This window comes from Streptomyces luteolus, assembly GCF_029968015.1.
Taxonomy (GTDB): domain Bacteria; phylum Actinomycetota; class Actinomycetes; order Streptomycetales; family Streptomycetaceae; genus Streptomyces; species Streptomyces luteolus.
The window spans coordinates 1-115,343 of record NZ_JASCIS010000002.1 but is presented as its reverse complement, the minus strand read 5'-3'; the positions used below and the strand labels follow the sequence as shown (position 1 = coordinate 115,343).

Sequence of the window (115,343 nt, the reverse complement as noted above, 5' to 3'; positions counted from 1 at the left end):
CCGTCGTCCTGAAGCTGCCCAAGCCCACCGCCAAGCCCCGGTTCGATGTTCTGGGGGCGCTGTTCCTCGCCTCGGCCTCAACCTGCCTGGTCCTGCTGACCAGTTGGGGCGGTACGGAGTACGAGTGGGGCGACCGCGTGATCATCGGGCTCGGCGCCGGTGCCGTGCTGTCGACCGTGCTGTTCCTCGTCGTTGAGCGGTTCGCGGCAGAACCGATCATTCCGCTGCGCCTCTTCCGCGATCCGACGTTCAACATCACCGGGCTCGTCGGGGCGATCGTCGGCGTCGGCATGTTCGGCGCGGCCAGCTATCTGCCGACCTTCCTGCAGATGGTCGACGGGGCCACCGCCACCGAGTCCGGGCTCCTCATGCTGCCGATGATGTTCGGCATCGTCGTCGCGTCCATCGTCTCCGGCCAACTCATCAGCCACACCGGCCACTACCGCGTCTACCCGATCCTCGGCGGCGCCGCCTCCGCCGTGGGCATGTGGCTGCTCTCCCGCCTGGAGGCCGACACCTCACGCCTCGACTACAGCATCTGGATGGGCGCGCTCGGCATCGGCATCGGCCTGATCATGCCCGTACTCATCCTCGCCGTGCAGAACGCCGTACCGGCCGCCGACCTCGGCACCGCCACCAGCGCCAACAACTACTTCCGGCAGATCGGCGGCAGCGTCGGCGCCGCCGTCTTCGGCACCCTCTTCGCCGACCGGCTCGCCGACGCCCTCACCGACCGGCTGCCCACGGGCGCCGACCTGCCCGACCCCGAGTCGATCACGCCCCAACTCGTCCACCGGCTCCCCGAGCAGCTGCGCGAGGGCTACATCCAGGCGTACGCGGACGCCATGCCGCGGATCTTCCTGTACCTCGTGCCGGTCCTCGTACTCGGCCTCCTCATCGCCCTGTTCCTCAAGGAGACACCTCTGTTGTCCGCCAACGCCGCCGACGCCGCGCCCCAGAGCGCCCACCCGACCGAGCACGCCGCCACCGTCCCGGCCGCCCGCAGCGCCGCGCACACCGCGGGCGTGCCCGTGTGCGGCAGCGTCCAGCACTCCGACGGAACCAGCGTGCCCCGCGCCGCGCTCACCCTGATCGACGTCACCGGGCAGCAGATCGGCCGCGGCGCGAGCGGCGACGACGGACGGTACGCGCTGTCCACACCCGGAGCCGGTTCGTACGTCCTGATCGCCGCAGCGGGAGGGCACCAGCCGCAGGCCGTCTCCGTCACCGTCGGCGAGCGGCCCGTCGAACTCGATGTCGTGCTCGGCGGCGCCGGACGCCTCGCCGGACTCGTCGTCACCGCCGACGGCAGCCCCGTACGGGACGCGGCCGTGACCCTGACCGATGTGCGCGGCGAGGTCGTCGCCACCGCCCGCAGCGGACGCGAAGGCGGCTACGTCATCACGGAGCTGGTGGCCGGCGAGTACACCCTCGCCGCCAGCGCCCCCGCCTTCCGGCCGGCCGCGGTCCCGGTCAGCGTGCAGGCCGCGCGCGAGACCCGGCAGGACATCGAACTCGCCGGTGGCGCCGTCCTCCGCGGCACCGTGCGGGCCACCGGCGGACGGGCCGTCGAGGACGCCCGCGTCACCCTGCTCGACGCCGCGGGCAACGTGGTCGACACCCTCACCACCGGGCCGGACGGCACATTCCGCTTCGTCGACCTGTCCTCCGGCGAGTACACCGTGATCGCCGCGGGCTACCCGCCGGTCGCCACCGTGCTGCAGGTCGCGGGCGGCGGGCGCACCGAACGGGACCTCCAACTCGGCCACGAGGACTGACGATCCGGGCCCCGCGCCACCCCGCCCGTCGCCCGTGCGCCACCCACCCGTCACCCGTGCGCCGCACGTCGTGGCAGGTGCGCCGCACGTCGTCGCCGGTGCGCGCGGGCCGCGCACAACAGGGGGCGCACAGGGGGCGCGTCGCCCGCGCATCCTTCCGGTCCAATTTCCGAAGTTGCCGCACACCGCCTGCCGCACGCGCCGTACCGTGGTCGTGGCGCAGATCTTCATCCGCGCCACGGGAAGGAGCCCAGACCATGGAGCGTGGCACTCCGGATGGGCCGGCGACGCAGTCCGCCGTCGCCGGCCGCATTCCGCTGGCCGTGGTCGTCGTGGACGGAGCGGGTCTCGTCTCGCACTGGAGCAGCGGCGCACGCCGCCTGTTCGGATACGCGAAGGACGAGGCGGTGGGCGGTCGCGCCATCGACCTGCTGCCCGTCTCCGGCGCCCTGCCCGAGGAAGCGGCGACGCCCCTCGACCTGCCCGACGCGTACGAGGAGTTGGGCTCCGACCTGGAGGCGTCACTCGGCGGGCACACCTCCTACCCGGCCGCGGGCCGCGCCCGTCTCTCCGAACCCGGCCGCGACCGCGTGGACGTCCTGTGGTGGGCGTACCCCCTGGTCGGTCCCGGACCCGAGCGGCTGCTCGTCCTCGCCGCCGACGCCGACGGGCTGCGCCGCGAGGACCCCCACGACGTCGAGGACTCAGCCGACCCGGAGGGCGCCACCGAACGCATCGCCCCCGGCTTCGGCCTGCACACCGAGTTCCCGGGGTACGAGGAGCTGGCGCGCCGGCTGCCCGAGATCCTGCCAAGCATGAGCGTGGCCGAGGGCTCCCGGATCGTCTCGCAGGTCCTCGAACTGGGCTATCCCGTACTGGAGTTCAGTCGGCACGACCGCGTCCCGGTCACGCCGGACTGGGGCGTGCCCCGGCGCGCGGAGCGCAAGGCGCGCCGCGAGCGGGTGGCGCGCGCCGTGGCCGAGGGCGGGCCCGTGCCGCCGGAGCTCGCGGACGAGACCGAGGGCGGGCCCGTGCCGCCGGAGCTCGCGGACGAGACCGAGGACCTCGAGCACCTCGCGGACGAGACCGAGGACCTCGAGTACCTCGCGGTGCGCGAGCGTCTGGAGTTCCTCAACGAGGTCAGCGGCAGGATCGGCACGTCCCTCGACCTGGCGAGGACCATCAACGAGGTCAGCCGCGCGATCGTGCCCCGCTTCGCCAACGTGGCCTGCACCTATCTGCGCGAACAGGTCGTCGCGGGCGAGGGGTTCGCCGAGGGCGTGCCCGATTCCACCACCATGTGGCACCGCGTCGCCCTGGAGCACACCGACGAGCCGGGCCGCTGGGACGACGTCGTGCCGGTCGGCGAGGCCATGCCGTTCCCGGCGGACACGCCGTTCTTCCAGTGCATGACGACCGGCGACCCCGTCCTGATCCCGTACATCAGCGAGGAGATGGGCCACGCCATCGCCTCCGAGCTGGACAAGCGGGACATCCGGCCGTTCATCGTCGGCCGGTCGATGCTGATCGTGCCCCTCAAGGCGCGCAACGTCGTCCTCGGCTTCAGCGTCCTCCTTCGCCACCCGGACCGCGTCGTCTTCAACGACATGGACCGCGTCACCGGCGCCGAACTCGCCGCCCGCGCGGCCCTGGTGCTCGACAACGCGCGCATGTACACGTACCAGGAGAACGTCGCCGAGACGCTCCAGGACAGCATGCTTCCGCAGATCCCGCCCCGCATGTCCGGCTGCGACATCGCCACCCGCTATCTGCCGGGCACCCTCCTCGGCCGCGTCGGCGGTGACTGGTTCGACTCGGTGAAGCTGCCCGGCTCCCGCACCGCCCTCGTCGTCGGGGACGTCATGGGGCACGGCCTCAACTCCGCCGCGATGATGGGCCAGTTGCGGACGGCCGTGCAGACCATGGCCGCCCTCGACCTGCCGCCCGACCAGCTCCTGCGCAACCTCGACGACCTCGCGCAGCGCCTCGGCGAGCAGTATCTGGCCACCTGCCTGTACGCGGTGTACGACCCGATCGCGGGCGAGCTGCAGATCTCCAACGCCGGGCACATCCCGCCCGTCGTGGTCCGCGCCGAGGACGGCCGCAGCGACCTCCTCGACCTGCCCACGGGCGCCCCGATAGGCGTCGGCGGCGTGCCCTTCGAGACCGTACGCGTCCCCGTCTCGCCCGGCGACCGGCTTGTGATGTGCACCGACGGCCTGGTCGAGATGCGCGGCGAGGACATCGGCGTCGGCCTCGCCACGCTCTGCGAGTCGGCCGCCCACCCGGCGGCCTCCATGGACGACGCCTGCGACACCATCGTCCGCGCCCTCGCCGTGACCTTCACCGAAGCGGGCCGCGGCGGCCGCAAGGACGACGTCGCCCTCCTGATGGCCCGGCTCAACGGCATCGCCGCCGAGGACGTCGCGGACTGGCAGCTCCGGGTGGACCCGCGCGAGGTCGGCCGCGCCCGCCGTCTGGTCCGCGCCCAGCTGCGCCGCTGGGGGCTCGAACAGCTCGTGGAGACCGCCGAGTTGCTGGTCAGCGAGGTCGTCACCAACGCGGTGCGGCACGCCCACGGGGACCAGCTCGCGCTGCGCCTGGTCCGCTCGGACGTGGTGCAGTGCGAGGTCATCGACGACGAACACACCCTGCCCACACTGCTCAGCACCGGCCCGGCCGACGAGTTCGGCCGCGGCCTGGCCGTGGTGAGCGCCCTGGCGCGTGAGTGGGGCTCGGCGCGCGCGGGCGACGGCAAGTCGGTGTGGTTCGAGCTGTCGGTTCCGGTGGGGCGCAGGGGCTGACGGAGGGGCTGAGTCACGTGCCCCGATAGGGGCGCGGGGCTGTGACACTTGCGGCTTCGCCGCGGGGCGCGACCAGCCACGGCGGCGCCGCAGTCGAACGGCTTTCGCTTGCCCCCCGGCACCCTCAACTACCCCTGTGACCAGCACCTTTGGCCCGCCCAAGCCCCCATTGTCAGTGGTCGCCAGTAGGTTCATTGATGTCCCCGCCGGTCCGGCAGGGGACAGTCCTCTGGTGCATGGGAGATGGTGCGTTGTCAGGGTGGGAGAGGTCGAGCACGGCACGGGTCATGGCGCCCGCACGGCCGCGGAAGCTCGCCAAGGTTCCGTTCGTCGAACTGGCCGACGGACGCTTGCAGGGAGTCGTCTCCAGCGGCTCGGACATCGGCCGGGTGTATGTCTCGTCGGTGACGGCAGGGGCGTACGCATACGCCTGCAGCACGAACAACAACCGGCCGTGCGGAGGCGCCCGGGGTTCGTACTGCAACCACATCGCGGCACTGATCAGGGAAGCGGTGCTGCAGTACGGCGCCGTGCGCGTCGCCCGCTATCTGAAGTGCGACCTCGGAGACACCGAGCCCGACGCGGCGAGCCTCACGCACGCCATGGCCTCCACGCGGCCCTCGCCGGGGGACAGCAAGGCCGCGGCGACGGTCTTCAGCCGCTTCCTGCGTCACCTCGCCTACCTGGAGTGCGACCCGACCACGGCGCCCCTGCCCGAGATGCAGTGGTTCCCGCCGACGAGGGCGGTGGCCTGATGCGTACGGATCTGCTGACCGAGCCCGTCGAAGGGCTCGACGAGGCCCTCGCCGCCGTGGACGCCTTCGACGCCGCGCTCAGCTCGGGCCTGCTCCGGCCCCAACCCGCCCAGGGGGCCGCTCTGTTGGGGCTCGCCGACGCCGTCGCGGGCACGCCGCTCGCCGCGAGGGTCGCCGAGGCCGCGGAGAAGGCAGCCGCCGCTGGCGCGAGCGAGGACCACTTCGTCGCGCTCGCCGCCGCCCGCACCGCCCTGCTCGGCTCCGTCCACGACGCGCTCGGCACCCGCGTGGAGGAGGCCGTCGGCCGCCCGCGCGCGGAGCTCGCCGCCCCGGCCGACGGCCCGCGCGAGCCCGCCCAGGAGGTCAACGTGCTGATGGCCGCCCGGTCCTGGCTGGCCGACCTGGCCCGCTGCGGCTGGCAGGGCATGGACCACGAAGTGGTCTCCGGTGCCGCCCCGGTCGTCTCGGCCCTGCTGCCCGAGCCCGGACTGCGCCGCCTCGCCGCCCTCCTCGACGGCTTCGCCGCCGAACTCGCCGCCTCCTGCCCCGGCGCGTCCCTGCAGCGCGTCCCGGAGCGCCGGTGGGCGGACCTGTGGGCGCGCGCCATGCTCCTCACGCTGCCCGGCGCGGCCGGAGTGCCGGAGACGACCACAGTCACCGGCCGCCTGCTGCCGCTCGGCGTGGACGTCCAAGAGCACGCCACCGCCGTGCAGGCCCAGGTGCACGCGGTCCTTGAGCCCGCGGACGGCTCAGCCGCGCGGCTGGTACGGGCCAGTGTGTCGGTGCCGAAACCGGACACGGTCGTCGGGGCGGGCCTGTGGCAGTTGCTGCGGCCGTACATGTCGCTGCTCGAAGCCCTCGGTGAGGGGCGCTCGACGGAGCTCACGGACATGCCGCTCACCGCAGAGGGCGACCTCCTGTGGAGCGACGCGCACGCCCGCCCCGGCGAGCCCGCCGACCCCTTCGCCACCGCCCGCGTCGCCCTGCCCACGGCCACCGACACCCCCACGGCACCTCTCGACCGGCACCCGACCCGCCTCGCGGTCCCGGTGTTCGTCGAGGGGTACGCGACCCAACTCGACGAGGACGAGCTGACGTTGACGTTCGCCGGTCAGCCGCTCCACGTCGACGCCGATCGCATCCCCACCGCGTCGCCGCTCACGCCGGAGGCCGTCGCCAAGTCCGGGGCCTGCATCGGCCTCCTTCGCTGGGACGCGGGCCGGTTCACGCTGCAGCCGCTGGCCGTGGAGTCGACCGTACGGAAGAAGACCGTCGCGCTGCACGCCGGGGCGTGGGCCGGGGGCACCACGGACAAGGTCGGCGTGAAGGGCGAGAAGGCGGCGACGGACGCGGTCAAGGTGCTGCGGGAGCGCGCGGGAAGGCTGCTGCGGAAATGACCGAGCCTCTTACGCCGTCCACGCCCGAAGTGGACCCGGCGCCGACCGTCTCGGATGTCCCGACCGTCCCGGACGTTCCGGCCAGCCCGGCCAGCCCGGCCAGCCCGGCCAGCCCGACCGTCCCGACCAGCCCGACCGTCCCGGACGTCGACCCGCAGGACAACCGGCGCCAGGTCCTGTACTGGCGGCTGCTCGCCCGGCTCTTCGACCAGGAGGAGCAGGCCACGCTTGAGTCGGCGAGCCTCGCCGTCGTGGAGGACATCGGCCTGCCGACGGCCCTCCTCGACCCGCAGGCCTCGGTCGACTCGATCGTGCAGCGGCACCCGGACCTGGCCGCCGAGTTCGACGGACTCATGGCGCGGGGCCAGGAGACGGACGCGGCGGACGAGCGGGACCGGGCCGCCGAGGTGCGGCGCGCCGCCCTCGTCTCGAAGGTGCTGCTCAACACCTTTTCCACCGGCCACGGCACCGTCAGCGCCGAGCAGTTGGCGCGCTGGCAGTCCGACGCGGGCTGGCTGGAGCGGGCGCTCGCCTGCAAGCCTGGCGAGCTGCGCGCCGGCCGGTCCGCAGGCGGCGCGGGAGCCAGTGCGGCGGGCCTTCCCGGAGGCGGCGTCCCCGGCGGCGTCAGCCCGACCGGCACCGGCGGCGGGGGCACGACGCCCGACCTGAGTCGGCTCATCCCCGCGATCGGACCCGAACTCGGCACGATCGAGGCCGACTTGGTGAAGCGCATGCACCTGCGGGAGGTGCTCGCCGACCCGCAGCTGGCCGCGCGGCTCACGCCCAGCATGTCGCTGATCGAGCAGCTCCTTCGCGACAAGAACAACCTCTCCGGCGTGGCCCTCGCCAACGCCAAGGCCCTCATCCGCCGCTTCGTCGACGAGGTCGCCGAGGTGCTGCGGACCCAGGTCGAGAAGTCCACGGTCGGCGCCCTGGACCGCTCCGTCCCGCCGAAGCGGGTGTTCCGGAACCTCGACCTCGACCGCACGATCTGGAAGAACCTCACCAACTGGAGCCCGGAGGAGGAGCGCCTCTACGTCGACCGCCTCTACTACCGGCACACCGCCCGCAAGACCACCCCGCAGCGCCTGATCGTCGTCGTCGACCAGTCCGGCTCGATGGTCGACTCGATGGTCAACTGCACGATCCTGGCGTCGATCTTCGCCGGGCTGCCCAAGGTGGACGTCCACCTCATCGCGTACGACACGCAGGCCCTCGACCTCACGCCCTGGGTGCACGACCCGTTCGAGACGCTGCTGCGCACCCAGCTCGGCGGCGGCACCGACGGCACGGTCGCGATGGCCCTGGCCCAGCCCAAGATCGCCGAACCGCGCAACACCGTCGTCGTGTGGATCTCCGACTTCTACGAGTGGCGCGGTGAGGAACTCTTCGAGTCCATGGCGGCGGTGCACCGCTCGGGCGCGAAGTTCATCCCCGTCGGCTCGGTGACCAGCTCCGGGCGCGGCAGCGTCAACCCCTGGTTCCGGGAGCGGTTCAAGGACCTCGGCGCTCCCGTGCTGTCCGGGCACATAAAGAAGCTCGTCCACGAGCTGAAGACGTTCCTCACCTGAGGCGCACACGCCGGTCGTGTGCAACACCGTCAACTCCTGATTCCCGTATGCCCTGTTGAGAAAGGCTTCTCCATGTCCGACCTGCTGCGCGCCCCCGCCGAGATCAAGTACGCCGAGGAACTCGACTGGCTGGAGTCGATCGACGACAACCCGAAGCCGTTCTCGTGGCGGCTCTCGCCCAAGATGGTCCGCCTGTTCATCGTGGGCTCCGAGCGTGCCGACGGCCTGGACCGCGAGATCGCGCCCAAGTGGTTCGGCGACCGCAGCTTCGTGGAGCGCTCCATCGTCACCCTCGCCTCTGACCGCGGCCTGCTCCTCATCGGTGACCCGGGCACCGGCAAGAGCTGGCTGGCCGAGCTGCTCTCCGCCGCGATCTCCCGCAACTCCACGCAGGTGGTGCAGGGCACGGCCGGCACCACCGAGGACCACATCAAGTACTCCTGGAACGTGTCGATGGTCATCGCCAAGGGCCAGTCGCGGGAGTCGATGATCCCCTCGCCGATCATGACCGCGATGGAGACCGGCACGATCGGCCGCTTCGAGGAGCTGACCCGCTCCACCAGCGACGTGCAGGACGCGCTGATCTCGATCCTCTCCGAGAAGTACATCTCCGTCCCGGAGCTCGGAAGTGACCAGGACAGTGACAACATCGTCTTCGCCCAGCCCGGCTTCTCCGTCATCGCCACCGCCAACAGCCGTGACCGCGGTGTCAACGACCTGTCGTCGGCCCTCAAGCGCCGCTTCAACTTCGTCCGCATCCCGGTCGTGACCAACAAGAAGAGCGAGGCGGAGATCGTCCGCTTCCGCACCGAGGAACTCCTGCGCCGCCACCAGATCGAGCTGGACGTGCCGCCCACGCTGCTCGACGTCCTGCTGCAGAGCTTCGCCGACCTGCGCGCCTCCGCTGCCGCCGCCGGCAGCGACGACGAGAAGCTGGAGTCCGCCCTGTCCACGGCCGAGCAGATCGGCGTCCTGGAGGACGCGATCCTGCACAGCAACTTCTTCGGCGCCCGCGCCCTCACGGCCCGTACGCTCGCGTCCTCGCTCGTCGGCTCGCTCGCCCGGCGCGAGCCCGAGGACCTGGCGATACTCAACAAGTACCTGCACGGCGTGGTCGAGCCGCGCAGCACCGAAGAGGGCGGCTCCTGGCCGGAGTTCCTCGAAGGCGGCCGCGACGCGATCGCGACCCTGTCATGAGCGGGCCCCACGAGCAGCACCCCGATCAGCTTCATGACCAGTCCCACCACCAGTCCCACGAGCAGCCGTTCGACTCGTTGCGTGGCCAACTCCAGGAAGCCGCAGCCGAGTTCGCGGGCGGCCCTGACGCCCTGGAGGGCATCCTGCTCGGCCTCGTCGACGACGTGGACCGCGCGGTGCGCGAACCACTGGAGATCTTCCCCGTCTGCCACCACTCGCCCGCGTCCGCGCTCGCGATGGCGCGCAGGCTGCGGGAGAAGCAGCCGAAGGTCGTGTACCTGGAGCTGTGCGAGGACATGGCCGCGCTCCTGACCGAGCTGCGCAACTGCAGGCTGCCGGTGGCCGTCCAGTCCTTCGCTACCGAGGTGGACGGCTTCCCCGCCGAGTGGTCCCCGCTCTCGGTGGTCGCCCCGATCACCGAGGCCTCCGCCGAGTACCAGGCCATCGCGTACGCCCTGGACACCCCGGGTGTGGAGCTGGTCCTCGTCGACCGCTCCTCGGACCACGTCTTCCAGTGGGACGCGCGCGGCGAGCGGTCCGGGCAGGCGGCCGACCCCGACGCGCCGCCCGCCGAGGAGGAGGCGGCGCTGCACGGGGACGCGGTCGGCGTGGAGATCGGCGACCTGCGGCCGCGCTTCGCCGACCTTGAGGAGCATCTGCTGCGCCACGGCCGGGTGCGGCACTGGTCGGAGTGGTGGCACCAGTACGTCGAACTGCCCCTCGGTGACAGCGACCACGACACCTACCGCCAGGTCATGTTCCTCATCGGCAGCCTCTTCCGGCGCCTCGCCCCGGGCGACCCGCACCGGGTGCGCGTGGACGAGGACCGCGAGCGGTACATGTGGACCCGGATGCGCGAGCACCGGGCGGCCACCGGCGTCGACCCGGCCGACTGCCTCTACGTCTGCGGAGCCTTCCACGCGGCGAGCCGCGTCGAGGAGTTCGGGATCGACGGCGCCGACACCTTCGAGATCAGCCCGCGCAGCGCCACCAAGTGGCAGCACGGACTGATCCCGTCCAGCCACGCGGCGATCGAGGCCCAGTTCGGGCTCGCCGCCGGCTCGGTGTCGATCGCGGCCACGGTGTGGGCGAAGAACGTCAAGCGCACCCGCGTACAGCCGTACCGCCTGGAGGGGCAGGCGGGTACGAAGAAGCCGAAGGCCGGGAAGAAGGCCGTGGCCTCGGCGCCGCCCGTCGCGGAGATCGAGGCCTCGGACCGGCTGACCGGGTTCCTGCGGCAGCCGCCCGCCCTGGACGGACTCGACGAGGCCGAACTGCTCGGCTGGTCCGTGGACATCGTGCGCGCGGCCCGGCGCAACGGCTATCTGTCGTCCACGGCCGACGCCATCGCCGTGTTCGAGACGTCGATCCTGCTCGCCGGGATGCGCGACCGGGCCAGGCCCACGCCGTACGACTTCCAGGACGCGGCCGTGACCTGCATCGAGAAGGACTCGGTGCCGGGCAGGCGGGATGTGCGGCGGCTCGTCGAGATCATGATGGGCGGCGACCGCATCGGCCAGGTCGGGTACGAGTCGCTGCCGCCCCTGGCCCGCGACATCCACGACCGCCTTGCGCCGCTCGGACTCCCGCTCCAGAAGCGGGGCGTGCAGCGGGCGTTGCTCGACATCGCCGGACGGCCGGAGCTCGAGTCCTGTTCCGACGTGCTGTGGATGCTGCGCTGCCTGCTGCCGCACGGCGCTGCCCGGCCGATCATGGGTGAGCGGAAGCTGGGGGAGCGGTCGATCCAGGAGTCCTGGGACCTCGCGCTCGGCACCCACCAGCGTGCGCTCATCGAGCTCGGCTACGAGGGCGTCAGCATCGAGCAGGTCCTGGAGCAGCGCCTGCGCCGCACGGCGTACGCGCCGACGGCCACGGCGGCGACGGTCCTCAAAGCGGTCGAGGACGCCACGCTCTACCTGCGCAGCCGCCGCCTCGCCGACGAGCTGGGCACCCATGCCCTGACGGTGCTCGCGGCGGAGCGCAGTGTCGACGGGGCGCCGGAGGTGCTGCGCCGGGTGCGGCGGCTCCTCGCGTACCACCGCACGAGCGAGCCGGTGCTGCCGCCGTGGATCGAGTCCTTCGTGAAGGCGGGGTACGCGCACTACTGCACCTTGCTGCCGGTGGCGTTCACCGACGAGGACGCGACCGTGCGGCAGGTCGCGGCGATGCTGGGCTTCCTGTTCAGCATGGAGAGCCTCGCGCTGTCCCTGGGCTGCGACCGTACGCAACTGGAGCTGTCCGTGGCCCAGTCGCACCCGGAGGACCCATCGAAGACGGCGCTCCTGTGGGCGGCGCAGACCCACCTCGGGACGCTGCCGCGCGCCGAACTGCGGTCCCGCTGCGACGCGTTGCTCGGGAACCCGCTAGTGGTGCCCTCGTATCCGCGCTACCTCAGCGGTTTCGTGCACGCCCTCGAACCCGTGCCGGGGCTCACGGACTTCGTGGTGGAGGCGGTGTCGAACGCCTTCGGGCGGCTGCCGGACCCGGTGCTCCTTCCGTGGCTGCCGACGCTGATCACGACGCTCCGCAAGGACGGCGCGGATCTGGCTCCGCTGCTGATACGCGAGGCCGGCCGGATCTTCCCCGGCCGTCTCGCCGCCCTGGACGCGTGGGTGCCGCCGTGGCTGGCGCAGCCCGCTGCGGACGCGGCGCGCCCGGCCGGACGCACCGGCGCAGGCGAGGGCGCGGCGCACGCGCGGCGCAGCGCGCTGCTCGTCGCGCACCCGCAGACATGTGACGCGGTGGCGGGACTGCTCGGCTGCGACGGGGAGTGGGCGCCGCAGGACTCAGGACCGGGGTCGTCGGGCGCTGCGCTGCTCGGCCGGTATCCGGAGACGGCGGCGGCGCTGGGGGTGTTGCTCGGGGGCTGAGGGAGGAGCAGGCCGGGGGGCGAGGGCGGAGGGCGGAGGGCCGAGGGCCGAGGCCGAGAGGCGGAGCGGGTCGGGGGAGAGGGGCGCGACGGCAATCCGTACATGTGTCGTCGCGCCCCTCGATGTAGGGAAGTGCCGGAATAGGTCGCGATTTTCATTCCGTCGGCGTCCCGGGTGTAACGCCAAGGTGTTTGCCCGACGCAGAAGCAGTTGGAAAAGGGGTGCCGTGCGGAGTGATTTCTCGCCGTTTCCGGTGGCCCCGTCGGCAGCACGACACTTCAGAACGGAACTCCCGTGAGCAGCCACGACCCGGTTTCCGGATACCAGACGCAACCGCCGTACAACGGGCCCGCCGGGCCTGTGGGACCGCCGCCTGAGCGGCCCGTGCGCAGCCAGGACACAGGTCGCAAGGCCGGACTTGTGGTCTGCACGATCGCCGATGTCGCGGCGGGCTTCCTCGGTCTGTGGATCCTGCTGTTCCTGCTCGACGCGAATCAGGGAAATGGATTCGTCGAGTTCGTGCACGGTGTGGCGGACTGGCTGGGTGGTTGGGCACAGGACATTTTCACGATGGACACAGAGGGTTTGCGGGTGATCCTCAATTACGGTCTGCCGGCGGTGATCTACCTGCTCATCGGGCATGGGATAGCCGCTCGCCTCAACAGGGCCTGAGCGGCCCTACGCACTCGCCGGGCCGATCCTCGGCGTCGTCGTCGGGCTGACGACGGAGCCTCTCCTGGGGGTCCTCGCCGGGATCGCCACGACGGAACTTGTCTTCGCGGTGAGGCCACGCCGCGGCGGCGATCGCGCTGGCCGGAGTGTTCCTGTCCTGGGTGGCGCTGCACCTGATGTACGCGGCGCGGTACGCGTACCTCTACTACCAAACGCGGGGCGGCTATCAGGCGCAGGGCGGGCAGCGGGAGCAGGGCAGCCATCAGGCGCAGGGCGGGCAGCGGGCGCAGGGCGGGATCGACTTCAACACCGACGATCCGCCGAGGTACGCCGACTTCCTGTACTTCAACTACAACCTCGGCATGACGTATCAGGTCTCCGATACCAACGTCTCAACGACCCGCATCCGCTCCGTGGTCCTGCGGCACTCGGTCCTGTCGTACGTCTTCGGGACGGGCATCCTGGCCACGGCGATCAATCTGGTCGTAGGGATCGTCACGGGCTGAGCCCCTGGTCGCCCTCGCCTCGGCGGTCCTCGCCCGTACCGCCGCGCCCCCGTCCCGGAGTCGGATCGAGATAGACGCGCCTGATCGCCGGAAGCTGCGCGCGCAGCCGGGACTCGGCCTCCTCGCAGGCCGTCTCGATCTCGGCGGCCGTCGAGGCGTCCCGGAAGTCGACCTTGGCGGCGACGAGGATCTCGTGCGGGCCCTGCACCAGCGTGGTCAGTTCCAGGACGTCCTCGACGGGACCCACGGCGAGCAGCTCCCGGCGCAGGGCGTCCCGCTTCGCGCGGGGCAGGGCGCGGCCGATGAGGAACTCGGTGTTGGCGTGGCCGAGGACCCAGGCCACGTACACGAGCAGCAGGCCGATGAGGGTCGAGGCGACGCCGTCCCAGACGCCGGAGCCGGTGAGCTGGCCGCCGAGGAGGCCGAGCGCGGCGAGGACGAGTCCGGCGAGGGCGGCCGAGTCCTCCATGACGACGGCCTTCACGGCGGTGTCGGGGGTGTGCCGGAGGTAGCGGCGGACAGGGACGCGGCGGTGTCTGGCCTCCCCGGCGGCCTGCTTGAGGCCGGTGCGCAGCGAGTACGCCTCCAGGAGGAAGGCTACGGCGAGTACGAGGTACGAGATGAGTGGGTCGCCGGGTTCCTTGTCGTGGGTGAGGGCGTGGATGCCGTCGTACAGGGCGAAGACGCCGCCGCCGACGAAGGTGGCGACCGAGGCGAGCAGGGCCCAGATGTAGCGGGCGGGGCCGTAGCCGAGCGGATGGTCCTCGTCGGCGGGCTTCTCGCTGCGCCGCAGGGCGGTGACCAGGAGGAGTTCGGTGACGGTGTCGGCGACGGAGTGGCCCGCCTCGGACAGCATGGCGCTGGAGCCGCTGATGACTCCCGCGACGGCCTTGGCGACGGCGATGCCGAAGTTGGCGGCGGCCGCGACGACGACGGTGAACATCGACTCGCCGCCGCTTCCCGCCGGTGCCCCGGCGGTCGAGGGGTTCTGGCCCTGCGGGGTGTCCTGGCCCTGCGGGGTGTTCCGGCCCTGCGAGCGCTGCGGTTCGGCCGCGTCCTGTGGCTGCATGGGCGGCAGTATGCCCGCTTTGTTCCCGGTGCCCGCAGAAGAGGGTGACCTGTGCTTCGGCGCTCGCCTGGCCGCCCGACGACCTGCACCTCGGGCCCTGCCTGGGGTGCGGCGGCCTGCGCATTAGCCCCGCTTGGTCGTGCGGCGCCCCGAATCTCGGCCCTAGTCCGACCGTGCGGCGCCCCCGCGCTTCGGGCCCAGTCTGGTCGAGCGGCACCCAGCGTCTCGCCCCCTGCCTCGTGGTGCGGCAGCCCGCGTCGCCTCGGTGAGTGCCTCGGCCTCCGCCTTGCGGCGGCCTGCGTCCTGGCACCGCCTGGTCATTGCGGCGGGCTGCTGTGCCCCGGCGCCCGCCTCGCTGCGTGGCGGCCTGTGTCCTGGCACCGGTTGCTCGTGCGGCTGCCTGCGCCCCGGCGCCCGCCTCGCTGCGCGGTGGCCTGTGTCCTGGCACCGGTTGCTCGTGCGGCGGGCTGCGCCCCGGCGCCCGCCTCGCTGCGCGGTGGCCTGCGTCCTGGCACCGCTTGCTCGTGCGGCTGCCTGCGCCCCGGCACCCACCTTGCTGCGTGGCGGCCTGTGTCCTGGCCCTCGCCTGGTCGTGCGGCGCCCTGCGTCCTGGCCCCCGCCGGGCGTGCGGCGCCCCGAGCCTCGGCCCCCCGTCTGGTCGAGCGACGCTCCGCGTCTCGGCCCTTGCCTCGTGGTGCGGCAGTCCGCGTCGCCCCGGTGTGCGGCCCGGCCCCCGGCCTGTACCTCGCCCCTTGTCCGGCGGCGCGGCGGCCCGCGTCGCCGTGCCCCCGCCTCGCTGTGCGGCGGGCCTGCGCCTCGGTTGTGCGGCGGCCGACGAACCGGCCCGCCCTCCCCTGCCACCCCCCGTCGCGAGGCGCCTCCGTCCGGTCGGGTGTCCGAGCGGCGAGTACCGCCTTTACCTGCGGCTTTCTTTCGCGTAACCATGTCCGCATGCTGTTGCGCCAGTTGGAATACCTCAGTGCCCTGTCACGAGAAGGGCATTTCGGGCGCGCGGCAGAGGTCTGTCATGTCTCGCAGCCCGCGCTCTCCGCCGGCATACGCAAGCTCGAGGCCGAGCTCGGCGTGCAGATCGTTCAGCGAGGTCAGCGCTTCGAGGGGTTCACGCCCGAGGGCAAGCAGGTGCTGCAGTGGGCGCACCGCATGCTCGCCGACGAGGGCGCGCTGCGGCACGCGCTCGCCAGCATGCGCGGCGGGCTCTCCGGAGTGCTGCGGATCGGCGCGGTCCCGACGGCGCTCACCGTCGCGTCGCTGCTGACCGCGCCCCTGCGGGAACGGCACGAGCGGGTGCGGTTCTCGCTGGAGTCGATGTCGTCGCGGGAGATCGTCAGCCGGCTCAACGACTTCGACATCGACGCGGGAATGACGTACGTCGACGGGGAGCCGCTCGGCAAGGTGCGGGTCGTGCCGCTGTACCGGGAGCGGTACGTCTTCCTGACGCCGGCCGATGGGCAGTTCGGCGGCCGGGACGCCCTCGGCTGGGACGAGGCCGCGCTCGCGCCGCTCTGCATGCTGACGCCGGTGATGCAGAACCGCCGCATCCTCGACGCCTGCTTCGCCGAGGCCGGGGCACTGGTCAGCCCGGTCGTGGAGACCGACACCGTCTCGGCGATCTACGCGCACATCACGTCCATGCGGCTCTCCAGCGTCATCCCGCACGCCTGGCTGCACAACTACGGCGTACCTGACGGCGCCCGCGTCCTCCCGCTGCCGCGCCCCACCCGCACCTGCCACGTCGGCCTCGTCCTCGCCGACCGGGACCCCGAGTCGATGCTGGCCCGCGCGCTGGTCGAGACGGCGCGCGAGGTGGACCTGCACGGCGCCCTCGACCAGACCCTGCGCCACCACCTGGGCACCCCGGCCTGACGAGGAGAGGGCCCCTGGCCCCGGGGGGGCGAGGGCTACTGCGGTCCGGCCCCGCGGCGGCGTCGGGGAGCCGAACGTACCTCCCTCACCTCGACGCGTGCCGCCAAGGCCGATTCGGGTCTACCGGACTTACGGGGCGACCGGCAGCGGCGCGAGCCGCTCGGGATGGCTGTAGACGTTCATGGACGAGCCCCGCAGGAAGCCGACGAGGGTGAGGCCGGCGTCGTCGGCCAGGTCCACGGCGAGCGACGAGGGCGCGGAGACGGCGGCGAGCATCGGGATCCCCGCCATCACCGCCTTCTGCACCAGCTCGAACGAGGCCCGCCCGCTGACCATCAGGACGGTGTCCCGCAACGGCAGCAGCCCGCCGCGCAGGGCGTGCCCGATCGCCTTGTCGACGGCGTTGTGCCGCCCGACGTCCTCCCGCAGGCAGACCAGCTCCCCACCCGGCGTGAACAGCGCGGCCGCGTGCAGACCACCCGTACGGTCGAACACCCGCTGGGCGGCGCGCAGTTGCTCGGGCAGTGTGGCCAGCGTGTCCGGCGAGATCCGCAGCGGGGCGTCCGCCACCGGCCAGGTCGTCCGCGTACGCACCGCGTCCAGGCTTGCCTTGCCGCACAGGCCGCAGGACGACGTGGTGTAGAAGTTCCGCTCCAGGGAGGCGTCCGGCGCGGCCACACCGGGGGCGAGGGCGACGTCCACGATGTTGTACGTGTTGCCGCCGTCGTCCGTCGCACCCGCGCAGTACCGGATGCCCGCCACGTCACCGGCCTCGTGGATCACGCCCTCGCCGACGAGGAACCCGGCGGCGAGGTCGAAGTCGTGCCCCGGGGTGCGCATGGTGATGGTCAACGGCCGCCCGCCGACGCGGAGTTCCAGCGGCTCCTCGACGGTGAGGGTGTCGGGACGGGTGGTGTGCAGGCCGTCCCGGATGCGCAGCACGGGCTTGCGGGCGGTCACGCGTCCCATGCCGGGCTCCCCTCGTCCGGGCCGACGGCGGCAGCCGTCCATGCCGCAGCCGTCCGTGCCGCAGCCTTCCGTGCCGCACCCGTGCGTTCCAGTCGTACGAGAACACCCTTGGAGGTGGGGCAGTTGCTGATGTCGGCGACGCTGTCGAGGGGTACGAGGACGTTGGTCTCCGGGTAGTACGCGGCGGCGGAGCCGCGGCTCGTCGGGTACGAGACGGTGCGGAAGCCCTCGGCGCGGCGCTCCCGGCCGTCGTGCCAGACACTGACGAGGTCCACCGACTCGCCGTCCCGCAGGCCGAGTCCGGCGAGGTCGTCGGGGTTGACGAGGACGACGCGGCGGGCGCCCCGGATGCCCCGGTAGCGGTCGTTCGGCGCGTACCAGATGGTGTTCCACTGGTCGTGCGAGCGCAGGGTCTGCAGCAGCAGATGGCCCGCGGGTATCTCGGGCATCGTGAAATCGTTGCAGGTGAACTGGGCCTTGCCGCTCGCGGTGCGGAAGTCGTACGCGTTCACGGGGTTGGGCAGCGTGAACCCGCCGGGCACCGCGACGCGTGCGTTGAAGTCCTCGAAGCCGGGCACGACACGCGCGATACGGTCCCGGACCGTGCCGTAGTCCCGCTCGAACTCCTCCCAGGGCAGGGCGGGTTGGTCGCCGAGCGTGGCGCGGGCCAGGCGGGCGACGATCGCCACCTCGCTCAGCAGGTCCGGCGAGGCGGGCGGCAGCTTGCCGCGCGAGGCGTGCACGTCGCTCATCGAGTCCTCGACGGTGACGAACTGCTCGACACCGCCCTGGATGTCGCGGTCGCTGCGACCGAGCGTGGGCAGGATCAGCGCCGTGTCGCCGCAGACGGTGTGCGAGCGGTTGAGCTTGGTGGAGACGTGCGCCGTCAGGCGGCAGCCGCGCATCGCCTCCTCGGTCACGGCACTGTCGGGCGTGGCCCGCACGAAGTTCCCGGCGACACCGAGGAACACCTTGGCGCGGCCCTCGTGCATGGCGCGGATCCCGTCGACCGCGTCGAGGCCGTGGTGCGCGGGCGGCCGGAACCCGAACTCCCGCTCCAGGGCGTCGAGGAACGACTGCGGCATCCGCTCCCACACGCCCATGGTGCGGTCGCCCTGCACATTGCTGTGTCCGCGTACGGGACACACACCCGCGCCCGGACGGCCGACGTTGCCGCGCGCGAGGAGGAAGTTGACGATCTCGCGGATGGTGGGCACGCCGTGCTTGTGCTGCGTGACGCCCATCGCCCAGCACACGATGATCTTCCGCGCGCCGAGCACCCGGTCGAAGAGCGCGTCGATCTCCTCGCGGGGCAGTCCGGTCGCGGCCAGGACGTCGTCCCAGGACACCTTGCGGGACTGCTCGGCGAAGTCGGCGAAGCCGGAGGTGTGTGCGTCGATGAACGCGTGGTCGAGGACCGAGCCGGGCGCCGCGTCGTCGGCCTCCACCAGCATGCGATTCAGGGCCTGGAACAGGGCCAGGTCGCCGCCCGCCCGGATGTGCAGGAACTGGTCGGTGATCTCCGTGCCCCGGCCTGCGACGCCGCGCGCCTTCTGCGGGTTCTTGAACCGCATGAGCCCCGCCTCGGGCAGCGTGTTCACGGCGACGACCCGGCCGCCGTTCCGCTTCGTCTCCTCCAGGGCGGTCAGCATGCGCGGGTGGTTGGTGCCCGGGTTCTGGCCGACGACGAACACCAGGTCGCTGTGGTGGATGTCGTCCAGGGAGACACTGCCCTTGCCGATGCCGAGCGTCTCGCCGAGCGCGGAACCGCTCGACTCGTGGCACATGTTGGAACAGTCCGGCAGGTTGTTCGTCCCGTACGCCCGAGCGAACAGCTGCAGCAGGAACGCGGCCTCGTTGTTCAGCCGGCCCGATACGTAGAACAGCGCCTCGTCCGGCGAGTCGAGGCCCCGCAGCCCGGCCGCGAGCAGGGCGAACGCCTCGTCCCAGCCGATCGGCTCGTAGTGCGTGGCGCCGGGCCGCTTCACCATCGGCTCGGTCAGCCGGCCCTGCTGGTTCAGCCAGTAGTCCGACTTGTCGTCGAGCTGGGCGATCGAGTGCTCACGGAAGAACTCCCGCGTCACGCGCCGCGACGTCGCCTCGTCGTTGATGTGCTTGGCGCCGTTCTCGCAGTACTCGTTCAAGTGCCGCTTGCCCGCAGGCGGTTCGGGCCAGGCGCAGCCCGGGCAGTCGATCCCCTCTGCCTGGTTGATGTTCAGCAATGTGAGCGCGGTCCTGCGCGGGGAGGTCTGCGACAGCGAATACTCCAGCGCGTGCGTGACCGCCGGCACCCCCGCCGCCCACGCCTTCGGAGCAGTGACCTTCAGGTCGTCGACTGGATCCTCGATGCTGCCCATGTGCCGCTCTGCCTCTTCCCCTGACGCGTACGGCCGATGCTTTCGGCAAGTCCGATGCACGCTGCCGGGGAAAGCTTCCGCCCGGCCGGGACGGCACGTCAAAGAGGGACTTTCGATGGCCTGATAGGCGACGTTTATCAACCCGCCGACATCAACCCGCCGACATCAACCCGCTGACATCAACCCGCTGACATCAACCCGCTGACATCAACCCGCTGACATCAACCCGCCGACGCGATTCCGGACACCTCGCGGCCGAGGATCTCCCGCATCTCGTCCGGCCCCAGATACATATCCGTCTTCTCGAAGTCCTGCAGCGTCGCCGGACGCCCCGCCTGGAAGCCGATCCGGACGAAATCGTCACCCGCGACCGCGTTCAGTGCCCAGTTCGCACCCGTGCGGAAGCGCGCCGTGAGGGTGCGGAGCGCCGCCAGGTGGTAGCCGCGCGCCACCAACTGGGCAGGCGGGCCGGAGAGTTGGACGCCGAGCGGCTTCGACACGGCCTGCCTGCCACCGAGGTCCACGACGAGTCCCAGGTCCTTGTGCCGGTACGGGACCGGCCGCTCGCCGCGCAGCACGGCCGCCACATTGCCCGCGGCCGCCCAGCCCTGCCGCATCGCGTGCTGCGCGGTCGGCGGGCAGATCGCGTCGCCGCCCTTGGCGAGGTCCGGTACGGCCGCGGCGTCGCCGAGCGCGAACACCCCGTCGACGCCCGGCACGGTCAGGTCGGCGTTGACGACGAGCCTGCCCCGGCTTGTCTCCGCGTCGAGGGTCCGCACCAGCGGGCTCGCCGCGACGCCCGCCGTCCAGATCAGGGTGCGGCAGGGCAGCATCCGCCCGTCCGTGAGCGTCACGGTGTCCTCGGTGGCCTTCGCCACGGACACCCCGAGCGATACGTGCAGGCCGCGCCGGCGCAGGATGTCCAGCGCCTTCTCGCCGAGCCGGTCGCCGAGCTCGGGCATCAACTTCGGTGCGATGTCTACGAGATGCCACCTGATCCACGCCGGGTCGAGCCCCGGATAGCGCCGCACCGCCGCCGAGGTCAGCCGCTGCAGGCAGGCCGCCGTCTCGGTGCCCGCGTACCCGCCGCCGACCACCACGAACTGCAGCCGCGCCGCCCGCTCGGCGGGGTCGCCGCTCGCCGCGGCCAGGTCGAGCTGCGAGATCACGTGGTCGCGGATCCACGCCGCCTCCGCCAGCGTCTTCACGCCGACCGCGTACCGGTCGAGCCCCGGGATGTCGAACTGCCGGGTGACGCTGCCGGGGGTCAGGACGAGGTGGTCGTACCGCTCCACCGTGGTCTCCCCGGTGATCAGCCGGACGACGACCGCCTTCGCCGCGGTGTCCACGCCCACGGCCCCGCCGGGCACGATGCCGGTGCGCCGCAGCATGCGCCGCAGCGGCACGGCGACCGACTGCGTTGTCAGCACACCGGAGGCGACCTGCGGAAGCAGCGGCAGATACAGCTGATGGGCGAGGGGCGTGACCATCCGGATCCGCGCCTCGCCGGGCCGCAGCACCCGTTCCAGCTTGTGCGCGCACTCCATACCCGCGAAGCCGCCGCCGACGATCAGAATCCGGGGGACTGCCATACGAAGTGCCTCCTGAGCGCGATCCGTACCAGGGGAATTCGAGCCTGCCACGCCCGGTCGGCGGCCACGAATCGGCGCGGGCTCCGGAGTGCTTCCCAAGTGCTTCCCGAGCGCTTCCCGAGCGCTTCCCGAGTGTTTCCCAAGTGCTTCCCGCAGCGGAATCCGGCGCCGATCCCCCCGTAATTCCCCGGTGATTTCTCCGGTTGCGGGCGTACAGGCGCGGGGCTTGAGTTGAGGGACTTGTCGCTGTCCGTCGCAGCAGTCCGTCGCAGCTGTCCGACGCACCTGGAGCTGTCGTGTCGATGTCATCCTTCGGTTTCGGTCCCTCCGATCCGTTCAGCGAGATGTTCAACCGGTTCTTCGGAATGTCGCCGCAGTCCTCGCCGCCCGCGGTGCAGCGCGTCCCGATCGGCCGGCTCCTGACCGAGTCGTCGCAGGAACTCCTCAACCTGGCGGCGCAGCGCGCGGCGGACGACGGCACCGCGGACCTGGACACGGAACACCTGCTGTGGGCCTGTACGAAGGTCGATCCGGCCCGCTCGCTCCTCACCCAGGCGGGAGCGGACCCGCAGACGCTCGGCGAGCGGATCGCGAAGGTGCTGCCGGGCGAGGCGGGCCGGCCCTCGGCGGAGCCCGGCCTCACGCCCGCCGCGAAGCGCACCCTCGCCAGTGCCTACGCCCTGTCGCAGGAGGCGGGCGTCTCGTACATCGGCCCCGAGCACGTCCTGGGCGCCCTCCTCGGGGACGTCGACTCGGGGGCGAGCCGCTTCCTGCGGGCCGAGGACGTGGACGCGAGGAAGCTGCGCGGCGTCACGGAGCAGGCGGCGCGCGCCGAGGGCGGCCCCGCGGCCGGGGCGAAGCAGCAGCCCGCGACGACCCTCGACGAGTACGGCCGCGACCTCACCGAAGAGGCCAAGGCGGGCAGGCTCGACCCGGTGGTGGGGCGGGCCGAGGAGATCGAGCAGACCGTGGAGATCCTGTCCCGGCGCTCGAAGAACAACCCGGTGCTGATCGGCGAGCCCGGCGTCGGCAAGACGGCGATCGTGGAGGGCCTGGCCCAGCGGATCGTGGCGGGCGAGGTGCCGGAGACCCTGAAGGACAAGCGGGTCGTCTCCCTCGACCTGTCGGGCATGGTGGCGGGCGCCCAGTACCGGGGGCAGTTCGAGGAACGCCTGAAGAAGGTCATCGAGGACGTGCGGGAGGCGGGCGGCGAGATCATCCTGTTCATCGACGAGCTGCACACCGTCGTCGGCGCGGGGGCGACCGGCGAGGGATCGATGGACGCGGGCAACATGCTCAAACCGGCCCTGGCGCGCGGCGAGTTGCACGTCGTCGGCGCCACCACGATCGACGAGTACCGCAGGCACATCGAGAAGGACGCCGCCCTGGAGCGCCGCTTCCAGCCGGTGCTGATCCCCGAGCCGACCGTCGAGGAGACGGTGCAGATCCTCGAAGGCCTCCGGGACGCGTACGAGGCGCACCACCAGGTCCGCTTCGACGACGGCGCGCTCGCGGCGGCCGCCGAGCTCTCCGACCGGTACGTCAGCGACCGGTTCCTGCCGGACAAGGCCATCGACCTGATGGACCAGGCCGGCGCGCGGGTACGGCTGCGCAGCGCCGGACGCTCCACGGAGGTCGTCTCCCGCGAGGACAGGCTCGCGAAGCTCAGGAGGGAGAAGGACCAGGCCGTCTCGGCCGAGGACTTCGAGAAGGCCGGGCAGCTGAAGCAGGAGATCGCGGAGGCCGAGGGTGAGCTCGCCGGGATCGAGGAGCGCCGCGAAGGCGTCGTGTCCGTCACGGCGAAGGACATCGCGGATGTCGTGTCCCGCCGCACCGGCATCCCCGTAGCGCAGCTCACCGCCAGCGAGAAGGAGCGGCTCCTCAAGCTGGAGGAGGAGATGCACTCCCGGATCGTCGGGCAGGACGAGGCGGTCACGGCGGTCTCCGAGGCCGTACGGCGCAACCGCGCGGGCATGGGCGACCCGAACCGGCCCGTCGGCTCGTTCCTCTTCCTCGGCCCGACCGGCGTCGGCAAGACCGAACTGGCCAAGACCCTCGCGGAGCTGCTGTTCGGCGACGAGGACCGGATGATCCGCTTCGACATGAGCGAGTTCCAGGAGAAGCACACCGTCGCCCGCCTGGTCGGCGCCCCTCCCGGATACGTCGGCTACGAGGAGGCCGGCCAGCTCACCGAGAAGGTCCGCCGCCACCCGTACAGCGTCGTCCTCTTCGACGAGGTGGAAAAGGCCCACCCGGACGTCTTCAACACGCTCCTGCAGATCCTCGACGACGGCCGGCTCACCGATGGGCAGGGCCGCACCGTCGACTTCCGGCACTGCGTCGTCATCATGACGTCCAACATCGGCGCGCACCGCATCCTCGCCCACGAGGGCGACGCGGCCGAGCTGAAGGACGAGCTGATGGAGGACCTGAGGGGCCGGTTCCTGCCCGAGTTCCTCAACCGCATCGACGACATCATCGTCTTCCACAGCCTCACCGAGGACGACCTCGCGCGGATCGTCGACCACCTCCTGGACCGCAGCAAGCACCGCGTCCACGCGCAGGGGTTGAAGCTCGACGTCACCGAGGCCGCGAAGAAGCTCCTCGTCGCGCACGGCTACCAGCCGGAGTTCGGCGCCCGCCCGCTGCGCCGCACGATCCAGACGGAACTCGACAATCGGATCGCGTCGCTGCTGCTTGGTGGGGAGGCGGATCCGGGGGACACGATCGTGGCGGACGTGCGGGACAACTCGCTGCAGTGCTCCATCCGCGGGTCTGAGGTCTGATCCGCCAGGGGGCTCCGCCCCCGGACCCCCTCCCCCAAGCTCTCGGCTGCGCTCGAGCAGGGGGGACCCCCATCTCAAACGCCGGAGGGGCTGATTTTTCAGCCCCTCCGGCGCTTGAGGAGGCCCGCCCGGCAGGGCTTTCGGGAAGGGGCGGGGAGGGGAAAGACTAGGGCGACCCAGTGATCCACGGTGGACGGGAGCGCACATGAAGATCCTCATCAGTGCCGACATGGAAGGCGCCACGGGCGTCACCTGGCCCGCCGACGTCCTGCCGGGCACCCCGCAGTGGGAACGCTGCCGCGCGATGTTCACCTCCGACGTGAACGCCGCCGTGCTCGGCTTCTTCGACGGCGGCGCCGACGAGGTACTCATCAACGAGGCCCACTGGTCGATGCGCAACCTGCTCCTGGAGCAGCTCGACGAACGCGCCGAGATGCTCACCGGCAAGCACAAGAGCCTCAGCATGGTCGAGGGCGTACAGCACGAGGGCGAGCAGGCCGTCGACGGCATCGCGTTCGTCGGCTACCACACGGGCGCGGGCGCGGACGGCGTCCTCGCGCACACCTACCTCGCCAACTCCCTCACCGGCGTCTGGATCAACGGCGTCCGCGCCAGCGAGGGACTCCTCAACTCCCATGTGGTCGCGGAGTACGGCGTGCCCGTCGTGCTCGTCACCGGCGACGACCTGACCTGCGAGGACGCCCTCGGGTACGCGCCGGAGGCGCTGAAGGTCGCCGTCAAGGACCATGTCTCGCGGTACGCGGCGATCTGCCGTACTCCGGCCCGTACCGCCGCCGACATCAGGGCCGCCGCGAAGGAGGCCGCAGCGCTCGCGGTGCGCCACGACCCCGTGCGGGGCGGACCGTTCACCGTGGAGATGGAGTTCGACGCCGCGCACCTCGCGATGTCCGCCACCGTCGTACCCGGCGTACGGCAGCACGCGGAACGCAAGGTGAAGTACACCAGCGACACGATGTACGAGGGCATCCGCACGTTCAAGGCCGTCACGACGATCGTCTCGGCCGCAGTGGAGGAGCAGTATGGCTGACGGACCCGAGCGGGAGGCGCGGGAGCTCGACGCGCAGGCGCTGGACGAAGTGGTGTGCTTCACCAGCGAGTTGATCCGGATCGACACCACCAACCACGGCGACGGCGCGTGCCGCGAGCGCCCCGCCGCCGAGTACGCCGCCGAGCGGCTCGCGGACGCGGGCCTCGAACCCGCCCTCCTGGAGCGCACCGAGGGCCGCACCAACGTCGTGGCCCGGCTCGAAGGCACCGACCCGTCCGCAGACGCGCTGCTCGTCCACGGCCACCTCGACGTCGTCCCCGCCGAGGCCGCCGACTGGCAGGTCGACCCGTTCTCCGGCGAGGTCCAGGGCGGCGTCGTCTGGGGCCGGGGCGCCGTCGACATGAAGAACATGGACGCGATGATCCTCGCGGTCGTACGCGCCTGGGCCCGCGCGGGCGTACGGCCCCGCCGGGACCTGGTGATCGCCTTCACCGCCGACGAGGAGGCCAGCGCCACCGACGGCTCCGGCTTCCTCGCCGACCAGCACCCCGGCCTCTTCGAGGGCTGCACGGAGGGCATCAGCGAGTCCGGCGCCTTCACCTACCACGCCGCGCCCGACCTGCAGCTCTACCCGATCGCGGCGGGGGAGCGCGGCACCGGCTGGCTGAAGCTCACCGCCAGGGGCCGCGCCGGACACGGCTCCAAGGTCAACCGGGCCAACGCGGTGTCGGCGCTCGCCGCGGCCGTCGCCAGGATCGGCCAGTACGAGTGGCCCGTACGCCTCACCCCGACGGTGCGCGCGGCCCTCGCCGAACTCGCGCGCCTGCACGGTCTTCAGGCGGACGTGACCGCCCCGGACTTCGACGTGGACTCGCTGGTCGGCAAGCTGGGCCGCGCCGCCGAACTCGTCGAGCCGACCGTGCGCGGCAGCGCCAACCCGACGATGATGCAGGCCGGTTACAAGGTCAACGTGATCCCCGGCGAGGCCGTGGCCTACGTCGACGGCCGCTTCCTGCCCGGCGGCGAGGAGGAGTTCCGCGAGACCCTCGACCAGCTCACCGGGCCCGCCGTGGACTGGGAGTTCCACCACCGCGAGGTCGCCCTGGAAGCGCCGGTCGCCTCGCCCACGTACGACCGGATGCGGGCCGCCGTCGAGGAGTTCGCGCCGGAGGGGCACGTCGTGCCGTACTGCATGTCCGGCGGAACGGACGCCAAGCAGTTCTCCCGCCTCGGCATCACCGGCTACGGCTTCTCACCGCTGAAGCTTCCGCCCGGCTTCGACTACCAGGCGCTGTTCCACGGTGTGGACGAGCGGGTGCCGGTGGACGCGCTGCACTTCGGGGTACGGGTCCTGGACCGGTTCCTCCGGACGGCATGAATCCTCCCCGCCCCGCCCCTTCCCGAAAGCTTGCAGCTGCTGTCGTTCGGCTTTCCCACCGTCGTGGCCGGTCGCGCAGTTCCCCGCGCCCCTATCGGGGCAAATCCAGCCCGCCCGCAAAATCCAGCCCCTCCGGCGTTTGAGGAGCGGGGGTCCGGGGGCTGGCCCCCGAAGCGCCGCAGGCTTTCGGGAAGGGGCGGGGTGGGGAGGAAAGAACCCGGCGCACACGACCACAGAAAGTGGGGGGACATGACCACCACCGCACCCTACGGGGCATGGGAATCACCCATCGACGCCGCACTCGCGGCCTCGCACGACGGCGCCCCCGACCACGTCGCGTTCGTCGGCGACGAGGTGTGGTGGACCGCGCCCCGCCCCACCGAGGGCGGCCGCCGCGCCCTGATGCGCAGGCGCCCCGACGGCACCGAGGAGTCGCTGCTGCCCGAGCCGTGGAACGTCCGCAGCCGCGTCATCGAGTACGGCGGAGTGCCCTGGACCGCCACCACCCGCCCGCACGGCGGCCCAATCGCCGTGTTCGTCGACTTCACCGACCAGCGGCTCTACGCCTACGAGCCCGACCGCCCCGGCGCCGCACCCCGCCCCCTCACCCCCACCTCCCCGGTGGGCGGCGGCCTGCGCTGGGCGGACCCGCGGCTGCTCCTGGACCGGGGCGAAGTCTGGTGCGTACTGGAGGAGTTCACCGGCGAGGGGCCGGGCGACGTGCGCCGCCTCATCGCCGCCGTACCCCTCGACGGCTCGGCGGCCGGGGACCGCGCGCGGGTGCGTGAACTCACCGACGGCACACACCGGTTCGTCACCGGACCACGTCTGACCGCCGACGCCCGGCGCATGGCCTGGCTCGCCTGGGACCACCCGCGGATGCCGTGGGACGGCACGGAACTCCGCGTCGCCGAACTCGCCGCGGACGGCGCCCCGCACGACGTACGGACGGTCGCGGGCGGCACCGACGAGGCGATCGCGCAGGCCGAGTGGGCTGAGGACGGCACGCTGCTCTTCGCCTCCGACCGCAGCGGCTGGTGGAACCTGTACCGGACGGCCGTCCCGGAACCCGGCGCCGCCCCCGCCGGACCACCCGCCGAACTCTGCCCCCGCGAAGAGGAGTTCGCCGGACCGCTGTGGAAGGTGGGCCTGCGCTGGTTCGCGCCGCTCGCGGGCGGGCTGATCGCCGTCGTCCACGGCAAGGGCGCCACCGCCCTCGGCATCCTCGACCCCACGACCGGCGAGGTCGTCGACGCCGCCGGACCCTGGACCGCCTGGTCGCCCACCCTGGACGCGAGAGGCAGCCGCGTCGTCGGCGTCGGCGCCGGGCCGCACACCGGCCCCGAGGTCGTCGAGCTGTGCACCGCCATCGGCCGCGCCCGCGTCATCGGCAACCGGCACACCGACCCGGTGGACCCCGCGTACTACCCGGAACCCCTGATCCGCACCTTCGACGGCCCGGACGGCCGCGACGTGCACGCGCACCTCTACCCGCCGCGCAACCCCACCCACCGCGCCCCCGACGGCGAACTCCCGCCCTACGTGGTGTGGGCGCACGGCGGCCCCACCTCGCACGCGCCGCTCGTCCTCGACCTGGAGATCGCCTACTTCACCTCGCGCGGCATCGGCGTCGCCGAGGTCAACTACGGCGGGTCCAGCGGGTACGGCAGGGAGTACCGCGACCGGCTGCGCGAGCAGTGGGGCGTCGTGGACGTCGAGGACTGCGCCGCCGTCGCCCGCGCACTCACCGACGAGGGCACCGCCGACGCCGCCCGGCTCGCCGTGCGCGGCGGCAGCGCGGGCGGCTGGACGGCGGCGGTCTCGCTCGCCACGACCGACGTCTACGCCTGCGGCACCGTCAAGTACCCGGTACTCGACCTCACCGCGTTCGCCTCCGGCGAGACCCACGACTTTGAATCGCACTACCTGGAGTCCCTCGTCGGACCCCTCACCGAGGTCCCCGGCCGCTACCGCGACCGCTCCCCGATCCGCCACGCCGACCGCGTCACCGCCCCGTTCCTGCTGCTCCAGGGCCTGGACGACCTGGTCTGCCCGCCCGCCCAGTGCGAGCGGTTCCTGGAGCTGATGAAGGGCCGGGGCGTGCCGCACGCCTACCTCGCCTTCGAGGGCGAGGGCCACGGCTTCCGGCGCGCGGACACCATGATCCGCGCCGTCGAGGCCGAACTCTCCCTGTACGCCCAGGTGTTCGGCTTCGAGCCCACCGGTGTGCCGCGACTGGAGCTGGAGCGATGAGAACGGCGAACCCCGCTGCTCCGATGCCCGCACTGACCCGTCCCCGGCGCCTGGTCCCCGGCGACCGGGTGGCCGTCGTCGCGCCCAGCGGCCCCGTCCCCGAGGACCGCCTCAAGGCGGGGCTCGACGTGCTGCGCGGCTGGGACCTGGACCCGGTGGTCGCGCCCCACGTCCTCACCGGGCACGGCCGGATGACGTACCTCGCCGCCTCCGACCGGCAGCGCGCCGACGACCTGGAGCAGGCCTGGTGCGACCCCTCCGTGGCCGCCGTGTTCTGCGCCCGTGGCGGCTACGGTGCCCAGCGCATGGTGGACCTGCTCGACTGGGGCGCGCTGCGCGCCGCGGGGCCCAAGGTGTTCGTCGGCTACAGCGACATCACAGCCCTGCACGAGGCGTTCGCCGTACGTCTGGGCCTCGCCACGCTGCACGGCCCGATGCCGGCCACCACCGACTTCCTCGACACCGCCCGCGCCCGCGACCACCTGCGGGCCACGCTCTTCGCACCCGAGTCGACCCGTACGATCACGGGCCTGCCCGGCGTCGCCCCGCTCGTCCCCGGACGCGCGCGCGGCGTCACCCTCGGCGGCTGCATCGCCCTCCTCGCCGCCGACCTGGCCACCCCGACCGGCCGCCCCTCGGCCCGCGGCGGCCTGCTCTGCCTGGAGGACACCGGCGAGGAGCCGTACCGCCTGGACCGCATCCTCACCCAACTCCTGCGCTCCGGTTGGCTCGACGGCGTCGCGGGCGTCCTCCTCGGCTCCTGGGCGGAGTGCGGCCCGTACGAGGAGGTCCGTGCCGTGCTCGCCGACCGCCTCGGGCCGCTGGGCGTGCCGGTGGTGGAGGAGTTCGGCTTCGGGCACTGCGCGGGCGCGCTGACGGTACCGCTCGGGGTGCGGGCGGAGCTGGACGCGGACGCGGGTGAACTGCGGCTCCTCGAACCGGCGTTGACCTGAGGCGAACCTCGCCCACGGATCAGCCGGTGGCGGCCGGGGCCAGGGTGCGGAAAGCTGACCCGCATGGTTTCGGTAGTGCAGAACATCGCGATCGACTGTGCGGACGCCTACGAGCTGGCCCGCTTCTGGAGCCGGGCGACCGGCCGACCCGTCGATCCGGAGTCCGGTCCCGGCGACCGGGAGACCCGCGTACTCCTAGCGGAGGGCCCGGCCCTGTACTTCAACCAGGTGCCCGAGCCGAAGACGGTCAAGAACCATATGCATCTGTGCCTGCGCCCGGAGACCTCGCGCGAGCAGGAGGTGGAACGGCTCCTCGGCCTCGGCGCCACGTTCGTCGCCGATCACCGATCTCCCGACGGCACCGGCTGGGTCGTCCTCGCCGACCCGGAGGGCAACGAGTTCTGCGTACTGCGCGGCGAGTCGGACCGGACCGGCCGTTGACGCCCGCCGACATGCACCCGGACATGCACCCTGTCGACGAGGCCCTCGTGCGGCGGCTGATCGCGGGCCAGTTCCCGCAGTGGGCCGGGCTGCCGGTTGAGCGGTTTCCCTCCGGTGGGACGGTCAACGCGATGTACCGGCTCGGCGACGACCTGGCCGTACGGCTGCCGCTGGTACGGGGCGGCGCCGGCGACGTGGCCCTCGACCGGACCTGGCTGCCCCGCCTCGCGCCGCGACTGCCCGTTCCCGTACCGGAGTTGCTGGCCACCGGAGAGCCCGCCGAGGGGTACCCGTGGCCCTGGTCGGTGGGCCGGTGGCTGGCCGGGGAGAACCCCGAGGCAGGCGCGTTGCGCGAGCCGGCGCTGCTCGCCGAGGACCTGGCCGGGTTCGTGACGGCGATGCGGAACGTCACCCTTCGCGGAGCACCGCGGGCGCATCGCGGCGGCCCGTGCGCCTTGCTCGACGCGGGGACGCGGGCGGCGGTCGAGGAACTGCGCGGGATTCCGCAGGAGGGCGTCGACTGCGATGCCGCCCTCGCGGTGTGGGAGGAGGCCCTGGACGCCCCGGCCTGGGACGGGCCGCCGGTGTGGCTGCACGCCGATCTCCTGCCGGGCAACCTGCTGGTCGACACCGCCGGGCGGCTCTCCGCGGTGATCGACTTCGGCTGCGTGGGCGTGGGCGACCCGGCCTGCGACCTGTTCCCGGCGTGGGGCCTGCTGCCGCCCGACGCGCGCCGAGTCTTCCGCGCCGCCCTGGACGTGGACGACGCGACGTGGGTACGCGGCCGGGGCCGTGCCCTCTCGCAGGCGCTGATCGCCCTCCCGTACTACCGGACCACCAACGCGGCGATGGCGTCGGGCGCCCGGCAGGTGATCCGGGCGGTGCTCGGAGCAGCGCCTTCGTAACCACCGCTCGTAACCACCGCTCGTAACCGCCGCTCGTAACCGCCGCAGCCGATCGAGACCGCCGCTCCTCCGGCCATGCCCACGGCCGAGGCGGTACGCCCTGTTGGGCCCGACCGTCTTCAAGTCTGCCGGGACCGACCTTCACTGAATCCCCGTCAACCCGCACCGTGCACGACCGTTGACCCCGTCCTGACACGTGTCACAGCATGAGTGCGGCCCCGGCTTACCCGGCGGTAATTTCGCTCCTCAGTGTGGAGGTCGTGCGTTGTCCCGTTCCGGTTCGCATTCCCGTTCGCGTTCCCGCAGCACCCTGGCCCTCTCCGTCGGCGTCGCCGCGGCCGCCGTCGCCGCGCCCCTCGTGCTCGCCGCGCCCGCGCACAGCGCCCCCCAACAGGCCCGGGCCGAGGGCGAGTTCACCGTCACCCCGCTGAAGTTCACCGTCGACGCGGGCGGCCGCAGCTGCACCGTGGACGCCGACCTCTACCGGCCCGCCGGGGTGGACGCCGACCACCGGGCGCCCGCCGTCCTCACCACCAACGGCTTCGGCGGCAGCAAGGCCGACGGGTCCACCGACGCCACCGCCAAGGCCTTCGCCGAGCGCGGCTATGTGGCGCTCGCCTACTCCGGGCTCGGCTTCGGCAAGACCGGCTGCCCCATCTCGCTCGACGCCCCGGAGTACGACGGCCGCGCCGCCTCCCATCTGGTGGACTTCCTCGCCGGGACGCGCGCCGCCGACGACGGCACGAAGGCCGACTACGTGAGCGCGGACGCGGCGGGCGACCCGCGCGTCGGCATGATCGGCGGCTCGTACGGCGGCGCCATCCAGATGGCCACGGCCGCCCAGGACCAGCGCGTCGACGCCCTCGTACCGCTGATCACCTGGAACGACCTGGCGTACTCGCTCGACCCGAACAACACCGCGCAGTCCCCGACCCTGGGTGGTGTCTCCTCGGACACGCCCGGCGCCTACAAGTACCAGTGGACCAACGGGTTCTTCCTCATCGGCGAGGCGCAGGGCCTGCTGAACCCGAGCCTGGACCCATCCCGGCTCGGCGACTCCGGCTGCCTGCACTTCGTCGCCGGGGCCTGCGAGACGAAGCGGCTGCTCGACCAGAAGCGGTATCCCGCCGAGCGCACCGCCGAGATGCTGCGGTACGCGCGCGGTGTCTCGCCCGTCTCGTATCTGGACCGGGTGAAGGCGCCGACGCTCCTCGTGCAGGGGCAGGCCGACACGCTGTTCAACCTCAACGAGGCGACGGCCACGTACAAGGCACTCAAGAAGAACGGCACCGAGGCCAAGATGGTCTGGCAGTCCTGGGGGCACAGCGGCGGCATGACGGACCCGGCGTCCGGTGAACTGAACCTGGGCGAGGGCAACTTGGAGACGTCGTACGTCGGCAAGCGCATCCTCGCCTGGTTCGACCGCTACCTGCACCGGCAGAAGGACGTCGACACCGGTCCGGACTTCGCGTACTACCGGGACTGGAAGCCGGGCGCCGACGCGTACGCCACAGCGGAGAAGCTGCCGGAGCTCTCGCAGAAGCTGTATCTGTCCGGGGACGGCAAGCTCGTCGACAACCGCGCCAAGGTGGCGCGCGGCAGCCGCGAGTACCGCAACTGGCTCGTGCCCACCAGCCACTCCGAGAGCTCCCTCGCCGGGATCGTCGGGCTCGGCGACCCGGCCCCGCACGACACCAAGGGCACCTATCTCGACTGGACCAGCGAGCCGCTCACCGAGGCCACCGACGTCGTCGGCGCCCCGAAGGCCACCCTCAAGGTCGTCTCGCCGAAGGCGGAGCGGACGCAGAACTCCGGAGACGCGGCGGACCAGCTGGTGCTCTTCGCGAAGCTGTACGACGTGGCGCCCGACGGCACCAAGACGCTGGTGCACCGCCTGGTCGCGCCCGCGCGCGTGCCGGACGTGACGCGCGAGTTCACCGTGACCCTGCCGGGCATCGTGCACCGCTACGAGAAGGGCCACCGCCTGCAGTTCGTGATCGCCGCCAGCGACGACGCGTACTACGGGAACCGGGGCGTCAAGCCGGTGACGGTCACGCACGAGCCGTCGGACACGGGGGTGCTGCGGCTGCCCGTGGTCCGCTAGACGGCGGCTCCCGGTCTCCGTAGCCCGTACGGGGCCGCGGCGGCTCCCCGGCCTCCGTAGCCCGTACGGGGCACTTCGCCACCCGGAGGCCGGTTCGCCGGGCCGCTCATCGTGCGCGACGGTGAGCGGCTGTCCATGGTGGGAGCCACGCGGCGGTCGGCCGTGCCCCGGACGGAAGGGTCCACCATGAGCCCAGGCGCCTCCTCGAACGGCAGTGGCAAGGGCGGCGGGAGGACACGCGGGCTGTTCACGCCCGCACGGCTGACGGTCGCCGCGCTCGGCGTCCTCGGCCTGGTCTTCATCTTCGAGAACACCAGCCACACCAAGATCCGGCTCCTCATCCCCGAGGTGACGATGCCGCTCTGGACGGCGCTCCTCGCCACCGGACTGATCGGCGCGCTCTGCGGGGCCTACTTCATGCGGAGGCGCCAGTGAGGACCGCTGTCCGTCGCCTCGGAGTGCTCACCGCCACCGCTCTGGCGGCAACCGCGCTCACCGCGACACCGTCCGTCGCCGCCACCGCCACCGCCACCGCTGCCGCCACCGCCACCGCTGCCGGGCCGCCGGTGCCGGACTTCAACGGGCGGCCGCTCATGGACGTCTTCCGCACGGTCGACCACCGCACCCGCGTCGAGGCCCACGACCTCAGCGGCTTCGAGCGGCAGGTGCTGTGGCCGCCGAACTGGAAGGTGTGCACACAGACACCCGAGGCCGGCGTCGAACTCGCCGAGCGGAAGGTGGAGGTGGGCGTGGTGAAGAAGACGGAGAAGTGCCCCGCCTCTCCCCGAGTAGGCCGGGTCCCGCAGCGCTCAACGCCGCCACCATCGCCGCGTACACGGTGAAGCTTGCCGACCGCATCGAAGGGCACCTGAGGGCCGGGGACTTCCCGCTCGTGCTCGGCGGCGACTGCTCGATCCAGCTGGGCGCGTCCCTCGCCATGCGCCGCATCGGACGGTACGGGCTCGCCGCCGGTGGGGGGACCCCCACACGTCCAGATCCGGACGGCCTGCTTCCGGACGAGCTCGCCGCCGTCCTCGGCACGTTGCTCGCCTCCGAACGCTGCGTCGGCCTCAACGTCACCATCCACGACCCGGACCTCGACCCCGACGCCACCGCCGGAGCCCTCCTCGCCGGCCTGGTCGTCGCCGCCTTCGCCGACCCTTCCTGAACCCGAGGGGAACGGCCTCTGGCCCGGTGGCGTCCGGCGTTGTTCCATGGTCGGGTGACGACGATCCGAGCCGACGTACTGACCGTTCCGGGCGTGGAGTTGGGCCCGGAGAACCCCCTGCCCGCGCTCCGGCCGCTCGACGAGGCGCACACCGTCGACGAGCGCACCCGCGCAGGCCTGCCCCGCGACATGGCCCGCCAGGTCGGGTACGAACCGCTGCGCGGCGTCCTGCCCGTGCGCCTGCTCGACGGGTACGGGCGCGACCGCGCCGAGGTCGCCCTCGACACCCTCGTCCTGGAGAACGACCGGCTGCGCGTCACCGTCCTGCCCGGGCTCGGCGGCCGTATCCACTCCCTGGTCCACAAGCCGTCCGAACGTGAACTCCTGTACCGCAACCCGGTGTTCCAGCCCGCCGACTTCGCGCTCAACGGCGCCTGGTTCTCCGGCGGCATCGAGTGGAACATCGGCGCCACCGGCCACACCACGCTCTCCTGCGCACCCGTGCACGCCGCGCCCGTACCGGGCCCCGACGGCAGCCCGATGCTGCGCCTGTGGGAGTGGGAACGCCTGCGCGACCTGCCCTTCCAGGTCGACCTGTGGCTGCCGGACGGCTCGGACTTCCTGTACGTCGGGGTCCGCGTCCGCAACCCGCACGAGAAGCCGGCGCCCGCCTACTGGTGGTCCAACATCGCCGTGCCCGAGGAGCACCGCGTCCTCGTACCGGCCGACGAGGCCTGGCACTTCGGGTACGAGCGCACCCTGCGCCGGGTGCCCGCGCCGGTGTCCGACGGGGTGGACCGCTCGTACCCGCTGCACGGCACGTACCCGGCGGACTACTTCTACGAGGTACCCGACGGCGAACGGCGCTGGATCGCGGCGCTCGACGGCGAGGGGCACGGCCTCGTGCAGACCTCCACCGACCTGCTGCGCGGCCGCAAGCTGTTCCTGTGGGGCGCGGGCACCGGCGGCAGACGCTGGCAGAGCTGGCTCACCGAACCCGGCACGGGAGGATACGCCGAGATCCAGGCGGGCCTCGCCCGTACCCAGCTGGAGCACGTGAAGCTGGAGGCGGAGAGCGAGTTCAGCTGGCTGGAGGCGTACGGGCCGCTGGCCACCGACCCGGAGCGGTCGCACGGCACGGACTGGGCGGCGGCCCGCGCGGAGGTCGCGGGTCGGCTCGCGTCGGCACTGCCGCGCACCACCGTCGAGGAGGCGTACGAGGCGTGGCTGACCCGCGCCGACACCGAACCCGGCGAGCGGCTCCACACCGGCTCCGGCTGGGGCGCGCTCGAAGTGGCCCGCACGGGTGGGAAGTTGCCGGGTACGCCCTTCGAGCCGTCGACGCTCGGCGCCGCGCAGGAGCCATGGCTGGAGCTGTTGCGCGGCGGCACCTACCCCGTGCCGCCCGGGGACGCGCCGCCGGGGCCGACCCTCGTCAGCCGGGCCTGGCGGGACATGCTGGAGACGGCGCCCGCCGATCCCGTCACCGAGTACCACCTGGGCGTCGCACAGTGGCATGCCGGGGACCGGGCGCAGGCGGTGCGCAGTTGGGAACGCGGTCTCGAACTCGCCTCCGGCGCCTGGCCGTTGCTGCGCTGCCTCGCCGTGGCGGATCGCGAGACGGGACACCTGGAGCGTGCCGCAGACCGCTACGCCGAGTCCTTCGACCGGCTGTGTGCCGAGCGGGGCGAGGGGGGTGAGTGGACGGCGGCGACGGTCGCGCTCGCGCGCGAGGCGATCGACGCGCTGCTCGCCGTGGAGCGCCCGGCGGCGGCCCGTTCGGTGTGGTCGCGCCTGGACCCGGCGATCCGGGAGCGCGGCCGCTTCCGCCTGATCCTGGCCCGGCTGCTCCTCGCGGAGGGCGACCGGCCGGCCGCGCGGGCGGTCTACGACGCGGGCTTCGAGGTGGCGGATCTGCGGGAGGGGGCGGAGGCGGTGGGGGAGGTGTGGTCCCGCCTCACGGACGAGCGGTTGCCTCCGGTGTACGACTTCCGGATGCGGCCGACGGTCTGAGGTTTTCCCCTCCCCTCCCCGCCCCTTCCCGAGGGCTCAAAATTGAGCCCCTCCGGCGATTGAGGAGCGGGGGTCCGGGGGCTGGCCCCCGAAGCCGCTGCAAGCTTTCGGGAAGGGGCGGGGAGGGGAAAAGCTCAGGCAGTCGGCCGACGGTCCGCGTACTCGAAGATCGCTCCGTCCGGGTGCAGCGCGATCAGGTTGCGGCCCACCGGCGTGGCCACAGGCCCCGCGACGACGCGGCCGCCGGAGCCGGTGAGGACCTGCGCGGCCTCGTCGACATCCGGCACGGCGACGGTCGCGGTCACCTTCCGCAGCACATCCAGCTCGGCCGCAGGCCCGCTCATCAGGAGGAAGCAGCCCACGGCGGCGACGGACACCCCACCGCGATCGGAGCGCTGCGCCTCCGCGCCGGTCAGCTGCTCGTAGAACGCGACGGCGGCGTCCAGGTCATCGACGCAGATGCGCAGCGTGGTTCCCAGGATCTCCATACGGGGCAGGGTAGTTGGCGCCCAAGGGCCTTGTGATCGTTTCGACCGCATCGGGGCATCGGAGGGCGGGGCCGGTTGCCCTTATATGCTCATGTTTGGGGCGGGGTGTCAGGGGCACTCGGAGTGCCTGCACCACCGCGTGTACGCAACAGCCTGCCCGCAACCGCCTGCGCCGAGCCGGGGTCGGTCGCCACGGGTGTCCGGGAGCCACGCAGGGTCACCGTCTCCCTGTCCGGGCCTGCCGGATGCCCCCTACCCCGGACAGGAAGGACTGAGGCCCGCCATGGACTCCGCCACCGAACCCCGCACTCCCGCCAGCACTCCGGCCCCCGCCCAACTCGTTGAGCTCGCCCAGCAGTTCCGCGTCGACTCCGTCCGGATGGCCGCCGCCGCGGGCTCCGGTCACCCGACTTCGTCCATGTCGGCCGCCGAGCTGATGGCGGTGCTGCTCGGCCGGCACTTCCACTACGACTTCGAGCGGCCCGAGCACCCCGGCAACGACCGCTTCGTCCTCTCCAAGGGGCATGCGTCGCCGCTCCTGTACGCCGCGTTCAAGGCGGCCGGGGCGCTCACCGACGACGAGATGATGACGTTCCGCAAGCACGGCAGCCGCCTCGAAGGGCACCCGACTCCGCAGCGCCTGCCGTGGGTCGAGGTCGCCACCGGATCGCTCGGCCAGGGCCTGCCGGTCGGCGTCGGCATCGCCCTCGCGGCCGCCCGCCTGGAGCGCGACGACCACCGGGTGTGGGTGCTCTGCGGCGACAGCGAGCTCGCCGAGGGCTCGGTCTGGGAGGCCGCCGAGCACGCCGCGTACGAGCAGCTGGACCGGCTGACCCTCCTGGTCGACGTCAACCGGCTCGGCCAGCGCGGCCCCACCCGGCACGGCCACGACCTCTCCGCGTACGCCCGGCGCTTCGCCGCCTTCGGCTGGCACACCGTCGAGGTCGAGGACGGGCACGACATCGACACCCTCGACCGCGCCTTCAACGAGGCCCGCTCCACCGCCGGGCAGCCCACCGTGATCCTCGCCCGCACCCTCAAGGGCAAGGGCGTCGCCGCGGCGGAGGACCAGGAGGGCCTGCACGGCAAGCCGTTGCCCGACCCCGAGGCGGCGATCGCGGAACTCGGCGGCGTACGCGACCTGCACGTCCAGGTCCAACCCCCCGGCCCCACCCGGGTGTTGACGGTCGCCCACCGCGGCGCCCCCGACCTGCCGCACTACGCCCCCGGCACGCACAAGGCCACCCGGGACGCCTACGGCGCGGCCCTCACGGCGCTCGGCACCGTCCGCGACGACGTCGTGGCCCTGGACGGCGAGGTCGGCGACTCGACCCGCACCCAGCTCTTCGGCGAGGAACACCCCGAGCGGTACTTCGAGTGCTACATCGCCGAACAGCAACTCGTCGCCACCGCCACGGGCATGGCCGTACGCGGATACCTCCCGTACGCCGGCACCTTCGCCGCGTTCCTGACGCGCGCCTACGACTTCGTGCGGATGGCCGCCGTCAGCGGGGCCTCCATGGTGCTCGTCGGCTCGCACGCGGGCGTCGGGATCGGTGAGGACGGGCCGTCCCAGATGGGTCTGGAGGACCTGGCGATGTTCCGGACCGTGCACGGCTCCACGGTCGTGTACCCCTGCGACGCCAACCAGACGGCCCAGCTGGTCGCGGAGTTGGCGCAGCAGACCGGCATCCGCTATCTGCGGACGACGCGCGGCGACACCCCGGTGATCTACACACCGGGGGAGCGGTTCCCGGTCGGCGGGAGCAAGGTGCTGCGCACGCACGACGAGGACCGGCTGACCGTCGTCGCGGCCGGGGCCACCGTGCACGAGGCGCTCACCGCCGCGGATGTCCTCGCGGCGTACGGGATCCGGGTGCGGGTCATCGACCTGTACTCGGTCAAGCCGGTGGACCGGGCCACGCTGCGTGAGGCGGCGGCGGACACCGGCTGCCTGCTCACGGTCGAGGACCACCGTGAGGAGGGCGGTATCGGGGACGCGGTGGCGGAGGTCTTCGCCGATGGGAGCCCGCCCCCGCGCCTCGTCCGCCTGGCGGTCCGCACGATGCCGGGCTCGGCGACACCGGAGGAGCAGCTGCACGCGGCGGGGATCGATGCGGAGTCGATCGAGGCGGCGGCCCGGCTTCTTGTGGAGCAGGCCGTGGTGGCGTGATCTTTCCCCGCCCCGCCCCGCCCCTTCCCGAAATCCTGCGGAGCTTCGGGGCTCCGCCCCGGACCCCGCTCCTCAATCGCCGGAGGGGCTCAATTTGAGCCCCGGACCGGCAAATTCAGCCCCTCCGGCGATTGAGGAGGCCCGTCCGGCAGGACTTTCGGGAAGGGGCGGGTAGGGGAAAACTCACTCGCCGTACGCCGCCCCCCGTTCCCCCCGCACCCGAACCCGCACCAACACCGGCCCCCCACCCGCCGGCTCCAGCGCACGGACCAGCTCGGGCCGGAGAAGTTCCGGCGAGTCCACCTCCGTCGCCGCGCACCCGAACGACGCCGCGAGAGCCGCGAAGTCGATACCGCCGAGGTCCGTGCCGGGCACGGCATCCGCACCGAGCCGCCGGCCGAGCGCCTTGACCGCCTCGTAGCCCCCGTTGTCCAACACCACGAACGTCACCGGCGCCCGGTGCCGTACCGCCGACCAGATCGCCTGCACCGAGTACATCGCCGAACCGTCGCCCACCACGCACACCACCCGCCCGCCCCCGGCGAGCGCGCGGCCCACCGCGAGGGGCAGGCCCCAGCCGAGGGCGCCGCTGCCCGTCGTGAGGAACGCGCCCGCCCGCCGGACCGGCACCCGCGCGTGCAGCGCCTCGCGGTGACTGGGCGCCTCCTCCACCAACACCCGCTCCGGAGGCAGGAGTTCGGCCAGGGCGTCCAGGACGTACGCCGCCGACGGCGGATCCGTCGGGACGGCCCGGGAGACCTGCGGGCGCGGCGGAGGGGCCGTCCGCGTGGCCGGTTTCAGCATCGACGTGAGCGTCTCGACGCCCGCCCGCAGCGTCGTCAGGATGCTCGTGCCCACCGGCAGCCACGCCGCCTGCGCCGGGTCGCAGTCCAGGTGGAACAGCGCGCAGCCGTCGCCGAGCAGCGGCCCCGTACCGCTGACGTGGTACGTGAACAGCGGCGCGCCGAGCGCCACCACCACGTCGCAGCCCGCGAGCCGGTCCGCCAACTGCTCCCGTACCGGCGGCAGGAAGCCCTGGAAGAGGGGATGGGTCTCGGGGAAGCCGGAGCGGCCCGACATCGGGCTGATCCACACCCCGGCCCGGGTCCGCTCGGCGAGCGCCACCACCTCGTCGAGCGCGCCCTCGTCGTCCACGCCGGGCCCCACCACGAGCGCGGGCCGCGCGCACCCGTCGAGCCGGGTGGCGAGTTCGGCGAGGGCGTCGGGCGTGGCCGTGAAGGAGCCGTGCACGCTGCGCGGCGCCACGGGCTCGGCCGGTGCGTCCCAGTCGTCCTCCGGCACGGAGAGGAACACCGGTCCGCGCGGATGCGTCATCGCCACCCGGTGGGCCTCGGCGAGCGCGGCCGGCACGTCCTCGGCGCGTGCGGGCTGGCGGCTCCACTTCACGTACGGGCGGGGGAACTCGGCGGGCTCGTCGGCGCCGAGGAACGGGTGCAGGGGGAGGAGCGCACGGGACTGCTGGCCCGCGACGATCACGACGGGCACCCGGTCGCGGTACGCGTTGAAGACCGCGCCGAGGCTGTGCCCGACCCCGCCCGCCGAGTGCAAATTCACCAGTGCCGCACGGCCCGTGCCGAGGGCGTGCCCGGCGGCCATGGCGACGGCTACGGACTCCTGGAGGCCGAGGACGTACCGGAAGTCGGCGGGCCAGTCGCGGAGCATGCGCAGCTCGGTGGAGCCGGGGTTGCCGAACACCGTCGTCATGCCCGTGCGCCGGCACAGGTCCAGAACCGCGTCCCGTACGGTCGTCGGCGGCGGGGTCAGGGGGATCAGCGGGGCCATCGTTCAACTCCTTTGCGCAGAGGGGAAGTCGTACGGGTCCGGGCAGGCGTGCTCAGCCGCCGCGTGCGCCCGCGTGCCAACCGAGCAGCCGCCGCTCCACGCCGAGCAGCGCGGCGTTGCACAGATAGCCGAGGATGCCGAGGAGCACGATCACCGCCCAGACCGTCAGCAGGTCGGAGCGGCTCTGCGCGTCGGTGAGCTGGAAGCCGAGGCCGTCGGCCGTGCCGGGCAGCAGCTCGGAGAAGACCATCAGGATCAGGGAGAGGGAGAGCGAGAGCCGCAGGCCCGCGAAGATCTTCGGCAGGGCGGCGGGAAGCAGCAGGAACCGCACCCGCTGCGGTCCGCTCAGGCCGTACACCCGCGCCGTCTCCACCTGCACCGGGTCCACGCCGCGCGCCCCCTCCGCCGTATTGATCAGCACTGGCCAGACGGCACTGAACACGATGGACGTCACCTGCATCTGCGTACCGAACTCCAGGAACACCACGAACACCGGCACGAGGGCGGGCGGCGGCACGGCGCGGGCGAACTGGAGTACCGGGTCGAGTGCGGCGTGCGCGTACGCGGAGCGGCCGAGGGCCAGGCCGAGGACCACGCCGAGCGCGGCGGCGAGCAGGAACCCGGCGCCCATCCTGGCGACGCTCGGCAGGATGGTGCCGACGGCGGTCTCGGAGAGGAAGGCGTGCGCCACGGGCCCGTCGAACCACAGGCCGTGCATGTGCGCGGCGATCGTCGACGGCGGCGGGAAGAACACACTGCCGTGCGCGCCGGCCGCGAACTGCCAGACGAGCACGGCCAGTGCGAGCACACCCCAGCGGTGCGGGAACGTCACCGGCACCTCCTCAGGTGCCCAGCAAATCGGCCGGGTCGACGGGCTTCTTGAGGAGTTTCTCCTCCACCATCAGGTCGATCAGCTTCCGCATCCGCCGCGGATCGGACTCGTCGGGGAAGCCCGGCAGCGTCAGCTCGCGGGCCCGCTCGGGCGTGATGCGCGCATACCCCGGCAGCACCGCGTCGACGGCGGCCCGGTCCCGCTTGGCGAGCGCCTGCGCCTTGCGGATGGCGCGCCGGAAGGCCGCGGCGGTACGGGGGTTCTCCTCGGCGAACGTGTCGGTGCTGACGTACCCGCTGATCGGCAGGCCCCGCACGGGGGACGCCCCGCCCTCGGCGACGACACGCGCGCCGAGCTTCTCCTTCACGTCCGACAGGAACGGCTCGACGACGTGCGCGGCGTCCACCTGCTTCTCCTCCAGGGCGACGCCCATCTGCGGGAAGGGGATCTGCCGGTACTCCACCGGTCCCGCCTTGTCCTTCGCGAGCACCGCGTCGAAGGTCAGCGACTGGATGTTGTTGAGGATGTTCACCGCGACCGACTTGCCCTTGAGGTCGGCGGCCGACTTGACCGGCGAGTCCTTCGGCACGACGACGTCCATCATGCCGGGCGAGAGGGTGGCGCCCTCGGCGAGGATCCGCGGGTCGAGCGTGCCCTTCTCCCTCGCCTGCAAGAAGGTGACGTAGTTGGCGCCCGCGATGACGTCGAGCTGTCCGTTGGCGAGCGCGGGCAGGGCCTGTACGGACTGCTGCACGGGTTTGATCCGCACCGTCAGGCCCTCCTTCTCGAAGAGCTTCCGCTCGACCGCGATGTGCAGCGGCGCCACGTCCACCAGGGGCAGCGAGGCGACGGTGACGGTGCTCTTCTCCAGGCCGCCCGCCTCGTCCCCGGCTCTCCCGTCCGCACCCCCGGAACAGCCTGCGGCCGCTAGGGCGAGCCCGACGGTCGCGGCGGTCGCGGCGGTCGCGGCCTTCAACTTTCCCCGTACCGAACCCAGTTGAGCCTGCATGCTCGGCGAGGCTAGTTGCTCACTGAATCAACTGCCAGGGGTACTTTCCGGCCGCGTGTGTCGAGTGCCGCCGGTCTCCTCATGGCCTCAGACCCGGCAGAGCAGCTCCCCGTGCAGCACCGCGAACCACCCGTCCGCCTGCTCGCCCCACGTACGCCACGCGGCCGAGATCGCGTGGAGCGCCGCCTCGTCCGCGTGGCCGGACTCGGTGGCGCGGCGGGCGTACGAGGAGTCCGTGGTGCGCTCGGCCCACAGGCCGCTCCACCAGGCGCGCTCCTGAGGCGTGCTGAAGGTCCAGGTCGAGGACGTCGCCGTGACGTCCGTGAAGCCCGCCTCCAGGGCCCACGACTTGAGCCTGCGGCCCGCGTCCGGTTCGCCGCCGTTGGCGAGGGCCACCCGCTCGTACAGATCCAGCCAGTCGTCCAGGCCGGGCGTGCGCGGGTACCAGGTCATCGCCGCGTAGTCGGAGTCGCGTACGGCGACGATGCCGCCGGGCCTCACCACGCGCCGCAGCTCGCGCAGCGCCCGCACCGGATCGCCGACGTGCTGGAGCACCTGGTGGGCGTGGGCCACGCAGAACGTGTCGTCCGGGAAGCCGAGCGCGTGCACGTCGGCGACCGCGAACTCCACGTTGTCCAGGCCGCGTTCGGCCGCCGTGGCGCGGGCCCGGTCGAGGATGCCGGGCGCCGCGTCGACTCCGGTGACGCGGCCCTGCGGGACCAGCGCGGCCAGGTCGGCGGTGATGGTGCCGGGTCCGCAGCCGACGTCCAGGATCGCCATGTGCGGCTTCAGCTCGCCGACGAGGTACGCGGCGGAGTTGGCGGCGGTCCGCCAGGTGTGCGAGCGCAGCACGGACGCGTGGTGCCCGTGGGTGTAGACGGCGGTCTCCTTCGGCATGGCGCGGTCTCCTTACTCGACGCCCGGACCCCGTACAGGCCCGGAAGCGATGACAGCACCGTACGCGCTCTCGCCACATAATGAGACGGGCGTCTCGCGATATGGACGAGAGAGTGTCTGAGGGAAACGCGTTTGCCCCGCTCGCCGCCGCCCGTCGAGAATGCGGAACCATGGGTCACTTGGAAGCCGCACACCTCGAATACCACCTCCCCGACGGGCGCACGTTGCTCGGCGACGTCTCGTTCCGGGTCGGTGAGGGTGCGGTCGTCGCGCTCGTCGGGCCGAACGGCGCCGGGAAGACGACCCTGCTCAGGCTGCTCTCCGGCGAGCTGCAACCGCACGGCGGCGGCGTCAACGTCACCGGCGGCCTCGGCGTCATGCCGCAGTTCGTCGGTTCCGTACGCGACGAGACCACCGTCCGCGACCTGCTCGTCTCCGTCGCCCCGCCGCGCATCCGCGAGGCCGCGCGGGCCGTCGACGCCGCCGAGTACGCCCTCATGACCGTCGACGACGAGGCCGCCCAGCTCCAGTACGCGCAGGCCCTCTCCGATTGGGCCGAGGTGCAGGGGTACGAGGCCGAGACCGTCTGGGACATGTGCACCACGGCCGCACTCGGCGTGCCGTACGACAAGGCCCAGTTCCGTGACGTACGCACCCTCAGCGGCGGCGAGCAGAAGCGGCTCGTCCTGGAGTCGCTGCTGCGCGGCACCGACGAGGTCCTGCTCCTCGACGAGCCGGACAACTACCTCGACGTACCGGGCAAGCGCTGGCTGGAGGAGAAGCTCCGGGAGACCCGCAAGACGGTCCTCTTCGTCTCCCACGATCGCGAGCTGCTCGCCCGCGCCGCCGAGAAGATCGTCAGCGTCGAGCCGGGCCCCGCGGGTGCCGACGCCTGGGTGCACGGCGGCGGCTTCGGTACGTACCACGAGGCGCGGCGCGAGCGCTTCGCCCGCTTCGAGGAGTTGCGCCGCCGCTGGGACGAGAAGCACGCCCAGCTGAAGAAGCTGGTGATCAACCTCCGGCAGGCCGCCGCGGTCAGCCACGAGATGGCGTCCCGGTACGCGGCCGCGCAGACCCGGCTGCGCAAGTTCGAGGAGGCCGGGCCGCCGCCGGAGCCGCCCCGCGAGCAGGACATCACGATGCGCCTGCACGGCGGCCGTACGGGTGTGCGCGCCGTGACCTGCGTCGGCCTCGAACTCACCGGCCTGATGCGCCCCTTCGACCTGGAGGTGTTCTACGGCGAGCGGGTCGCCGTGCTCGGCTCCAACGGCTCCGGCAAGTCCCACTTCCTGCGCCTCCTCGCCGGTGAGGACGTGACGCACACGGGGGAGTGGAAGCTCGGCGCGCGCGTCGTGCCCGGCCACTTCGCGCAGACCCACGCGCACCCGGAGCTGTTCGGCCGCACGCTCCTCGACATCCTGTGGCGCGAGCACGCGCAGGACCGCGGCGCCGCGATGTCCCGACTGCGGCGGTACGAGCTGACGGCTCAGGCCGAGCAGGCCTTCGAACGCCTCTCGGGCGGCCAGCAGGCCCGCTTCCAGATCCTGCTCCTCGAACTGGAGGGCTGCACGGCCCTGCTCCTCGACGAGCCGACGGACAACCTCGACCTGGAGTCCGCGGAGGCCCTCCAGGAAGGCCTGGAATCCTTCCAGGGCACGGTCCTCGCGGTCACCCACGACCGCTGGTTCGCCCGCGCCTTCGATCGGTACCTGGTGTTCGGGTCGGACGGGCGTGTCCGCGAGACGTCGGAGCCGGTGTGGGACGAGCGGCGGGTCGAGCGCGCGCGCTGAGGCCGCGGGGGCTCCGCCCCCGGCCCCCCGCTCCTCAAACGCCGGAGGAGCTTTCCTGCCGTCGTTCGGCTGTCGCGCCGTCGTGGCTGGTCGCGCAGTTCCCCGCGCCCCTTAACAACGCGCCCTACCCCGGCGGGGGCGGGGGCTTCGGGGCGCCCGCGGGCGGGGCCAGCTTCGCGTACGTCGTCGAGGGGACCGGCCCCTCGCCGCCGACCGGAGCCGAACCCTCCCGCGGAAAATACACATCCCGCCCCGCCCCCGGATCCCACCCCGTATCCACCACCCGCTTCTGCATGACGATCGCCGCCCCCAACACCACAAGCCCGACCACCAGCATCAGCACAACCCCGCCAACCGAACCCGCCTTCGCCGCGTTGCCGACGATCGACCCGAACCACCCGAAGTCCGCGTCGCCGAACGTCGTGTTCTCCTCCCCGAACGCGCCGAGCACCTTCAGCAGCAGCGCCGGCAGGAACGTGATCAGCACGCCGTTGAGGAACGCGCCGACCACCGCGCCGCGCCGCCCGCCCGTCGCGTTGCCGAAGACCCCGGCCGCGCCGCCCGTGAAGAAGTGCGGCACCAGACCGGGCAGGACCAGCGCGAGACCGAAGGCCGGATGGAACACCGCGGACAGCAGCCCCAGGCTGACGAGGCCGCCGATGAAGCTGGAGATGAACCCGATGAGCACCGCGTTCTGCGCGTAGGGGAAGACGATCGGCGCGTCCAGGGACGGCACCGCGCCCGGCACCAGCTTCTGCGCGATGCCCTGGAAGGCGGGCACCAGCTCGCCGAGGATCGTACGGACACCGAAGAGGATCACCGCGACCGCGATGCCGAACTGCAGGCCCTGCATCACGGACTGCATCAGATAGTTGCCGACGTCCGTCGCGGCCGTGCCGCCGTCGCCCGCGAAGGCCTTGAACGCCGTCTCCTCCCCGACCTTCACCAGGAAGACGATCGCCATGATCAGGTAGAGGAGCAGCATCGACAGGGCCGTCGCCACCATCGAGTCGCGCAGGAACCGCAGCCCCTCCGGGAGCCTCATGTCCTCCGTGGACCGGCTCCTCTTGCCGACCAACTGCCCGGCCGCGCCCGCCACGATGTACCCGGCGGTGCCGAAGTGCCCGATCGCCACGGTGTTGTTGCCGGTCACCCGCTTCGTCCACGGGTGCGCGAACGCGGGCATCGCGACCAGCATGATGCCGAGCAGCACTCCGCCGACGACCACGACGACGACCGAGGCGTGCCCGGCGGTGGCAAGGACCATCGTCAACAGCGTGGCCATGAACAGCATGTGATGCCCCGTCAGGAACACGTACCGCAACGGCGTGAACCGCGCCAGCAGCAGGCTCACCGCGAAACCGAGAATCATCAGCCACGCGACCCGCGCCCCGTACTCGGCCTGCGCGATGCCGACGATCGCCTCATTGGTGGGGATCACGCCGTGCGCGCCCGTAGCGCCCTGGATCATCTCGCCGAGCGGCGCGAGCGAGCCGACGACCAGGCTCGCGCCCGCGCCGATCAGCAGAAAGCCGAGCGTGGCCTTGATGGCGCCGCCGACGACCTGCCCCGCCGACCTGCGCAGCGCGATCAGCCCGGCCGCGGTGATCAGACCGATCAGATAGGCAGGGACGCTGAGGATCTCGTTGACGAGGAACTTCGCGATCGATACGAGCACGTCCACGCGTCACTCACTCCCGCCCATGTCGGTGTCCAGGCCCGTCAGGTCGTACGTGTCCCGCAGCACACCGTCGACCTCGCCCGTCGAGGTGAAGTCCTCGACCACCCGCACCGGCACCCCGACGTCGCCGAGGGTGCGGGCGATCTCACGCGAGGTGAGGATCGCGTTGGCCTCGGACGCCTTGCCCTTGGCGGAGATCGTGTCCGTGGCCTCGACGGTCACGTACGGCGACCAGCCCCAGCGGTCCAGGACCTGCTCCAGGGTGTTCTTGAGGAACAGGCTGGTGCCGACGCCGTTGCCGCACACGGTGAGGATCTTGTGCATCCCGTGCCCGGCGGAACGCCCGCTGCCACGACCGTGCTGACCATGCTGACCGTGCGTCTTCGCAGGCCGGGCGGTACCGCTGAGCACCGCGTGCAGGGCCTGCGGCGTGGGCGCCTCGCGCAGGGCGGCCGCCGTCGCCGGGTCGGCGAGCAGCCGCGCCAGGGCCGCCATCGCCGCGGTGTGCTCGCTCGCGTCCTTCGCCGCGAGGCCCACGACCAGTTCCACCGGGTCGTTCGTCTCGTGCCCGAACTCCACCGGCCCGTCCAGGCGCACCCACGCCATCCCGGTCCGCAGCACCGCGGGCGAGGGGCGCGCGTGCGCGAAGGCGAACCCCGGGGCGACCACGATGTATGGGCCATTCTCCGCGACGTTGTCGATCATCTCCGTGGTGTACGCCTCGGTGCTCGCGCCCGTCGCCACCATCAGGTCGCCCGCGGCACGCACCGCGTCCCGCCAGCCGGCCGCACGGACGTCGAGCCGTACCGCCTCCACGGGAAGCAGGTCACTCAGCTCAGCCATGCAAAGGATCTTCGCACGGGTGAGCGGATCCGTCGCCCCGTCGTACGCGCCTGCTCGACCGGCCCGGAGCGCCTCGCCGTGCGTGATCGGCGCGGCCCGGGTACCCGTGGAGAGTAGGCACCACGGGCACCCGCCCGACGCCCCGAAGGAGACGGCCATGACCGGAGTGGACCCCGCAGAGCTCGACGACCGGACGCTGCTGCGGGAACTGCAGACCCTGCACAACACCCGCCACGACACACTCCTGCACGCCTCCGACGAGGCCCTCACGGCGCACACCGAGCGGCAGACCGCCCTGGAGAACGAGTACCTGCGCCGCCACCCCGACCGGCAGATCACCGCGGCGCGCACGCGCGACGGCGCCCGAGCGAGGAGAGACTGACCGCCATGGCACACAGGACACTGCTCGCCCGCCACGCCGAGGCCCTCGACGCGTTCACCGACCGGGTGCACAAGATCGCCGCCGACCAGTGGGACGCACCCACCCCCTGCACGGAGTGGACGGTCCGCGACCTCGTCAACCACCTCACCGCCGAACAGCTCTGGGTCCCCCGCCTCGTACGCGACGGCGCCACGATCGCGTCCGTCGGCACGGCCTACGACGGCGACGTACTGGGCGACGACCCGGTCGCCACCTGGGACGAGGCCGCCGAGGCCGCGCGGGCCGCCTTCGCCGAACCCGGCGCGCTCGACGGCACGGTCCACCTCTCGTACGGCCCGTCCTCGGCGACCCACTACTGCGGCCAGATGGTCACGGACCTCGCCGTCCACGCCTGGGACCTGGCCCGCGCGATCGACGCCGACGAACAACTCCCGCGCGCCCTGGTCGACTTCGCGGTCCGCGAGGTCTCGCCGTACGCCGCCGACCTCACGAAGAGCGGCCTCTTCGCACCCTCGGTGGAACCGCCCCCGAACGCGGACGTCCAGACGAAGCTCCTGTGCCTGCTGGGCCGAAAGCCGTAGCGCGCCGAGGAAATCAGCCCCTCCGGCGCTTGAGGAGCGGGGGTCCGGGGGCGGAGCCCCCCGGGTTTGCCGGGCACCTCCCCGGGCATGCGCCCCCTCTGTGGGGCCCACGCACCATGGGCGCGGCGACCCCGGGTGCGCGCCCCACGGTGAACGGTCGATTCGCTCAAAGACCCACACCGACCAGGGAGTTGCAGTACCCATGCGCCCTACCACAGCGGTGAAGCAGCACCCGCACGACGACGCCCCCGACACCGCGGCGGACTTCCGCCGGCTCAGCGACCTCGACGCGCTGCCCGACCCGTCCAGCCGGGACGAGACCGAGAAGCAGCGGCTGCGCGCGGACATCGTGAGCGCCTGGCTGCCCATGGCCGAGCGGCTGGCGGGACGCTTCCGCGACCGCGGAGAGGCGTACGACGACCTGCGCCAGGTCGCCGCCCTCGGCCTGGTCAAGGCCGTCGACCGGTACGACCCGGACCAGGGCTCCGCCTTCGAGAGCTACGCCGTCCCCACCGTCACCGGTGAGATCAAACGGCACTTCCGTGACCACACCTGGACCCTGCACGTGCCCCGCCGCGTCCAGGACCTGCGCAACCGCGTACGGTTCGCCCGCCAGGAGCTGACCCAGACCGTCTCCGGCCGCGCCCCCACCCTCGCGGAGACAGCGGAGCGCGCCGGCCTCAGCGAGGACGAGGCCCGCACCGGCATCGAGGCGCTGGAGAGCTACTCCGCGCTGTCCCTCGACGCGGAACTGAACGGCAGCGAGGACGGCTACGCCCTGCGGGACGCGATCGGCTCCGAGGACCCCGCGCTCGACATCGTCATCGACCGCGAGGCCGCGGCACCCGAGCTGCGCCGACTGCCCGAGCGGGAGCGGGACATCCTCTACATGCGGTTCTTCGACGACATGACGCAGAGCCATATCGCCGAGCAACTGGGGATCTCCCAGATGCACGTCTCCCGGCTGATCAACCGCTGCTGCGCCCGCGTCCGCGACCAGGCCCGGCAGGACGCGGCCTGACGGCCCGGCGGGCACGGCCTGACGGCCCTGCGGGACGCGGTCTGACACGGCCCGTCGGGACGCGGTCCGACCTGGAGGGCCCGCCGCACTCACCCGAGCGGCGGCCCCCTGCGCCCGAATGGTGCTCGCGCGCGGGCGGTTGAGGAACGGTCAGGTTTCCATGGCTCCACGGCGCGGGACCCTGCGCCCCTAGGCCGTGTCCTCAAGGCAGGACCTAGCGCAGCCCGCCCGAAGGAGCCCACCCATGCGTACCGCCCGAGCGTTCGCCGCGGCCGTCCTTGCCTGCGCGGCCGTCGTCACGGCCGCCCCCGTCGCCGTCGCGGGGGAGACTTCCGCCGAGGTCAGCCCCCGTACCGTCGCGCCCGGCGGCACAGTGACGATCTCCGTGTCCTGCCCCTCGACCGGAAGCTCCCCCGCACCGGGCAGCATCGCCGCGAACTCGCAGGCCTTCGCCCGCGGCAGTGTGCGGCTGCACAAGGTCGAGAACGCGTCGATCCCCGGCGTCGGCCCCGCCTACCGCGGCACCGCCCGCATCGCCGACACCAGCGGCTTCACCGGCGGCGGCCCCCATGCCGTGGGCACCAGGTCCGAGTGGACCGTCGACGGTCACTGCCCGCACGACGGCCAGTGGAGCGCGAGCTTCACCGTCTCCAGCGCTCAGCACCACAACAAGGGCGTACGCGGCGGCCTCGGCGGCAGCTTCTCCGACTCGCAGACCACGATGCTCACCGGCGGCGTCCTCGTCGTCGGAGCCCTGGGCTACGCGTACTACCGCGCCCGCCGCCGGGACCGGGCCACGCTGGACCAGGCACCGCAGGACTGAACGCCCGACGACCGGCACCCCGCCCGTATCACCCGCCCCGTTCGGGGCATGGATACGGGCGGCGGCACGTGTGCCGCCGCCACGCTGCGGCACGGCGCGGACGGCGGTACGTATGGACGTACGTACCGGCACCAGGACGGGACGACGGGCGCTCACGACTTCGCGGAGGCTGGCATGCGGCGGACGGACCCGGCGGGCCACGGACCCGTCCGTTACGCGCCGCACGCCCCCGAGCCCGGACTGCCCGTGCTGCCCCGCCTCGCCGAGGTCCTGGCCGCCGCGGCGGACCGCGCACCGGCCGAAGTGCCGGGCGGATCGGGCGCGTTGCGGGAGGCGGCGAGCGGCTACTGGCGGCGCCGCGGCCTGCCCACCGACCCCGGCCACACCGCCGCCGCGCCCGGCCCGGCCCCGCTGCTGCTCGCCGTGACCGCCGCGCTCGCCGGGGACGTGCTGCTGCCCCGGCCCTGCCCCGCCTGGTGGGCGCCCGCCGCCCGGCTCGTCGGCCGGCGCACCTACTCCGTGGCCACGCCCGCCGAGTGCGGCGGGGTCCCCGACCCGTACGCCCTGCTCGAAACGGTACGCAGAGTGCGGGACGAGGGCGGACGGCCGCGGCTGCTGCTGCTCAGCGTCGCCGACGACCCGACGGCCACCGTGGCACCGCCCGAAGTGCTGCACGAGACCGTGGAGGCGGCGCTCGGCGAGGGGCTGCACATCGTCTCCGACGAGACCTGGCGCGACACCCTGCACGACCCGCGCGACACCGTCCTCATCAGCCCCGCCGAGATGGCCCCGGCCCACGTCACCGTCCTCGCCGACCTCGCGGGCGGACTCCTGCCCGGCGACTGGCCCGCCGCGATCGCCCGCTTCCCCGCGTCCCCCGACGGCGCCGAGCTGCGCGCCCACGCCCTGGACGCGCTCACCGGACTCGGCGCGGTCGTCGCCGCCCCCGTATCGGCGGCCGCCGCGTACGCCCTCGCCGAGCCCGAGGAGGTCACCGCGCGCCGCGCCGCCGCCGTCGCCCTGCACGCGCGCGTGGCCGCCGCCGTGTACCGACTCGTCCGGGACGCCGGGGCGCTGGTCCGTCCGCCGCAGGCCGGCCGGCACCTGTACGCGGACCTCGACCCGCTGCGGGCCGGGCTCGTCCGGCGCGGGGTCGGCGACGCGATGGAGCTGGAGGACCACCTCACGCAGGCCCTCGGCACCCCGGTCCCCGGCGGCCACCGCTTCGGCGACGACCTGGCCGCCCTGCGCGTACGCCTCTCCGTCGCCCCGCTGCTCGGCCGTACGCCCGCGGAGCGGCTGGAGTCGCTCACCGCACTGGAGCCGCTCGAATTGCCGCACGTACAGGGAGCGTTGAGCATGTTCGCGTCGGCCCTGGACGCGGTACGGGACGACGCCGCCCCACGAATGGAGCCGCCTCGATGACGCAGCAGTCGGAGTCGACGTCCTCCCGTTCCGCGACCGATGCCGGTGTCCCCGTAGACCCCCGACCGAGCCGACCCGCCCAGGCGACCCCGCCGGTCGAGCCGATCCATCCGATCCATCCGACCCATCCGACCCATTCGATCCATTCGATCCATTCGATCCATTCGATCCATCCGACCCATTCGAACCATCCGATACGACCGCTCCCGCCGCTCCCGCCGCTCCCGCCGCTCCCGCCGCCGCCGTCCCCCCGGCCGCTCGGCGAGGGGCGCCGCTGGCCGCGGAGCTTCGCGGACCGGCTGACCGCTCCGCTGCCGGGTGTGCAGGCGTTCGCCCGTTTCGCGCGCGAGGGTGCGACCCGGCCCGACGCGGAAGGGCTCGCCGACATCCCCCTGCTGCCCTTCGAACCGGGACCGCTGCCCCGGCCCGCCGCCACCGACATCGCCGTCACCTGGGTCGGGCACGCCAGCTGGGTCGTCGGTATCGGCGGCCTGACCGTGCTCACCGACCCCGTGTGGTCACGGCGCATCCTCGGCATCCCCGCCCGGATCACCCCGGCGGGCGTGGCCTGGGCGGCGCTGCCCCGCGTCGACGCCGTGGTGATCAGCCACAACCACTACGACCACCTGGACGCCCCCACCCTGAAGCGGCTGCCGCGCGAGACACCGCTGTTCGTCCCGGCCGGGCTCGGCGGCTGGTTCCGGCGCCGCCGCTTCCGCTGCGTGACCGAGCTCGACTGGTGGGAGGCGACCGAACTGGGTGGGGTGCGCTTCGACTTCGTGCCCGCCCACCACTGGTCCAAGCGCACCCTGACCGACACCTGCCGTTCCCTGTGGGGCGGTTGGGTCCTCACCGATCCCGCCGGCCGCAAGCTGTACTTCGCCGGTGACACGGGCTACGGCCACTGGTTCACGGAGATCGGCCGCCGCCACCCCGGCATCGACCTGGCGCTGCTGCCGATCGGCGCGTACGACCCGCGCTGGTGGCTCAGCGACGTCCACTGCGACCCGGAGGAGGCGGTCCGCGCGATCACCGACCTCGGCGCTTCCCGGCTTGCCCCGATGCACTGGGCGACGTTCCTGCTCTCCGCCGAGCCGGTCCTCGAACCCCTCACCCGCGTCCGCCGCGCCTGGACCGAGAAGGGCCACCACCGCGACGACCTGTGGGACCTCCCGGTGGGGGCTTCGCGCGTCCTCGGCTCGGCGGGGGAACGGTCCGAGCAGGCCGCGTTGACCGAGCGGGCCGGGCGGGCTGAGTCGACCGAGCAGGCGGGCAGGCTGAGTTGACCTGGCTGGCCGGGCGGGCTGAGTTGACCTGGCAGGCCGGGCAGACCGGGCAGAACCAGGAGGCCGAGCAGAATCAGCAGACCGAGTCGGTCGGGAGCCGCGTCGTAGGGGCCTGGGAGTTCAGGTCTTCGAAATCCGGGGTCGCCGCAGCCGCTTCCACGCCGGTGGCGCGACGCTGACCAGGACCGTTAGTCCGACCGCCGCCACCACGCCCTCCCACGGCTCGGGGAAGAGAGAGCCGCCGAGGATCCCGATCACCTGGTACGTGGCGGCCCACGCCAGGCACGCCGGAGCGTTGCCGCGGATGAAGCGGCGCAGCGGCATCTTCGCGAGCAGGCAGGCCAGCATGACCGGGATCCGGCCGGCCGGCACGAGGCGGGAGAGGACCAGGACGGCCACCCCGTGCGCGTCCAGCTTGTCCCGCGCCCGCGTGAGCCGCTCCTCGGGCGCCCGGTCGCGCAGCGCACGCAGCCAGCGCGAGCCGTTCTTCGAGCGCAGGCCGCGCTGCCCTAGCCAGTACAGGCCGACATCCCCCAGGAACGCCGCGCACGACGCCACCAGGAACACGAACAGCAGCGACAGCGGCGCCGAGTGATGGAACGCCACCACCGCCGCCGAACTGACCAGGGCTCCCGTCGGCACCACCGGCACGAGCGCGCCGATCACCACGAGCAGGAACAGCGACGGATAGCCCACCGCCTGCTGCGTGGACTCCGGCGGCACCTCCGCCGCCAGGCCCAACACCCTTGCGCCGACGTTCACTTGGCGACCCCCGGGCGGACACTCTCGCCGTGCCCGAGCCGGTGCACCGCCACCTCGGGGGCCAGCCGCGCCGCCAGCCGCGCGAACTCGTCGCCCGGCGCGTGGAATTCATGCGGCCGGACCGCGTCCAAGCCGATCGGCCAGTACGTGCCGTAGTGCACCGGCACCGCGGCGCGCGGCGCGATCCGGGACAGGGCCACCGCCGCGCGCCGCGCGTTCAGATGACCGTGCCCGAGGTACGGGCCCCAGCCGCCGACCGGAAGCAGTGCCACGTCCACCTCGCCCACCTCGTCGGCCAGCGAGTCGAACAGGCCGGTGTCCCCGGCGAAGTACGTACGCGCCTCACCGCTCACCACGAAGCCGAGCGCCGGACAGCGGTGCGGGCCGACCGGCAGCCGCCGCCCGTCGTGCAGCGCGGAGACCGCCCGTACGGTCACGTCGCCGACCGGCACCTCGTCCCCGGGTGCGACCTCCGTGACCTCCAGACCGGTCAGGCGGCGCAGCCCCGGGACCGCGACCGGGGCGCCGCGCGGCACCAACAGGCGGGTGCCGGGCGGGAGTTGGGCCAGCGACGGCAGGTGCAGGTGGTCGGCGTGCAGATGGGAGACGAGCGCGACGTCGGCGGTCCGCGCGGCCGGTGCGGGCAGGTCCCCTCGGCGCCGCCGCAGATGCGCGAGGCGGCGGGCGAACAGCGGATCCGTGAGGACCCGTACGCCCGCGTCCTCGACCGTGCACGTGGCATGGCCCCACCAGGTGATCTCCACCGGCACGTACGGCCTCCTTCCGCGCTTGCACGGCACTGCTCCGAGCCTACGGCGAGTAGTAGGGTCGGCGGACATCAGGGACAGGAGGGGACGGCATGGGTGAGCTGAGGGTGGCGGCCATCGCCAGCCTGACCCCGCTGGAGGAGCTGGACCGGGACCCATTCCTCGTGGACTCCCGAAGCCAGTACGCCATGTGCGCCCGCTGGGCCGCGGACCGCGGCTACGTGGTGACACGTGAACTGCTCGTGCACCGGCTGCGCACCGACCACCTCAGCCTCTGGGCGGACGTGGAGGCGGGCCTCGTCGACCTGTTCGTGACGCCGAGCCGCCGCGTCCTGGAGCGCGCCCTCGCCTGCGCGGACGACTTCACGGAGGAGTGCGTACGGCGCGGGGTGCGCCTGGAGACGGCAGGGCTCGACGAACCGTCGTACGACGCGGAGATGAAGGCCCGGGTGCATCGCCGTCTCTCGATGCCGACTGCGGGGTACGACGGCTGCTGAACCGGTTCGGGGCTGCGCCCCCCGGGGCCCCCGCCCGGCTCCCTTTTCGGCTGCGGCGCCGTCGTGGCTGGTCGCGCCCCGCGGCAGAGCCGCAAATCTCACAGCCCCGCGCCCCTATCGGGGCACTGCCCAGCCCGCCAGGCGCCCCCGTGGCACGCTGGGACCGGGCCCGGCCCGAGTACCCCGGGCACCAGAACGTGAGGTGGACGTGGCCGACAGCAAGTGGCGCCAGACCGGGCGGGCCGCGTGGCGGATCGGCGCCGTCTGGGCGGTCGGTACCGTCACGATGCTGGTCCTCGCCGGGCTCCTGCCGGAGTTCCGGCTGCAGTCCGAGAGCGGCGACAGCGCCACCCGGATCGGCATCACCGCGGCCATCGGCGCCGGAGTCTTCGGTCTGCTGAGCGCACTGGTGTGGCCGCTCGTCGTCCGCGCGCTGCTGCTCGTGCCCGCCCTGGTCCTCGGCCTGCTGGTGTTCTTCCTCAACGGCTCGCTGCTGCTCGTCGCCCTCAGCCTGATCCCGGACGGCCGCGGCGAGTCCGACCCGCAGACCGCCGTGGTCGTCGCCGCCGTGATGTCCGCCGTGGCCTCGGCGACGTCCACCGCGCTCGCCGTCCGCGACGACACCGCGTACCGCCGCAGGCTCTACCGCCTCGCCGACCGGCGCCGCCGCCGGGCCGCCGCGGTCGCAGGGCCGCGCGCCCCCGGCACCGTCTTCCTGCAACTGGACGGCGTCGGCCACGACGTGCTGCGGGACGCCGTCGCCGAGGGCCTGATGCCGACCGTCGCGGGACTGCTCGCCGAACGCCCCGGCGATCCCCCGAGCCACCGCCTCACCCCCTGGCGCACCGACTGGTCCAGCCAGACCGGCGCCAGCCAGCTCGGCATCCTGCACGGCAGCAACCACGACGTGCCCGCCTTCCGCTGGTTCGAGAAGGAGCACGGCGAGGTCGTGGTCTGCAACCGGCCCGCGAGCGCCGCCGAACTGCAGCGCCGCGCCGTCGCCCGCACCGGGGACGCGGGCCTGCTCACCGTCGACGGCGCCAGCCGCGGCAACCTCTTCAGCGGCGGCGCCGACCAGCTCGCCCTGGTCCTCTCGGTCGCCGCCCGCCGAGGCCGCGCCAACCGGTCCCGCGCCGGGTACTTCGCGTACTTCTCCGACCCGGCGAACGCCGTCCGTACCGCCATGTCCTTCGTCGCCGAGGTGATCCGCGAGATCGCCCAGTCCACCCGCGCCCGGCTCCGCGGCACCCGCCCCCGGGTGGGCCGCGGCGGCCTCTACCCGTTCATCCGGGCCTTCGCGACCGTCGTCGAACGGGACGTCGTCGTCGCCGCGGTGATAGGGGACATGCTCGCCGGACGCAGCGCCGTCTACGCGGACCTGGTGGCGTACGACGAGGTGGCGCACCACTCCGGGCCGCGCAGCCGGGACGCGGAGCAGGTCCTGGTCCGCCTCGACCGCTCGCTCGCGCTGCTCGCCAAGGTCGCCGAGCACGCGCCGCGCCAGTACCGCATCGTGCTCCTGTCCGACCACGGCCAGAGCCCGGGCGAGACGTTCCGCGCCCGCTACGGGCTGACCCTCGGCGACCTGGTGCGGGCCGGCTGCGGGCTGCCCGTGCCGCGCCGCGCCCGGCGCACCCGCAGCGGCGCGGAGGCGCGCGCCGCGGTGCTCGCCGCGCTGCACCGGCCGGTGGAGGAGGGCGGCGAGCAGCGCAGGCCCGCGAAGCGCCGTGAACCCGTCGTCCTGGCCTCCGGCAACCTCGGCCTGGTCTCCTTCCCCGACGTGCGCGGCCGGATGACACGCGAGCAGCTCGACCGCCGCCACCCCGCGCTCCTGCCCACCCTCGCCAACCACCCGGGCATCGGCTTCCTGCTGGTCCGCAGCGAGGAGCACGGCCCGCTGGTGCTCGGCCCGCGCGGCGCGGAGATCCGCCTCGACGAGCTGCCCGACGACCCGGACCCAGCCGAACTCCCGGAGCCGCTGCGGGGGTTCGGCCCGGGCGCAGTCGCCGCCGTGCGCCGCACGGACGGCTTCCCGCACGTCGCGGACATCATGGTCAACTCCTCGTACGAGCCGGGTGCGGGCGGTGCGGGCGGTGCGGGCGACGGCGAGGTGCTGGCCTTCGAGGAGCAGATCGGCTCGCACGGGGGCCTCGGCGGCGCCCAGGGCCGACCCTTCCTGCTCTCCCCGTACACGCTCTCGCCGCCGGTCGAGGACGGGGCGGAACTGGTCGGCGCCGAGCAGGTGCACGGGGTGCTTCGCCGCTGGCTGCGGGAGGCGGCGGACGGACCGCAGGTGCCGTTGAGTGCCCTGCCCGACCGTACGGAGAATCCGCGCCCGGCCGAACCCGTGGACGAACATTTTGCGGCCGACGACCGCGCCGTGGAGGACAAAACCCACTGATTTGGTGCAGCGTTCAACGTGCCCGACCATAGGCCGTCGTCCGGCGATCCCGGGCGGCCCCAGCACGACGAGAGGCGCACCACCCCATGCACGACTCCGGATCCGCATCGACGCCGGCTCCGGCAGACCGAGGCGAGGCCGCGGAGATCGAGAGCCGCGGCGAGATCGGCAAGCACGCCCGCCGCTTCGGACTCCCCATCGCCACCTGCCTGGTCATGGGCAACATCATCGGCGGCGGCATCTTCCGCCTCCCGCACGACGTCGCCGCCTACGGCACCATCAGCCTCGTCGCCTTCGCGGTGCTCACGCTCGGCGCGATCGCCCTGGCCCTGGTGTTCGGCCGGCTCGCGCAGCGCGACCCGCGCACCGGTGGCCCGTACGTGTACGCCCGCGAGGCCTTCGGCGACTTCGCCGGTTTCCTCGCGGCCTGGTCGTACTGGATCACCTCCTGGGTCTCCAACGCCGCGCTCGCCGTGGGCGCCGTGGGCTACCTCAAGCTGCTGATCGACCTCGACGGCCACTGGTGGACGATGTGCCTGGCCGCGCTCGTCGTCCAGTGGCTGCCCGGACTCGCCAACCTCGCGGGCACGCGGTACGTCGGCGCGGTCCAACTCGTCGCGACCGTACTGAAGTTCGGGCCGCTGCTGCTCGTCGCCGTCGGCGGCCTGTTCTTCTTCGACGCCGACAACCTCGGGCCGTTCCAGGCCGACCCGGACGCCAGCCCGGTCGGGGCCGTCTCGGCCGCGGCCGCGCTGCTGCTCTTCAGCTACCTCGGCGTGGAGTCCGCCGCCGTCAGCGCCGGTGAGGTGCGCGACCCGCGGCGCAACGTCGGCCGCGCCACCATCCTCGGCGTGCTCGGCGCCGCGTTCGTCTACCTGCTCGGCACGCTCGCCGTCTTCGGCACCGTCCCGCACGAGCGCCTCATGGACAGCGAGGCCCCGTTCTCGGACGCGGTGAACGCGATGTTCGGCGGTACGTGGGGCGGTTCCCTCGTCGCCGTCGCCGCGGTGGTCTCGATCCTCGGCGCCCTCAACGGCTGGACCCTGCTCAGCGCGCAGACCCCGTTCGCCGCGGCGAAGGACGGGCTGTTCCCGACGGTGTTCCTGAAGAAGCGGCGCGGCGTCCCCACGACCGGCGTGGTGATCACCGTGGTCCTCGCCTCGCTGCTCACCGTCTACAACTACGCCTCCGGCGAGGGCAAGGGCGACGCCGAGGTGTTCACGCTCCTCGTCACGGTCACGACCTTCATGGCCACCGTCCCCTACCTCCTCGCCACCGCCGCCCAGATCTACTACCTGATCTCCGGCCAGGGCGACCGCGTGCACCGCTCCCGCCTCGTCCGCGACTCCGTCGTCTCCGCGATCGCCTGCGGCTTCTCCCTGTGGCTGGTCGGCGGCGCGGGCTACGCGGCGGTCTACCAGGGCGTGATCTTCCTCTTCATCGGCGTCGTCGTGTACGCGGTGATGTCGGCCCGCAAGAAGAAGGCGGAATCGGGTCAAGTCGGCTGAGCGCAGGGCCGGTTGCGGGCCCCGTACAAGCGCCGCCTAGGGTCGTACGGGCCCCGCCGCCCGTGCCTGAACAACCCAGGAGCCCTCTTGTCCCGGAAGACCCGCCCGCAGGACGCGCCGACGACCGTCGCCGGGGAGCGGCCGCAAGCTCCTCCCCTCGGTTTCCAGCTCGAAATCCTCGCCTGGGCGGTGGCCGGCGTCGCGGCCTGGCTCCTCCTGTACTTCGCGCTGAAGCAGGGCAGCTTCGGGTGGCTCGGCGGCCTCAACCTCGTCACCGTCACCGTCGGCCTGTTCACGGCGCTAAACGCCCGGCGCCTGGGCCGCCCCGGCATGGCCCGCGCGGGCCGCATCGCAGCGGCGGTGACGACGGTGGCCGTTGTGGGGGCACTGACACTGGCCGGGTAGGGCGGCGGAGGCACAGGCACTGCCCATGGACTTCCCGCCATGTCCCTGCCATGTCCCTGCCATGTCCACGCCACCTCCGCAGCCCGGCTCCGCGCCGACGGCCACCCTCGTCCGGAACCGCTCGAAACACGTGCGCGGGGCGGTGATCTACGGCAGCTGTCTGATCGCCGTTGCCGTGGTGGTCGCCGTTCTGTGCGTGGCGGGCGCAGCAGGGGTGATGGGAGAGCGCTCCGGCCTCTGGTGGCTGTCAGGTCTGTTCTTCTCCGTGATGCTCGGCCGGCCGGGCGTCAACCTCGTCCGCCTCGCCCGCAGGCGGATGAGGAACCTGGTCCGCGTCGACGGCGAGGGCCTCGCCCTGCACCACAGCAGCGGCGGAGCAGCCACCATCGCCTGGGCCGACCTCGCGGCGGTAGCCGTGCAGTGGAGCCCCGTCGAGGGCCGGGAGCCGTCGGTTTTCTCCCTCGAACTGTGCCCGCGGGACGAGATCGTCCGGGACACCCCGGGCCTGTGGCACCTGGTCCGGGACGAGGAGCCGCTGCGGCCGGATCTGCGCCGGCGGCGCTACCAGATCTCGGCCGCCAGGGGGGAGTTCATGGACACCCTCATCGCCGCGGTCAGGCAGCACGCCCCCACCCACCTCTGGCTCGGCGAGTTCGAGCGCGCACCCGGGTATGTGAGCGGCCCCGACCGCCAGGACCCAAGCCGCGGGACGGCCCAGGCCAAGCAGTCCCGATGAGCGTCCGGCCAGGTCGGCTTAGGCTTCCCCCGACAAGCCACCGCCCGACCTGAGGAGCGCCACCCGTGTTCGACGCCGCACCCGAGTACCCGTACGCCGAAAGCCTCGACGCCGACGGCACGCCCGCGCCGCACCCGCTGCTCACGCCCGTGCTCGGACTTCTGGGGGACTGGCGGGGGCGCGGGGAGGGCGAGTACCCGACGCTCGACGGGGACTTCGCCTACGCGCAGGAGGTGCGGTTCAGCCACGACGGCCGCCCGTTCCTCCGGTACGAGGCACGGGCCTGGCTGCTCGGCCCCGCCGGCGAGCCGCTGCGGCCCGCGGCCCGGGAGAGCGGCTGGTGGCGGCTGCAGCCGGACGGGCGCGTGGAGGCGCTGATCACGCAGCCCACCGGCATCGCGGAGATCGCGGTCGGCCGGGCCGCCGAAGGCGCGGTCGACCTCGCCACGGACCAGGTGGCGACCACCCCCACGGCCAAGCAGGTCGAGGCCACCCGCCGCCGCTACACCCTGACCGCCCCGGACGCCCTCACGTTCGTGCACGACATGGCGGCGGTCGGCCGGCCCCTCCAGCACCACCTCGCGGCCCACCTGCGACGCACGAAGTAGCCCCGAGCCCTCAACCCCGGCCCGGCGCCCGCAGCTCCGCCTCGATCTCCGCGGCTCCGAGGACCAGCGCGAACCCCTTGCGCAGCACGGCCAGTTCGGGCTCCTGCCGGCTCTCGTCGTCGGTGGCCGTGACATCCGCGCCGAACACCACCTGGTACCCGCGCTCGTACGCCTGCCGGGCCGTCGTGCCGCAGCAGTAGTTGGTGAGCGTGCCCGTGACGACGACCGTGTCCCGGCCGAGGTTGCGCAGCATCGTGTCGAGCGGGGTGTCGTAGAAGGCGCCGTACGACGGCTTCCGGATCAGCGGCTCGTCCGCCCGCCGCCCCAGCTCCCCGCATACCTCGGCGGGCCCAGGGCGCCGCCAGTCACTCGCGCCGTGAGGGAGCGCGGGCAGGGCACGCGGGCGGTCAAGGCCCAGGTGGGTGTCGTCGAAGACCGTCCAGACGACCGGCATCCCGAGCTCCCGGCAGACCTCGACGAGTCCGCGCAGCCGCGGCACCATCCGGGTCGCGGCGGGCACCCAGTACGGGCTCCAGCCGGGGCGTACGAACTCGTCCTGCATGTCGACGACGAGCAGCGCGGACCGCTCGGGGCGTACGTCGAACTCCGCGCGCCCGTGCTCGTAGGCGTGCCGCGCGCGTGCGGTCACCCATGCCTCGCTGTACGTGGACACCTTCCGTACCCCCTCGGTAGGACCCGGCGCGGCCGGGCACCGGCAGCCCGGCGACACCGTACCTCGATTCGAGATACCTCGTTTCGATGTGCGAGAGTAGCAGCATGCTGGAGCTCGCGATCCTGGGATTCCTGGCCGAAGGGCCGCTGCACGGGTACCAACTGCGCCGCCGGATCGCCCAGTTGTCCGGTCACACCCGACCCGTGAGTGACGGCAGCCTCTACCCGGCGATCAACCGCCTCGTCGCCTCCGGCCTCCTGGACCGGCGCGCCGAACCCGGCGTCTCCGCCGCCCGCCGCCACACCCTGAGCCTGACCGGTGCCGGGCGCGCCGAGCTGCTGTGCCGTCTCCGTGAGCCGGACCGCCTGGACATCGGCGACAGCACCCGCTTCTTCACCGTCCTCGCCTTCCTCTCCCTGCTCCCGGACGTCGCCGACCAGCACGCCGTGCTCCGCCGCCGCCTGGACTTCCTGGACGAGCCCGCGAGCTTCTTCCACGACGGGGACCGTCCGCTCACCGCCGAGGAGGTGGACGACCCGTACCGCCGCGGCATGCTCCTCCTCGCCCGCGCGAGCAGCCGGGCGGAGCGGGCGTGGCTGCGGGAGGTACTGGGTGCCGAGGGTTGACGGGTGGGGGCGCGTCCCGGGTGTACGGAGTGTCCCGAGGCGTCCCGTGTGGTCGGATGGGAGAGGCGCTCTCGCAGCGCTCGTACCGTCCGTACAGGAAGGAACCGTCGTGGCCACGATGCGCACCGCGCACACCGTCTGGGAAGGCAACCTGCTGGAGGGCTCCGGCAAGGTCGCGCTCGACTCGTCCGGGATCGGGCAGTACCCGGTGTCCTGGCCCTCCCGTGCCGAGGAGCCGAACGGGAAGACCAGCCCCGAGGAGCTGATCGCCGCCGCCCACTCCAGCTGCTTCTCGATGGCGCTCTCCAACGGCCTGACCCAGGCCGGGACGCCACCCACCAAGCTCGTCACGCAGGCCGAGGTCACGTTCCAGCCGGGCGAGGGCATCACCGGCATCCTGCTGATCGTCGAGGGCGCCGTACCCGGACTCGACGAGGCCGAGTTCGTCAAGGCCGCCGAGGACGCCAAGAAGAACTGCCCGGTCAGCCAGGCGCTCTCCGGCACGGACATCGCGCTCCGGGCCACCCTGGCCGCCCCCGCGCCCTGAGCGGCCGCACCCGCCGTATCGCTGCCGCCGTCCGGTGCACGTGTCCGGGCGGCGGCAGCGGCGTGTCCGGGGTGCTCGCGTACGTCGCCGGATCGAGGCATTGACAGAACGGCACTCAAGTTTTGTGCTGGAGGGAGAGCAGCGGAGCGATGCGGGGCCCGGAAGGGGACGGACATGGCACGTGCGGTCGGGATCGATCTCGGTACGACGAACAGTGTGGTCGCGGTCCTCGAAGGCGGCGAGCCCACCGTCGTCGCCAACGCCGAGGGCGCGCGCACCACCCCCTCGGTCGTGGCCTTCGCGAAGAACGGTGACGTTCTGGTCGGCGAGGTCGCCAAGCGGCAGGCCGTGACGAACGTGGAGCGCACGGCGCGCTCCGTGAAACGGCACATGGGCGTGGCGGACTGGCGCTTCCCGCAGCAGGGCGCGGTCGACGGCAACCGGTTCACACCGCAGGAGCTGTCGGCGCGCGTGCTGCAGAAGCTGAAGCGGGACGCCGAGGCGTACCTGGGCGAGAACGTCACCGACGCCGTCGTCACCGTGCCCGCCTACTTCGACGACCACCAGCGCCAGGCCACCAAGGAGGCCGGGGAGATCGCCGGCCTGAACGTCCTGCGGATCATCAACGAGCCCACGTCCGCCGCCCTCGCGTACGGCCTCGACCGGGGCGACGAGCAGACGGTCCTGGTCTTCGACCTCGGCGGCGGCACCTTCGACGTGTCGCTCCTGGAGATCGGCGACGGCGTCATCGAGGTCAAGGCCACCAACGGCGACACCCACCTCGGCGGCGACGACTGGGACCAGCGGATCGTCGACCATCTCGTACGGCAGTTCAAGAACGCCAACGGCATCGACCTCGGCCAGGACAAGATGGCCGTGCAGCGGCTCCGCGAGGCCGCCGAGAAGGCGAAGATCGAGCTGTCCTCGGCCGGTGAGACGCAGGTGAACCTGCCGTACGTGACCGCCTCCGACGCCGGGCCGCTGCACCTGGAGGAGAAGCTGACGCGACCTCAGTTCCAGGAGCTGACCGAAGAGTTGCTGGAGCGCTGCAAGGCGCCCTTCCACCAGGCCGTCAAGGACGCCCGGATCAAGCTGGCCGACGTCGACCACGTCATCCTCGTCGGCGGCTCCACGCGCATGCCCGCCGTCACGGAACTGGTCAAGGATCTGACCGGGAAGGAGCCGCACAAGGGCGTCAACCCGGACGAGGTCGTGGCGGTCGGCGCGGCGCTCCAGGCGGGTGTGATCCGGGGCGACGTGAAGGACGTGCTGCTGCTCGACGTGACGCCGCTGTCGCTCGGCATCGAGACCAAGGGCGGCATCATGACGAAGCTGATCGAGCGCAACACCACGATCCCCACGCGCCGTTCGGAGGTCTTCACGACCGCCACCGACAACCAGCCTTCGGTCGGTATCCAGGTCTTCCAGGGCGAGCGGGAGATCGCCGCGTACAACAAGAAGCTCGGCGTCTTCGACCTCACCGGGCTGCCGCCCGCGCCGCGCGGGGTGCCGCAGGTCGAGGTGACGTTCGACATCGACGCCGACGGGATCATGCACGTCTCCGCGAAGGACCTCGCCACCGGGCGCGAGCAGAAGATGACCGTGACCGGCGGATCGGCGCTCCCCAAGGACGACATCGACCGCATGATGCGGGACGCCGAGCAGTACGCGGACGAGGACCGTCGCCGCCGCGAGGCCGCCGAGACGCACAACGAGGCCGAGCAACTCGCGTACCAGACCGAGCGGTTCCTGCGCGAGAACGAGCAGCGCGTGCCGCCCGAGACCCGTGAGGAGGTGACCTCGGCGCTCACCGAGCTGAAGTCCCTGCTCGACGCCGAGGACACCTCACCCGATACGCTCCGCGCCGCCACCGACAAGCTGTCCGCCGCGGCCCAGCGGATGGGGCAGGCGATGTACGCGGCGCCTCAGCAGGAGGAGCAGCCACGGGAGCAGCCACGGGAGCAGTCGCCGGAGGGCGAGGATGTGGTGGACGCCGAGGTCGTGGACGACGAGAAGCGCTGATCCCCGCCCCGCCCCTTCCCGAAAGCTTGCAGCGGCTTCGGGGGCTCCGCCCCCGGACCCCCGCTCCTCAAACGCCGGAGGGGCTGGATTCAGCGCCGGAGGGGCTGGTTTTTCAGGGGCGCGGGGAACTGCGCGACCAGCCACAACGGCGGGAAAGCCGAGCGACAGCTCCCGGGGACCGGGGGCGGAGCCCCCGGCGAGCCGTCCGCTGAGGACTTCGGGAAGGGGCGGGGCGGGGAGATCAAAGCTTGCTCTTCTCCCAGCCGCGCCGCTCCGGTCGCGCCCCCAGCTGCGACTCGTCGCGCGAGCGATACACCACGTACGGGCGGAACAGGTACTGCACCGGCGCGCTGAACATATGAATCAGGCGGGTGAACGGGACCAGGGCGATCAGGAGCATGCCGACCACCGCGTGGATCTGGAACAGGACCGGGACCCCGACCATCCGGTCGACGTCCGGCTGCAGCGTGAACAGGCTGCGGACCCAGGGGGCGATGGTCTGGCGGTAGTCGTAGCCCTCGCTCACCGACGAGTGGGCGAGCTTGGCCCACATGCCGAGGACGATCGCCGCGAGCAGGACCAGGTACATCACCTTGTCGTTGGCGGTCGTCGCCTTGAAGACCGGGGCGTTGGTGCGGCGCCGGTACAGCAGCAGCAGGATGCCGAGCACCGCGAGCGCGCCCGCCGCCGTGCCGCCGAACAGCGACAACAGGTGGTACGTGTGCTCGTTGAGGCCGACGTTGTCCGTCCACCGCTCCGGCACCAGCAGGCCCATCAGATGGCCGACGACCACGAACAGGATGCCGTAGTGGAACACCGGCGAGGCCACGTTCAGGAGCTTCGACTCGTACACCTGGGACGAGCGGGTGGTCCAGCCGAACTTGTCGTAGCGGAACCGCCAGATCGTGCCCGCGACGAGCAGGACGACCGCGATGTACGGCAGGGCGCCCCACAGCAGTGTCTTCATCAGAGCCCTCCGGTACGGGTGAACGGTTCGAGGCCGACCTCCTCGCGCGGCGGGCCCGAGCGGGCGAGCGCCCGTGCCTCCGCGCGGTCCTTGGGGGAGGGGCCGGGCAGCGTGCCGCAGACGGCGTCGAGGACCGTCGCGTACGGCGTGCCGTGGTCGGTCAGGGCGAGCCGCAGCAGCTCCAGGCCCGCCCGGTGCTCCTCCAGGAGGACCGGGCCCGCCTGCGCGGAGAACTCCAGGACCGCCGGGAGGAAGTCGGGCAGCTCCTCACCGGTGAAGTCCAGGCCGTGCGCCCGGTACGTCTCCTTGAAGCCGACCAGCGTCATACCGCGCCGCCGCGTGTCCCCGTCCCGCCACCAGCTCAGGTACAGGGAGTGCCGGTTCTTGAAGTCGAAGACCTGGACGTAGTGGGCTGCCAGGTCGCGCGGGCTCGTGGACTCCGCGTACGTGAGGAACGCGTCGAGGGCGGGTGGGGCCGCGGCCCGCAGGAGCGGAAGGCGCTCGCGGAACGCGTCGTCGGGGTAGGCGAGGCAGAGCGCCGCCGCCTGGTGGATCAGGGCGTGCTCGGGGCGGACTTGGCTCACTGCTGCTCCCGTACGTCTTCGGGCTCGTCGTCGGAGGTCTGGCGTTTGCGGGCGGCGTGGAAGTTCTCGATGGTCACCAGCGGCAGCTGCTTCTGGCCGGAGTCCTGGCCGAAGGGGCCGTCGCCGCCCATGCCGGGGCCGTCCGCGTGGTCGAGCGAGCAGGAGTCCGGGACCGCCGACTCCTCCAGGCGCCGGGCGTCGCCGACCGCCGCGGTGGGGATGACATAGCGGTCCTCGTACTTGGCGATGGCGAGCAGCCGGTACATCTCCTCGATCTCCGGGCCGTCCATGCCGACCGACTCGGCGATCTCCCGGCCCGGCCGCTCGCCCAGGTTGACGGCCCGCATGTGGGAGCGCATCGCCGCCAGCTTGTTCAGGGACGCCCGGACCGGCTCCACGTCGCCCGCCGTGAAGATCTCCGCGAGGTATTCGAGGGGGATGCGCAGCGTGTCGATCGCGCCGAACAGGTTGTCCGCGTCCTCCCCGTCGTGCCCGGTCTCCGTGAGCGCGTCCACCACCGGGGAGAGCGGCGGGATGTACCAGACCATGGGCATCGTGCGGTACTCCGGGTGCAGCGGGAGCGCCACCTTGTACTTGCTGATCAGCGTGTGCACGGGGGAGCGCCGCGCCGCCTCCACCCAGTCGTACGGGATCCCGGCCCGCTCGGCCGCCTGCCGCACCTCGGCGTCCTCCGGGTCGAGGAACACTCCCAACTGGGCTTCGTACAGGGCCTGTTCGTCCTGGGTGGACGCGGCCTCGGTCACCTTGTCGGCGTCGTAGAGGATCACCCCGAGATAGCGCAGCCGGCCCACGCAGGTCTCGGAGCAGACGGTGGGCAGGCCCACCTCCAGGCGCGGGTAGCAGAACGTGCACTTCTCCGCCTTGCCGGTGGCGTGGTTGAAGTACACCTTCTTGTACGGGCAGCCCGTCACGCACTTGCGCCAGCCCCGGCAGCCGTCCTGGTCGACGAGGACGATGCCGTCCTCCGCCCGCTTGTACATCGCGCCGGACGGGCAGGACGAGACGCAGGACGGGTTGAGGCAGTGCTCGCAGATCCGCGGCAGATAGAACATGAAGGTCTGCTCGAACGCGAACTTCACCTTGTCGGCGGCCTGTTGGCGCACCTTCGTGACCATCGGGTCCAGGTCGCCGTGCTGGGGCATGCCGCCCAGGCTGTCGTCCCAGTTCGAGGACCACTCGACCTTCATCGGCTTGCCGTCGATCAGCGAGCGCGGCTCCGCCACCGGGTAGTCGTCGCCGAGCGGGGCGTCGGTGAGGTTCTTGTAGTCGTACGTCCAGGGCTCGTAGTAGTCCTTGATCTCCGGCAGTTTCGGGTTGGAGAAGATGCCGAGGAGCGACTTGATGCGGCCGCCGTTCTTCAGCTTCAGGGCTCCGCGCTTGTTCAACTCCCAGCCGCCGCGCCACTTCTCCTGGTCCTCGTAGCGGCGCGGGTAGCCCTGGCCGGGGCGGGTCTCGACGTTGTTGAACCAGACGTACTCCATGCCGTTGCGGTTGGTCCACGCCTGCTTGCAGGTGACCGAGCAGGTGTGGCAGCCGATGCATTTGTCGAGGTTCATGACCATGGCGATCTGTGCCATCGGGCGCATCAGTACTCGACCTCCTGGTTGCGGCGGCGGATGACCGTGACTTCGTCGCGCTGGTTTCCGGTCGGGCCCAAGTAGTTGAAGGCCCAGGAGAGTTGGGCGTATCCGCCGATGAGATGGGACGGTTTCATCAGGACGCGGGTCAGGGAGTTGTGGATGCCGCCGCGCTTGCCGGTGGTCTCCGTCCTCGGGACGTTCACCGTGCGCTCCTGGGCGTGGTGCATGTAGACCGTGCCCTCGGGCATGCGGTGCGAGACGATCGCGCGGGCCACGACCACACCGTTGCGGTTGACCGCCTCGATCCAGTCGTTGTCCTCGACCCCGATCGCGGCCGCGTCCTGCGGGGACATCCAGATGCACTGCCCGCCCCGGGACAGCGACAGCATGAACAGGTTGTCCTGGTACTCGGAGTGGATCGACCACTTGTTGTGCGGAGTGAGATAGCGGACCGTGACCTGCTTCTGCCCGTCAGGGCCCAACTCCGGTTCCCCGAAAAGGCGGTTCATGTCGAGGGGTGGCCGGTAGACGGGCAGCGTCTCGCCTAGTTCGTGCATCCAGTCGTGGTCCAGGAAGAAGTGCTGCCGCCCGGTCAGCGTGTGCCAGGGCTTCAGATGCTCGGTGTTGAGCGTGAACGCCGTGTAGCGGCGCCCGCCGGACTCGCTGCCCGACCACTCCGGGCTCGTGATGACGGGGACGGGGGCGGCCTGCGTGTCCGCGTACGTGATGCGCTTGCCCTCGGCCTCCGCCGCCAGGTGGGCCATCTCCTGGCCCGTGCGCTTCTCCAGGGTGTGGAACCCCTGGGTGGCGAGGCGGCCGTTGGTGGTGCCGGACAGCGCGAGGATTGTGTTGCAGGCCTTCACCGCGGTGTCCAGGAGCGGCCGCCCGTCGGCGGGCCCGCCGAGCACCCGCCCGTTGCGCTCGCCCAGGTCCTCCACCTCCTGGTCGGGGCGGAGCGCGATGCCCTTCGCGGGCAGGCCCAGCTCCTCGGCGAGCGGGCCGAGCGCGGCGAACTTGTCGCCGATCGCCGTGTAGTCCCGCTCCACGACTGTCAGGTTCGGCATCGTCTTCCCCGGCACCGGTTCGCAGTCGCCGCGCTTCCAGTCCCGTACGACACCGCCCGGCTGGGCCGTCTCGCCCGGGGTGTCGTGCTGCAGGGCGGTGGCCACCAGGTCCTTGCGGACGCCGAGGTGCGGAGCCGCCAACTCGCTCAGTCTCCGGGCGAGTCCGAGGAACGTGTCGAAGTCGGTACGCGCCTGCCAGGGCGGGTCGACCGCCGGGCTGAAGGAGTGCACGTACGGGTGCATGTCCGTGGACGACAGATCGTGCTTCTCGTACCACGTGGCGGCGGGCAGGACGACATCGCTCAGGAGCGTGGACGAGGTCTGCCGGAAGTCCAGGGAGAGCAGCAGGTCCAGCTTTCCCTCCGGGGCCTCCTCGTGCCACGTCACATCGCGCGGGCGCTCCTCGGGCCCGGCCTCCTCGGCGCGCAGCGAGGACTGCGTGCCGAGCAGATGCTTGGTGAAGTACTCGGCGCCCTTCGCGGACGAGCCGAGCAGATTGGCCCGCCACAGGGTCAGCACGCGCGGCCAGTTCTCCGGGGCGTCCGGGTCCTCGCAGGCGAACTTCAGCGAGCCGTCCTTGAGTTGCGCCAGCGTGCCGTCGACGCCCTGCTCACCGAGGTCGAGGGAGTTGCGGTCGAACGTCGGGTACGACGGCATCCAGCCGAGCCGGGCCGACTGGGCCAAGCAGTCCGCGCCCGTCATCCCGTCGAAGCGGCCCTCGCCGAGCGGCGACGCGAGCACGTCGGCGGCGAAGCGGTCGTAGCGCCACTGGTCGGTGTTGAGGAACCAGTACGCGGCGCCGATCATCTGGCGCGGCGGCCGCGACCAGTCGCCCGCGCCCGCGAGCGTCGCCCAGCCCGTGACCGGACGGCACTTCTCCTGCCCGACGTAGTGCGCCCAGCCGCCGCCGTTGCGGCCCTGGCAGCCGGTGAGGGTGAGCAGCGCGAGGAAGCCGCGGTAGATGGTCTCGGAGTGGAACCAGTGGTTGGTGCCCGCGCCCATCAGGATCATGCAGCGGCCGCGCGACTGCTCCGCGGTCCGTGCGAACTCCCGGGCGATCTTCACGGCCTTTGCCGCCGGCACCGACGTGTGCGCCTCCTGCCAGCCGGGCGTGCCGGGCTGCGAGGCGTCCTCGTACGACTCGGGCCACGTGCCGGGCAGGCCCTCGCGGCCCACGCCGTACTGCGCGAGCAGCAGGTCGAAGACCGTCGTGACCAGCGGTCCTTCCTGGCCTCCGAGCCGGGTCGCGGGCACGCCGCGGCCGAGCACCTCGCCGCGCCCCTGGCCGTGCGCGCCGCCGTCCGTGTCGAAGCGCGGCAGCAGCACCTCGACGCCGGTCGTGAACTCCTGCCCGTGCAGCGAGAGTCGCGGCGAGACCGAGCCCAGCTGCAGATTCCACTTGCCCTGGCCGGACTCGGTCCAGCGGAAGCCCAACGAGCCGTTGGGGACGGCCGGCTGCCCGGTGTTCGCGTCCAGGACGACCGTCTTCCACTCGCCGCCCTCGCCGTCGTCGCCCAGGTCCGAGGAGCGCAGGAACTTGTCCGGGACGTAGGAGCCGTCCTTCTCCTTCAGCGTCACCAGGAACGGCAGGTCCGTGAACTTGCGGACGTAGTCGTCGAAGAACTCCGTCTTCTTCTCGACGAAGAACTCCTTGAGGATCACGTGCCCCATCGCGATCGCCAGGGCGCCGTCCGTGCCGGGGTGCGGATGCAGCCACTCGTCGGCGAACTTCGCGTTGTCCGCGTAGTCCGGCGCCACGACCACGACCTTCTGCCCGCGATAGCGCGCCTCGGCCATCCAGTGCGCGTCCGGCGTCCGCGTCACCGGGACGTTCGAGCCCCACATCATCAGATAGGCCGCGTCCCACCAGTCCCCGGACTCCGGTACGTCGGTCTGGTCGCCGAAGACCTGCGGCGAGGCCACGGGGAGGTCCGCGTACCAGTCGTAGAACGACAGCATCGGCGCGCCGATCAGCGAGTGGAAACGGGCGCCCGCCGCGTGCGACACCATCGACATCGCCGGGATCGGCGAGAACCCGGCGATCCGGTCGGGGCCGTACTTCTTGATGGTGTGGACATGCGCCGCCGCGACGATCTCCAGCGCCTCGTCCCACGTCGCCCGCACCAACCCGCCCTTGCCGCGCGCCACTTGGTACGTACGCCGACGCTCCGGGTCGTCCTGGATGTCCGCCCAGGCGAGCACCGGGTCCTTCCACCGCTGCTTCGCCTCGCGGTACAGATCGAGCAGCACGCCACGGATGTACGGGTAGCGCACGCGCGTCGGCGAGTACGTGTACCAGGAGAACGCGGCGCCGCGCGGGCAGCCGCGCGGCTCGTACTCGGGGCGGTCCGGGCCGACCGACGGATAGTCCGTCTGCTGGGTCTCCCACGTGATGATGCCGTCCTTGACGTACACCTTCCAACGGCAGGAACCGGTGCAGTTCACGCCGTGCGTGGAGTTCACCACCTTGTCGTGGCTCCACCGGTCCCGGTAGAACGCGTCGGCCTGCCGCCCGCCCGACAGCTCGATGCTGTGCAGGTCGGGCGCCGCCTTGCCGCGCCGGAAGAACTTCCCGGCGCGCAGCAGCGCGGCGCCCGGTTCCGTCACTTGGTCGGTCACCGCAGAGCTCCCTCGGACGTGGGCCATCGCCTCCGGCGAACGTAAGCGCGGTGCGGGGCCGCTACATCTTTGCGGGGGCCGTCCGGGGCGGACCGTGGGCGGGCCCGGGGCCATCCGTGGCCGTCCGGGCCTTACCTGGGACGTAATCGACGCCCCCGCCCCCGCCCGGCACAGTCGTCGTACCGGGCCCCGGGGCGGCGCACTCCGCTCCGGTGTCCGGGGCTCGCGCACCCGGCGCGGGCGCCGTCCATGACTGCCTTGACCGCGCGTGGCAGCCCATGACGGCCCATGACCGCCCATGACCGCTCACCGAGAGGAACCGATCATGTCGACTTCTTCGCTCACCCTGCGCCGTCTGCTCGCCCTCGACGCCGTGGTCACCGGCGCCAACGGCCTCGCCTACGCCGCCGTCTCCGGGCCGCTCGGCCGGCTCCTCGGCGTCGACTCCGGGCTGCTGCTCGCCCTCGGCGTGGGGCTCGTGCTCTACGCGGCCGGCGTCGGGCTGCTCGCCTCCCGGTCGCGGCCGCCCGTACTCGCCGTGAACGCGGTGGTCGACATCAACACGGTCTGGGCCTTGCTCAGCCTCGTCGCGCTCGCCGCGTGGCTGGAGCCGAGCGCGGCGGGCGCCGTGTGGATCCCGGTGCAGGCGCTCGTCGTCGCCGCGTTCGCCGTCGCGCAGTACGTCGCCCTGCGGGGCGTGCGGGCCGGGGCCGTCGTCAGGGCATGAGCTCCCGCAGGTGCTTCACCGTCGCCGGGTCGGCCGGGAGCAGCGTCTCCACGGCCAGCTCGGCGACCGTCACGTCCATCGGCGTATTGAACGTCGCGATCGACGACACGAACGACAGCAGCCGCCCCTGGTGCTCCAGGCGCAGCGGCAGCGCGAAGTACGGCAGCGGCGGCGCCTCCGGCTCCGGCTGCTCGCCCGGGTCCGCCACCGGGTAGGCCGCGACCTCCTCGTACAGCTCGCGCAGCGTCTCCGAGCGGCGCAGGGCGATCTGGCGCTCCATCTGGTGCAGCAGATGCCCGCGCCACTCGCCGAGGTTGCGGATTCGCGGGGCGAGGCCCTCCGGGTGCAGGGTCAGGCGCATGGCGTTGAGCGGCGGCGTGAGCAGGCGCTCCGGTACTCCGTTGAGGAGGATCGCCATGCCCCGGTTCGCCGCGACCACCTCGTAGGTGGCGTCGACGACAAGCGCCGGATAAGGCTCGTACCCCTGAAGCAGTTGGTCGAGACCGGCGCGCAGGGCGTCGAGGGACGGGTCGTCCAGCGGGGTCTCCGGGAAGCGCGGCGCGTATCCGGCGGCCAGGAGCAGCGCGTTCCGCTCCCGTACGGGGACGTCCAGATGCTCGGCGAGGCGCAGCAGGAACTCCTCGCTGGGCCGGGACCGGCCGGTCTCCACGAAGCTGATGTGCCGGGCCGAGGAGTCCGCGCGCAGCGCCAGCTCCAGTTGGCTGATGCGGCGCTGCTCCCGCCAGCCGCGCAGAAGGGGCCCGACTCCCTTGTCCCGTACGGCAGTTGGCCTTCGTTGAGCGCTGGTCATGACAGGACCGTAACCGATCCCGGAGGGTCGGGCTGTGGCAGGCTGACGGCGAGTACCCCGACTCGTACCCCCGTGAGGAGCGCCGCCATGGCACTGGCACCGCTGTCGCAGCAGGAGATCGACGACCGGCTCGCGGAGCTGCCCGGCTGGGAGTTCCGGGACGACAAGCTGTCCCGCTCGTACCGCCTCGGCTCGCACTTCGCGGCGGCGGCGCTCGCCGTGCACATCGCGCAGGTGCAGGACGAGCTGGACCATCACTCGGACCTGACGCTCGGCTACAACTCCGTCAAGCTGTCGGTGAACACGCACAGTGTGGGGGGCGCGGTCACGGAGAAGGACTTCGGGCTTGCGGGGCGGGTGGAGGCTCTCGCGAAGGCGCACGGGGTCAGGGCCTGAGCTTTTCCCCTCCCCGCCTCGTGCCCCGACAGGGGCGCGGGGAACTGCGCGACCGGCCACGATGGCGCGGCAGCCAAACGACGGAGCGGGGGTCTGGGGCGGAGCCCCGGCTTGCTGGAACCGCAACGAGGTTTGCCCGACCTGCATGCGTGCGCGCACGCTGCCCCCGTACACGTACGACATGAGGGGCGACCACCATGGGCAATCACCAACACGGCGACGTCGACTGGGAACAGCTGGGCGCGAGCCTGACGCGGCGGGCCGAGGCGTACGCGCCGATGACCGCGCGGATCATCGAGCAGCTGCGCGCCGCACAGCCGCGACCGCGCCGGATCGTGGACGCGGGCAGCGGCCCCGGCGTCATCGCCTGCGCGCTCGCCGAGGCCTTCCCGGACGCCGAGGTCGTCGCCGTCGACGGCACACAGGCCCTGCTCGACCTGACCGCGCGGCGCGCCGAGCGCGCCGGGGTCGCCGACCGGGTGCGGACACACCTCGCCGACCTGCCGGACGGCCTCGCGGACGTCGGCGAGGCGGACGTGGTCTGGCTCGGCCTCGCCCTGCACCACCTCGGCGACCAGCGCGCCGCGCTCACCGAGTTCGCCCGCCGGCTCGCGCCGGGCGGCACCCTCGTCCTCCTGGAGGGCGGGCTTCCGGCGCGCTGCCTGCCCCGGGACATCGGCATCGGCAGGCCCGGACTGCAGGCCCGCCTCGACGTGGCCCAGGAGGACCGGTTCAACGAGATGCGCGCCGCGCTGCCGGACGTCAAGGACGAGGCCGAGGACTGGGGCGCCCTGCTCACAGCGGCCGGACTCACGCACGCGGAGACGCGCACCCATCTGCTCGACCTGCCCGCCCCCGCGTCCCCCACTGTCCGCGCGCACGTCGCCGACCTCTTCGGGCGGCTGAGCGGCGGCCTGCGCGAGGGGCTCGACGCGGACGATGCCGCCACCCTCGACCGGCTCCTCGACCCGGACGACGAGGCGGGCCTTGACCACCGGCCCGATGTGTTCCTCCTTGCCGCGCAGACCGTGTATCTGGGGCGGAAGGGCGCCTGAGCCACGTACGGGAACGGCGGAGCCGCCGCCCGGAGGTGTTCCGGACGGCGGCTCCGCCGCATGCCTGAGGCGGCTCAGACCACGTCGAACGTCGCCGGGTCCGGGCCCAGGCGCTTGCCCTCGTCGAGCGCCGCGATCGCCGTCAGGTCCTCGCCGTCGAGCTCGAAGCCGAACACGTCGAGGTTCTCCTTGATCCGGGACGGGGTCACGGACTTCGGGATCACGACGTTGCCCAGCTGGAGGTGCCAGCGCAGCACGATCTGGGCCGGGGTGCGGCCGTGCTTCCGCGCGATCGCGACGATCGTCGGCACCTCGAGCAGGCCCTTGCCCTGGCCGAGCGGCGACCAGGCCTCGGTCGCGATCTCGTGGCGCGCGTGGGCCGCGCGGGACTCGGCCTGCTGCAGCTGCGGGTGCAGCTCGATCTGGTTGAGCACGGGCACGACCGACGTCTCGTCGAGCAGCCGCTCCAGGTGCTCCGGCAGGAAGTTCGACACGCCGATGGCCTCCGCGCGGCCGTCGGCGTAGATCTTCTCGAAGGCCTTGTACGTGTCGACGAACGTGCCCCGGTCGGGCAGCGGCCAGTGGATCAGGTACAGGTCGACGTGGTCCAGGCCGAGCTTGGCAAGGGAGGTGTCGAAGGCGCGCAGCGTCGAGTCGTAGCCCTGGTCGGCGTTCCACAGCTTGGTGGTGACGAACAGCTCGTCGCGCGCGATGCCCGAGGAGGCGAGGGCCCGGCCGGTGCCCTCCTCGTTGCCGTACACGGCGGCGGTGTCGATGCTGCGGTACCCGGCCTCCAGGGCGGTGCCGACCGCGCGCTCCGCCTCCTCGTCCGGCACCTGCCAGACGCCGAAGCCGAGCTGCGGCATGGCGACGCCGTTGTTGAGGGTGATGGTGGGGACCTTGCTCACGAGCTCTCGATCCTTCGGTGGTGGGTGGTACTTACATCGTCAACGATCACGCCGTACCGCGCATTCCCGTTCGCCGTCTCGTTCACGACACGTTCACCGCGCCGGGAGGCCGAGATACGCCTCCCGCACCCTCGGGTCGGCGCGCACCTCGGCCGGGGTGCCCTCCGCGAGGACCGCGCCGAGGTCCAGGACGACGACACGGGCGCAGAGCTCCATCACGAACGCCACATTGTGCTCGACGAGCAGCACCGCACAGCCCCGCTCGTCCGCGAGATGCCGTACGACGGCGGCCAACTGGGCACGTTCCGCGGCCGTCATCCCGGACGCCGGCTCGTCCAGAAGCAGCACCCGGGGCGGGTCGGCGAGCGCCCGCGCCAGCTCGACCATGCGGGCGCGGCCGACCGGCAGGGCCCCCGCGTGCCGGTCCGCCAGGTCGTCGAGCCCGCACTCCCTGAGCACCTCCGACGCCTCTGCGCGGCGGGCCCGTTCACGCCTGCGGCGGCCGGGCGCACCGACCGCGTCGGCCACGAGCCCGCCCCCGCCGCCGCGCCACTCCTGGGCGACGAGCAGATTGTCGGCGACGGTCAGCTGGCCGAAGAGCTGCTGACGCTGGAACGTACGCCGCATGCCGTGCCGGGCCCGCCAGACCGGGGAGCGCCGGGTGACGTCCGCCCCGTCGAGCAGGACCCGGCCGGAGTCCGGGAGGCGGATGCCCGAGACGACGTCGAACAGGGTGGTCTTCCCGGCCCCGTTGGGACCGATCAGGCCGCAGACCTCGCCGGGGCGCACCGCGATCCTCGCGTCCCGCAGGGCGCGTACACCGCCGAACCGGACGTCGATCCCGGTCGCTTCGAGCACGTGACGGGTCATGGCCCGCTCACCTCCGTACGTGTCGCGTGCGGGTCGTCCGCCGCGATGCCGAGGTACGCCTCCGTCAGCCGGTCCGCCTCGACCTCCGCGCGCGGGCCGCACCACGAGACGCGGCCCTGGGACAGGTAGGCGACCCGGTCCGCGACGCCCAGGATCTCGGCGGCCTTCTCCTCGACGAGCAGCAACGCCGTGCCCGCGTCCCGGAGTTCGGCAAGCAGCCGGAACACCTCGTCGACGACGCGCGGCGCGAGCCCGAGGGACGGTTCGTCGGCGATCAGCACCTTCGGCGGGCGCTGCAACAGCGGGGCGAGGGCGAGGAGTTGCTGCTCGCCGCCGGAGAGCGAGCCGGCGCTGACGGTGCGGCGGGCGGCGAGCGCGGGGAAGCGTTCGTACACCGCGTCGCGGTCGGTGCGGTCCGGCAGGTGCAGGGCGAGGTTCTCGTCGATGGTGAGGGCCGGGAAGATGCCGCGGCCTTCGGGGGCGAGGAGGGTGCCTGCGCGGGAGCGGGGGACGGGGCCGGTGCGGGTGACGTCGCGGCCGTCGGCCAGCACCTGGCCGGTGCGGGGCGTGAGGATTCCGGCCGCTACTCGGCAAGTGGTGGTTTTGCCCGCGCCGTTGGGGCCGAGGAGGGCGAGGATCTCGCCTGCTCTTACGGTGAGGTGCACTCCGTGGAGTACGGCTGCGGTGTCGTATCCGGCGTGGATGCCGTGGAGGGCGAGGGCGTCTTTCTCCCCTCCCCGCCCCTTCCCGAAAGCCTGCGGCGCTTCGGGGCTCCGCCCCGGACCCCGCTCCTCAAACGCCGGAGGGGCTGAATTTGGCTCGGCATCCGTGCCCCGATAGGGGCGCGGGGAACTGCGCGACCAGCCACGACGGCGCCGCAGGCTTTCGGGAAGGGGCGGGGTGGGGGAAGAAGCCCGGCGCCGCCTGTACCGCCGTACCGACACCGCCGCCGCATACCCGTCAGGGTCATTCGCCAACGCCAACCCCGCCAACCCGAACAGGATCACCGGCAGGTGCACCGACTCCGTCACATAGTCCGCGATCAGGTGGGGCATGAGGGCGAACACCAGCCCCGCCACCACCGCGAACTGCGGCCTCCGCACACCCGCCGCGACGACCACCGCGAGCCAGATCAGGCCCGTCATCGCGGTGAAGTCGGTCGCGGTGATACGGGTGTTGTACGAGGCGTACATGACCCCGCCGAAACCGGCCAGCCCCGCGGACAGCGTGAACAGGAGCAGTTTCGTACGGACCACGGAGACGCCGGAGGCCATCGCCGCGGCCGGTGCGGAGCGTACGGCGAGCATCGCGCGGCCCGTCGGAGAGTTGCGCAGCGCGCTGAGGGCCGCCACGACCGCCGTGACGAGGACGAGCAGGGCCACGCCCATCGCCCGGTCGTCGCCCAGATCGATGGGGCCGAAGACGGGCCGGGGTATCTCCCAGCCCGTGTCGCCGTTCCTCAACCAGCCGGTCTGGAACAGGACTTGGTCGGCGAGGAAGGCGAGCGCGAGTGTCGCGAGGGCGAGGGAGCGGCCGCCGAGGCGCAGCGCGGGCAGCGCGACCACGGCGCCGAGCAGCGCGGCCGCGCAGGTGCCGACGAGCGCCGCGCCGAGGAACGGCCAGCCCCGGCTCATCAGGAGCCCGGCGACCAGGGCCGCGCCCGTGACGAAGGTGGCCTGTGCCAGGGAGACCATCGCGCCGAGTCCCGTGACCACGGTGAAGGAGAGTAAGACGAGCGAGACTGCCAGGCCCTGGGCGAGGATGCCGCTCCAGAACGGGGTCGTGACCGTGTAGAAGGCGATCGCGAGCAGCGCCGCGCCCGCCGCCCACGGCCCCCAGCGCCGGGTCCACGAGCTGCCCGCGAGGTAGTCGAGCGGCGGCGCGTCCACGGCGGCGGTGCCCGCGGTGCGCTGCCGCCGCGCCATCATCAGCAGCCCGCCGAAGAGGATCAGGAACGGTACGGCCGTACGGAAGCCGGTGAGGTCGTCGGCGAACGAGGCGTACCCGGCCACGAGGTTCTGCAGCACCCCGAGGGCCAGGCCGCCCGCGAACGCCAGCGGGATCGAGGCGAAGCGGCCGAGTACGGCGGCGGTCGCGGAGACGAAGAGGAACAGGGTGAAGTCGTGGGCGGACAGGCCGAGGAGCGGAGTGGCGAGCACGCCCGCCAGGCCCGCGAGCGCCGACGACAGCATCCACGCCACCGACGACAGCCGGTCGGCGCTCATGCCGCGCAGCTCGACCAGGGAACGGTTGTCGACGACGGCGCGCAGCCGCAGGCCGAGCGGGGTGTGCCGGAGCAGCAGCCACAGGCCCGCGGCGACCACGGCCGTCGTCACCCAGGTGATCAGCTGGTCCGAGTCGACGCCGACGCCGTCCATCAGCTGCCAGGACACGGCGGGGCTCGGCCCGACGCCGGGCAGTCCGAACTGGTTCTCGGCGGGTTTCACCGGCGCACCCGCCTGCTCCAGGACCTCGACGATCCACAGGCCGAGCGCGGGCAGCGCCACAAGGAGGCCGATGGTGGCGACGATCTGAGCCGTCTCGCCGACTCGCGCCAGCTTGCGGAACATCAGCCGGTCAAGGGCCCAGCCGAGCCCTGGCGCGATCACGCAGACGAGCAGCAGCGCGGTCGGCACGGTAGGCCAGCCGAAGCCGGAGTGCAGTTCGTGGAAGGCGAGCGCGCAGAGGTAGGCGGTCGCGCCATGGGCGAAGTTGAAGAGCCCGGAGGCCGAGTAGGAGAGCACCAGCCCGGTGGCGAGCAGCGCGTACAGCGCACCCGAGACGAGGCCGCTGAGGACGAAGCCGAGAAGGTCAGCCATGGCGGGCCGCCCCTACTTGAAGGGGATGGGTTCGTAGCACTTGAACGGCGAGGACACCTCGTACCGGCCGTTCTTGAGCTGGACGAGCGCGCCGCAGCCGAAGGACTCTTTCTGGCCCTTGGGCAGTTCGCGGTCGCCGACCATCGTGTCCTTGTCGGAGAAGCCCTTGGCGGCCTTCTGGAAGGAGGCCGTGGTGAGGTCGCGGCCGGCCTTCTCGGCGACTGCGAGGAACAGGTCGGCGGACATGTAGCCGGTCATCATGTGCATGTTGAGCGGCACGTCCTTGCCGGCGGCCTTCCTGATGTCGGCCTTGAACTGCTGCATCCGCGCGCTGTCCGACTCGAACGGCTCGAAGGTCAGCAGCACATGCACGCCGTCGAGCGCCTTACGGCTGGCGCTCTTGGCGAGCAGGCCGGGGTCGTAGTCGGTGGGATCGGTGATCACGCCCTTGAAGCCGCTGCGCTTGACCGCCGTGAACAGACCGATGTTGTACGGGGTCTGCATCACCGAGACCACCGCGTCCGGCGCCTTCCCGCCGTCGCTGCGCAGGATCTCCTTGGTGTACGCGGACCAGTCGCTGGGCGCTGACGCGGCGGGGACGACGGCCTTCGCGTACGTCACGTCGAAACCGGCGGCGGCGAAGCCCTGTTTGTAGGTGCGGATGGCGAAGGTGCCGGCGTCGTTGTCGTTGGCGAGGATCGCGACGGACTTGCCCTTCGCGCCGCCCATCACGTCGGCGAGGCCCTCGGGCCAGCTCTGTGTGATGGTGCCGCCCGGCATCGGGACCATGCAGCCGCCGAAGCCGTAGATGTACTCGGGCCCGCAGAACTGCGGAAGAGTGCCCCAGCCGAAGGTCGGCACCCTCTCCCTGTTCAGGAAGTCGGCCCCGGAGAAGGCGACCGAGCTCATCGGCGACACCGCGAACACCTTGTCCCGCTGGACGAGTTTGCGGGCCGATGCGAGGTTCTTGGCGGGGTCCTGGCCGTCGTCCTCCGCGCCCAGGTAGTCGATGGTCCGGCCGTGCACGCCGCCCTCGGCGTTGGCGCGGTCGTAGCGGGCCTTGGCGCCGAGGTCGGTGTCCTTCTTGCTGTAGCCGCTGGACGTGGTCATGGAGACGATGCCGCCGACCTTGATGCTGTCGTCGCTCACCCCGCGCGCCGAACCGCCCTTCTCCCCGCCGGAGGCAGGGGTCGCGGCGGAGTTGCAGGCGGTGGCGGTGGCGGCGAGCAGCAGGGCGGCCGCGGCGGCGAAGGTGCGGATGCGGTTGCGTCGAGGCACGGGCCGGTTCCCTCCGTCGAAGTGAGGGAGATTCTGTGGCCGACCTGATGAACCGTCAATAACTGACGCATCGGTAATTGATGAACCGTCAGAAGTGGCGCCGGGCCCTCTTGTCGACGGGACGCACGAGCGGTAACGGCCGCCGCCGGGCCCTCTTGCCGAAGGCGCTCACGCGCGGTAGAGGGCCTCCACCTCGGCCTCGTAGGTCTGCTCGATCGCCTTCCGCTTGAGCTTCAGGGACGGGGTGAGCAGGCCGTGCTCCTCGGAGAACTGGTGCGCCAGTATCCGGAACGTACGGATCGACTCGGCCTGCGAGACCAGCGTGTTGGCGGCGACCACCGCGCGCCGGATCTCCGTCTCCAGGTCCGGGTCGCGCACCAGGTCGGCCGGGCTGAGGCTGGGCTTGCCGCGCATGTTCAGCCAGTGCTCGACGGAGTCGCTGTCCAGGGTGACGAGCGCCGCGATGTACGGCCGGTCGTTGCCGACGACGATGCACTGCGCGACCAGCGGATGGTCCCGTACCCGCTCCTCCAGTTGCGAGGGCGAGACGCTCTTGCCGCCGGAGGTCACGATGATCTCCTTCTTGCGGCCGGTGATCGTCAGATAGCCGTCCTCGTCGAGGTGGCCCAGGTCGCCGGTGGCGAGCCAGCCCTCGTGCAGTGCCTCGTCCGTGGCCTTCGGGTTGCCCAGATAGCCCTGGAACACCTGGTCGCCGTAGAGCCACACCTCGCCGTCGTCCGCGATGTGCACCGTGGTGCCGGGGATCGGGCGGCCGACCGTGCCGAAGCGGGTCTGCTCCGGCGGGTTGGCGGTCGCGGCGGCGGTCGACTCGGTGAGCCCGTACCCCTCGAAGATCAGCACGCCCGCGCCGGCGAAGAACAGGCCGAGCCTGCGGTCCATGCCGGAGCCGCCGGACATCGCGTGCCGCACCCGGCCGCCCATGGCCGCGCGGACCTTGGAGTACACCAGCTTCTCGAAGAGCTGATGCTGCATCCGCAGCGCCGCCGAGGGGCCCGGCCCGGTGCCGAACGCCTTGTGCTCCATCGCGTCCCAGTACTTCACCGCGACCTCGACGGCCTTGTCGAACGGCCCGAGCTTGCCGTCCGTCTCGGCCTTCCTGCGGGCCGCGTTGAAGACCTTCTCGAAGATGTACGGCACGGCCAGGATGAACGACGGCCGGAACGCGGCCAGATCGGGCAGCAGCGCGGCCGCGTTCAGGTTCGGCTGGTGGCCCAGCTTGACCCGGCCGCGGATCGCCGCGACCTCCACCATCCGCCCGAAGACGTGCGCGAGCGGCAGGAAGAGCAGCGTGGTCGCCTCGTCGCCGCGCTTGGAGTGGAAGACCGGCTCCCAGCGGGCGACCAGGGTGTCCGCCTCGTACATGAAGTTGGCGTGGCTGATCACGCAGCCCTTGGGGCGGCCCGTCGTACCGGAGGTGTAGATCACCGTCGCGACCGAGTCGGGCGTCACCGCACGACGGTGGCGGTGCACCACCTCGTCGTCGATGTGCTCGCCCGCGGCCACCAGTTCACCGACCGCCTCCGAGTCCAGCTGCCACAGGCGGCGCAGCGCGGGCAGCCGGTCGATGACCGAGCCGATCGTCATCGAGTGGTCCTCGTGCTCCACGACGCAGGCCGAGACCTCGGCGTCGTACAGCATCCAGAAGACCTGCTCGGCGGAGGAGGTCGGGTAGACCGGCACGACCTGCGCGCCGATGGTCCACAGGGCGAAGTCGAAGAGCGTCCACTCGTAGCGCGTACGGGACATGATGGCGACGCGGTCGCCGAAGCGTACGCCGTGCGCGAGCAGGCCCTTGGCCAGGGCGAGGACCTCGTCACGGAACTCCGCCGACGTGACGTCCCGCCACTCGCCGTCGACCTTGCGTCCCAGGGCGATGCGCAAGGGGTCCTCGAGGGCATGGTCGAAGACGACATCGGCCAGACCGCCCACCGGCGGCGCCGACGCCAGGGGAGGTGAGGTGAACTCGCGCAATGGTTCTCCTTGTGGCGCTCCACACAGCGCGGGTGACGGTACCCCACGCGGCTTCCGGGCGGGAGGGGGTGGCGGGCCTCGGATGGCCGTCATCGTCACAGGTCAGGCGGCGAAATGGGGCGATACCTACTTCGGGGTAAGTTTCGGTTCCGTAACCTCCACGGAATCTGTACGCGGCGGTCACGTGGGGCGGTTTCTCCCCTCCCCGCCCCTTCCCGAAAGACCTGCGGTCGGCTCCGGGGGCTCCGCCCCCGGCCCCCGCTCCTCAAACGCCGGAGGGGCTGTTTTTAGGGGCGCGGGGAACTGCGCGACCAGCCACGACGGCGCGGCAGCCGAAAAGACGGAGCAGAAGGCGGGGGGCGCAGCCCCGAAGCTGCCGCAGGCTTTCGGGAAGGCGGCGCGGGGTGATCCATGCTGGCATTCCGGGAGTTTCGCACGGACCCCGGTGGGCCGGGTGAACTGCGCCCGCAGGCAAGGCGCTTCAGCGCTCCTGCCCGCCCCGGTGCAACCGGTCCCCGCCCGCCAGGATCGCCGACGCGAGCGCGTCCGCCGCCTCCTGGGCGCGGGCCCGGGTGCGGCCGTGGCGGAGTACGAAGTCGACGCCGCCGAGGTCCGGCAGGCCCGAGCGAATCCGGACCAGGCCCGGCGGGATCAGGCTGCGGGTGTGGGCCATCACGCCGAGGCCCGCGCGGGCCGCCGCCACCAGGCCGTTGAGGCTGCCGCTCGTGCAGGCGATGCGCCACGCGCGGCCGCTTTGCTCCAGGACTTCGAGCGCGCGGGCCCGCGTGATGCCCGGCGGGGGGTAGACGATCAGCGGCACCGGCTCCCGCGGGTCGACCCGCAGCCGCTCCCCGCCGGTCTCGGCGCCGATCCACACCAGCTCGTCCCGCCACACCAGCGTCCCCTCCGCCTCCCCGTCCCGTGGATGGCGCTTCGCGAGGACCAGGTCGAGCCGCCCGTCCGCGAGCCTGCGGTGCAGCGTGCCGGAGAGCTCGACCGTCAGCTCCAGGTCGACCTCCGGATGCTCGCGCCGGAACGCCTTGAGGATCTCCGGCAGTTCGGTGAGGACGAAGTCCTCCGAGGCGCCGAACCGCAGCCGCCCGCGCAGCCGCGTGCCCGCGAAGAACGCCGCCGCCCGCTCGTGCGCCTCCAGGATCGTGCGGGCGAAACCGAGCATCGCCTCGCCGTCCTCGGTCAGCTCCACGCTGTGCGTGTCCCGTGCGAAGAGCGTGCGGCCCGTCGCGTCCTCCAGGCGCCGCACGTGCTGGCTGACCGTCGACTGGCGCAGGCCGAGCCGGCGCGCGGCCCGCGTGAAGCTCAGGGTCTGCGCCACGGCCAGGAAGGTGCGCAGTTGCGCGGGGTCGTACATGCACGCCAGGCTAGCGTCCTTATCACGTATCGCGATAGCAGTCAGTCCCGTATCCCGGATTCCCGATCACGGCGTTCAGGAGGACGATGGAGAGGGCACGCTCCGCATCGCATGCCCCTCCCGTCACCGTCACTGTCACCGTCACCGACCCCGCCCACCGCACTGGAGCACAGCGCACCGTGAAACGCCCGACCTGGCCGTCCTGGATGCCGATCGACCCGTACGTCCTGCTGCTGCTCGGCACGGTGGGCATCGCGGCGCTGCTGCCCGCGCGGGGCACGGGCGCCGAGGTCGCCTCCGGTGCGGCCACCGGCGCGGTCGCCTTCCTGTTCTTCCTCTACGGCGCCCGGCTCTCCACCCGCGAGGCGCTGGACGGCCTGCGCAACTGGCGGCTCCACCTCACCGTCATCGCCTGTACGTTCGCGGTCTTCCCGCTGCTCGGCCTGGCCGCGGGCGGGCTCGTGCCGTACGTCCTGACGCCCGCGCTGTACAGCGGCTTCCTGTTCCTGACCCTCGTGCCGTCGACCGTGCAGTCGTCGATCGCGTTCACGTCCATCGCGCGCGGCAACGTGCCCGCCGCGATCTGCGCCGGGTCGTTCTCGTCGCTCGCCGGGATCGTGCTGACGCCGCTGCTCGCCGCCGGGCTCATCGGCGGGCACGCCGGGTTCTCCGCGGACTCGCTCGTCAAGATCGTGCTGCAACTGCTCGTGCCGTTCCTCGCCGGGCAGCTGCTGCGGCGCTGGATCGGCCCGTTCGTCGCCCGGCACAAGAAGGTCCTCGGCCTGGTGGACCGCGGCTCCATCCTGCTCGTCGTCTACGCCGCGTTCAGCCAGGGCATGGTCGCCGGCATCTGGAACCAGGTCACCCCGCTGCGGCTGCTCGCGCTCCTCGGCGTCGAGGCCGTGCTGCTCGCCGCGATGCTGACGCTGACCTGGTTCGGCGCGAAGCGACTTGGCTTCTCCCGGGCCGACCGGGTCGCGATCCAGTTCGCCGGGTCGAAGAAGTCCCTGGCGGCCGGACTGCCCATGGCCAGCGTGCTGTTCGGCGCGCAGGCCTCGCTCGCGGTCCTTCCGCTGATGCTCTTCCACCAGATGCAGCTGATGGTCTGCGCCGTCATCGCCAAGCGCCGCTCCCGCGACCCCGAGGCCGCCGCCGACGCCGTACCGCCCGAGGCGGCGGCAGCACCGGACGCCGGCCCGATCAGTCGCCTGGAGCGAGCCGCAGCCGCAGGAACCGTGGCCGGTACAGCGACACGTTCCGGCTGACGTTCGCCTGCGCCGCCCGCGGGTCCGACTCCAGCCAATTCACGTCGTAGCTCAGCAGCAGCCGGCCGTCGTCGGACCGCAGCGCGGGGTGTGCCTGCGGGTTGTAGACGGCGGTGCTCTGCCGCGCCGCCCCGTCCGGTGGCAGCGGCGGCGCGAAGCCCTTCGCCGGGCCGTGCCAGGGCCCGTTCGGCGCGCACGACCAGTACGACGTGATCGTCGACAGGCCCTTTGCCCCCGCCGCCATCGTGAAGAGGACCCACGTCCCCTCGTCCCGTACGACGGTGTACGCGCTGCCCACGCCCTTCTTCTCCCCGTCCCCGAGCACCGGTGCGGCCTCGCTGCCCCAGCCCTCGCCGTCCCAGTACCGCCAGGCGCCGGGCTCGGCGAGCCGCCCGTGCGGGACGCGGGCCACGTACGCCTCCGAGGCGGGCCGCACCGCCGTCTTCCCGTCGTTGCCGCCGAAGACGTACGTGTATTCCTTGCCGTCGACCGCCGTCGTCCCGTACAGGACGCGCTCGACCGGGTCCTTGACGCCGCTCTGGTCGGAGACCCGGACCGTGCCCTCCAGGCGCAGGTCCGGCAGGGAGAGCGTGGCGACCTCGGTGGCCAGGGGCAGCCCGTAGATCCACGGCCCGGTGCCGGTGGCGCGGGTCCACAGCAGGACGCGGACGACCTGTTCGGAGGAGCCGGGGGAGCGGGGCTCGACCTTCGCCGCGACCGGCCAGCGCCACTGGCCCGCCGCCGGATCGGCGAACAGCGGGGCGGGCAGGGTCCGCTCAAGTCGACCCGAACGGCCCATCACCACCGCCGAGTTCCGCACGAACGGGGCGGTCGTGTCCCGCCAGGCGTGCGGCTGGCCGGAGAGGTTCGGCGGTCCGTGCACCTTGCCGAGGAACGTGTCCGAGAACAGCCACAGGACCCGTCCGTCCGGCAGCCGCACCGAGTGGGTGCCGTCGCCGCCGGACCAGTCGTCGTCACGGGACGCGTCGTTGCCGTACCGGGCGAACTCCCCGGTCGTGCGCTGGTCCGCCGTCCAGGACGCCACCTTGCGCGGGGCGCACGCGGCGCCGCCCTTCCGGTCGTCCCGGTCCGGGAGGGCGGTGAACAGGGTGCCCGCGAGGACGGCGGCGAGCAGCAGCACCAGACCGGTGCCGTACGGCCACCGCCGGGCCGCGGGCTTCCCCGTACGCCTCGTGCGCCTCGTATGCCTCGTTCGTTCAGCGGCTGACACGCACGGGACGTTAACGGCTGCCGTTGATCCGGTCCAACGGCAGCCGCAGCACGGTGCCGAGGGGCACAGCGCCGCCGCGTGTGCGCAGCCGCTTCAGCTCGGCGTCGCTCAGCGCCCGGTCCCACACCTGGACCTCGTCGATCGCGCCCGCGAAGTGGGCCCGGCTGTCGACGCGTTGACCGACGTGCACGCCGAACCCGGACGTCCGGCTCACCGAACCGGGCACGGCCCCCGTCGTGGCGACCTTCGTGCCGTCGACGGTGAGGCTGAACTCGCCCTCGGTGCGCCGCAGTACGGCGTGGTGCCACTTGCCGTCGTTCAGCGCGGACGTGTTGCGCACCCACGCCGAGCGGGGCGCCGCGGCGCCGTCCCGCGCGGTCATCAGGCCCATGATCCGCCCCGAGGCGGGCTCGCCGCGCAGCCACACCTGCGGCTGCTTCGTGCCGACGCCACCCATCCACAGCAGCGGATGCTCGCCGCTCTTGGCCGAGTAACGGAACCAGAGCGAGGCCGTGAACTCGTCGTCGTACAGCGGGAGTTGCGAGCGATACGGCAGGCGTACGGCGTCGTCGGTGCCGTCGAGGGCGAGCGCGCCGCCGAACCGGCCCGAGGTCGCCCTGCCGCCGCCGAGCACCGTGGCGCCGGGTGCTCCGAACGCCAGGTCCGGGGTGGTCGGATCGGGGCCGCGGCGGGGCTTCAGCCAGTCCTCGGTGAAGCGGGCGAAGCGGATCTCGTCGCGCGCGTCCACCGCGCCGCCCTCGTAGAGGAGGCCGACAGTCGCCGGAGTGCGGCCCGCGCCGCCGATCGCCACCAGGTCGGAGTAGCCGGACCAGTCGGTGGACACGACCGTGCCGCGGTCCACGCTGTCCCAGGTACGGCCCCCGTCGTACGAGGAACGCACCATCATCGTGCGCCGCCGGTCCGGGTCGGCCGGGCAGGAGAGAAGCATCCGGTGCTCAAGGCCGACCGTCGCGCACTGCACTTGGGGTGCGTACAGGTCCGGGATCGCGCGGAACTTGCCGGTGAAGGACGCGCCGCCGTCCCGGCTCACGGCGTGGGTGCGGTGGCCGAGGTCGGTGCCGTCCTGCTCGCGTCCGCTGACATAGATCTCGCCGTCGCCGCGCTCGGTGAGCGTAACCTCGGAGGGCTTCTGGCGGAACGTGCCGTCCTGCGCTATCGGCCAGGAGTCGGTCGCGCCGACCTTCCACGTGTCGCCGCCGTCGTCGCTGTGGATCAGCGCGGCGTGGTTGGCGGTGACCCGACTGCCGTTCCACGTCTCGGTGTTGACGCCGAAGACGAGCCGGCCCGCGTGCGGCCCGCGCTCCAGCTGGATGCCGTGCACCGGGCCCGTCGCGTACCAGGAGTTCCAGTGCCCCGGCAGGATCTGGTCGCTGAGGTCGCGCGGCTCGGACCAGCTGCGGCCGTCGTCGTCGCTGTACTGGAGGTGCGGGGTGCGCTCGCAGGGCACGTCGCAGTTGCCGCCGCCGGGCTTGCCCGGGTTCCAGGTCTCGGCCAGCAGGATGCGGCCGGTCTCGCGGTCCACCATGGGCGCCGGGTTGCCGTGGGTGTCGCCCGCGCCCTCGTTGACGACCTGCAGCGGGCCCCAGGTGCGGCCGCCGTCCGTGGAGCGTTTGAGGACGAGGTCTATGTCGCCCGCGTCCGTGCAGTCGTTCACCCGGCCCTCGGCGAACGCGAGCAGGGTCCCTGAAGTTGTCTGCACGACGGCCGGGATGCGGAAGCAGGCGTAGCCCGGGTCCTGGGAGGCCTTGAAGAGGACCTGCTGCGTGAAGTCCGTCGCTTCGGGGGCGCGTTGGGAGGCTTGTGCGATCGTGGCGGGGGCTGCCAGGGCGAGGGCGGTGAGGGTGGCGAGGAGGGGGCGTAAGGCTCTGCGGGGTCCGGACGGCATGTGGATACCTGCCCTTCTGCGGTCCTGCGCGGCATCTGCTGCACGTTCACGTCATCCGGACATCCCACGTCCAATGTCCGGTTTCCTGAAGGTACTTGGGGTGATAGGCGGCGACAAGGACCTGCGCGGGCGTTGCTTTTCCCCTCCCCGCCCCTTCCCGGCTGTGTCGATGTGCGGCTGGCGCCGCGTGGCCTGCGGACAGCTCCTGGGGGCCAGCCCCCAGACCCCCGCTCCTCAAACGCCGGAGGGGCTATTGATAGGGGCGCGGGGAACTGCGCATCTTTTGAGGGGCGCGGGGAACTGCGCGACCAGCCACGATGGCGGGCTGGCCGAACGACGGCATGAAGCAGCCCGTCCGGCGCTTGAGGACGAGCCCGGAGGGCGACCGGGGTACGTAGGGGCGACGCCCCTGCGGGGCAGCGCGCACGGGTCCGGCCGGTGCAGGGGGCGCTCCTCGCCGGCCGGGACCCCGCCGCCGCGTACGCGGGCGCTCGCGGTCAGCCCTGACCGGCCGCGGCCTGCAGGGCGATGCGATGGTCGCCCGCGTACACGTTCATGGAGGTGCCGCGCAGGAAGCCCACAAGCGTGAGCCCCGTCTCGGCCGCCAGGTCCACGGCGAGCGAGGACGGCGCGGAGACCGCGGCGAGCACCGGGATGCCCGCCATCACGGCCTTCTGCGCCAGCTCGAAGGAGGCACGCCCGGAGACGAGCAGGATCGTGCGGGCCAGCGGAAGCCGGTCGTCCTGCAGCGCGCGGCCGACCAGCTTGTCGACCGCGTTGTGCCGCCCCACGTCCTCCCGCACGTCGACCAGGTCGCCGTCCTCCGTGAACAGCGCCGCCGCGTGCAGGCCCCCGGTCCGGTCGAAGACCCGTTGGGCCGCGCGGAGCCGGTCGGGGAGGCTCGCGAGCAGGGCGGGTTCGAGCCGGACCGGGGGAGTGCTGCGTTTCTGGTGGTCCGTGCCGTGCGTGCCGTCGCCGGTCGCGTCGTCGATGGGCCAGCGCGCCGTCGTCCGCACCGCGTCCAGACTGGCCTTGCCGCACAGGCCGCAGGACGAGGACGTGTAGACGTTCCGTTCGAGCGTGATGTCCGGGAGGGGGACTCCGGGGGCGGTCGACACGTCCACCACGTTGTACGTGTTGGAGCCCTCCTGCGTAGCCCCCGCGCAGTACACGATGGACCGCAGCTCGTCCGCCGCGCCGAGTACGCCCTCGCTCACCAGGAACCCGGCGGCGAGCGCGAAGTCGTCGCCCGGTGTGCGCATCGTGATCGCGAGGGGCTTGCCGTTCAGGCGGATTTCCAGCGGCTCCTCCGCGACCAGCGTGTCCGGGCGGGTGGAGACCGCCCCGTCCCGGACACGGATGACGCGGCGTCGCTCGGTGACGCGTCCCATCAGGTGATCAGTCCCGGTTCTGTACGTGTTGATAGCCGAAGCGGCCCTTGATGCAGAGGTTGCCGTGGGTCACCGGGTTGTCGTGCGGCGAGGTGACCTTGACGATCTCATTGTCCTGCACGTGCAGCGTCAGGTTGCAGCCCACACCGCAGTACGCGCACACCGTGGTCGTCTCCGTCTGGGCCGACTCGTCCCACGTACCGGCCGCCCGCATGTCGAACTCGCTCTTGAAGCTGAGCGCGCCCGTCGGGCAGACCTCGATGCAGTTGCCGCAGTACACGCACGCGGAGTCGGTGAGCGGGGCGTCGTGCTCGACGGCGATCCGGGCGTCGAAGCCGCGCCCGGCGACGGCGATCGCGAAGGTGTTCTGCCACTGCTCGCCGCAGGCGTCCACGCACTTGTAGCAGAGGATGCACTTGTCGTAGTCGCGTACGTACAGGTCGTTGTCGACCTTCGGGGACTCGTTCAGGCGGGCCGCGTCCGGGCCGAAGCGGTCGGGCTTCGCCTCGTACTCCTTCAGCCACTCCTGGACGCGCGGGGTGGTCGACAAGTCGACCGAGGACGCGAGGAGTTCGAGGACCAGCCTGCGGCTGTGCCGGGCGCGCTCGGTGTCCGTACGGACCTCCATGCCGGGCTCGGCCCTGCGGGAACAGGCGGGCGCCAGGGTACGCGCGCCCTCGACCTCCACCACGCACACCCGGCAGGCGTTCTTCGGGGTGAGCGTGTCGCCCTCGCAGAGCGTCGGGATGTCCTTGCCCGCGGCCCGGCAGGCGTCCAGGACGGTGGCGCCCTCGGGGACCCGTACGGGTTCGTCGTCCAGCGTGAACTCCACGAGACGACGCGGCGGCTGCAGCGGAATGGCGGTCATGCGTACGCTCCCAGACGGTCGATGGCGGTCATGCGTACGTTCCGAGGCGGTCGATGGCGGACTCGACGGCGTTCCACGCGGTCTGGCCCAGACCGCAGATCGAGGCGTCCTTCATGGCCCGCCCCACGTCCCGCAGGAGCGCGATGTCGTCGGCTGCGGCGGCCCCGGTGCGCTCGGCGATCCGGTGCAGCGCCTCCTCCTGCCGTACGGTGCCGACCCGGCAGGGTACGCACTGGCCGCAGGACTCGTCGCGGAAGAACTCGGCGATGCGGAGGAGCATGCGGGGGAGCGGGACGGTGTCGTCGAGGGCGAGCACCACACCCGAGCCGAGGGTGGTGCCGGCCTCGCGGGTGCCCTCGAAGGTCAGCGGGATGTCCAGCTCGTCCCCGCGCACGAACCCGCCCGCGGCACCGCCGAGCAGCACGGCCCGCAACTGGTCCGGTTTCCCGGCGAGTTCGAGCAGATCGCCGAGCGTCGCGCCGAACGGCAGCTCGTAGACGCCGGGGCGGTCCACGTTCCCGGAGACGCAGAAGAGCTTCGGCCCGGTGGAGGTGGGTGTGCCGATCGCCGCGTACGCCTGGGCGCCCATGGTCAGGATCGGCAGGACGTTCACGAGCGTCTCGACGTTGTTGGCGGCCGTGGGCTTGCCGAACAGGCCCTTCTCGACGGGGAACGGCGGCTTGGAGCGGGGCTCGCCCCGGTACCCCTCGATGGAGTTGAACAGCGCGGTCTCCTCCCCGCAGATGTACGCGCCCGCGCCGCGCCGGAGCTCGATGTCGAAGGCGTACCCCTGCCCGAGCACGTCGTCGCCGAGGAGGCCGCGGGCGCGGGCCTGCGCGAGGGCGTGGGTGAGGCGTTCGAGGGCGCGCGGGTACTCGCCGCGCAGGTAGAGGTAGCCGAGGTGGGCGCCGGTCGCGTACCCGGCGATCGTCATCGCCTCGATCAGCGCGTACGGGTCGCCCTCCATCAGGACGCGGTCCTTGAAGGTGCCGGGTTCCGATTCGTCGGCGTTGCAGACGAGGTAGTGGGGGTGGTCGGGCTGGGAGGCGGTGGCCTGCCACTTTCTTCCCGTGGGGAAGGCGGCTCCTCCTCGGCCGAGGAGGCCGGCGTCCGTGACCTCGCGGATCACTTCGGCGGGGCCGAGCCGGAAGGCTCTGCGGAGGGCTTCGTAGCCGCCGGTGGATCGGTAGTCGTCGAGGCTGTACGGGTCGATCTTGCCGATCCTTTTGAGCAGGGTCAGGCCTTCCTGGCCTGCCTGGGGAACGGCGGCTGCCGCCGGGGCTTCGGGGGTGGCCGTTTCCGGGGATTCGGTTCCCCGGATGACCGTGTCCACCGTCGCGGGCGCGAGGACGGCGGTCGCGTGTTGTTCTCCCCGCCCCGCCCCTTCCCGAAAGCCTGCGGCGCTTCGGGGGCCAGCCCCCGGACCCCCGCTCCTCAATCGCCGGAGGGGCTCAATTTGAGCCCCTCCGGCGATTGAGGAGGCCCGTCCGGCAGGACTTTCGGGAAGGGGCGGGGCGGGGAGAGAGCGCGCCGCAGGCGGACCCGCCCGCGTCACCAGCGCCGCCGGAGCCCGTTCGCACAGGCCCAGGCACGGGCTCTTCTCCCATACCGTGCCGGACGGCCCGAGGCGGGACTCCAGTTCCGAGCAGAGCTCGGCCGAACCCCGTGCCGCGCACGCCAGATCCGTGCACACCTGCACCCGCGTCGCCGGGCGCGGCCGCACCGCGAACATCGAGTAGAACGTCGCCACCCCGTACGCCTCCGCCGGCGGCACCGTCAGCCGCCTGCACAGGTAGGCGAGCGCGCCCTCGCTGATCCAGCCGATCCGGTCGTTCACGGCGTGCAGCCCCGGCAGCAGCAGGTCGCGCCGGTCCCGGGCCGTGCGGCCGCCGCGGGCCCAGCGCAGGTCCGCGTCGGGGCGGTCCGACGCGCCCTCCCAGGGGGACTCGGGCGGGCCGAGGAGGGCGTCGACGGCGGCACGCTCCTCGTCGGTCGGCTTGCTGTCACCGAAGTGCAGATCCATGTCGGCTCCTCAGCTCCTCACGGCCACGTCGAGCTTCTCGATCCGGATCGCCGACGCCTTGAACTCCGCCGTGCCCGCGATCGGACAGTTCGCCTCGATCGTGAGCAGGTTGGTGTCCACCTCGTCGGGAAAGTGCATGGTCATGAAGGCGAGGCCGGGGCGCAGGCCCGGGTCGACCCAGACCGGCGCGATCACCGTGCCGCGCCGCGAGGCCACCCGTACCTCCTCGCCCACCACCACGCCGTACCGCTCCGCGTCCTCCGGGCACAGCTCGACGTACTCGCCGCGCCGCAGCGGAGAGGCGAAACCGCCGCTCTGCACACCGGTGTTGTACGAGTCGAGGCGCCGGCCGGTGGTCAGGCGCAGGGGGTACGACTCGTCGGTGAGGTCCACCGGCGGGTCGTGCTCGACGAGGCCGAACGGGGCGCGGCGGCCACGGAGTTCGGGGTCCGGGTCCCACAGGCGCCCGTGCAGGAAACTGGACGGCAGCGCCTCCAGATCCGGGCAGGGCCACTGGAGGCCTTGGTGCTCCTCCAGCCTGTCGTACGTCATGCCGAAGTGGTCGGGGGACAGGGCGCGCAGCTCGTTCCAGACCGACTCCGCGTCCGCGAACTTCCAGGCGTGGCCCAGGCGTTCGGCGATCTCGCAGATGATGTCGATGTCCTCGCGGGCCTCGCCGGGCGGGGTGAGCGCGGCCCGTACGCGCTGGACGCGGCGTTCACTGTTGGTGGTGGTGCCGTCGGTCTCCGCCCAGGAGGCCGTGGCGGGCAGGACGACGTCCGCCAGCTCGGCGGTCTTCGTCAGGAAGATGTCCTGCACGACCAGGTGGTCGAGCGCGGCCAGGCGGCGCAGGGCCTGCTCGCTGTCGGCCTCCGACTGGGCCGGGTTCTCGCCGATGCAGTACACCGCGCGCAGCGATCTGTGCCCTGCCGTCGGCCCCATCGCCTCGAACATGTCCGTGAGCGTCATCCCGTACCGCGGTGGGATCACCGTGTCCCAGGCGGCCTCGAACTTGGCGCGGTGGCCGTCGTCGAGGATGTCCTGGAAGCCGGGGAGCCGGTTGGGGATGGCGCCCATGTCGCCGCCGCCCTGGACGTTGTTCTGCCCGCGCAGCGGCTGCACCCCGGCGCCGTACCGTCCGACGTGCCCGGTGAGCAGCGCCAGGTTGATCAGGGCGCGGACGTTGTCGGTGCCGTTGTGGTGCTCGGTGATGCCCAACGTCCAGCAGAGCTGGGCGCGTTCGGCTCTGGCGTAGGCGTGCGCGAGGTCGCGGATCGCGGCGGCCGGTACGCCGGTGACCTTCTCGGCGAGGGAGAGCGTCCAGGGTTCGACCAGGGCGCGGAACTCCTCGAAGCCGCTGGTCGCTCGCTCGATGAACGCCTCGTTGTGCAGCCCGGCGTGGATGATCTCGCGGGCGACGGCGTGCGCGAGGGGGATGTCGGTGCCGACGTTCGGCCCGAGCCAGGACTCGGCCCACTCGGCGGTGGAGGTGCGGCGCGGGTCGACCGCGTACATCCGCGCCCCGTTGCGTATCCCCTTCAGGACGTGCTGGAAGAAGATCGGGTGCGCGAAGCGGGCGTTGGAGCCCCACATCACGATCAGGTCGGTGTGCTCGACCTCCTCGTACGAGGACGTGCCGCCGCCCGAGCCGAAGACGGCGGAGAGCCCGGCGACGCTCGGGGCGTGGCAGGTGCGGTTGCAGGAGTCCACGTTGTTGGTGCCCATGACGACGCGGGTGAACTTCTGCGCCACATAGTTCATTTCATTGGTCGCGCGGGCGCAGGACAGCATCGCGAACGCGTCGGGGCCGTGCGCCACGCGCGCGTTCCGGAAGCCTTCGGCGGCCTTGGCGAGCGCCTCGTCCCAGGTGGCTCGGCGCAGCGGCCCGCCCTTGCCGTCGCGGACCAGGGGGTGGGTGAGCCGGTTGTAGGTCTTCGGGGCGCGGTCGCGTTTCCTCATGCCGCCTCGCTTTCCGGACTTGTCGGCTGGGTGCGCGTGGCAAGGAGATCCGAGAGGGCGTGCACGGTACGGAGCGTGGGCACCGGAACGCCGGTGACCGTGGCGAGTTCCAGCACTGCGGCGAGCAGCACGTCGAGTTCGAGGGGCTTGCCGCGCTCCAGGTCCTGGAGGGTGGAGGTGCGGTGGTCGCCGACGCGTTCGGCGCCCGCGATGCGCCGCTCCACGGAGACCTCCGGTCGGCAGCCGAGTGCGTGCGCGACGGCCAGGGTCTCCCGCATCATCTGCTCGATGACCTCGCGCGTCGTGCCGTGCACGCACATCTGGCGCATCGTCGCACGGGTCAGGGCGCTGATCGGGTTGAACGAGATGTTGCCGAGCAGCTTGATCCAGATGTCGTCGCGCAGCTCTGGTTCGACGGGGCACTTCAGTCCGCCCGCCCGCATGGCCTCGCTGAACTCCAGGCAGCGCTTCGACACGGACCGGTCGGGCTCGCCGACGGAGAACCGGGTGCCCTCCAAGTGCCGCACCACGCCCGGCCCTTCGAGCTCCGTGGCCGCGTACACGACGCAGCCGACGGCCCGCCGCGGGGCGAGCACCGCGCTGACCGAGCCGCCGGGGTCGACGCTCTGGATCCGGTGTCCGTCGTACGGCCCGCCGTGCCGGTGGAAGTACCACCAGGGGATGCCGTTCTGGGCCGCGATCACGCTGGTGTGCTCCTGGAGCAGCGGCGCCACGAGCGGCCCGCACGCCGCGTACGAGGTCGCCTTCAGGCCCAGGAAGACATGGTCGACCGGGCCGATCCCGGCCGGGTCGTCGGTGGCGTGCGGCCGCGCGGTGAAGTCGCCGCGAGGGCTGAGCACGCGCACTCCGTGCCGCCTCATGGCCGCCAGGTGCGGTCCACGGGCGATGAGATGGACGTCGGCGCCCGCGCGGTGCAGCGCGGCTCCGACGTAGGCGCCGATCGCTCCGGCGCCGAGGACTGCGACTTTCACGGTGTGGCTCCTGTCGGTTGAGGGGACCGAGGGAGGTGAAGCACCGGCAGGTGCTTCAGGGAGTCGCATGGTGTCGCGCGGTGTCGCGCGGTGCCGCACGGTGCGGCACGGTGTCGCACCCGTACCTGTGTCGACGAAATATTGTCTACAGTATGGAAGTTGGGGCGACAAGGGGTCGCACGGCACATTGGCAACCGTTGCTGGGGCCAGGTTTGCCGTATCGGCAAGTTTTGTGGGCGTCGCGGGGGCGGCCGAGGCACGGTGTGCGCATGACTGATGACATCGCAGCACCCCGTCGCGACGGCTACCTCGGCGACGCTTCTGTACGTGCGGAGTGGGACGACAAGTACGCCGACCGGGAGCGGCTGTGGAGCGGCCGGCCCAACGGCGCGCTGGTGGCCGAGGCCGCCGGGCTCACGCCGGGGCGGGTCCTCGACGTGGGCTGCGGCGAGGGCGCCGACGCCATCTGGCTCGCGCGCGGCGGCTGGGACGTGACCGCGGTCGAGGTCTCCGGCGTGGCACTCGACCGGGCGGCCGCGCACGCGCGCGACGCCGGGGTCTCCGTCCACTGGGTCCACGCCGAACTGACCGGGGCGGATCTCGCGCCGGGCTCCTTCGACCTGGTCTCCGCCCAGTACCCGGCCCTGCTCCGCACACCCGGCGCGACGGCGGAGCGCGCGCTGCTCGCAGCCGTGAAGGTCGGCGGCGTCCTGCTGCTCGTCCACCACGTCGTCGACGCCGAGCACGCCCAGGAGGCGGGCTTCGACCCGGATGACTATGTCCTGCCCGCGACGGTCGCCGCGCTGCTCACCGAAGACTGGGAGGTCGAGGTGCATGAGCGGCGGCCGCGCGAGATCGAGGGCGGCGCGGGCGCGCACCACCACGAGGACGTGGTGCTGCGGGCGCGCAGGGTGCGGTGAGTCGGACCCGTGCGGGAAGGGGCGGGTAGGGGAAAGCTCCAAGGACACCGGCCAAAAACTGTCACCTTGCGTGCCGTGCTACCCGTGAGTCGCTGACGAGACTGGGGCCTCCTGCTCAGCACCCGGCGTCGGAGGCCCCGCACCATGTACGGCACGAACGGCACGCGTATCACCGCGGTCGGCCACCATCAGCCCACGAAGGTGCTCACCAACGACGACGTCGCGCGGCTCGTCGACACCAGCGACGAGTGGATCAGCAGCCGGGTCGGCATCCGCACCCGGCACATCGCGGGACCCGACGAGCCCGTCGACGCGCTCGCCGCCCAGGCCGCCGCCAAGGCCCTGGCCGGGGCGGGCCGCACCGCCGAGGAGATCGACCTGGTCGTCGTCGCCACCTCCACCGCGGTCGACCGCTCCCCGAACACCGCCGCCCGCGTCGCCGCCCGCCTCGGCATGCCCTCGCCCGCCGTGCTCGACCTGAACGTGGTCTGCGCCGGGTTCCCGCACGCCCTGGCCACCGCGGACCACGCGATCCGGGCGGGCTCGGCGACCCGCGCCCTGGTGATCGGCGCCGACAACATGTCCGCCGTCACGGACTGGAGCGACCGTACGACCTGTGTCCTGGTCGGGGACGGCGCGGGCGCCGCGGTCGTCGAGGCCGTGGCGGACGGGGAGGAGGCGGGCATCGGTCCCGTGCTCTGGGGCTCCGTGCCGGAGATGGGGCACGCCGTGCGCATCGAGGGCACGCCGCCGGTCTTCGCGCAGGAGGGCCAGAGCGTGTACCGGTGGGCGACCACCCAGCTCCCGCCCATCGCCCGGAGGGTGTGCGAGCGCGCCGGACTCGCGCCCGAGGACCTCGCCGGGGTCGTGCTCCACCAGGCCAACCTGCGCATCATCGAACCCGTCGCCCAGCGCATCGGGGCCGTCAACGCGGTCGTCGCCCGGGATGTCGTGGAGTCGGGCAACACCTCGGCCGCGAGCATCCCGCTCGCCCTGTCCAAGCTCGTCGAACGGCGCGAGGTCCCGCCCGGTGCACCGGTGCTGCTCTTCGGCTTCGGCGGGAACCTGTCGTACGCGGGTCAGGTCGTGCGCTGCCCGTAAGGGCGGACCGCGCCTGCTGTGACGAGCCCGACTTCCCTGTGTGCCGGCCATGGCGCTCGGTAGACTGTAGACGATAGCCAATACGTCCACTGTTGCCATCGGAGCGGCCGCGTGCCGACGAGGGGGACCGCGATGTTGTCCGCAGGACTGCCGCACGGTGCCGTGCCGAAACTGGAGCGGCCGGGCCCGCTGCGCGAGCGGGTGTACGAGGCCCTGCTCGAACTCATCACCACCCGCGCCCTGCGCCCGGGCCAGCACCTGGTCGAGAGCGAGCTGGCCGGGCACCTGGGCGTCTCCAGGCAGCCGGTGCGCGAGGCGCTGCAGCGGCTGAACACCGAGGGCTGGGTCGACCTGCGCCCCGCCCAGGGCGCGTTCGTGCACGAGCCGACGGAGGAGGAGGCCGATCAACTCCTCACCGTCCGCACGCTGTTGGAGGCCGAGGCCGCCCGGCTCGCCGCGGCCAACGCCACCTCGGCCGGGATCACCGCACTCGAGGAGCTCTGCGCCACCGGCGAACAGGCCGTGGCCGACGGCGAGGTGGACACCGTCGTAGCCACCAACGCCGCCTTCCACGCCAAGGTGATGGAGCTCGCCGGAAACGTCGTCCTCGCCGAACTCGCGGGCCAGGTGGACCGGCGGGTCCGCTGGTACTACACACCCGTGGCCCGGCAGCGCGGCAAGCAGTCGTGGATCGAGCACCGCGAGCTGATCGCGGCGATCAGCGCCCGCGACGAGGGGCGCGCGACGGAAGTGATGCGTGCGCACACGGAGCACACTCGGGCGACGTACCACCAGCGCAACGCGTAGCACGCCCGCTCGCCCTGCCGACGACCACCCTTTGTCCTGCCACAGGAAAAAGTAGGACCCACTTCCTGCGCAAGTTCTTCCCACCCCCGGCAGCCGCTGCTACGTTCCCCTCGAAAGCCAGGCCCCATCGGGGGCGGTGGCGACCGATGAGGCCTGTCGACGGTGGGAGGGGCGGCGTGAGGCGCATGACGGCTCGACCCGCGAACGCGCACCAGGCGCGACTGCTCCGCCTGCTGCGTGACGGCGGGCCCAACTCCCGTGCCCAGCTGGGCGATCAGGTCGACCTCTCCCGGTCGAAGCTGGCCGTCGAGGTCGACCGGCTCCTGGAGACCGGCCTGGTCGTCGCCGACGGACTCGCCGCCTCGCGCGGCGGCCGCCGCTCGCACAACATCCGGCTCGCCCCCGAACTCCGCTTCCTCGGCGCCGACATCGGCGCCACCTCGGTCGACGTGGCCGTCACCAACGCCGAGCTGGAAGTGCTCGGCCACATCAACCAGCCGATGGACGTACGCGAGGGGCCCGTCGCGGTCTTCGAGCAAGTCCTCGCCATGGCCGCCAAGTTGAAGGCCTCCGGGCTCGCCGAGGGCTTCGACGGCTGCGGCATCGGAGTGCCGGGACCCGTCCGGTTCCCCGAGGGCGTCCCCGTCGCACCGCCGATCATGCCCGGCTGGGACGGCTTCCCGGTGCGCGAGGCGCTCAGCCAGGACCTGGGCTGCCCGGTCATGGTCGACAACGACGTGAACCTGATGGCCATGGGCGAACAGCACGCCGGAGTCGCCCGCTCCGTGGACGACTTCATCTGCGTCAAGATCGGTACGGGCATCGGCTGCGGCCTCGTCGTCGGCGCCGAGGTCTACCGCGGTACGACGGGCAGCGCCGGGGACATCGGCCACATCCAGGTCGAACCCGACGGACGGCCCTGCGCCTGCGGCAACAAGGGCTGCCTGGAGGCGCACTTCAGCGGCGCCGCCCTCGCCCGGGACGCCGAGGAGGCCGCCACCCAGGGCCGCTCGGCGGAGCTGGCCGGCCGGCTCGAAGCCGCGGGCTCCCTCTCCGCCGTCGACGTGGCCGCCGCCGCTGCCGCGGGCGACGCCGTCGCCCTCGAACTCATCCGCGAGGGCGGCAACCGCACCGGCCAGGTCATCGCCGGACTCGTCAGCTTCTTCAACCCCGGCCTGGTGGTGATCGGCGGTGGCGTGACCGGACTCGGGCACACGCTCCTCGCCGCGATCCGCACCCAGGTCTACCGCCAGTCGCTGCCCCTCGCGACCGGCAACCTCCCCATCGTCCTGGGCGAGTTGGGGCCCGTCGCCGGAGTCATCGGCGCCGCCCGCCTGATCAGCGACCACCTGTTCTCACCGGCCTGACCGGTACGTACGACCGCACAGCAGCAAGCCCGTACGACCGCACAGCAGCAAGCCCATACGACCGCACAGCAGCAAGCCCGTACGACAGCACCCGCATAGCCCGTACGACAGCACAGCGCGTCCCGCACCGCCCGCTTTGCCCTGCTCTGCCCTGAACCTGCTCTGCCCTGAACCTGCTCTGCTCTGAACCGGCCCCGCACCCCGCACCCGCGAGGGAATCCACCATGGCACCAGAACCACCCCTGCCCGGCGCCGAGCCGGTGACCTCCGCCGACACGCCGCCCCTGCTCACCATGTCCGGCATCACCAAGTCCTTCCCCGGCGTCCGCGCCCTCGACGGCGTGGACCTGGAGGTGCGTGCCGGTGAAGTGCACTGTCTGCTCGGGCAGAACGGTGCCGGCAAGTCCACCCTCATCAAGGTGCTCGCCGGCGCCCACCAGCCCGACGGCGGCCGCATCACCTGGCGCGGCGACACCGTCACCCTGAAGTCGCCGATCGCCGCCATGCGCCTCGGCGTCGCCACCATCTACCAGGAACTCGACCTGGTGGAGGGGCTCTCCGTCGCCGAGAACGTCTTCCTCGGGCACGAGCCCACCGCCGCCGGCTTCGTCGTACGCGGCCGGGAGGCGCGGAACGCCGCCGCCGGGCTGCTTCGCCGGCTCGGCCACCCGGAGATCGACCCGGCCCGGCTCGTCGGCGAACTCTCCGCCGCGCAGCAGCAGATCGTCTCCATGGCGCGGGCGCTCTCCCACGACGTACGGCTCATCGTCATGGACGAGCCATCCGCCGCGCTCGACCCCGACGAGGTCGCCAACCTCTTCCGGATCGTCGCCGACCTCACCGCCGACGGTGTCGCCGTCGTCTACATCTCGCACCGCCTGGAGGAGATCCGCCGCATCGGCGACCGCGTCACCGTCCTCAAGGACGGCCGCGCCGTCGCCGGCGGACTGCCCGCCAAATCCACGCCCACCCGTGACGTGGTCGCCCTGATGACCGGCCGCAACGTCGAGTACGTCTTCCCCGAGCGGCCCGCCCGAGCGGCCCTCGCCGAACCACTGCTGACGGTACGGGGACTCACCCGCGCCGACGAGTTCGCACCCCTCGACCTGGACGTGCGCCCCGGCGAGATCGTCGGGCTCGCCGGACTCGTGGGCTCCGGGCGCTCCGAGATCCTGGAGACCATCTACGGCGCACGCAAACCGGACGCCGGTCAAGTGCACGTCGACGGGCGGGCGTTGAAGACCGGGAGCGTGCGGGCCGCCGTACGCGCCGGACTCGGCCTCGCCCCCGAGGAGCGCAAGGCACAGGCCCTGCTGATGCTGGAGTCCATCACCCGGAACGTCTCCGTCTCCTCCATGTCCCGTTTCTCACGCGGCGGTTGGCTCGACCGGGGCGCCGAATTCACCGCCGCGCGCCGCGCCACCCGCGAGCTGTCCCTCAAGCCCGACCGGCCCTCCGCGCCCGTGCGCACCCTCTCCGGCGGCAACCAGCAGAAGGCCGTCCTCGCCCGCTGGCTGCTCCGCGGCTGCCGGGTGCTGCTTCTCGACGAGCCCACCCGCGGCGTGGACGTCGGCGCTCGCGCCGAGCTGTACGCCGTGATCCGGCGGCTCGCCGACGACGGGCTCGGCGTGCTCCTCGTCTCCAGCGAAGTGCCCGAAGTCCTCGGCCTCGCCGACCGCGTCCTCGTCCTGCGCGAGGGCCGCGTCGTCCACACCGCGCCCGCGCGCGACCTCGACGAACACCGCGTACTCGACCTCGTGATGGAAGGGAGCCCGGCGTCATGACGCACCCGACGACGCCCGCACGGCAGGAGGGACCTCTGCTCGACGGCGGCGGACCCGGATCTGGGAAGTCCGCTTCCGGCGGCGGTGGCGGCAGCCCCTGGAGCGCCCGCCTGTTCCGCGCCGATGTGCGCACCCTGTCCCTGATCGGCGTCCTCGTCGGGCTCGCCCTGATCGGCGGCCTCACCAAGCCCGACGCGTTCCTCGCCACCAGCAACGTCCAGCTGATCCTCACGCAGGCCTCGGTGATCGGCGTGGTCACAGTCGGCATGACGTTCGTGATCACCTCCGGCGGCATCGACCTGTCCGTCGGCGCGATCGTCGCCCTCGCCTCCGTCTGGGCCACCACCGTCGCCACCCAGGAGTACGGCTTCGCGGGCATCCTCTTCACCGCCGTGATCGTCGGCCTGGGCTGCGGACTCGTCAACGGCGTGCTCATCGCGTACGGCGGCATGGTGCCGTTCATCGCCACCCTCGCCATGCTGGCCTCGGCGCGCGGGCTCGCCCTGCAGATCACCGAGGGCAAGACGCAGATGGTGACCATCCCGTCGGTCCTCGACCTCGGCGAGCGCGACGCGTACCTCCTCGGTATCCCGCCGCTCGTCCTGGTGTTCGCCGCCGTCACCGTGATCGGCTGGCTGGTCCTCAACCGGACCACGTTCGGCCGCCGCACCGTCGCGGTCGGCGGCAACGCCGAGGCTGCCCGGCTCGCCGGCATCGATGTCCGCCGTCAGCGCCTCTACCTGTATCTGCTGTCCGGCCTGTGCTGCGGCATCGCCGCGTTCCTGCTGATCGTGCTCGCCGGCTCGGGCCAGAACACCAACGGCAACCTGTACGAGCTGGACGCCATCGCCGCCGCGATCATCGGCGGCACCCTGCTCAGCGGCGGCCGAGGCACCGTCACCGGCTCCGTCCTCGGCGTACTGATCTTCATCACGATCCAGAACATCTTCGCGCTCAACAACCTGGAGAGCGCGACCCAGCAGATCGCCAAGGGCGCGATCATCGTCGCCGCGGTGCTCGTCCAGCGGCGTACGTCGCACACGCCCTGACCAGCCCGAACTTCCCTGTGCAGCACCGCACTTCCCCGTAGAGACCGGTCTTACGCGAAGGGTCCGCCATGTCTGACAAGCCAAGCCTGCCAACCTCCGCCACCCGCAGAAGGCTCCTCTTCGGAGCCGCCGCCCTCTCCGGCGGGGCGTTCCTCACCGCCTGTACCAGCAACGAGCCCAAGGAGGGCAGCGGCGGTCAGGCGGCCGACGCCCCCGTCGCCGACGACAAGCCGGGCAAGCCCGTCACCATCGGCTTCGCCGGGCCCCAGGCCGACCACGGCTGGCTCAACGCCATCAACGTCAACGCCAAGGAACGCGCCAAGAAGTACAAGGACGTCACCCTTGAGATCACCGAGGGCTCCAACGACACGGCCGCGCAGATCGGCCAGATCGACACCCTCATCAACAAGAAGGTCGACGTCCTCGTCATCCTGCCCGCCGACGGCAAGGCCATGACGCAGGCCGGGCTCAAGGCGATGCGGGCCGGTATCCCCGTCGTCAACCTCGACCGGATCTTCGCGAACCCGCAGGCGTACCGCTGCTGGATCGGCGGCGACAACTACGGCATGGGCCTCAACGCCGGGCACTACATCGGCGAGCAGCTCAAGGACAAGAAGAACGCCAAGGTCGTCGAGCTCGCCGGGCTCGACAACCTGGAGCTCACCAAGCAGCGCACCGAGGGCTTCGACGCCGCCCTGAAGAACTACCCGAACGTCAAGAAGGTCGCCCGGCAGGCCGCCGAGTTCACCGTCGAGTCGGGCCAGTCCAAGATGTCCCAACTCCTCCAGGCGCAGAAGAACTTCGACGCCCTGTGGAACCACGACGACGACCAGGGCGTGGGCGCCCTGCGCGCCATCGAGCAGGCCGGCCGCGACGACTTCTTCATGGTCGGCGGGGCGGGCGCCCTCTCCGCGATGCAGGCCATCGAGTCCGGCGAGAGCGTCCTCAAGGCCACCGTCCTCTACCCGCCGACGATGGCCGCCTCCGCGATCGACCTGGCCCGCGCACTCGGCCAGGGCAAGGGCATCGGCGGCATGGCGGAGTTCGAGATCCCGTCGTCGATCACCCTCTACTCGGCCGTCGTCACCAAGGACAACGTCAAGCAGTACATGTCCACCGGCTTCAAGTGAGCGGCTCGGAAGCCGGGTTGACCACACCCCCCACCGCCGTCGACGAGGAGGCATTTCGTATGCAGCACAACGGGGAGCAGGACGAGACCGAACGGCCGCGCCTGGGCGTCGGCATGATCGGGTACGCCTTCATGGGGGCCGCGCACTCCCAGGGCTGGCGCACCGTCGGCCGCGTCTTCGACCTGCCGCTCGCGCCGGAGCTGACGGCGATCTGCGGCCGCGACGGAGGCGCCGTACGGGCCGCCGCCGACCGCCTCGGCTGGTCCCACGCCGAGACCGACTGGCGTGCCCTCCTCGACCGCGACGACGTGCAGCTCGTCGACATCTGCACGCCGGGCGACAGCCACGCCGAGATCGCGATCGCGGCCCTGGAGGCGGGCAAGCACGTGCTGTGCGAGAAGCCGCTCGCCAACTCCGTGGAGGAGGCGGAGGCGATGGCCGAAGCGGCCGAACGGGCTGGCGAGCGCGGGCAGTTGGCGATGGTGGGGTTCAACTACCGTCGCGTGCCCGCGATGACACTGGCCCGCCGCCTGATCGCCGAAGGCCGCCTCGGTCGCATCCGGCACGTGCGCGTGGTGTACCTCCAGGACTGGCTGGTCGACCCGGAGTTCCCGCTGACCTGGCGCCTGGAGCGGGAGCACGCCGGCTCGGGCGCGCTCGGCGACCTCGGCGCGCACATCGTGGACCTCGCGCAGTACGTCGCGGGCGAGCACATCATCGGCGTCTCCGCGATGACCGAGACCTTCGTACGGGAACGGCCCCTGCTCGCCGGGGCGTCCGCCGGGCTCGCGGCGGGCGGGGGAGCCTCGGGAACCGCGCACGGGCCCGTGACCGTCGACGACGCGGCCGTGTTCACCGCGCGGCTCGCCTCCGGGGCGCTCGCCACGTTCGAGGCCACCCGGTTCGCCACCGGCCGGAAGAACGCGCTGCGCCTCGAAGTCAACGGCGAGAAGGGCTCGTTGGCCTTCGACCTGGAGCGGCTCAACGAGCTCTCCTTCCACGACGACACCGAGCCCGCGGTCTCGGCGGGCTTCCGGCGCATCCTCGTCACCGAGGCCGACCACCCGTACCTGGAAGGCTGGTGGCCGCCAGGACACGCCCTCGGCTACGAGCACACCTTCGCGCACCAGGCCCGCGACCTCGTGCACGCCATCGCCACGGGCACTCAGCCCGAGCCGTCCTTCGCCGACGGCCTGCGGGTGCAGCGGGTCCTCGCGGCGGTGGAGGAGAGCGCGGCGAAGAACTCCTCGTACACCCCGATCCCGGCACTGGAGGTTTAAGGACCGATGCCACGTTCCTTCACGCTCTTCACCGGACAGTGGGCCGACCTGCCCCTGGAAGAGGTCTGCCGGCACGCCCGCGACTTCGGCTACGACGGCCTCGAACTCGCCTGCTGGGGCGACCACTTCGAGGTCGACAAGGCCCTCGCGGACCCCGCGTACATCAAGGGCAGGCACCAGCTCCTCGACAAGTACGGACTCAAGTGCTGGGCGATCTCCAACCACCTCGTCGGCCAGGCCGTCTGCGACGCGATCATCGACGAGCGGCACCAGGCGATCCTGCCCGCCCGCATCTGGGGCGACGGCGAGGCCGAGGGCGTACGGCAGCGGGCCGCGGCGGAGATCGCGGACACGGCGCGGGCCGCGGCGGCGTTCGGCGTGGACACCGTCGTCGGCTTCACCGGCTCGGCGATCTGGCATCTCGTCGCGATGTTCCCGCCCGTCGTGCCCGGCATGATCGAGCGCGGCTACCAGGACTTCGCGGACCGCTGGAACCCGATCCTCGACGTCTTCGACGCGGAGGGCGTCCGCTTCGCCCACGAGGTCCACCCCAGCGAGATCGCGTACGACTACTGGTCGACGGTTCGCGCCTTGGAGGCGGTCGACCACCGGCCCGCGTTCGGCCTGAACTTCGACCCCTCGCACTTCGTCTGGCAGGACCTCGACCCGACGAACTTCCTCTACGACTTCCGCGACCGGATCTACCACGTCGACTGCAAGGAGGCCCGGCGCCGCCTCGACGGCCGCAATGGGCGCCTCGGCTCGCATCTGCCCTGGGGCGACCCGCGGCGCGGCTGGGACTTCGTCTCGGCCGGCCACGGCGACGTGCCCTGGGAGGACGTCTTCCGGATGCTCCGCTCGATCGGCTACGCAGGGCCGGTCTCGGTGGAGTGGGAGGACGCGGGGATGGACCGCCTCCAGGGCGCTCCCGAGGCCCTGCGGACGTTGAAGGCGTACGACTTCGAGCCGCCCACCGCGTCCTTCGACGCGGCCTTCGGGGGTACGGAATAGATCATTCCCCCACACTTGAGCACTTTGTCCAGACTCAGGGAAAAGTCCAACTCCTGTTCTGTGCAAGGGCTTTCTATCGGGGACAAACGTGGCTACCTTCCCTGAGATGTAGGGAAACGAGCCCCTCCGGGGTGACGGCGCACCCCGGCGCACCGCACGTATCGCACACGCCAAGTACCACCGGCCGCATTCCGGAGGACATTCGTGCACAGAGACAGGCTCAGACTTCGCAAGACGCTCGCCCTGCTCACCGGCGCCGTGATGGCGACCGCGTCGCTGACCCTCGCCGCCCCCGCCACCGCCGTACCGGACGCGCCCACGTCGGGCGTCGAACCCGTGGCCGGGAAGAAGGGCAAGGACCCCACGGGCCCCACGGGCCCCAAGGGCCCCAAGGGCCCCAAGGCCGAGGACTTCCAGCAGGTCACCCTCGCCAAGGGCGAGCCCGAGATGGGCGAGCCGATGACACTCGACGTGCTCCCGGACCGCTCGGTCCTGCACACCTCCCGCGACGGCACCGTCCGCCTCACCGACGCCACCGGCACCACCAAGGTCGCCGGGAAGATACCCGTCTACTCGCACGACGAAGAGGGCCTCCAAGGCGTCGGCATAGACCCGAACTTCGCTGAGAACAGGGCCATTTACCTCTACTACGCCCCGCCCATGGAGACCCCCTCCGGTGACGCGCCCAATGAGGGCACCGCCGAGGACTTCAAGAAGTTCGACGGCGTGAACCGGCTCTCCCGCTTCGTCCTCAAGGAGGACGGCACCCTCGACGCGGCCAGCGAGAAGAAGGTCCTCGACGTTCCCGCCAACCGCGGCATCTGCTGCCACGTCGGCGGCGACATCGACTTCGACAAGGACGGCAACCTCTACCTGTCGACCGGCGACGACTCCAACCCCTTCGCCTCCGACGGCTTCACCCCCATCGACGAGCGCGCGAACCGGAACCCGGCCTACGACGCGCAGCGCACCTCCGGCAACACCAACGACCTGCGCGGCAAGATCCTCCGCATCAAGGTCGCGGACGACGGTTCGTACACCGTCCCGGACGGCAACCTCTTCGCCGAGGGCACCGAGAAGACCCGCCCCGAGATCTACGCGATGGGCTTCCGCAATCCCTTCCGCATGAGCGTCGACAAGCCCACCGGCACCGTCTACGTCGGCGACTACGGCCCCGACTCCGGCAAGGCCGACCCCAAGCGCGGCCCGGCAGGTCAGGTCGAGTTCGCCCGCGTCACCAAGCCCGGCAACTTCGGCTGGCCGTACTGCACCGGCAAGAACGACGCCTACATCGACTACAACTTCGCCGACCAGACCTCCGGCGCCGCCTTCGACTGCGCCGCCCCGAAGAACGAGTCGCCGCACAACACCGGCCTCACCGACCTGCCGCCCGCCCAGGAAGCCTGGATCCCCTACGACGGCGGCTCCGTCCCCGAGTTCGGCACCGGCTCCGAGTCCCCGATGGGCGGCCCCGTCTACCGCTACGACGCCAACTCCGACTCGCAGGTGAAGTTCCCCGAGTCCTACGACGGCAACTTCTTCGCCGGTGAGTTCGGCCGCCGCTGGATCAAGCGGATCGCCCAGGACGACGCGGGCGCCGTGCAGTCCATCAACGACTTCCCCTGGACCGGCACCCAGGTCATGGACATGGACTTCGGCCCCGACGGCGCCCTCTACGTCCTCGACTACGGCACCGGCTACTTCAACGGCGACGAGAACTCCGCGCTCTACCGCATCGAGAACGCCACCGACGGCCACTCGCCCGTCGTCGAGGCCGGCGCCGACGTCACCAGCGGCCAGACCCCGCTGAAGGTGCAGTTCGACGCCAAGGCCACCGACGCCGACGGCGACAAGGTCACGTACAAGTGGGACTTCGGCGACGGAGCCACCTCCACCGAGCAGAACCCCACGCACACCTTCGAGAAGAACGGCGTCTACGCCGCCACCGTCACCGCCACCGACAAGACCGGCCGCACCGGCTCGGCCAGCGCCCACATCACCGTCGGCAACACCGCACCGACCGTGAAGCTCGAACTGCCCGCCGACGGCCAGCTGTTCACCTTCGGCGACAAGGTGCCCTTCAAGGTCACCGTCACCGACCCGGAGGACGGCACCGTCGACTGCTCCAAGGTCAAGGTCACGCACATCCTCGGCCACGACAGCCACGGCCACCCGGTGACCTCCGCCAACGGCTGCGAGGGCACCATCCAGACCTCCGCCGACGGCGAGCACGACCCCAACGCCAACATCTTCGGAGTCTTCGACGCCGAGTACACCGACAAGGGCGCCAACGGTCAGCCCGCCCTCACCACCCACGACCAGAACGTCGTCCAGCCCAAGCACCGCCAGGCCGAGCACTTCGACGACAACCAGGGCGTGTCCGTGGTGAGCCGCGGCGCCGCCCACGGCGGCAAGGCCGTCGGCGAGATCAACAACGGCGACTGGATCTCCTTCAAGCCGTACGTCCTCGGCAACGCCACCAAGGTCACCGCCCGCGTCGCCTCCGCCGGAGCCGGCGGCACCCTCGAAGTCCGCGCCGGAGCCGCCGACGGCAAGCTCCTCGGCACCGCCAAGGTCGACCCGACCGGCGGCGCGGAGACCTACGTCGACGTGAGCGCCGACCTGAGCGGCGCACCCGCCGAGACCACCACGCTCTACCTGGTCTTCAAGGGCGAGGGCACCGGAGCGCTCTACGAGGTCGACGACTTCAAGTTCACCACCGGCTGACCCGTCGAGCAGAGAGAGGGAGTGACCGCAATGCGCACACGAGCCCGACTGCTCACCGCCACCGCGACAGCAGCCCTGCTCATCGGCTGCGTGTCCGGACCGGCGGCGTCCAAGCCGGACCCCGACCACCGGCCGGGCAAGCCCGGCAAGGACGGCGAGAGCGTCCTGGTCTTCTCCAAGACCGCCGGCTTCCGCCACGACTCCATCCCCGAAGGCATCGCCACCGTCAAGGAACTCGGCGCCGCACACGGCTTCACCGTCGACGCCACCGAGGACGCCGGGGCCTTCACACCCGGCAACCTCGCCAAGTACGACGCCGTCGTCTGGCTCTCCACCACCGGCGACGTCCTGAACGAGGAACAGCAGTCCGCCTTCGAGAAGTACGTCAAGGACGGCGGCGGCTACGTGGGCGTCCACGCCGCCGCCGACACCGAGTACGACTGGCCCTTCTACGGCGAACTCGCGGGCGCCTACTTCCAGTCCCACCCGCACATCCAGCCCGCGAAGGTCGACGTGGAGGACCACGCCCACGAGGCGACCGCCCACCTCGGCCCGACCTGGGAGCGCACCGACGAGTGGTACAACTACCGCTCCAACCCGCGGACACGCGCCCGCGTCCTGGCCTCCCTCGACGAGTCCTCGTACACCGGCGGCACCATGAACGGCGACCACCCCATCGCCTGGTGCCAGGAGTTCGAAGGCGGCCGCTCCTTCTACACCGGCGGCGGCCACACCAAGGAGTCGTACGCCGAACCCGCCTTCAAGCAGCACCTGCTGGGCGGCATCCGCTACGCAACCGGCGCCGCCAACGCCGACTGCCGGCCCGAGCAGGGCTACACCAAGCTCTTCGACGGCACCTCGGTGGACGGCTGGAAGCAGGCAGGACCCGGCTCCTTCGAGCTGAAGGACGGCACGCTCACCACCGTCGGCGGCATGGGCATGCTCTGGTACGAGGCCAAGGAGTTCGGCTCGTACTCCCTGAGGCTCGACTGGAAGATGGCCGGTGAGGCCGGGGACGACAACTCCGGCATCTTCATCGGCTTCCCGCCCTCCGACGACCCCTGGTCGGCGGTGGACAACGGCTACGAGATCCAGATCGACGCCACCGACGTACCGGAGAAGACCACGGGTTCGGTCTACGGCTTCCAGTCCGCCGACATCGAGGCCCGCGACAAGGCGCTCAACCCGCCGGGGGAGTGGAACACCTACGAACTCCGCGTCGAGGGCGAGCACCTGCAGATCTGGCTCAACGGCGTGAAGATCAACGACTACACCAACACCGATCCGGCACGGAGCCTGGCCCAGGGACACATCGGCATCCAGAACCACGGAGACAGCGATCGCGTGGCGTTCCGCGACATCCGGGTGAAGGAACTGGCCGAGGCGTCCGGTGAACCCGCCGAAAGGGCCGGTGAATCCGCCGAAAGGGCCGGTGAATCCGCCGGTCCGTCCGGCGGCTGACGGCTCCGGCTCTGTACGTCCGCGCTCTCCCGGGCGCGGGCCGTTGAACGGCGGCGGGCGGGGGACGCCGGACCTCCGCCCGCCGTCTCCACCCATCCAAGGAGGCTGTGCCGTGACCCCTTCGTCCACTCCTGTCCCCTCCTACGGCGTCTGGTTGATCGGCGCCCGCGGCTCGGTCGCCACCACGGCGGTCGCGGGAAGTGCGGCGGTGGCCGCCGGACTCCACCCGGCGACCGGCATGGTGACCGAAACACCTCCCTTCGCCGAGTCCGGCCTGCCACCCCTCGCCTCCCTTGTCTTCGGCGGCCACGACACCATGGAGTGCCCGCTGCCCAAACGCGCCGAGCACCTCGCGGCCGGGGGCGTCCTGCCGCACGGACTCCCCTCGGCGGTACGCGCCGAACTCGCCGCCGCCGACGCCGAGATCAGGCCGGGCGGCCCGGTGAGCGGCGATGCGCGGTCGGACGAGGAGCTGATCGCCGCGTTCGCCGGCGACATCAGCGACTTCACCCGCCGCCGCGGCCTCGCCCGGACAGTCGTGGTCAACGTCGCCTCCACCGAACCCGCCCCGGCCGACGGCGACCCGCGCCTCCCGGCCAGCTCCCTGTACGCGGCGGCCGCCCTCCGCGCCGACTGCCCCTACATCAACTTCACCCCCTCCACCGGACTGCACCACCCCGCACTCGGCGCCTCGGCCGCTTCATCGGGCGTTCCCTACGCCGGGCGCGACGGCAAGACCGGCCAGACCCTGCTGCGCGCCGTGCTCGCGCCGATGTTCCTGCAGCGCGCCCTCGACGTCCGCGCCTGGTCCGGCACGAACCTCCTCGGCGGCGGCGACGGCGCCGCCCTCGCCGACCCGGCCGCGGCCGCCGCCAAGAACGCGGGCAAGGAACGCGTCCTCGCCGACGTCCTCGGCACCGCCCCCGAGGGTGAGGTGCACATCGACGACGTACCGTCCCTCGGCGACTGGAAGACCGCCTGGGACCACATCGCCTTCGACGGCTTCCTCGGCTCCCGCATGGTCCTGCAGACCATCTGGCAGGGCTGCGACTCCGCCCTCGCCGCCCCCCTCGTCCTCGACCTGGCCCGCCTCCTCGCCCGCTCCGCCGACGTCGGACTCACGGGCCCCCGACCCGAGTTGGGCTTCTACTTCAAGGACCCCGACGGCCACACCTCCGCCCTCGGCGAGCAGTACGCCGACCTGCTGGCGTTCGCGGAGCGACTGGGGGAGGCGCAGTGAGGTGGCGCGGACGCAAGGGTGGGGTCGATGGGTGGGGGACCAGCTCGGGTTCGGGCTCGGGTTTGGATTCGGGCTTCGGTTCGGGTTCTGGTTCGGGTGGGCTCGGCGCGGTGGGCCGGTCCGGGCGGTCCCTGAACGGCGACGGGGAGCGTTCTGGTGCGTCCGGTGCGGCTGGGGTGTACGGCGTGTCCGGCGCGTCGGGTGCGTCGGGTGCTTCTGGTGGGTACGCGCCGGGGGTGAGTTCTCCTTCCGACGGTCGGGGTGTCGACGGGGCGCCCGGGCCGGGCACGGCTTCCGGGCCTGATGGGGCTCCGGGGGCGGCGAACGGGGCTCCAGCTGCGAACGGGGCTTCGGTCGCGAACGGGCGGTCCCGGGACGGAGGTTCGCCGTCCGTCGCACGGAGACCACGCCTCGGCCGTGCGCGTGACTGGGCCGAACTCCTGCGCATCTCCGCCCTGTTCACCGTCCCCGGCGACGCCCTGGCCGGTGCCGCCGCCATCGGCGTCCGCCCCAACGCCCACACCCTTGCCGCCATCGGCTCCTCCCTCTGCCTGTACGAGGCCGGCATGGCCCTCAACGACTGGGCGGACCACGACGAGGACGCCGTCGAACGCCCCCACCGGCCCCTGCCCTCCGGCCGGATCCCATCCGGCGCCGCCCTCGCCGCCGCCGGTGTCCTCACCGCTGCGGGCCTCGGGCTCGCCGCCCGCGCCGGCCGCCCCGCCCTGACCGTGGCGAGCCTCCTCGCGGGCTCGGTCTGGGCGTACGACCTGAAGCTGAAGCACACCGCCGCGGGCCCGGCAGCCATGGCCACGGCCCGGGGCCTGGACCTCCTGCTGGGGGCTGTGGCTTCGGGGGCCGTCGCTTCGGTGGGCGGGGCCGAGGCGGGGGCAGGGGCGGGGGCCAGGGCCGGTGCGGGGGCGGGTGCCGGGGCCAGGGCCGGTGCTGGAGTCGTGGGTGCGGGCACGCGTGTGGGCGTCACGGCGGACGCGGTGCGTCGCGCGTTGCCCTCCTCGGCCGTGCTCGCCGCCCACACCCTGGCGGTCACGACCGTCTCCCGCCGCGAGGCGCAGGGCGGCTCAGCCCTGACCCCCCTCGCCGCCCTGGCCGCAACCACTCTGCTGGGGCGGGTGGTTGCATCACCCGGCGGGCCCAACGCCGTCCGGCTCCCCGGGCCCGCCGCGATACGTCTGCCCGGCCCGGCCACTGTCCGCCTCGCCCCGCACCACCTCCTCGGGGCCGCGTATGTCGCCACTGCCGCCCGCCCTCTGTGGCACGCCACCCTCAACCCCTCCCCGCAACTCACCCAACGTGCCGTGGGCGGCGGCATCCGCGCCATGATTCCCCTCCAGTCCGCTCTCTCGGCCCGCTCCGGTTCCCTCGGTACGGCCCTCGTCACAGCAGCCCTCGCCCCCCTCGCCCGCCGCCTGGGCAAGCGGGTGAGCGCCACATGAACCGCCGACCGTTCCCCTCATCCGAGGAGCCTCACCTCCCATCCGGTTCGCGCGCGTGCGTCGACGGGTTCACCTCCCGCCCGTCCGGTTCGCGCGCGTGGGTCGACGGGTTCACCTCCCGCCCGTCCGGTTCGCGCGCGTGCGTCGACGGCTTGGCCTCCTTCCCTTCGGGCTCGCGCGCGTGGGTCGAGGGCTTGGCCGTCTTCCCGTCCGGCTCGCGCGCGTGCGTCGAGGGCTCGGCTTCCTTCCCGTCCGGCTCGCGCGCGTGCGTCGAGGGCTTGGCCGTCTACCCGTCCGGCCTCCGCGCGTGCGTCCACGAGTTCACCTCCCGCCAGCCCGGCCCGCGCGCGTGCGGCAACGGCTTCACCCCCTTCCCCTCCGGCAGCAGGACGGTGCCCTCATGACCCTCCGCTTCGGCTACGGCACCAACGGCCTCACCGACCTCCGTCTCGACGACGCCCTCGCCCTCCTCTCCGACCTCGGCTACGACGGCCTCGGCCTGACCCTCGACCACATGCACCTGGACCCCCTGGCGCCGGACCTCGCCGACCGCACCCGCCATGTCGGGCGCCGCCTCGACCAGCTCGGCCTCACGGTGACCATCGAGACGGGCGCTCGCTACGTACTCGACGCCCGCCGCAAGCACGGCCCCTCCCTGCTCGACCCCGACCCGGACGGCCGCGCTGCCCGCGTGCAGCTCCTCCAGCGCGCCATCCAGGTCGCCGCCGACCTGGGCGCCCATGCCGTGCACTGCTTCAGCGGCACCCTGCCACCGGGCACGGACACCGAGACCGGCTGGAAGCGGCTGGCCGAGACCATGGAACCGGTCGTCACCGCCGCCACCGAGGCCGGAGTTCCGCTGGCGGTCGAACCCGAACCGGGCCATCTGCTCGCCCGCCTGGCCGACTTCCACCGTCTGCGCCGCGACCTCGGCGACCCGGCCGCGCTCGGCCTCACCCTCGACATCGGCCACTGCCAGTGCCTCGAGCCCGAGCCTCCCGCCGCCTGCGTCACCGCAGCCGGTCCGTGGCTACGGCACGTCCAGATCGAGGACATGCGCCGCGGCGTCCATGAACACCTCCCCTTCGGTACCGGCGAGATCGACTTCCCGCCCGTCCTCGACGCCCTGGCTGCCACCGGCTACCAAGGCCTGACCGTCGTGGAACTGCCCCGCCACTCCCACGCCGGCCCGCAACTCGCCGAAGAATCCCTCCACTTCCTGCGCCGGGCCGCAGCCGCGCAACCCGTAGCCCGGGCCACGACCACGCCTGCGACCACACCCTCGCTCCCGACCAGCGCCACGAACACCGCCTCGCCTCTCACCTTCGTCCCGGGACAGGGAGGCCCCCAGTGACCGACACAGCCTCCGCACTCCGTGCCGCCCTCGACGACCCGGCCCGCGCCTGGCTCGACAGGGCGCTGGAGCAGGCGACGGCCCACGCCAAGTCCTCCACCGGCAAGCCGTCCGATACCCCCTTCACCCCCCAAGAGCCCCCACCGCTATGGGAGTTGAGGTTTGCCGAGGTAGGCCGCCGCTGCGGTGCCGCCCACGCCGACGCCGCCCGACTCCTGCTCCTCCAGGCCGCCCAGGCCGACCTGGCCACCGTGACCCGCCTCTACCAGCAGGGCACCGCCGACGAACGCCGCGCCGTCCTCCTCTCGTTGCCGCATCTCATCGAAGGCCCGCAGGCCCTGCCACTGACCGAGGACGCGCTGCGGACCAACGACCCCCGTCTGGTCGCCGCCGCAGTCGGCCCGTACGCCGGGGAACACCTCGACCCACACGCCTGGCGGCACGCGATCCTCAAGTGCCTGTTCATCGGCGTACCGGTCGCACCTGTCGCCCGCCTGCACGTCCGAGCCCGAGGCGACGTCGAACTCGCCCGCATGCTCGGCGACTACGCCGCCGAACGCTCCGCCGCCGACCGCCCCGTCCCTGACGATCTCCACCGCGTCCTCGGCCTCACCCAGCCGCCGGTCGAGGGGGAGGGCAGGAGCGAGAGCGAGGGCGAGGGCGTCGGTGTGGGCCGGGGTGCGGGCAGGGATCCCGCCGTGCCGTCCGCGTCCGTAGAGACCGCCCCGTCGTCCGCGTCCGCAGAGCCCGCCCCGTCGACCGCGTCCCCAGCGACGACCGAGCCCGCGCCCGTCGGGTCCGACGACGGCATGTCCCGCGCACCCCGCGTGTCCCGCAAGGAGTCCTGATGCGCATCTTCGACCCGCACATCCACATGACCTCCCGGACCACCGACGACTACGAAGCGATGTATGCGGCGGGGGTGCGGGCGGTCGTGGAGCCCGCG

At 72.2% G+C, this 115,343-nt stretch carries 87 protein-coding genes and 3 pseudogenes (1 of these 90 running past the window's edge); 58 read left to right on the top strand and 32 right to left on the bottom strand.

Going from position 1 to position 115,343, the window contains the following annotated elements; all coding sequences use genetic code 11:
- The 9 genes and pseudogenes from QIT00_RS02245 to QIT00_RS02205 form a co-directional block, all read left to right on the top strand.
- A protein-coding gene (locus QIT00_RS02245; protein ID WP_282533314.1) for an MFS transporter crosses the window boundary here: on the top strand, positions 1 to 1,778 show its 3' portion. Its footprint begins 640 nt before the window's first position; only the last 1,778 of its 2,418 coding nucleotides appear in the window; its start codon lies beyond the left edge, outside the window; its stop codon occupies positions 1,776 to 1,778.
- A gap of 257 nt (positions 1,779 to 2,035) precedes the next feature.
- Positions 2,036 to 4,582, top strand: a complete 2,547-nt coding sequence (locus QIT00_RS02240) for a SpoIIE family protein phosphatase (RefSeq protein WP_282533313.1) — start codon at positions 2,036 to 2,038, stop codon at positions 4,580 to 4,582.
- 236 nt (positions 4,583 to 4,818) lie between these two features.
- The gene (locus QIT00_RS02235; RefSeq protein ID WP_282533312.1) at positions 4,819 to 5,337 is read left to right on the top strand and encodes a hypothetical protein; all 519 of its coding nucleotides are present in this window, start codon (positions 4,819 to 4,821) and stop codon (positions 5,335 to 5,337) included.
- Complete coding sequence (locus QIT00_RS02230; protein WP_408909702.1) at positions 5,307 to 6,734, top strand: hypothetical protein; 1,428 nt, start codon at positions 5,307 to 5,309, stop codon at positions 6,732 to 6,734. Before QIT00_RS02235 ends, QIT00_RS02230 begins: the two co-directional genes overlap by 31 nt.
- On the top strand, positions 6,731 to 8,305 hold the full coding sequence (locus QIT00_RS02225; RefSeq protein ID WP_282533310.1) for a vWA domain-containing protein: 1,575 nt from the start codon (positions 6,731 to 6,733) through the stop codon (positions 8,303 to 8,305). Before QIT00_RS02230 ends, QIT00_RS02225 begins: the two co-directional genes overlap by 4 nt.
- A 72-nt stretch (positions 8,306 to 8,377) precedes the next feature.
- Positions 8,378 to 9,502, top strand: coding sequence for an ATP-binding protein (locus QIT00_RS02220; RefSeq protein WP_282533309.1), 1,125 nt, complete (start codon positions 8,378 to 8,380; stop codon positions 9,500 to 9,502).
- Positions 9,499 to 12,372 (top strand): DUF5682 family protein, encoded by a 2,874-nt coding sequence (locus QIT00_RS02215; RefSeq protein ID WP_282533308.1) that lies wholly within the window; start codon positions 9,499 to 9,501, stop codon positions 12,370 to 12,372. The genes QIT00_RS02220 and QIT00_RS02215 overlap by 4 nt, the downstream gene beginning before the upstream one ends.
- A gap of 294 nt (positions 12,373 to 12,666) precedes the next feature.
- Complete coding sequence (locus tag QIT00_RS02210; RefSeq protein ID WP_408909701.1) at positions 12,667 to 13,044, top strand: hypothetical protein; 378 nt, start codon at positions 12,667 to 12,669, stop codon at positions 13,042 to 13,044.
- 113 nt (positions 13,045 to 13,157) lie between these two features.
- Positions 13,158 to 13,550, top strand: a pseudogene (locus tag QIT00_RS02205) (DUF1345 domain-containing protein); the annotation flags it as partial.
- On the opposite strand, the gene QIT00_RS02200 reads toward QIT00_RS02205, so the two are convergent.
- A complete protein-coding gene (locus QIT00_RS02200; protein ID WP_282533487.1) occupies positions 13,540 to 14,493 on the bottom strand; it encodes a cation diffusion facilitator family transporter in 954 nt (317 codons plus the stop codon). The pseudogene QIT00_RS02205 and the gene QIT00_RS02200 overlap by 11 nt on opposite strands.
- Positions 14,494 to 15,570: 1,077 nt before the next feature.
- Here QIT00_RS02200 and QIT00_RS02195 point away from each other — a divergent pair.
- Entirely contained in the window at positions 15,571 to 16,503 is a 933-nt protein-coding gene (locus tag QIT00_RS02195; RefSeq protein WP_282533306.1) for a LysR family transcriptional regulator, read from the top strand.
- A gap of 129 nt (positions 16,504 to 16,632) precedes the next feature.
- On the opposite strand, the gene fdhD (QIT00_RS02190) is transcribed toward QIT00_RS02195, so the two are convergent.
- The 3 genes from fdhD (QIT00_RS02190) to QIT00_RS02180 form a co-directional block, all read right to left on the bottom strand.
- Complete coding sequence (fdhD, locus tag QIT00_RS02190) at positions 16,633 to 17,472, bottom strand: formate dehydrogenase accessory sulfurtransferase FdhD (protein WP_282533305.1); 840 nt, start codon at positions 17,470 to 17,472, stop codon at positions 16,633 to 16,635.
- The gene (locus QIT00_RS02185; RefSeq protein WP_282533304.1) at positions 17,460 to 19,829 is read right to left on the bottom strand and encodes an FdhF/YdeP family oxidoreductase; all 2,370 of its coding nucleotides are present in this window, start codon (positions 19,827 to 19,829) and stop codon (positions 17,460 to 17,462) included. The genes fdhD (QIT00_RS02190) and QIT00_RS02185 overlap by 13 nt, the downstream gene beginning before the upstream one ends.
- 221 nt (positions 19,830 to 20,050) lie before the next feature.
- Positions 20,051 to 21,421, bottom strand: a complete 1,371-nt coding sequence (locus QIT00_RS02180) for an NAD(P)/FAD-dependent oxidoreductase (RefSeq protein ID WP_282533303.1) — start codon at positions 21,419 to 21,421, stop codon at positions 20,051 to 20,053.
- Between the two features lie 302 nt (positions 21,422 to 21,723).
- Between QIT00_RS02180 and QIT00_RS02175 the strand changes: the two genes are divergently transcribed.
- The 11 genes from QIT00_RS02175 to QIT00_RS02120 all read left to right on the top strand — a co-directional run bounded on the left by QIT00_RS02175 (position 21,724) and on the right by QIT00_RS02120 (position 36,431).
- Positions 21,724 to 24,207, top strand: a complete 2,484-nt coding sequence (locus tag QIT00_RS02175) for an ATP-dependent Clp protease ATP-binding subunit (protein ID WP_408909712.1) — start codon at positions 21,724 to 21,726, stop codon at positions 24,205 to 24,207.
- A 205-nt stretch (positions 24,208 to 24,412) separates the two neighbouring features.
- Positions 24,413 to 25,255 (top strand): M55 family metallopeptidase, encoded by an 843-nt coding sequence (locus QIT00_RS02170; protein WP_282533301.1) that lies wholly within the window; start codon positions 24,413 to 24,415, stop codon positions 25,253 to 25,255.
- Positions 25,248 to 26,594 (top strand): M20/M25/M40 family metallo-hydrolase, encoded by a 1,347-nt coding sequence (locus QIT00_RS02165; RefSeq protein ID WP_282533300.1) that lies wholly within the window; start codon positions 25,248 to 25,250, stop codon positions 26,592 to 26,594. The genes QIT00_RS02170 and QIT00_RS02165 overlap by 8 nt, the downstream gene beginning before the upstream one ends.
- A 249-nt stretch (positions 26,595 to 26,843) precedes the next feature.
- A complete protein-coding gene (locus tag QIT00_RS02160) occupies positions 26,844 to 28,847 on the top strand; it encodes a prolyl oligopeptidase family serine peptidase (RefSeq protein WP_282533299.1) in 2,004 nt (667 codons plus the stop codon).
- Between the two features lie 23 nt (positions 28,848 to 28,870).
- The gene (locus QIT00_RS02155) at positions 28,871 to 29,800 is read left to right on the top strand and encodes a S66 peptidase family protein (RefSeq protein WP_282533298.1); all 930 of its coding nucleotides are present in this window, start codon (positions 28,871 to 28,873) and stop codon (positions 29,798 to 29,800) included.
- Positions 29,801 to 29,863: 63 nt separating this feature from the next.
- The gene (locus QIT00_RS02150) at positions 29,864 to 30,241 is read left to right on the top strand and encodes a VOC family protein (RefSeq protein WP_282533297.1); all 378 of its coding nucleotides are present in this window, start codon (positions 29,864 to 29,866) and stop codon (positions 30,239 to 30,241) included.
- 11 nt (positions 30,242 to 30,252) lie between these two features.
- Positions 30,253 to 31,146 (top strand): aminoglycoside phosphotransferase family protein, encoded by an 894-nt coding sequence (locus QIT00_RS02145; RefSeq protein ID WP_282533486.1) that lies wholly within the window; start codon positions 30,253 to 30,255, stop codon positions 31,144 to 31,146.
- Between the two features lie 265 nt (positions 31,147 to 31,411).
- Positions 31,412 to 33,250: a CocE/NonD family hydrolase gene (locus QIT00_RS02140; protein WP_282533296.1), complete on the top strand. Its 1,839-nt coding sequence runs from the start codon at positions 31,412 to 31,414 to the stop codon at positions 33,248 to 33,250.
- Positions 33,251 to 33,436: 186 nt separating this feature from the next.
- Positions 33,437 to 33,685, top strand: coding sequence for a LapA family protein (locus QIT00_RS02135; protein WP_282533295.1), 249 nt, complete (start codon positions 33,437 to 33,439; stop codon positions 33,683 to 33,685).
- Between the two features lie 235 nt (positions 33,686 to 33,920).
- Positions 33,921 to 34,418, top strand: a complete 498-nt coding sequence (locus tag QIT00_RS02125) for a hypothetical protein (protein ID WP_408909700.1) — start codon at positions 33,921 to 33,923, stop codon at positions 34,416 to 34,418.
- Between the two features lie 54 nt (positions 34,419 to 34,472).
- Entirely contained in the window at positions 34,473 to 36,431 is a 1,959-nt protein-coding gene (locus QIT00_RS02120) for a DUF5107 domain-containing protein (RefSeq protein WP_282533293.1), read from the top strand.
- 134 nt (positions 36,432 to 36,565) lie between these two features.
- Here QIT00_RS02120 and QIT00_RS02115 read toward each other — a convergent pair whose 3' ends face one another.
- The gene (locus tag QIT00_RS02115) at positions 36,566 to 36,919 is read right to left on the bottom strand and encodes a VOC family protein (RefSeq protein WP_282533292.1); all 354 of its coding nucleotides are present in this window, start codon (positions 36,917 to 36,919) and stop codon (positions 36,566 to 36,568) included.
- Positions 36,920 to 37,202: 283 nt separating this feature from the next.
- Between QIT00_RS02115 and QIT00_RS02110 the strand changes: the two genes are divergently transcribed.
- Complete coding sequence (locus QIT00_RS02110; RefSeq protein WP_282533291.1) at positions 37,203 to 39,092, top strand: transketolase; 1,890 nt, start codon at positions 37,203 to 37,205, stop codon at positions 39,090 to 39,092.
- Between the two features lie 183 nt (positions 39,093 to 39,275).
- Here the strand turns inward: QIT00_RS02110 and mdlC are convergent, their stop codons facing one another.
- The 4 genes from mdlC to QIT00_RS02090 all read right to left on the bottom strand — a co-directional run bounded on the left by mdlC (position 39,276) and on the right by QIT00_RS02090 (position 43,633).
- Positions 39,276 to 40,895 carry a benzoylformate decarboxylase gene (gene mdlC, locus QIT00_RS02105; protein ID WP_282533290.1) on the bottom strand — a complete coding sequence of 540 codons (1,620 nt, stop codon included), beginning with the start codon at positions 40,893 to 40,895 and terminating at the stop codon, positions 39,276 to 39,278.
- A 52-nt stretch (positions 40,896 to 40,947) separates the two neighbouring features.
- Complete coding sequence (locus tag QIT00_RS02100) at positions 40,948 to 41,727, bottom strand: ABC transporter permease (RefSeq protein ID WP_282533289.1); 780 nt, start codon at positions 41,725 to 41,727, stop codon at positions 40,948 to 40,950.
- Positions 41,728 to 41,737: 10 nt separating this feature from the next.
- Positions 41,738 to 42,736 carry an ABC transporter substrate-binding protein gene (locus QIT00_RS02095; protein WP_282533288.1) on the bottom strand — a complete coding sequence of 333 codons (999 nt, stop codon included), beginning with the start codon at positions 42,734 to 42,736 and terminating at the stop codon, positions 41,738 to 41,740.
- 87 nt (positions 42,737 to 42,823) lie between these two features.
- Positions 42,824 to 43,633: a class I SAM-dependent methyltransferase gene (locus QIT00_RS02090; protein ID WP_282533287.1), complete on the bottom strand. Its 810-nt coding sequence runs from the start codon at positions 43,631 to 43,633 to the stop codon at positions 42,824 to 42,826.
- Between the two features lie 170 nt (positions 43,634 to 43,803).
- Here QIT00_RS02090 and QIT00_RS02085 point away from each other — a divergent pair, with 170 nt between their 5' ends.
- Positions 43,804 to 45,423: an ABC-F family ATP-binding cassette domain-containing protein gene (locus tag QIT00_RS02085; RefSeq protein WP_282533286.1), complete on the top strand. Its 1,620-nt coding sequence runs from the start codon at positions 43,804 to 43,806 to the stop codon at positions 45,421 to 45,423.
- 124 nt (positions 45,424 to 45,547) lie between these two features.
- Here QIT00_RS02085 and QIT00_RS02080 read toward each other — a convergent pair whose 3' ends face one another.
- Together QIT00_RS02080 and QIT00_RS02075 are read right to left on the bottom strand one after the other, a co-directional pair.
- On the bottom strand, positions 45,548 to 47,107 hold the full coding sequence (locus QIT00_RS02080; protein WP_282533285.1) for a PTS ascorbate transporter subunit IIC: 1,560 nt from the start codon (positions 47,105 to 47,107) through the stop codon (positions 45,548 to 45,550).
- Positions 47,108 to 47,110: 3 nt separating this feature from the next.
- Positions 47,111 to 47,947, bottom strand: a complete 837-nt coding sequence (locus tag QIT00_RS02075; RefSeq protein ID WP_282533284.1) for a PTS sugar transporter subunit IIA — start codon at positions 47,945 to 47,947, stop codon at positions 47,111 to 47,113.
- Positions 47,948 to 48,104: 157 nt separating this feature from the next.
- On the opposite strand from QIT00_RS02075, the gene QIT00_RS02070 reads away from it, so the two are divergent.
- The 6 genes and pseudogenes from QIT00_RS02070 to QIT00_RS02045 all read left to right on the top strand — a co-directional run.
- Positions 48,105 to 48,329: a DUF6158 family protein gene (locus QIT00_RS02070; RefSeq protein ID WP_282533283.1), complete on the top strand. Its 225-nt coding sequence runs from the start codon at positions 48,105 to 48,107 to the stop codon at positions 48,327 to 48,329.
- 5 nt (positions 48,330 to 48,334) lie between these two features.
- Positions 48,335 to 48,910, top strand: coding sequence for a TIGR03086 family metal-binding protein (locus QIT00_RS02065; protein WP_282533282.1), 576 nt, complete (start codon positions 48,335 to 48,337; stop codon positions 48,908 to 48,910).
- Positions 48,911 to 49,112: 202 nt separating this feature from the next.
- On the top strand, positions 49,113 to 49,931 hold the full coding sequence (locus QIT00_RS02060; RefSeq protein ID WP_282533281.1) for a SigB/SigF/SigG family RNA polymerase sigma factor: 819 nt from the start codon (positions 49,113 to 49,115) through the stop codon (positions 49,929 to 49,931).
- 244 nt (positions 49,932 to 50,175) lie between these two features.
- The gene (locus tag QIT00_RS02055) at positions 50,176 to 50,754 is read left to right on the top strand and encodes a hypothetical protein (protein WP_282533280.1); all 579 of its coding nucleotides are present in this window, start codon (positions 50,176 to 50,178) and stop codon (positions 50,752 to 50,754) included.
- Between the two features lie 174 nt (positions 50,755 to 50,928).
- Positions 50,929 to 52,179 (top strand): pyridoxal phosphate-dependent aminotransferase, encoded by a 1,251-nt coding sequence (locus QIT00_RS02050; protein WP_282533485.1) that lies wholly within the window; start codon positions 50,929 to 50,931, stop codon positions 52,177 to 52,179.
- Positions 52,176 to 53,375: pseudogene (locus QIT00_RS02045) on the top strand (MBL fold metallo-hydrolase); the annotation flags it as partial. The gene QIT00_RS02050 and the pseudogene QIT00_RS02045, both read left to right, overlap by 4 nt.
- 210 nt (positions 53,376 to 53,585) lie before the next feature.
- Here the strand turns inward: QIT00_RS02045 and QIT00_RS02040 are convergent.
- Both QIT00_RS02040 and QIT00_RS02035 read right to left on the bottom strand, forming a co-directional pair.
- Positions 53,586 to 54,227 (bottom strand): DedA family protein, encoded by a 642-nt coding sequence (locus tag QIT00_RS02040; RefSeq protein ID WP_282533279.1) that lies wholly within the window; start codon positions 54,225 to 54,227, stop codon positions 53,586 to 53,588.
- A complete protein-coding gene (locus tag QIT00_RS02035; RefSeq protein ID WP_282533278.1) occupies positions 54,224 to 54,997 on the bottom strand; it encodes an MBL fold metallo-hydrolase in 774 nt (257 codons plus the stop codon). The genes QIT00_RS02040 and QIT00_RS02035 overlap by 4 nt, the downstream gene beginning before the upstream one ends.
- Before the next feature lie 89 nt (positions 54,998 to 55,086).
- Between QIT00_RS02035 and QIT00_RS02030 the strand changes: the two genes are divergently transcribed.
- The 6 genes from QIT00_RS02030 (at position 55,087) to QIT00_RS02005 (ending at position 61,149) form a co-directional block, all read left to right on the top strand.
- The gene (locus QIT00_RS02030; RefSeq protein WP_282533277.1) at positions 55,087 to 55,491 is read left to right on the top strand and encodes a hypothetical protein; all 405 of its coding nucleotides are present in this window, start codon (positions 55,087 to 55,089) and stop codon (positions 55,489 to 55,491) included.
- 286 nt (positions 55,492 to 55,777) lie between these two features.
- The gene (locus tag QIT00_RS02025; RefSeq protein WP_408909711.1) at positions 55,778 to 57,892 is read left to right on the top strand and encodes a phage holin family protein; all 2,115 of its coding nucleotides are present in this window, start codon (positions 55,778 to 55,780) and stop codon (positions 57,890 to 57,892) included.
- 86 nt (positions 57,893 to 57,978) lie between these two features.
- Positions 57,979 to 59,400: an amino acid permease gene (locus QIT00_RS02020; protein WP_282533275.1), complete on the top strand. Its 1,422-nt coding sequence runs from the start codon at positions 57,979 to 57,981 to the stop codon at positions 59,398 to 59,400.
- An 87-nt stretch (positions 59,401 to 59,487) separates the two neighbouring features.
- Positions 59,488 to 59,805, top strand: coding sequence for a hypothetical protein (locus tag QIT00_RS02015; RefSeq protein ID WP_282533274.1), 318 nt, complete (start codon positions 59,488 to 59,490; stop codon positions 59,803 to 59,805).
- Between the two features lie 61 nt (positions 59,806 to 59,866).
- Positions 59,867 to 60,541, top strand: a complete 675-nt coding sequence (locus tag QIT00_RS02010) for a hypothetical protein (RefSeq protein ID WP_282533273.1) — start codon at positions 59,867 to 59,869, stop codon at positions 60,539 to 60,541.
- Between the two features lie 65 nt (positions 60,542 to 60,606).
- Positions 60,607 to 61,149: a nitrobindin family protein gene (locus QIT00_RS02005; protein ID WP_282533272.1), complete on the top strand. Its 543-nt coding sequence runs from the start codon at positions 60,607 to 60,609 to the stop codon at positions 61,147 to 61,149.
- A 10-nt stretch (positions 61,150 to 61,159) separates the two neighbouring features.
- On the opposite strand, the gene QIT00_RS02000 is transcribed toward QIT00_RS02005, so the two are convergent.
- On the bottom strand, positions 61,160 to 61,822 hold the full coding sequence (locus QIT00_RS02000; RefSeq protein WP_282533271.1) for an isochorismatase family cysteine hydrolase: 663 nt from the start codon (positions 61,820 to 61,822) through the stop codon (positions 61,160 to 61,162).
- A 104-nt stretch (positions 61,823 to 61,926) separates the two neighbouring features.
- Between QIT00_RS02000 and QIT00_RS01995 the strand changes: the two genes are divergently transcribed.
- From QIT00_RS01995 to dnaK, 3 genes are all read left to right on the top strand, one after another.
- Positions 61,927 to 62,448, top strand: a complete 522-nt coding sequence (locus QIT00_RS01995) for a PadR family transcriptional regulator (RefSeq protein ID WP_282533270.1) — start codon at positions 61,927 to 61,929, stop codon at positions 62,446 to 62,448.
- A gap of 109 nt (positions 62,449 to 62,557) precedes the next feature.
- On the top strand, positions 62,558 to 62,995 hold the full coding sequence (locus QIT00_RS01990; RefSeq protein WP_282533269.1) for an OsmC family protein: 438 nt from the start codon (positions 62,558 to 62,560) through the stop codon (positions 62,993 to 62,995).
- A gap of 174 nt (positions 62,996 to 63,169) precedes the next feature.
- Positions 63,170 to 65,017: a molecular chaperone DnaK gene (gene dnaK, locus QIT00_RS01985; RefSeq protein WP_282533268.1), complete on the top strand. Its 1,848-nt coding sequence runs from the start codon at positions 63,170 to 63,172 to the stop codon at positions 65,015 to 65,017.
- A gap of 241 nt (positions 65,018 to 65,258) precedes the next feature.
- Here dnaK and narI read toward each other — a convergent pair whose 3' ends face one another.
- From narI to QIT00_RS01965, 4 genes are read right to left on the bottom strand one after another with little or no spacing between them, the layout of a single operon-like run.
- Positions 65,259 to 65,984 carry a respiratory nitrate reductase subunit gamma gene (gene narI / locus QIT00_RS01980; protein WP_282533267.1) on the bottom strand — a complete coding sequence of 242 codons (726 nt, stop codon included), beginning with the start codon at positions 65,982 to 65,984 and terminating at the stop codon, positions 65,259 to 65,261.
- Entirely contained in the window at positions 65,984 to 66,568 is a 585-nt protein-coding gene (gene narJ, locus QIT00_RS01975) for a nitrate reductase molybdenum cofactor assembly chaperone (RefSeq protein WP_282533266.1), read from the bottom strand. Before narJ ends, narI begins: the two co-directional genes overlap by 1 nt.
- Positions 66,565 to 68,175 (bottom strand): nitrate reductase subunit beta, encoded by a 1,611-nt coding sequence (gene narH, locus QIT00_RS01970; protein ID WP_282533265.1) that lies wholly within the window; start codon positions 68,173 to 68,175, stop codon positions 66,565 to 66,567. The genes narJ and narH overlap by 4 nt, the downstream gene beginning before the upstream one ends.
- Positions 68,175 to 71,879, bottom strand: coding sequence for a nitrate reductase subunit alpha (locus QIT00_RS01965; RefSeq protein ID WP_282533264.1), 3,705 nt, complete (start codon positions 71,877 to 71,879; stop codon positions 68,175 to 68,177). Before QIT00_RS01965 ends, narH begins: the two co-directional genes overlap by 1 nt.
- Positions 71,880 to 72,177: 298 nt before the next feature.
- Between QIT00_RS01965 and QIT00_RS01960 the strand changes: the two genes are divergently transcribed.
- Positions 72,178 to 72,579 (top strand): hypothetical protein, encoded by a 402-nt coding sequence (locus QIT00_RS01960; RefSeq protein WP_282533263.1) that lies wholly within the window; start codon positions 72,178 to 72,180, stop codon positions 72,577 to 72,579.
- On the opposite strand, the gene QIT00_RS01955 is transcribed toward QIT00_RS01960, so the two are convergent.
- Positions 72,569 to 73,390 carry a helix-turn-helix domain-containing protein gene (locus QIT00_RS01955; RefSeq protein ID WP_282533262.1) on the bottom strand — a complete coding sequence of 274 codons (822 nt, stop codon included), beginning with the start codon at positions 73,388 to 73,390 and terminating at the stop codon, positions 72,569 to 72,571. The two genes, QIT00_RS01960 and QIT00_RS01955, sit on opposite strands and share 11 nt — an antisense overlap.
- 87 nt (positions 73,391 to 73,477) lie before the next feature.
- On the opposite strand from QIT00_RS01955, the gene QIT00_RS01950 reads away from it, so the two are divergent.
- Positions 73,478 to 73,786, top strand: a complete 309-nt coding sequence (locus tag QIT00_RS01950) for a 4a-hydroxytetrahydrobiopterin dehydratase (protein ID WP_282533261.1) — start codon at positions 73,478 to 73,480, stop codon at positions 73,784 to 73,786.
- Between the two features lie 197 nt (positions 73,787 to 73,983).
- Entirely contained in the window at positions 73,984 to 74,841 is an 858-nt protein-coding gene (locus tag QIT00_RS01945; RefSeq protein WP_282533260.1) for a class I SAM-dependent methyltransferase, read from the top strand.
- A 74-nt stretch (positions 74,842 to 74,915) separates the two neighbouring features.
- On the opposite strand, the gene QIT00_RS01940 is transcribed toward QIT00_RS01945, so the two are convergent.
- The 6 genes from QIT00_RS01940 to QIT00_RS01915 form a co-directional block, all read right to left on the bottom strand.
- Positions 74,916 to 75,749, bottom strand: coding sequence for an aldo/keto reductase (locus QIT00_RS01940; protein WP_282533259.1), 834 nt, complete (start codon positions 75,747 to 75,749; stop codon positions 74,916 to 74,918).
- Between the two features lie 93 nt (positions 75,750 to 75,842).
- The gene (locus tag QIT00_RS01935) at positions 75,843 to 76,619 is read right to left on the bottom strand and encodes an ABC transporter ATP-binding protein (protein WP_282533258.1); all 777 of its coding nucleotides are present in this window, start codon (positions 76,617 to 76,619) and stop codon (positions 75,843 to 75,845) included.
- Entirely contained in the window at positions 76,616 to 79,438 is a 2,823-nt protein-coding gene (locus QIT00_RS01930; protein ID WP_282533257.1) for an ABC transporter permease subunit, read from the bottom strand. The genes QIT00_RS01935 and QIT00_RS01930 overlap by 4 nt, the downstream gene beginning before the upstream one ends.
- Before the next feature lie 12 nt (positions 79,439 to 79,450).
- Positions 79,451 to 80,716, bottom strand: a complete 1,266-nt coding sequence (locus QIT00_RS01925; protein ID WP_282533256.1) for an ABC transporter substrate-binding protein — start codon at positions 80,714 to 80,716, stop codon at positions 79,451 to 79,453.
- 168 nt (positions 80,717 to 80,884) lie between these two features.
- Positions 80,885 to 82,708 carry an AMP-dependent synthetase/ligase gene (locus tag QIT00_RS01920; protein ID WP_282533255.1) on the bottom strand — a complete coding sequence of 608 codons (1,824 nt, stop codon included), beginning with the start codon at positions 82,706 to 82,708 and terminating at the stop codon, positions 80,885 to 80,887.
- A gap of 481 nt (positions 82,709 to 83,189) precedes the next feature.
- On the bottom strand, positions 83,190 to 84,077 hold the full coding sequence (locus QIT00_RS01915) for a LysR family transcriptional regulator (RefSeq protein WP_282533254.1): 888 nt from the start codon (positions 84,075 to 84,077) through the stop codon (positions 83,190 to 83,192).
- 179 nt (positions 84,078 to 84,256) lie between these two features.
- On the opposite strand from QIT00_RS01915, the gene QIT00_RS01910 reads away from it, so the two are divergent.
- Positions 84,257 to 85,342 (top strand): bile acid:sodium symporter family protein, encoded by a 1,086-nt coding sequence (locus QIT00_RS01910; protein ID WP_282533253.1) that lies wholly within the window; start codon positions 84,257 to 84,259, stop codon positions 85,340 to 85,342.
- Here QIT00_RS01910 and QIT00_RS01905 read toward each other — a convergent pair.
- From QIT00_RS01905 to QIT00_RS01875, 7 genes are all read right to left on the bottom strand, one after another.
- Positions 85,278 to 86,477, bottom strand: a complete 1,200-nt coding sequence (locus QIT00_RS01905) for a DUF4185 domain-containing protein (RefSeq protein WP_282533484.1) — start codon at positions 86,475 to 86,477, stop codon at positions 85,278 to 85,280. The two genes, QIT00_RS01910 and QIT00_RS01905, sit on opposite strands and share 65 nt — an antisense overlap.
- Before the next feature lie 106 nt (positions 86,478 to 86,583).
- Positions 86,584 to 88,479, bottom strand: coding sequence for an exo-alpha-sialidase (locus tag QIT00_RS01900; RefSeq protein ID WP_282533252.1), 1,896 nt, complete (start codon positions 88,477 to 88,479; stop codon positions 86,584 to 86,586).
- 497 nt (positions 88,480 to 88,976) lie between these two features.
- Positions 88,977 to 89,870, bottom strand: coding sequence for a formate dehydrogenase accessory sulfurtransferase FdhD (gene fdhD, locus QIT00_RS01895; RefSeq protein WP_282533251.1), 894 nt, complete (start codon positions 89,868 to 89,870; stop codon positions 88,977 to 88,979).
- Between the two features lie 7 nt (positions 89,871 to 89,877).
- The gene (locus QIT00_RS01890) at positions 89,878 to 90,738 is read right to left on the bottom strand and encodes a 2Fe-2S iron-sulfur cluster-binding protein (RefSeq protein ID WP_282533250.1); all 861 of its coding nucleotides are present in this window, start codon (positions 90,736 to 90,738) and stop codon (positions 89,878 to 89,880) included.
- Positions 90,739 to 90,766: 28 nt separating this feature from the next.
- Positions 90,767 to 92,761 carry an NAD(P)H-dependent oxidoreductase subunit E gene (locus QIT00_RS01885; RefSeq protein WP_282533249.1) on the bottom strand — a complete coding sequence of 665 codons (1,995 nt, stop codon included), beginning with the start codon at positions 92,759 to 92,761 and terminating at the stop codon, positions 90,767 to 90,769.
- Positions 92,762 to 92,770: 9 nt separating this feature from the next.
- Entirely contained in the window at positions 92,771 to 94,720 is a 1,950-nt protein-coding gene (locus QIT00_RS01880; protein ID WP_282533248.1) for a molybdopterin oxidoreductase family protein, read from the bottom strand.
- Entirely contained in the window at positions 94,717 to 95,712 is a 996-nt protein-coding gene (locus QIT00_RS01875; protein WP_282533247.1) for a 2-dehydropantoate 2-reductase, read from the bottom strand. Before QIT00_RS01875 ends, QIT00_RS01880 begins: the two co-directional genes overlap by 4 nt.
- A 269-nt stretch (positions 95,713 to 95,981) precedes the next feature.
- Here QIT00_RS01875 and QIT00_RS01870 point away from each other — a divergent pair, with 269 nt between their 5' ends.
- The 16 genes and pseudogenes from QIT00_RS01870 to QIT00_RS01795 all read left to right on the top strand — a co-directional run.
- The gene (locus QIT00_RS01870) at positions 95,982 to 96,632 is read left to right on the top strand and encodes a class I SAM-dependent methyltransferase (protein ID WP_282533246.1); all 651 of its coding nucleotides are present in this window, start codon (positions 95,982 to 95,984) and stop codon (positions 96,630 to 96,632) included.
- A gap of 144 nt (positions 96,633 to 96,776) precedes the next feature.
- Positions 96,777 to 97,733, top strand: a complete 957-nt coding sequence (locus QIT00_RS01865; protein ID WP_282533245.1) for a beta-ketoacyl-ACP synthase III — start codon at positions 96,777 to 96,779, stop codon at positions 97,731 to 97,733.
- Positions 97,734 to 97,865: 132 nt separating this feature from the next.
- The gene (locus QIT00_RS01860) at positions 97,866 to 98,540 is read left to right on the top strand and encodes a GntR family transcriptional regulator (RefSeq protein WP_282533244.1); all 675 of its coding nucleotides are present in this window, start codon (positions 97,866 to 97,868) and stop codon (positions 98,538 to 98,540) included.
- A gap of 185 nt (positions 98,541 to 98,725) precedes the next feature.
- Complete coding sequence (locus tag QIT00_RS01855) at positions 98,726 to 99,907, top strand: ROK family transcriptional regulator (protein ID WP_282533243.1); 1,182 nt, start codon at positions 98,726 to 98,728, stop codon at positions 99,905 to 99,907.
- 293 nt (positions 99,908 to 100,200) lie between these two features.
- Entirely contained in the window at positions 100,201 to 101,691 is a 1,491-nt protein-coding gene (locus QIT00_RS01850; protein ID WP_282533483.1) for a sugar ABC transporter ATP-binding protein, read from the top strand.
- Positions 101,688 to 102,740 (top strand): ABC transporter permease, encoded by a 1,053-nt coding sequence (locus QIT00_RS01845; protein WP_282533242.1) that lies wholly within the window; start codon positions 101,688 to 101,690, stop codon positions 102,738 to 102,740. The genes QIT00_RS01850 and QIT00_RS01845 overlap by 4 nt, the downstream gene beginning before the upstream one ends.
- 68 nt (positions 102,741 to 102,808) lie before the next feature.
- On the top strand, positions 102,809 to 103,870 hold the full coding sequence (locus QIT00_RS01840) for a substrate-binding domain-containing protein (RefSeq protein ID WP_282533241.1): 1,062 nt from the start codon (positions 102,809 to 102,811) through the stop codon (positions 103,868 to 103,870).
- Positions 103,871 to 103,929: 59 nt separating this feature from the next.
- Complete coding sequence (locus QIT00_RS01835) at positions 103,930 to 105,150, top strand: Gfo/Idh/MocA family protein (RefSeq protein ID WP_282533240.1); 1,221 nt, start codon at positions 103,930 to 103,932, stop codon at positions 105,148 to 105,150.
- A gap of 6 nt (positions 105,151 to 105,156) precedes the next feature.
- Positions 105,157 to 106,161 (top strand): sugar phosphate isomerase/epimerase family protein, encoded by a 1,005-nt coding sequence (locus QIT00_RS01830; protein WP_282533239.1) that lies wholly within the window; start codon positions 105,157 to 105,159, stop codon positions 106,159 to 106,161.
- Positions 106,162 to 106,365: 204 nt separating this feature from the next.
- Positions 106,366 to 108,888: a PQQ-dependent sugar dehydrogenase gene (locus QIT00_RS01825; protein ID WP_408909699.1), complete on the top strand. Its 2,523-nt coding sequence runs from the start codon at positions 106,366 to 106,368 to the stop codon at positions 108,886 to 108,888.
- 30 nt (positions 108,889 to 108,918) lie between these two features.
- Positions 108,919 to 110,349 (top strand): ThuA domain-containing protein, encoded by a 1,431-nt coding sequence (locus QIT00_RS01820; protein ID WP_282533238.1) that lies wholly within the window; start codon positions 108,919 to 108,921, stop codon positions 110,347 to 110,349.
- A gap of 112 nt (positions 110,350 to 110,461) precedes the next feature.
- A complete protein-coding gene (locus QIT00_RS01815; protein ID WP_282533237.1) occupies positions 110,462 to 111,589 on the top strand; it encodes an inositol-3-phosphate synthase in 1,128 nt (375 codons plus the stop codon).
- 236 nt (positions 111,590 to 111,825) lie between these two features.
- Complete coding sequence (locus tag QIT00_RS01810; protein ID WP_282533236.1) at positions 111,826 to 113,043, top strand: SCO3242 family prenyltransferase; 1,218 nt, start codon at positions 111,826 to 111,828, stop codon at positions 113,041 to 113,043.
- A 400-nt stretch (positions 113,044 to 113,443) separates the two neighbouring features.
- Positions 113,444 to 114,397, top strand: a complete 954-nt coding sequence (locus QIT00_RS01805; RefSeq protein ID WP_282533235.1) for a sugar phosphate isomerase/epimerase family protein — start codon at positions 113,444 to 113,446, stop codon at positions 114,395 to 114,397.
- Positions 114,394 to 115,245, top strand: coding sequence for an EboA domain-containing protein (locus QIT00_RS01800; RefSeq protein ID WP_408909698.1), 852 nt, complete (start codon positions 114,394 to 114,396; stop codon positions 115,243 to 115,245). Before QIT00_RS01805 ends, QIT00_RS01800 begins: the two co-directional genes overlap by 4 nt.
- Positions 115,245 to 115,343 (top strand): annotated as a pseudogene (locus tag QIT00_RS01795) (TatD family hydrolase); the annotation flags it as partial. The gene QIT00_RS01800 and the pseudogene QIT00_RS01795, both read left to right, overlap by 1 nt.

Coding starts and splice junctions, on each gene's coding strand:
- QIT00_RS02240 (WP_282533313.1), top strand. CDS start 2,036: ATGGAGCGTGGCACTCCGGATGGGCCGGCGACGCAGTCCGCCGTCGCC.
- QIT00_RS02235 (WP_282533312.1), top strand. CDS start 4,819: ATGGGAGATGGTGCGTTGTCAGGGTGGGAGAGGTCGAGCACGGCACGG.
- QIT00_RS02225 (WP_282533310.1), top strand. CDS start 6,731: ATGACCGAGCCTCTTACGCCGTCCACGCCCGAAGTGGACCCGGCGCCG.
- QIT00_RS02220 (WP_282533309.1), top strand. CDS start 8,378: ATGTCCGACCTGCTGCGCGCCCCCGCCGAGATCAAGTACGCCGAGGAA.
- QIT00_RS02215 (WP_282533308.1), top strand. CDS start 9,499: ATGAGCGGGCCCCACGAGCAGCACCCCGATCAGCTTCATGACCAGTCC.
- QIT00_RS02200 (WP_282533487.1), bottom strand. CDS start 14,493: ATGTTCACCGTCGTCGTCGCGGCCGCCGCCAACTTCGGCATCGCCGTC.
- QIT00_RS02195 (WP_282533306.1), top strand. CDS start 15,571: ATGCTGTTGCGCCAGTTGGAATACCTCAGTGCCCTGTCACGAGAAGGG.
- fdhD (WP_282533305.1), bottom strand. CDS start 17,472: ATGGGACGCGTGACCGCCCGCAAGCCCGTGCTGCGCATCCGGGACGGC.
- QIT00_RS02185 (WP_282533304.1), bottom strand. CDS start 19,829: ATGGGCAGCATCGAGGATCCAGTCGACGACCTGAAGGTCACTGCTCCG.
- QIT00_RS02180 (WP_282533303.1), bottom strand. CDS start 21,421: ATGGCAGTCCCCCGGATTCTGATCGTCGGCGGCGGCTTCGCGGGTATG.
- QIT00_RS02175 (WP_408909712.1), top strand. CDS start 21,724: ATGTCATCCTTCGGTTTCGGTCCCTCCGATCCGTTCAGCGAGATGTTC.
- QIT00_RS02170 (WP_282533301.1), top strand. CDS start 24,413: ATGAAGATCCTCATCAGTGCCGACATGGAAGGCGCCACGGGCGTCACC.
- QIT00_RS02165 (WP_282533300.1), top strand. CDS start 25,248: ATGGCTGACGGACCCGAGCGGGAGGCGCGGGAGCTCGACGCGCAGGCG.
- QIT00_RS02160 (WP_282533299.1), top strand. CDS start 26,844: ATGACCACCACCGCACCCTACGGGGCATGGGAATCACCCATCGACGCC.
- QIT00_RS02155 (WP_282533298.1), top strand. CDS start 28,871: ATGCCCGCACTGACCCGTCCCCGGCGCCTGGTCCCCGGCGACCGGGTG.
- QIT00_RS02150 (WP_282533297.1), top strand. CDS start 29,864: ATGGTTTCGGTAGTGCAGAACATCGCGATCGACTGTGCGGACGCCTAC.
- QIT00_RS02145 (WP_282533486.1), top strand. CDS start 30,253: ATGCACCCGGACATGCACCCTGTCGACGAGGCCCTCGTGCGGCGGCTG.
- QIT00_RS02135 (WP_282533295.1), top strand. CDS start 33,437: ATGAGCCCAGGCGCCTCCTCGAACGGCAGTGGCAAGGGCGGCGGGAGG.
- QIT00_RS02115 (WP_282533292.1), bottom strand. CDS start 36,919: ATGGAGATCCTGGGAACCACGCTGCGCATCTGCGTCGATGACCTGGAC.
- QIT00_RS02110 (WP_282533291.1), top strand. CDS start 37,203: ATGGACTCCGCCACCGAACCCCGCACTCCCGCCAGCACTCCGGCCCCC.
- mdlC (WP_282533290.1), bottom strand. CDS start 40,895: ATGGCCCCGCTGATCCCCCTGACCCCGCCGCCGACGACCGTACGGGAC.
- QIT00_RS02095 (WP_282533288.1), bottom strand. CDS start 42,736: ATGCAGGCTCAACTGGGTTCGGTACGGGGAAAGTTGAAGGCCGCGACC.
- QIT00_RS02090 (WP_282533287.1), bottom strand. CDS start 43,633: ATGCCGAAGGAGACCGCCGTCTACACCCACGGGCACCACGCGTCCGTG.
- QIT00_RS02085 (WP_282533286.1), top strand. CDS start 43,804: ATGGGTCACTTGGAAGCCGCACACCTCGAATACCACCTCCCCGACGGG.
- QIT00_RS02075 (WP_282533284.1), bottom strand. CDS start 47,947: ATGGCTGAGCTGAGTGACCTGCTTCCCGTGGAGGCGGTACGGCTCGAC.
- QIT00_RS02070 (WP_282533283.1), top strand. CDS start 48,105: ATGACCGGAGTGGACCCCGCAGAGCTCGACGACCGGACGCTGCTGCGG.
- QIT00_RS02065 (WP_282533282.1), top strand. CDS start 48,335: ATGGCACACAGGACACTGCTCGCCCGCCACGCCGAGGCCCTCGACGCG.
- QIT00_RS02060 (WP_282533281.1), top strand. CDS start 49,113: ATGCGCCCTACCACAGCGGTGAAGCAGCACCCGCACGACGACGCCCCC.
- QIT00_RS02055 (WP_282533280.1), top strand. CDS start 50,176: ATGCGTACCGCCCGAGCGTTCGCCGCGGCCGTCCTTGCCTGCGCGGCC.
- QIT00_RS02050 (WP_282533485.1), top strand. CDS start 50,929: ATGCGGCGGACGGACCCGGCGGGCCACGGACCCGTCCGTTACGCGCCG.
- QIT00_RS02030 (WP_282533277.1), top strand. CDS start 55,087: ATGGGTGAGCTGAGGGTGGCGGCCATCGCCAGCCTGACCCCGCTGGAG.
- QIT00_RS02025 (WP_408909711.1), top strand. CDS start 55,778: ATGCTGGTCCTCGCCGGGCTCCTGCCGGAGTTCCGGCTGCAGTCCGAG.
- QIT00_RS02020 (WP_282533275.1), top strand. CDS start 57,979: ATGCACGACTCCGGATCCGCATCGACGCCGGCTCCGGCAGACCGAGGC.
- QIT00_RS02010 (WP_282533273.1), top strand. CDS start 59,867: ATGTCCACGCCACCTCCGCAGCCCGGCTCCGCGCCGACGGCCACCCTC.
- QIT00_RS01995 (WP_282533270.1), top strand. CDS start 61,927: ATGCTGGAGCTCGCGATCCTGGGATTCCTGGCCGAAGGGCCGCTGCAC.
- dnaK (WP_282533268.1), top strand. CDS start 63,170: ATGGCACGTGCGGTCGGGATCGATCTCGGTACGACGAACAGTGTGGTC.
- narI (WP_282533267.1), bottom strand. CDS start 65,984: ATGAAGACACTGCTGTGGGGCGCCCTGCCGTACATCGCGGTCGTCCTG.
- narH (WP_282533265.1), bottom strand. CDS start 68,175: ATGCGCCCGATGGCACAGATCGCCATGGTCATGAACCTCGACAAATGC.
- QIT00_RS01965 (WP_282533264.1), bottom strand. CDS start 71,879: ATGGCCCACGTCCGAGGGAGCTCTGCGGTGACCGACCAAGTGACGGAA.
- QIT00_RS01960 (WP_282533263.1), top strand. CDS start 72,178: ATGTCGACTTCTTCGCTCACCCTGCGCCGTCTGCTCGCCCTCGACGCC.
- QIT00_RS01955 (WP_282533262.1), bottom strand. CDS start 73,390: ATGACCAGCGCTCAACGAAGGCCAACTGCCGTACGGGACAAGGGAGTC.
- QIT00_RS01950 (WP_282533261.1), top strand. CDS start 73,478: ATGGCACTGGCACCGCTGTCGCAGCAGGAGATCGACGACCGGCTCGCG.
- QIT00_RS01945 (WP_282533260.1), top strand. CDS start 73,984: ATGGGCAATCACCAACACGGCGACGTCGACTGGGAACAGCTGGGCGCG.
- QIT00_RS01935 (WP_282533258.1), bottom strand. CDS start 76,619: ATGACCCGTCACGTGCTCGAAGCGACCGGGATCGACGTCCGGTTCGGC.
- QIT00_RS01930 (WP_282533257.1), bottom strand. CDS start 79,438: ATGGCTGACCTTCTCGGCTTCGTCCTCAGCGGCCTCGTCTCGGGTGCG.
- QIT00_RS01915 (WP_282533254.1), bottom strand. CDS start 84,077: ATGTACGACCCCGCGCAACTGCGCACCTTCCTGGCCGTGGCGCAGACC.
- QIT00_RS01900 (WP_282533252.1), bottom strand. CDS start 88,479: ATGCCGTCCGGACCCCGCAGAGCCTTACGCCCCCTCCTCGCCACCCTC.
- fdhD (WP_282533251.1), bottom strand. CDS start 89,870: ATGGGACGCGTCACCGAGCGACGCCGCGTCATCCGTGTCCGGGACGGG.
- QIT00_RS01890 (WP_282533250.1), bottom strand. CDS start 90,738: ATGACCGCCATTCCGCTGCAGCCGCCGCGTCGTCTCGTGGAGTTCACG.
- QIT00_RS01885 (WP_282533249.1), bottom strand. CDS start 92,761: ATGGATCTGCACTTCGGTGACAGCAAGCCGACCGACGAGGAGCGTGCC.
- QIT00_RS01880 (WP_282533248.1), bottom strand. CDS start 94,720: ATGAGGAAACGCGACCGCGCCCCGAAGACCTACAACCGGCTCACCCAC.
- QIT00_RS01870 (WP_282533246.1), top strand. CDS start 95,982: ATGACTGATGACATCGCAGCACCCCGTCGCGACGGCTACCTCGGCGAC.
- QIT00_RS01865 (WP_282533245.1), top strand. CDS start 96,777: ATGTACGGCACGAACGGCACGCGTATCACCGCGGTCGGCCACCATCAG.
- QIT00_RS01860 (WP_282533244.1), top strand. CDS start 97,866: ATGTTGTCCGCAGGACTGCCGCACGGTGCCGTGCCGAAACTGGAGCGG.
- QIT00_RS01855 (WP_282533243.1), top strand. CDS start 98,726: ATGACGGCTCGACCCGCGAACGCGCACCAGGCGCGACTGCTCCGCCTG.
- QIT00_RS01850 (WP_282533483.1), top strand. CDS start 100,201: ATGTCCGGCATCACCAAGTCCTTCCCCGGCGTCCGCGCCCTCGACGGC.
- QIT00_RS01845 (WP_282533242.1), top strand. CDS start 101,688: ATGACGCACCCGACGACGCCCGCACGGCAGGAGGGACCTCTGCTCGAC.
- QIT00_RS01840 (WP_282533241.1), top strand. CDS start 102,809: ATGTCTGACAAGCCAAGCCTGCCAACCTCCGCCACCCGCAGAAGGCTC.
- QIT00_RS01835 (WP_282533240.1), top strand. CDS start 103,930: ATGCAGCACAACGGGGAGCAGGACGAGACCGAACGGCCGCGCCTGGGC.
- QIT00_RS01830 (WP_282533239.1), top strand. CDS start 105,157: ATGCCACGTTCCTTCACGCTCTTCACCGGACAGTGGGCCGACCTGCCC.
- QIT00_RS01820 (WP_282533238.1), top strand. CDS start 108,919: ATGCGCACACGAGCCCGACTGCTCACCGCCACCGCGACAGCAGCCCTG.
- QIT00_RS01805 (WP_282533235.1), top strand. CDS start 113,444: ATGACCCTCCGCTTCGGCTACGGCACCAACGGCCTCACCGACCTCCGT.